Origin of the sequence: Nocardia sichangensis (assembly GCF_047200615.1) — a bacterium.
Lineage (GTDB): Bacteria > Actinomycetota > Actinomycetes > Mycobacteriales > Mycobacteriaceae > Nocardia > Nocardia sichangensis.
In genome coordinates, this window is sequence record NZ_JBJZOK010000009.1 from 172,616 (window position 1) to 266,930 (window position 94,315).

Below are 94,315 nucleotides of genomic sequence, written 5' to 3' on the forward strand. Positions count from 1 at the left end.
CCTGCATCTGCGAACATCCGATGCGCTGGGCGATCTGCTCCTGGGACATCGAGTCGAAGAAGCGCATCACCAGCACCTGCTTCTCACGTTCCGGCAGAGCCGCCAGCAGCGGCTTGACCGCCAGGTAGTTCTCCACGGTGCTGAAGTCCGGGTCTTCGGCGCCGAGCGAGTCCAGCAGCGAGGGACCGCCGGATTCGGAGTCGTCGGTGTCCGAGGCGGCGTCGATCGAGGAGGTCTGGTAGGCGTTGCGGGCGATGAGCGCCTGGGTCACCTCGTTCAGGTCCGCGCCCAGTTCCTCGGCGATCTCCCGCGCCCGCGGCATCCGGCCCAGCCGCTGCGACAGGATCTCCACCGTCGGACCGATGGTGGACTGGATCTCCTTGAGCCGCCTTGGCACTCGCACCGACCAGGCGTAGTCGCGGAAATGCCTGCGCACTTCACCCATGATCGTCGGCACCGCGAACGACAGGAAGGTCGCGCCGTGCCCCGGATCGAAGCGGTCGACGGCGGCGAGCATGCCCACCCGAGCGATCTGCAACAGGTCCTCGAAGCTCTCGCCGCGGCCGCTGAACTTGCGGGCGATGTGTTCGGCCAGCGGCAGGCAACGTTCGATCAGCTCGGTGCGCACGGCGTCCCGGCGTGGATCGTCCGGGGCCAGCGCGGCCAGTTCGGCGAAGAGCGGCTCGATATTGTCGTAGGTGTCTCCCCGCGATTTGCGCTTGGAAGCGACCTGATTCGACTCGCTACTCATTATTCGAGCCGCCGCGCACCCAACGGAAGTCGACGACGGTCGGGTAGCCGCCCACAGCGGAGTCGTGTGCGCCTCGGGTGGCCGAGACCGAATCCGTGAGCGTCGCCACGATGTGCCAGCCGAAGCCGGACTCGTCCGGGCTGGCGTCCGACACCGTGACGGTGGAGACGCGCACCTCCACCGCGTCGTCCTCGAAGCCGAACGCGCACTCCAGCTCCGCCCCGTCCACCGCGTCCAGCACCAGGGCGCTGGCCACCTCGTCGAGGGCCAGCCGGATGTCGGTCACCTCGTCGATGCCGAAATCGGCCATGAGCACGACGGTCTCGGCCAAGGCACGCAACATCGCGAGCTGTTCGGACACCGCGGGCACCCGCACGCTGATCGTGCCGGTCCGCGTCGTAGCGGGAGGAGTCCCCTCACCCTTGCTCATGCACCGCTCCCAGAAGTCGCGCCGTCCGTCGGAGCGCCAAGCCTACGCCCTCCTCCGTAGTGAACTCGATCGGCCACGGCTCGGCGCGCGCGTCTTCGTCCGGGGACGGCTGATCGCGAGGCGCCGCGACGCGGACGCGCGCACTCCCCACAACGGCTGCCGACAACGTTGACCAGCGCGTTCGTCCGATGCGACCGGCTCGGCCACTCGATCGACCGCCGGTAGGCACCCCCGACATCACTGGGCCCCCGAAGCGCCGGTTCGTCCTGGGGGAAGACGCCGACGGCCGTCCCCGATGGCGCGCACCAGATCGGCGTAGGCGATCTCCAGTTCGGCCAGCCGGGTCCATGCCGCGTGCATGCGCTCGCCTCCCGGATCGTCGTGCATCAGCAGATGAAACGCGTCTTCCGCGACGGCGGCCATCCGGTCGATCATCTCCCCCAGGCTCTCGTGGTGCACCCGCACCGCGGGGTCGGCGCACGGCAGGTGCAGCGCCGCCCAGGTGTCGATCCGTTCGACCAACTCGGCGCGCCGCCGCCGCGTCCCGACCGATTCCCGTGCGTCCTCCCGGCGCCGCCGGTGCAGTTCGGTCAGCTCGCGCGCCCACCGGCTCACCGGGCCCTGCACGTGCTGGCCGCCCAGCGCGCACAGCAGTGCGCTCGGACTCGGCAGCGCCGAATCCTCGGACAGCTTCCGCGGTCGCGCACGCTGGACCAGCATCGGCCTACCTCCCCGGCACGACCGCACCGCTCGTACGGCCGGTCGGCCAAGCCTTCATCAGGACAGCGTTCATTCCGGATCGGGCATGCCCGCTGCGGGCGGACGCAAACTCACAGGGGCGCAGTGAGTTCGAGATGGATGCCGTCGGGATCGGAGAACGACAGGATCGCGATGCCGAAATCGGCCATCTCGGTGATCTTCCCGTGTTCGATACCCGCATCGGCCAGGCGAGCGGCCGCGGCCACCAGATCGTCCCGCGCCGGGACGGTGAAGCTGAGATGGTCCAAACCCACACGTTCGGAATCGAATCGGTCCGCCGGATCGGCGACCGGACGCAGGCCGAGCAACATGCCGTTGGCCTGGAACACCACCCCGCCGAACAGTCGCATCGGGTCGGCGCGCACCTCCGGATCGTCGGGGCTGCCGGGCGATTCGGCGGCGATGGGGAAACCGAGCACATCTCGGTAGAAGGCACGCGACCGGGCGATGTCGGTCACGGTCAACCGGATGTGATGCGTCCCGGTCGTTTCGATCATGGTCACGCTCCCAAACGAGGTACGGCGGGTTCGATCGGCTCCCCGGTTCGCTCGGCGGCGAGCCGTCTCGCGATGACGGTAGGACAGAATCCCGGCGGAACCGAGTGTCGCAAACGACATCTTCGGTACCGTTTCCGACATGGACGTCGTCGTCTTCGTGGTGGACGGCGTAGCCGATTTCGGATACGCCGCCCTACTGGAAACCTTCAACACCGCCAACGCCGTGCGCACCGAGCTGCCCGACCCGCCGCAGCCGTGGCGGGTGCACAGCGCGTCGTTCGGCGCCACGGTGCGGTCGGGCAACGGCCACACCGTGCCGACGATCCCGCTCGACGAGCTCGGCGACGGGTTCGATCTGATGATCGTGCCCGCCGTGAACGTCCTGGAGGCCGCGGCGCTGATCGACCTGGTTTCCGCACCCGCCAGCCGTCCGGTGCTCGACCGGCTGGTCGCGGCCCGCGATCGGGGCGCTCACCTCGCCGGCGCCTGCACCGGAACGTTCTTCCTGGCCGAGGCGGGCGTGCTGGACGGCTCCCCCGCGACCACGAGCTGGTGGCTCGGCCCCAGCTTCCGGCGCCGCTACCCGCACGTGGAACTCGACGAGGGACGCACGCTGTGTCGCGGTCGACGCGTCACCACCGCGGGCGCCGCGCTCTCGCACATGGACCTGGCGCTGTCGCTGATCGCGAGCAAGAGCCCGGCCCTGGCCGAACGCGCCATGCGCTACCTGGCGGTGGGCGCGGGCCGACCGCAACGGGAGTTCATCGTCCCCGAGATCATCGCCCGCGGCGATTCCGTCACCGCCGCCTTCGAACGCTGGGTTCGCGCACACCTCGGCGAGAACTTCCGGATATCCCAGGCCGCTCGCGCCGTCGGCGTCACCGAACGCAGCCTGCAGCGGGCCACCCACGCCGAACTGGGCATGTCCCCCACGGAATTCGTGCACGACATCCGCCTGGAACGCGCCGTGCAACTGCTGCGCACCACTTCGCTCACGGTGGACGCGGTGGCAGCCAAGGTGGGTTATCTCAACGCCGGAACACTGCGCGGATTGTTCCGCCGCCGCCGGGGCATGTCGATCTCCGAGATCCGCATGACGCGCGTGTCGTATTGAGCCGCGGTAGGCACGACGCCGGATGTCATGCGGCGGCTACTGCCCGACGGCCCAACTCCGGGAACGGTATCGTCCGCACGGGCGGCCGGACAGCCCGCGCTAGGAGGACTCGGTGACCGATCGGCAGCACACGACCACATCCGACGAGGAGCGACCCCCCGCGCCCTCCGCGACGAGCGCACACGACACCGCGCGGCTCGGCGTGGTGGTCGCCGCACTCGGCGTGGTGTTCGGCGACATCGGCACCAGTCCGATCTACACCATCCAGACGGTGTTCAACCCTGCCGACCCACATCCGGTGCCGGTGAGCGTGGACAACGTGTACGGCGTGGTCTCGCTGATCTTCTGGTCGGTCACCATCATCGTCACCGTCACCTACATCCTGCTGGCCCTGCGCGCCGACAACGACGGCGAGGGCGGCATCATGGCGCTGATCACGCAGCTGCGGCGGTGGGGTTCGCAGCACGGCCGACGGCAGACCGCGGCGCTGGCGGCGCTGGGCATCTTCGGCGCTTCGCTGTTCTTCGGCGACAGCATGATCACTCCGGCGATCTCCGTGCTGTCCGCCGTCGAGGGAATCGAGGTCGTGCAACCGTCGCTGGCGGATTTCGTCGTACCGATCACCGCGGTCATCATCGTGACGCTGTTCCTGGTGCAGCGCCGGGGCACCTCGGCCGTGGGCCGGGTGTTCGGGCCGGTGATGATCGCCTGGTTCGCCGTCATCGGCGCGTGCGGGGTGGCGGGCATCGCCGATCATCCGCAGATTCTGCGAGCCCTGTCACCGACCTACGCGCTCGGCTTCCTGTTCGGCCATTTCGGCACCGCCTTCTTCGCCTTGGCCGCGATCGTCCTCGCGGTGACCGGAGCCGAGGCGCTGTACGCCGACATGGGTCATTTCGGTCGCAGGGCGATCACCCGTGGCTGGCTGTTTCTGGTGTTCCCGGCGTGCATCCTCAGCTATTTCGGCCAAGGCGCGCTGATCCTCGACGATCCCGGCCACGTCAGCAGCCCGTTCTTCCTGCTCATGCCCGCATGGGGCCGCCTGCCGCTGGTGCTGTTGGCCACCGCCGCTACGGTGATCGCGTCGCAGGCGGTGATCACCGGCGCGTATTCGGTGGCATCCCAGGCCGCCCGGCTCGGCTACCTGCCCCGGCTGCGCATCGCGCACACCTCGGAGGCGACGGTCGGCCAGATCTACGTGCCGTGGATCAACTGGCTGCTGATGGTCTCGGTGCTCACCCTGGTGTTCGCCTTCCGCAGCTCGGCGGCGCTGGCCTACGCGTTCGGCATGGCGGTGACCGGCACGATCACCATCACCACGCTGTTGTTCTTCTACGTCGCCCGCGCCCGCTGGAATATCCCGCGCTGGCTGCTCGCCCTTGGCGCCGTCCCCCTGCTGTCGGTGGACCTGCTGTTCGTCGCGGCCAACCTGACCAAGCTCGTGCACGGCGCGTGGCTGCCGCTGCTGATCGGTCTCACCGCGTTCACCATCATGACCACCTGGCAACGCGGGCGCGACATCGTCACCGCCGAACGCGAACGGCGGGAGGGGTCGCTGCGCGAGTTCGTCGACCACTTGCACGCGGGCGACCCGTCGATACTCGAGGTCCCCGGCACGGCCGTCTTCCTCAACCGAGGCAAACGAACCGCGCCGCTGGCCCTGCGGGCCAACGCCGAACACAACCACGTGCGCCACGCGCACGTCGTGATCATGTCGATCGAGACCGAACCCGTGCCGCGAGTTCCGGCGGACGAACGGATCAGCGTCGATTCCCTCGGCTACACCGAAGACGGCATCATCCACGTGTGCGCCCGGTTCGGCTACATGGAGTCGCAAGACGTGCCCGGCGCGCTGGCATTGCTCGACCCCGCTGTCACCGAGGGACCGTTGCAGCTGGACCGTGCGTCCTACTTCCTGTCGAAGATCGAGCTGCGCCCCGGTACCGAGCCGACGATGGCCCAGTGGCGCAAGCGGCTGTTCATCGCCACCTCCTACATCACCGCCGACGCCGCCGAGCAGTTCGGCCTACCCCGCGAGCGCACGGTGATCATGGGCGCTCACATCGAGATCTAGGCGCGCACAACTTGGTTCCGTCTCGGACCGTCTCCGTCCCGGTACGTTCGCGGTTCAGAACGCTCCCCCACCGGCGGGCACGCTCGCCCCGGTGATCCAGCGGGCCTCCTCCGACGTCAGAAAGCCGACGACGTCGGCGATGTCGTCGGGCTCGCCCACGCGGCCGAGCGGAATCGATTGGACGATCTGCTGATTCGCCCCGATCGCCCCTGACGCGGCGAGTGCGTCGGTGCGCACCGCACCGGGCAGCACGCTGTTGGCCGTGATGCCGCGCGGGCCGAGTTCCCTGGCCAGCACCCGAACCAGCTGCTCTACGGCGGCCTTGCTGGCGCCGTAGACACCCGAGCCCGGCCGGTGGGTCAGTGTCGCGCCGGAGGACACGACGACGATGCGGCCGTTGTCGCGCAACCGCTTCGCGGCCTCACGCAGGGCGACGAACGTCGCCTTGGTGTTGACCGCGAACATCAGCTCGAAGTCCTCGTCGGTGGCCTCGGCTATCGAGCCGAAACGCGCGATGCCCGCGTTGTTCACGAAGACGTCCACGCCGCCGAAACGCTCCTCGGCGGCGTCGAACAACTTGCGCGGGCCCGCCGGGTCGGCGACGTCGGCCCGCACCGCCCACGCCTGCCCACCGGAGCCCTCGATGGCGGCCACCACCTGTTCGGCGGCCTGCCGGTTCGATCGGTAGTTGACGACGACGGCGGCTCCCCTCGCGCCCAGACGCTCGGCGATGGCGCGACCGATGCCGCGGGATCCTCCGGTGACGATCGCGACCGGCATCTCACCTCCCATTGATGGCCATGGCGATAGTCGAGATCATCAACTAAATCAGCGAGGATGTCAACTGTCGATGACATAGACTTTCCCCATGCCGACCGATGATCAGGGGCTCGCGCCCGCTTTCGCACGGCTGCACCGCGAGATCAGCGCCCTCTACACCTCGATCGCGCGACGCCTCGAATTGACAAGTCAGCAAGCCGAATTGCTGTGCCTGCTCGGCGCCGACCGGCCGCCGTCCTTCGGCGAGCTGGCCGCGACGCTCGGTTGTGACAAGACCAATGTGACCGGCATGGTCGACCGGCTGGAGCGGCGAGGGCTACTCGTCCGGGAGACCGACCCGGGAGACCGCCGCGTGACTCGCGCCGTTCCCACCGAACAGGGCTCGGCGGTGCGACACAAGTTCCGCGCGGAGCTGGAGCACGAGCTGGCCCGCAGGCTTCCCGGCATCGACCGAACTCGATTGATCGGCCTCGTAACCGCGACGGCGACAGCCTTGGCCGAACATCGGTGAAAATCTAACGTCGCTGAAACCGACAGCACGCATAGGCTCTACCTACTGTTTTGGTTATGCGAACTAACTTTTGCGCAGCATTGCGGCACCCGTCGTTCGAGTAGTTCGCTACTCGTGTGCGGGCACGACTGTGACCAGAGAATGGCGATAGCTGGTGCGACAGCGCCGTCGACGCCACGCTCACCTCGATCACGGAGCCACCATGCCTGCCAAAAAGAATTCACCAGCCCGCCGGACGAACACCCGAAACGACGACCTTCTCGCCGCACTGCGCAAATTCATCCGCAGCAAGGGCGAGAACTTCCTCGAAGACCCCAATATCTCCTCGATCGGCATCGGCCACAAGCAAGTCGACGGAAAATCGACCGGCGAGATCGCGGTGCAGTTCACCGTGCACGAGAAGGTGTCCGAACCGGAGGCGCTGGAAGCGCTTGGCACGTCGGCGATTCCGGAGACCGTCACCGTCGACGGGATCGAGGTACCGACCGACGTGCTACAGCGCACGTTCGAGCCGGCCTTCCGGCTGGTCACCGAAGCGGCCGCGCCCGAGCGCAAGTCGCGCCTCGACCCGATCGTGCCGGGAATCAGCGTTGCCCACCCGAGCACTACGGCGGGGACGATCGGTTGCGTCGTCTACGACCGGGACGACGGAACACCGTATGTGCTGAGCAATTGGCACGTCCTGAACACCGCGGCGGGCAATCTCGGCGACGACGTCGTGCAGCCGGGCCCGCGTGACGACAACCGGGTCGACCGCAACCGGCTCGGCAAGCTGATCCGATCCCATCTCGGCACGGCGGGCGACTGCGCCGTCGCCGACATCGAGAACCGGCGGTTCAGCGCCGCGATCATGGGCCTGGACGTCGTCCCGGACCGCCTCGGCGAACCCGAGCTGGGCGACAAGGTGATCAAGAGCGGCCGGACCACCCAGGTCACCCACGGCAGGGTGCGGCGCGTCGACGTGGTCGCCAAGATCGACTATCACGGCGTTGGCACGAGAAGCATCGGCGGCTTCGAGATCGGGCCCGACCCGGACCATCCCGCGGTCGACGGCGAGATCAGCAGCGGCGGCGACTCCGGATCGGCGTGGATTTTCGAGCTCCCCGACGGCAAGACCAGCACCGTGCTGGCCGGATTGCATTTCGCAGGCGAGACGGGCGCGGACACCGACGAGCACGCGCTGGCCTGCCTGCCGCAATCGGTGTTCGAGAAGCTCGGCATCACCTTGACCCCGCCGGCCGCGGAGGAAGCCGCGGCCGTCGCAGGATACGACCCGAATTTCCTCGCGTCGCCGATTCCGGTCCCCGAGGTGGACGCCGAGGTCCGCCCCGACGTGGCGACCACCCTGGACGGCGCCGATGTCCTGCACTACACGCATTTCTCCCTCGCGATGCGCCGCTCGCGCCGCTTCGCCATCTGGGTGGCCTGGAATATCGACGGCGGCTCGATCAAGAAGCTGTCGCGGAAGAAGATCGACTTCGTCAAGGACGCGCGGCTCGACGCGGACGCCCAGGTCGGCAACGAGTTGTACCGCGACAACCGGCTCGATCGCGGCCACCTCGCCCGCCGCGCGGACCTGCTGTGGGGCAGCCTGCCCGAGGCCAAGAAGGCCAACGAGGATTCGTTCTTCTACACCAACATCACCCCGCAGATGGACGACTTCAACCAGAGCATGCGCGATGGGGTCTGGGGGCGGCTCGAGGACGCCGTCTTCGCCGACGTCACCGTCGACGACCTCAAGGTCAGCGCGTTCGGCGGCCCGGTCTTCACCGACGACGACCAGGAATTCCGGCAGGTCAGGATTCCGCGCGAGTTCTGGAAGGTCATCGCGTTCCGGGAGAACGGCGAACTGAAGGCCCGGGGCTTCCTGCTGAGCCAGAACCTGGACCAGCTGGAAGTGCTCGATCTCGACGAGTTCCGCGTCTTCCAGCTGCCGCTGACCGAGATCGAGCAGCGAGCCCGCTTCCACTTCCCGCAAGCGCTGCGGGACGCGGATCTGCAACTGGCGCCGGAGGAAGTGGCCGCCCCCTTGAACTCGGTCGCGGATATCCAATGGTGAAGCGGAGCGACCTATACGGCGCGTGATTTCGGGGGCGCGGTATATCCCTCGGCGAATTCGATGAAGTTCTGCACGACGTTCTCGGCCTCCCGCCGGACGCTGCGCTTGAGGAGTAGTCCGGGCAGCAAGAGCGAGGATTGCAGCTCGGTGTGATACCAGACCTGCGATCCCGCGCCGTCCTCGGCGACTTCGAACCAGCCACCGCCGCCGACGCCGACACAGCTGTCCACGACCTGCCACGACACTCGGTCCGCGGTCCAGTCGTATTCCAGCACCTGGAGATCGGACTTGCCGAGCGGAGTCTCCGCGGTGACGTAGACCCGCTGCGGACGACCGGATTCACCGCGGGTGGCCACGCGCGCATCCGAATGCGTCGACCATTCGGGAAGCAATTCGATCGCGGCGACCGCATCGAACACCCGGGTGGGATCGACGCCGACGGTGAAATGGATATCGGTTTTTACGCGCATAACTCCTCCACCCCCGGGATCAACCCGGCCGATTCTGCCCGTGCCGCTTCCCATCCGTCAATACGCGTTCGACTCGCAACCATCATTCCCCCGCAAAGAGCGATGTCAGAGCCAAAAATAAGTCGCCAGCTACCCGTTGGCTATTCTCGATTCCAATTGTTACCGGCGAGTATAAAAGTGGGATCGCAAGAGTTTCGCCGCGGTGCTCGTGTGCGATATGCCGATCCAACCGTGGCGAGGGTGTTCATTCTGTCCGTGAGCGGTATTCATGCCACCGGCCCGTCGCGGCCCACACGGCCTACTTCGTGTTCTTTCGCATGGGCTCGAACCACCCCACCGCCGGTGACGAGGACGACGCCGGAAATACGCTGCGCGCCTTGGCCACAGCGCGCCTCGTCATGGGCATGCCCGCCCTGGCCGACAACCGATACGGCCAGGGCTGACGGACCGGCCGTGCAGGCGCGTTCCCACGCGCTCGGCCGACAGTTCTACCGTGCCGTCTCCGTCCAGGTGACCGGCAGTTCGTGGACGCCGTAGATATTCATGTCGGTCCGGAGTTTCACCGCACCGGCGGGGATGGCGAGCTCGAGCGTCGGGAAGCGGCGCAGCAGTCCGGCGAAACCGGCGCGCATCTCGATGCGGGCCAGTTGCTGGCCGAGGCATTGGTGGACGCCGTGGCCGAAGGACAGGTGGCCGCGGGCCTTGCGGTGCAGGTCCAGGGTGTCGGGATGGTCGAAACGCTGGGGGTCGTGGTTGGCGGCCAGCAGCGAGACGACCACGGTGGAACCCTTGCCGATCGTTTCACCGCCGAGTTCGATGTCGTCGGTGGCGTAGCGATAGAAGATGTCGGCGACCGACAGGTACCGCATGAGTTCCTCGACGGCGTCGGGAAGCAGATCCGGGTCGGCGCGCAGTTCGGCCAGTTGTTCGGGGTGCTCCAGCAGCGCGAAGGTGCCGAGCGCGAGCATGTTCGCGGTGGTCTCGTGGCCCGCGAGCAGCAACAGGAAGGCGATGCCGGTCAGCTCCTCGATGGTGAGGTCGTCGTGGCGGGCCAGGTCGGACAGTATGTCCTCGCCGGGTTCGGCGCGCTTGCGTGTGACCAGTTCGGCCAGGTACGTCGCCATCGCGCCGTACGCCGCCATCTTCTCCTCGAGCGATTGGTCCTTGACCAAGAACTTTGCGGAGTTGACCTGGAAGGTCTCGCGGTCCGCGTAGGGCACGCCGAGCAGCTCGCAGATCACCAGCGAAGGCACCGGCAGCGCGAACTCCTCGACCAGGTCGACCGGCGGGGTCAGCCGCGCCATCTGGTCCAATTGCCGCTCGGCGATGTCGATGATGTGCTCCTCGAGCTGCCTCATCCGTTTGACGGTGAACGCGCCGGTCAGCTTCCGCCGCAGCCGGGTGTGGTCCGGCGGGTCCATGGCGATGAACAAGCCCGGCACCTGCGGTGACGGTTCGGTGGCGACGGGCATGCCGGGTGTCTCGTACGGCACGTGGACGATGCCGATGTCCTGGCGGGAGCTGAACCGGGTGTCGGCCATGAGCCGGCGAACCGCGTCGTAGCCGGTGACGAGCCAGCCCTCGTGACCGTCGGGGAAGATCAGGGGGCTGACCGGGCGAGCTTCGCGCAGCCGGGTGATCTCGCGGGGTGGGTCGAAGGGTCCCGCGTCGCGCTCCAGGGGGAGGCCGTGCGGGATGGGGGCCGTCTGACTCATCGAATTTCCTCTCGCGGCGATTGTCGAACGATGGTGATCGCGCCGGACGGGCACAACTGGGCCGCCTCGCGGACGGCCTGCTCCCACTCGGGCGCGGGTGTGAGGTTCAGCGGCGCCACCCGGCCGTCCTCCGGGTCCTGGTCGAATACTCCAGGGGCGGTCAGTGCGCACATGCCGGCGCTGACGCAGCGCTCACGGTCCACTCTGAGTTCCACCGGCTACCCCTTTTCCCAGGTGACCGGGAGAGAGCGCACACCGTGGGCAAGTGCACTGGTGCACAGCGGCGTCCGGAACACCTTCCTCAGCCCTGTCATTGCTGAACTGTTCACAGGAGAACTGTCGCCCGACTGGCTGACACCGACCTGATACCGGCCTGACACGCAGCCGATACGGCGTTCGCCCTGGTCGACGCGCGCCGCCTCCGCGCAGAGCCGATCAGATCGCGTATGCGCCTGCTCTCCGGCAAGCCGACATCTCGGCACGCTGCGGCCGACCGGTGTCGGTCGCCGCCATCGGAGCGGTTATCACCCCGGGGACGGGCGGCCCGGTTCACCGCCGAGGGTCCACGGCAGAATGGGCCGGTGCAGATCGGGATGCTTGGACCGCTCGAGATCCGACTAGACGACGGCGGATTGATCGAGGTACCGGGCGCTCGGTTGCGGGCGCTGTTGATCGCGCTCGCGCTCGAACCAGGTCGCGTAGTCCCGAAAGCGACGCTGGTCGACTGGATTTGGGGTGAGCAACCGCCCGCCGACGCGGCGAACGCCTTGCAGGCACTGGTCTCCCGGCTGCGCAGGGTGCTGCCGGACGGGGCGCTCGACGGGCAGGCGGGCGGATACCGGCTGACGGTGGAACCCCACGCCGTCGACGCCCTGCGGTTCGAACGGCTTCTCGACCAGGCCCGCGGCGGTGACGACGCGCGACAGGCCCAGCTCCTGCACGAGGCCGTCGAGCTGTGGCGCGGTGCGCCGATGCAGGACGTCGGAATACCGGACAGCGAGGCTTTCGACGCGGTGGTCACCCGGCTGGAGGGGCTGCGCCTCGCCGCCATGGAGGATCGGTACGAAGCGGAGGTCCGCCTCGGCCGGGGTACGGAGCTGATCACCGAGCTGACCGAGCTGGTGGCCCGGCACCCGGTGCGGGAACGGCTCGTCGCCGCGCTGATGCGCGCGCTCGGCGCCGCGGGTCGCGGCGCCGAGGCGCTGATCGCGTACCAGCGCGCACGGGAGGCACTCGCCGACACGCTGGGCGTCGATCCGTCGCCGGAACTCTCCGCATTACACGTGGCGCTCCTGCGCGGCGAAGTGCGAACGGAGGAGAACCACCGCAACACGAACCTGCGGGCCGAGTTGACCGAATTCGTCGGCAGATACGCCGATATCGCCGCCGTGCGCGAACTCATCGCGAACCATCGGCTCACCACGTTGACCGGTCCTGGCGGCTCGGGCAAGACCAGGTTGGCCCTCGAAACCGCGCGAACCATGCTCGACGACCTGCCCGACGGGGCCTGGCTGGTGGAACTGGCGTCCGTCGGCGCGAGTGGCGACATGGCGCAATCCGCCCTCGCCGCGCTCGGACTCCGCGACGCGCTGCTCGGCGGCGCACCGAACGCGGAACCGATGGACCGGCTCGTCGCGGCGATCCGCGAGCGCGAAACGCTGTTGATCCTGGACAACTGTGAGCACGTGATCGAGTCCGCGGCGGCGTTCGCCCACCGGCTGCTCGGAGAGTGCGGGCGGCTGCGGATCCTCGCTACCAGCCGCGAACCGCTCGGCATCATGGGCGAGGCGTTATGGCAGGTCGAGCCGTTGGCGTTGCCCGCGCAGGACGCGGATCCCGGCGAGATCGAGTCATCCCCGGCGGTGCAGCTGTTGCGGGACAGGGCAGGTGCGGTGCGTCAGGATCTCGCGGCCGATGCTCCCACCTTGTCGACCATGGCGCGCGTCTGCCGGGCCCTCGACGGAATCCCCCTGGCGATCGAACTGGCCGCGGCCAGACTGCGCACCATGTCCCTCGACCAGCTCGCCCACCGCCTCGACGATCGATTCCGTCTGCTGACCGGCGGCAGCCGCACCGCGATTCCGCAGCACCGGACGTTGCGAGCGGTAGTCGACTGGAGCTGGGAGCTGCTCACCGACTCCGAACGGATGGTTCTGCGCAGGCTCGCGGTGTTCTCCGGCGGCGCGAGCCTGGAGGCGGCCGAGCAGGTCTGCGCGGGGCCCGAAGCCCAGGGCGAGGAGAGCATGGCGGTCGAGCGGTGGGAGGTGCTCGAGCTGCTGACCGCGCTGACCGAGAAATCGCTGCTGCGTACCGTGGAGGACAGCGGGCCGCGCTTCCGGATGCTGGACACGATCAAGCAGTACGCCCGGGACCGGCTCGAGGAGTCGGGCGAATCGGATTCGGCGCGCCGAGCGCATCTCGCGTACTTCACCGAACTCGCCGACATCGCGGAGCCGCACCTGCGCCGCGCCGAGCAATTGGAGTGGCTCGCCACGCTCGAGGTCGAACACGACAACATCGCCGTCGCGATGCGTGGCGCGCTCGCGGCCGCGGACGCGACCGGGGCGATGCGGCTCGCGGCGGCCGCGGGCTGGTACTGGTGGCTCGGCGGCCACAAGGCCGAGGGCATGGAGCTGATCACCGCGGCTGCCGACACGTCCGGCGAGGTGGACGACGAGATCAGGGCCAGGGTGTACGGGCTGGTCGTGCACTTCATGAGCTCCGGGCCGAGTGACGAGCACCAAGTGGAGGAATGGATCCACAAGGCATACCTGTTCAGCCGACGCAGTCGGGGGCGATACCCGCTGCTGGCGTTCGTCGCAGCGCTGGAACGCATGTTGCAGGGGCCGGACGCGTTGCTGCCCGCGTTCGAACCGCTGCTCACCGATGACGACCCTTGGGTGCGGGCGCTGGCCCGGCTCCAGCTCGGCAAGGCGCGGATCGCGCTGGGACAGCAGGGGCGGGAGGCGGACGAGTATCTGGAGACGGCGCTCGCCGAGTTCCGGACCATCGGCGAGCGCTGGGGGATCTCGTTCGCTCTGACCGAACTGGCGAATCGAATCGCCATGCGCGGTGAGTTCGCCGGTGCGTGCGAGCATCTCGACCAGGCGATCGCGGTGGTCACCGAGGTCGGCGCGATCGAGGACGTTTTCTTGATGCGGGCGCGGCAGGCTCAGCTGTACTGGCTGCTGGGCGATGCGGAGGCGAGTGCGGCCGCCATGGCCGAGGCGCAGCGGCACGCGGATCGCTCCGCTTGGCCGAACGCACTGGCCGAACTCGCCCTGACCAGGGCGGAGCTGGCTCGTTGGAGCGACGACACCGAGCAGGCGTACCGGCAGATCGATCTCGCGACAACCCTCCTCGGCAGCGATGCCGAGCAGCGCTACGTCAGGGCGCGGACCCACAACCTGCTCGGCTACCTCGCCGACGGGCTCGATGAAGCCCGCGAACACCACGACGCGGCCTTCCAGGCGGCATCCGATGCGGGATACGCGCCTTTGACCGCTCAGGTGCTCGTCGGGATCGCCGACCTGGCGCAACGCGCCGACCACGATGAGCAGGCCGTCCGGCTGCTCGCGGCGAGTGCCGCAGTGCGCGGCCTGTCCGACCGTTCCCAACCGGATGTGGAACGGATCGAGCAGACAGCACGACGTCGCCTCGGCGAAGTGCGGTTCACCGAGGCGACGAAGGAGGGTGCGCAGGCGAGCTGGCGTGAACTGGTCGCCACTGCGCTCGCTTGCTGAACATGGCGAAAACAGTTGTGCGACACCGACCTGGTGTCGCACACCTGTTGGACAATGTGCGCGGGACGGGGTGGCGGGAGCGCAGTATCAGGCGGCCGTGGCGTGCTGGATGACAATGTTGCCGTAGGAGTTGCGCGCGTACACCCGCACGATGTCCTCCTCGCCCTGCGACCGGTCGACCGGTTGCATCCGGTTGCGCACGGTCCCGTGCTGGGCGTTGGTTTCCAGCTGCACCGCGCTACTCGGGCTGATTCCGACCTGGAGCTCGCCCATGGACGTTTCCAGCCGGAGCACGCCGCGCGACGCCTCACCGATACGGATGTCGCCTTTGGCGGTTTTCGCGGTTACCGAATCACGCGGGCGCTCGACGGTGATGTCGCCCGCGGATATCTCCAGGTCGCATTCGCCGAGTTCGCCTGCGCCCAGCAATCGGCCCACCGCGGCGGTGCCCTTCAGCTGGGAGCCGGTGGGTACCTCGATGGTCAGCTCGATCGACGGGTTGCCGCCGAACGGGGTGTAGGTCCGCCAGTCTTTCGGCGTTCGCACGGTCAAAGTGCCTGCGGTTAATTCGATCTGGGTTTGCGCGGCGGCGCGCACGTCACCCTTTTTGGACGCGTCGGCCGGACGGACCTCCACGACGGTGTCGATACGGTCCGAGGCGATCACCGTGACCGCACCGGAGAGCACGTCGATCGTGACGGCGATCGGTTCCGGGGTCTCGAACGTCGGCATGGCTGTCTCCTGTGTGTGAATTGGTTGGTGTGTGAAATGGGCGGCTGGTCGCGACTACACGCGCTTGTTGAAAGTGGCGCGCGACCACAGGTATCCGACGACGGCGAATCCGGCGCACCAGGCGAGCGCGGCGGCCGTGTCGCCACCTGAGGGGTGTCCGGCGAGAAACCCGCGCAACGCTTCGATGATCGGCGTGAAAGGTTGGTATTGCGCGAACTGCCGGATACCCTGCCCCATCTGGTCGGCGGGCACGATCGCGCTGCTCACGAACGGCAGCATGATCAGCGGCACCACGGTCATGCCCGCGGACTCCGGAGTCTTCGCGGCCATTCCCAGTGCGACCGTGAGCCAGGCGGCCGCGAACGACGTCGCCGCCATGATGCCGATCGCGCCCAGCCAGTCGAGTGCGGTCGCGGGCGGCCGGAACCCCAGCGCGAAGGCCACACCTATGACGGCCGCGATGGCCACCACATTGGTCAGTACGGTGGCCGCGACGTGGCCGGTCAGTACGGCGCCACGAGAGACGCTCATGACCTTGAACCTGTTGATGACGCCTTTCGCCATATCGGAGCTCACCGATACCGCGGTGCCCGACAACCCGTAGCTGATGGCCAGCAGGATCATGCCCGGTGTCGCGTAGTCGATGTACTGTTCGCCGACATCGAACGCGTTGCCGAACACGTACACGAAGATCAGCATCATCACGACCGGCATCATGGCCGCGTTGAAGATCGTGACCGGTGTCCGGGCGATGTGCTTGAAGTTGCGGCGCAGCATGATCGACGAATCGGCCAGCGGCGCGGAAATGGTGCTCATGGTGCGACAGCCTCCTTGGTGGCGTGACCGGTCAGGGCGAAGAAGACATCGTCGAGGTCAGGGGTGTGGACGGAGACCTCCTCGGCGTCGACCGAGTGTTCGGCGAGCCGATTCAGCAGGTCCCGCAGTGCTTTCGTCCCGCCGTCGCCGGGGACCCGCAGGGTCAGGGCCTCGTCGTCGCGGGTGGCCCCCGGCAGGATCCGCGCCGCCGCATCGAGCTGCGTGACGTCGGTGAATCGGAGCCGGATGTGGCTGCCGGGCACCCGGCGCTTGAGGTCGTCAGGTGTACCTTCGCCGACTATGCGGCCCTGGTCGAGCACCGCGATCCGGTCGGCCAGCTGATCGGCTTCCTCGAGGTACTGAGTGGTCAGGAAGATCGTCACACCGTCGTTCGTCAATTCCCGGACGATCTCCCACATGGTGCGCCGGCTGCGCGGATCCAATCCCGTTGTCGGCTCGTCCAGGAAGACGATGTCCGGCTTGGTGACCAGCGTCATCGCCAGATCCAATTTCCGGCGCATACCCCCGGAATAGGTCGACGCCTGCTTTCGCGCCGACTCCGCCAAATCGAACCGTTCGAGCAATTCGGTGATCACCCGCTTGCTCTCGTGGGCCCGCAGATGGTGCAGATCCGCCATCAGCCGCAGGTTCTCCTCCCCCGTCAGCAGATCGTCCACCGCCGCGAACTGACCGGTGACCCCGATCGACGCGCGCACCGCCTCGGCATCGGTCGCGATGTCGTGCCCGGCGACCCGCGCCGTGCCGCCATCGGCTTTCGACAGCGTGGTCAGCACGTTCACCGTGGTCGTCTTACCCGCCCCGTTCGGGCCGAGCAGAGAGAAGATCGTGCCCGCGCCGATATCCAAGTCGATACCATCGAGGATCGTCTTGTCCCCGTATGTCTTTCGCAGCCCGGAAGCCGCAATCGCTGAACTATTCACAGGGATACTGTCGCGAGCCCCGCTGATACCGCCCTGACACTGGCCTGACACGTCCGCTGACACGGCATTCGGCCTGGTCAGCGCCGCATCCGACGAGCAGATGTCCGTGCACGTGCAGATCGTCTTCGCCGACGGAGGTTCGGAAGCGGCAGCCCTCCATCGGTGGTGACGACCTGCCGTCGTCAATCGCTGGTCGGGATCGTCGTTTCCGCGGGTGTGCCGAACCATAACGACAGCGCTGATCGCAGGCCATGCTCGGCGGTGTCGGCGGGTTCGTCGATGGTCGCGGCCCAGGCGATGTGGCCGTCCGGGCGGATCAGGAGGGCATCGGCTTCGCGGTTCTCGGCTTTGGCGGAGCGGATGTCGATGCGGTGCCGCCAGTCTCGGGCGGTATCACGCAGGTCCGCGCGGTCGGCGAGGTCGAGCAGGACGGGCCGTGCGGCGTGCATGACTTCGGCGACGCTGGTCGTCCCGTCGTCGGTGTGCAGGGTGAGGTCGGGCGCGAAGGTTCCGGTCGAGATGTGGTTGTTGGGATCGGGCAGTCGATAGCGGATATCGGCGCCGGCGATGAGGGCCGCCATGCGCCGCAGGGGCGGTTCGTCGGTGAGAAGTTCCTGGAAGACCGCCCGCAGTGCTTCGGAGGCCGGGTCGTGCCCGCGCCGCAGCGCGACCTGTGCCCGGGTGTGCAGCATGGTGCGCTCCCCGGCGAGATGGCGTTCCTCGTGATAAGTGTCCAGCAGGCCGGCCGGCGCCCACCCGTTGACCTCGGCGGCCAGCTTCCAGGCCAGGTTGACCGCATCCAGCATTCCGGCGTTGAGTGCCACGCCCGTGGCGGGAAACAGATGGGCCGCGTCACCGGCGAGCAGGACCCGGCCCGCGCGATAGCGTTCGGCGTGGCGGGCCTTGAAGGTGAATCGCGACAGCCGGAATGTCTCCGCCACAGGCAGATCCACTCCCAGCACGCGACGGATGCTGTCGCGCAACTCTGCCACGGTCATCGGCACGTCATCGTCGTATTCGACGGTCTCGTCCTCGATCGTGTAGACGGACAGCGCCTCCGAGGCGGGTGACACACCCATCCCGAACAGACCGCGATCCGTCCGCGTGAAACCCGCACGGATGGCGTCGAACCCGGGAACCTCGAGGTCGCCGTTGTCGAGCCGGGTCACCGAATCGGGCACGGTGATCTGGGCCAGCCGATTCACCTCCGGATATACGGTGCCGGGGAACGGAATGCCGGCCAGGTCACGAACCCGGCTGCGCGCACCGTCGCAGCCCACCAGATAGCGGGCGGTCACCCGGTACGGCCCGACCGGCCCGTTGACCTCCGCGGTGACCGCGTCGGCGTCCTGCCGCACATCGAGCACCTGGTGTCCGCGACGGATATCGACGCCGAGTTCGCCGACGTATTCGCCGAGTAGTCGCTCCAGCTGCTGTTGCGGCAGCGGCAGCGCATGCATCGGGGACTCGTCCAGCTGGGTGAGGTCCACGTGCACACCGCCGAACGGGAACCGGGGAGCCGGAATCGGATCGGTGCAGGCCGCTTCGAACCGATCCAGCAAGCCCCGGTAGCGCAACAACTCCAGGATCTGCCCGCCGAGACCACCGGCCTTCGGGGTGTCCCGCGGCTGCGACTGCCGCTCCAGCACCAGCGGCCGCACTCCGGCCGAGCGCAGCTCGGCGGCCAGCATCAGGCCGGTCGGGCCCGCGCCCACGATGATCACGTCGGTATGCATTGCTACTCCCATCCCAGCCGATTCCGGCCGCGGCAAACGATTTCGGACAGCCCAGGTCGCCGATCGGGCGCTACCGCGCCCCGTACCTGCCGTGCCGGGGCCACCCGCCCTTGGAATTGGTGACCGCGCGCGGAGGCACGGGGCGAGTCACGAAGCGCTGCTGGTTGGTCTTGGTCGGGAAGGTGCTGCGTTGCTTTCGCATATCGGTTCCGCCTTTTCGAATACTCATGTGAAGCCACGGGATGCCGGAACTCCGGCGGGTCTGGCGCCGGATCAGGCGCGGTCGAACCAGGTGACCTGCGCGCCGGTGCTGAACTCTTGGCGCTGGGTGACCTTGAATCGCGTCGGCTCGAAATTGCCCGTGAATGCCCTGACGCCGTCGCCCGCGATCACGGGGTAGCTCTTGATGATCAGCTGGTCGACCTCGCCGAGGAGCTGTCCGGCCAGATTGCCGCCGCCGCAGAGCCAAATATCCAGGCCCGCTTCCTTCTTCAGTTGCCGGACCAGCTCGACCGGATCGGCGTCGACGACCTCCACCTGCGGGTTGTCCACCGGCGCGAGGGTGCTCGAGAAGACGTACTGCCTCAAGTGGTTGTACGGGCTGGTGCAGCCGATGGCGAGGCCCGGTTCGTAGGTGCCGCGACCCATGACCAGGGTGTCCAGGGTCTTGTTCGGCGTGTCGAGGGGCATGCCGACGGACTCGCGCAGAGGCGTCGGCACCGTCTCCGGATAGCGCTCGTTGATCCACGCCGTCATGTCCTCACACATCGGATAGAAGTCGAATTCCCCCTGCGGCCCCGCGATGTAGCCGTCGAGGGAGACCGCCACGTAGTAGACAAGCTTTCGCATCTTAACCGCCTCAACTGTAGTACTCTGTGCGAAGTGATTTGAACCGTAGTACTACAGATGGAGTGGTGTCAAGTGGTGCGCACGAATCCGGAACGCAGGCAGGCCCTGCTGGATGCGTCAATCGAGGTCCTGGCCCGCGAAGGGGCACGTGGCCTGACCTTCAGGGCGGTCGATCAGGAGGCGGGAGTGCCCGCCGGAACCGCCTCCAATTACTTCCCCAACCGGGACGCACTGCTCGTCCAGGTCGGACACCGCTATTACGAGCGGCTGATCCCCAGCGACGCCGCCATGGCGAAATCCCGCGGACCGCAGACCCGCGAGTCCATGACCGAACTCATGACCGAGGTGGTCGACCGGGTCTCCCATTTCCGCACCGGCTATCTCGCGATCCTCGAACTGCGACTGGAGGCCACCCGGCGGCCCGAACTGCAGGCGCTGCTCACCGAGCGGGTACGCGCGGATCTCGACTTCAATATCAGCAACTATCGGGAGTCGGAGCTGCCCGGCGACGAGGACGCCGTTGTGCTGCTCTACCTCGCCCTGAACTGGCTCATCCTCGAACGACTCACCCTGCCCGGCATTTTCGACGAGCAGCGGGCCGCCGAACTGGTGCGGACGATCGTGGACCGGGCAATACCCGCCCAGGTCAGGTAAACCGGAACGATCCATCAATTGTTCGAACCGACGCTCTCCGAGAGGAAGTCAGGCATGACGAGACCGTTTCGATTCGGGGTCGTCGCCCCGCTCAGGACCGACCTGCCGACGTGGCGAGATCGCGTGCGCCGCATCGCCGACAGCGGCTACTCGACGCTGCTGGTGCCCGACTTCCCGCAGACGCAACCGGCGCCCGGCCCCATGCTGGCCACCGCCGCGGCCCTGACCGACCTGCGCGTGGGCACCTGGGTGTACGCCTCTCCGCTACGCCCGCCTTGGCTGACGGCGTGGGAAGCGCACTCGCTGTCGCTACTCACCGACGGACGCTTCGAGATGGGCATCGGCACCGGCAGACCGGGAATCGAGGACGAACTCCGCGACAAGGGACTGTCCGTCGTGCCACCGAACGAGCGGCTGGCGCAGGTGCGTGAGACCGTCGAAACGCTGCGCGAACTCGACGGCCCCGACCTGCACACGCCCGTGGCGATGGCCGTACTGGGTCCACAGGCCCGGTCGTTGGCGGCGGAGGTCGCGGACACGGTCACGTTCGCGCTGGGGGCTCAGCCTCGGGGTGAGGTCGAGCGGCTGGCACGCGACTTCCGCACCATCGGGAACGTCGAGCTCGCGCTCGCCGTGCCGGTCATCGGCGACACTGTCGCGCCGCACATGGCGCCACCCGACACCGACCCTGCCGCGCTTCGCGCGGCGGACGCACTGGCCGTACTTCCGGATGATCCGGCGGCCGCCGCCGAGGAAATCCGGCGGCGACGGGAGGAGATCGGCTTCTCCTACTTCGTCTTCGGCGCCGACTTCGCCGACCGGTTCGCTCCGATCGTCGCCGAGCTCGCCGGACGGTAGCCGAGCAAAAGGTCATGCCCACCGCCGACTACGCGGCACCATGGCATGGCGTCGATGTCGGTGGACCGCGGGTTCACCATGTCGTTGCGGCCCGGTACGGACCCGTCGACCGGGCCTGATCGGCGAATCCTGAGGTGGCTGGCGCGGCGCTAACTCGGAGGGACGGCGATGCGTGCCCGAGCCGCAGTTGGCAGCCGATCACCGAAGTCGGAACTGTGATGCGGATGTCGTACTCTATCCACTTCAAAGGACCCACGGCGGTGGCGTAGATGCTCGACGCTCGCGCCATTTCCCCCCGTTCCCGATGAGCTTTGATTATCGCGGCGATACTGGTGATCAGCGCGCCGACCAAGGCGGACTCGGTGGATGGCTCGTGAACCTCCCTGCACAGCTGCGCCAGGACGAACGCTACCTTCTCCAGATCCGGCGCGGGCGGTCGGAAGATGTGCGGGCGCGCGCGGCTTCCGGCCGCGAGTGCGGACCTTCCGACTTCGTGCGCGGCAACGGCGAACGGTCCGCGCGCGTCCGGCTCGACCCGCCACGACCACATCGCCAGCACACCGGATACCTGGCTTGCCGCCCACCGCCATACCGCGCGCTCATTGCTCGGAACACGCGCCAATATCTCGTTGAAGCTCCGGACATCAGCCAGCGCGTATGCCCACAACTCGGTGCCATCCCACAGCACCGTTTCCCTGGCCGACCGCGTGACCGAACGCGGAAGTTTCCACTCGGTCTGCGCGTCCGCCACCGCATGCGCGTCAGGTTCCCACCCATCCCGCAAGTCGGGCAAGCTCAGGCCTGCACCGACCTCGAGGTCGGTGATCGCCGGACCGAGGCGTGCACTGTGGGCGTCCCGCCATTGGGCGATGTAGCCCGCGACATAGCCGTCGACGACACTGACTCGGGGCCGCAGGACGGTCCCGGTCGCCCGCATCCGGCGTATCCATTCGACCTCCGAGCGGCTGACCGCGGCCGCAGCGCGGAGCGTGCGCCGCAGCATCCGATAGTCCGAGCCGTCGCCGTCTTCCAGCCGCTCGATTCCCGACAGCATCTGCTGCTCGAAACTCGCACCAGGCCCACGCAGCCCCGGCGTCACCGACCGATACAGGCAAAGGTCACAACCGCTCAATGCGACATCCGATCAGTCGACGAACCGACGACCACCCTCGGCCGATGGGAGTGAATCTCGGCCTCGTCAACCGCCGCGTCAGCTGGCGACGCACTCACCGTCCTTGGATGGCCCCACTGAGCACACCGAGTTCCTGCCATACAACCGACCCCTTCGACATCCGGGTGTTCGCACGAGTAGACGATCACCGAAAAGGAAGGTCAGACGTTAGATAGATGAAGCACAAACGGCTTGGATAAATGTTCTGGCGTCGATTACATCAAGAACACCAGCCAGACCGATGGGAACATATGTTCGACTCGAGGTAAGGTGCCGGAGTATGCCGGACCACGAGCCCATCCCCTTCGCTGGAACGCAGATCGACCAGGTGCGCAGGCAGCTGCTGGATGCGGCCGCGTTCGGCAAGCATCTGCGACCCGAGCAGCTGGAGAACATGGCGGGCAGGCTGGCCGAGGGTTTGCGCGCTTACACCGAGGCCATCACGGCCGCGACCACACCCGCGGCCCCGCCCACCGACGGGCGCGCCTGCCTCGACTACCGCGGCCGTCTCCGATGACGGTCGGTGTCCGCGAATTCCGTATTCATCCCGAGCGCGGGACCGGGCGGATCCGGCGGCGGGCGGGGATGTCGGCGGTCCCCGCCCGGTCGGTAGGCCGGCTAGATCGGACGGAAGCCGGCTCCGGGACCACCGCGCGCGTCGACGTCGTCGATGATGGCGGTCATCTTCGTCCCGAGCTGAGGTCCGAGGCAGGGCACCGTCACGTATGCGTTCACCATGCTGACGAGTGTCGTTCCGACCACGACCGGCCCGCCGGAGTCACCAGGGACGACACATATCTGCGTCCAGGTCCACCCGGACTCCAGCACGTCTCCGTAGGTCAGTCCGCAGGTGTGGCCGGTGCTATAGCCTTCCTTGCACGCGATATCCGGGAACTGCGCCGGACCGCCCACCTGGGCGATCGTCGTGTTGCCGACGCGGCTCACCGGTACGACTTTGTCCGGTTCGAACACGATGACGGCGTAGTCCATGTCGTTGTTGGCCTGGACGATGGTGCCGACAACGCCGGCGTCGCGATCGGCCGCCGCGGCGACGGTGGTACCCGCACCACCGCAATGAGCCGCGGTGAATCCGACCAACCGGCCCGCGCCGTCGTGCCCGATCGTGGTGAGCGTACAGAGGCCCTGATCGTTGACGGCGATGCCGGAGCCGCCGCCCAGCACGACCGGAGCGGCGGCGCGCACCATGCCCGCGTGCGCCCCGATCAGCGTTGCGCATGCCGCGAACGCAGCAGCTGTTCCCGCAAGTTTCTCGAACATGCCGGATCCAATCGGTCGAAGGGGAAGATCGTCCCCCCATGCCGCGCGAACAGTACTGCTGTTTACTTGAAGAACTCGTAGACCAGGCATCCAGACGTCGTCACCAATCTTGCGGGATCGAGCCTGGTCGAGTGCGCCTCCTAGGTGACGAAACGCCGACGGTCACGCCACGATCTGGCGAGGGTGCGTGACGCGCGGCGTTCGTCGTTTCCTCAGCGATGCCGTCCAGCAGATCATGCGATGCAGATCGGGAAGACGAAGAGCAGCGGCGGGATGAAGCAGACCGGCCAGAAGAACGGAGCAAAGAACAAAACGGCGTCATCGGTCTGAACTTGCCCATGCTGGGAGACATCTACGGCTGCCGGAGGGGCAGGCACAGGCGCTACGTCCGGGGACCCGGTAGCAACACCCGAACCGAAAGCGATCATTGGCACACAGGCTGCCGCAGCTGCGGCTGCGATAATCTTGTTTTTGGTCATTGTGCTTCCTTCAACTGACGGTTGGGATGCCTTCGCCCGTTGAAGGCTCCCTCTTATGACCCCTCTAACTCTTCTCTCAGGAAGCTCGCAAGATCATCGTCCTACGGGTCGGAAAGACTCACCCCTCGGGGTGAAACCCGAGGCGAGCACGGGTTCGCGCACCGCGCCCGCGTCAATGGCCGAATCTCGTCGGCGAGTCGACTTCGCCGGCCCGATGCCCGCGAAAGACAGGTTCGAATTGCCCGGTCGGCAGCACCGAACCGGCCACGCCCGGAAAACCTCAGCGTCGAAACAGAGGCGTTTCCCTTGTCCCGCCGGATCACCTGCGGTTCCCGGTCTTCCGCGGTCGGGAGCAGGCGACCGCGCCCAGGGCAGGCCGGATGCCGTTGAGGCGGCGAGAATCTCGCTGAACCGGGTTTACGGCACAACGATTTTCGGCGCGGACGGCCGCCCGGTCGCTACTATCCAACCTACTGTTACCTGATCAACGAGGGGATGTTCGGTGCAGTCAGGCACAAACGGCTCGATCGGCGAGCGCCGCACAATCGCGATCGTCGGCGGGATACGCCCTTGCGGGGTGGAGGACCGTCCGTCGTGGACCGAGGACAACGGCGCCCGAGCCGCGCGGGAGGTCGGCGCCGAACTGGCAAGGGCAGGTTACGACCTCTTCGTCTATTCCAGCGCGCCGCGATTCGTCGAACGCGATGTGGTAGCCGGATACCTTTCCGTCGAGCCGTGCAGAGCCGGTTCCATCCATGTCCGGCCACCGTACGGATCTTCCGAAACCAGTTTCCCGCATCCACCACATAAGTCCGGCAGCTTCGAAATTCGTCATGAAGCGGAAGACGACTGGGAAGTCTCTTATTACCGTTCGCTGCGTGAAGCCGATGGTGTCGTACTCATCGGTGGCGGCCGCACCACATTGATCACCGCGATGGTGGCGATGGCGTTCGATATTCCCCTCGCGCCCGTCGCCGCTTTCGGTGGTGCCGCGCGTAAGGCATGGGTATCGATGGGACGCACCGGCAATCTCGTCACGCCGGAAGAGCTTTCGATCCTGGGCGGCGAGTGGAACGCCGGCGCCGCTGAGAATGTCGTCGCGATCCTGCGCACTCAGCAGGAACGCAAACAATCAGCGGAGACGATGCGGTCGCGCGCCGAGCGGCATGCCAAGTACAAGTCCGGAATCGGGCTGCTCTTCGGCGCGCTCTTGCTGATCGGCGGATTCGCGATGATCCCGCTGGTTTACGCGGTGGACGGCAACGCATCGCTCACCCTGGTCGGGCTGATCGCGGGCTCCCTGCTCGCGGCGACGTCAGGGGCGATAATCCGCACTGCCGTCGACCGCAGGGAGGACTGGGCGCGAAGTTCGGTATTGGGGATGTCGGCGGGTGCGATCGCGGTCCTCTTGTTCATCTCGGCACAACTGGCGACCTCGCCCGACCTGTTGACGGGCCCCGGCGCGCGACGGCTCCTGTTCTTCGTACTGTCCGTCGGTTTCATCGCGGGCTACACCTTCGACGCGGTGTACGCCAAGATCCGCCAACAGCAGGTCGTCGACACATCCGGCCTGCGTTCGGTCCTTCCCGAGCCGCAGGCGGATCAGAATGGCAACTGAGAAAGACTCTTCCAGCAGGCCGAACGTCTTTCTCAGTCACCGGTACCGATCACCCGATGTCAACCTGTTCTTCTGGCGAATCATCCGGAAGGTGCAACCGGTCGCCTTCCGCGTGGACGAAGGGCTGACCTTCACCAGCCCGACACGGCTGGAACGGATGATGCGAGACGCGGACGGGTTCGTGGGCATATACCCGCTACCAGGAGACGCGCAGACGGCGTGGGATCTGCGCACGCTCCAGCACGAAGCTCGGTACTTCCTGCTCGAGTTGAGCATCGCCGCACGCCTGCGGTATCCCAGCATCGTTTTCTGCGACCACCGGTACGGCGCCCTGTTCCGGTGCCCTCCGGAGATACGAGTCGTTGAGTACGACCCGCAGGAGATCACCGACGAACGCTATTCGCCGCTGATCGCGCGCGTCACCAAAGCATTCGAGACTTTCGCCAACGGTTTGCGGGCGCATATCTCCGCACGCGCCGGAACACGCTCGTACCGCCGAAGAGAAGTAGGCCTGCTGCTGAACCGGAGCACCAGGGCGGAGATCGGCGATGTGTTGGAAAGCAGCCTCGAGGAAGCGGTGTGGCAGCCGGTGAACCTGGCCTGGCCGCCTCGACTCGATTTGACGTTCGTCAGCCGGCTGCGCGAACTGGACTGGCTGGTAGTCGCACTCGACGACCCGGCGGCATATATCGCGGCGAGCTTTGCCGCAGGGCACGGCGTGCCTACGCTGCCCCTGTTGCACACGCCTGCCGATAGAGTGCCCGACCAACTCTCCGGAGCGTTGTTCGAGGATGTCCAGCCGCGCCACAGTAGGCGGGTGTTGTCCTGGCAGGGTCGCGACGACCTCGGAAGCTCTTTCGAGGAAACCCTCAATGTGATCGGGCATCAGCCCCGGCTTTTCCACGACGCCGATCAGGCCAGCCGATATTTCACCACGGCCGCGCTTCGCAAAGAAGTCGTATTTCTCAGCTACGCCAACGAGGACAGAGAAACGGCGGACCTGTTCAGCCGGGCCCTGCATGCCAGGTTCCAGGAAGTCTTCGACTATCGGAAGACCGGATCCATACGCACCGGACAGAACTGGCTGGACGAACTCATGGACAGCTTGGCGAAGACAGCGGTCGGCGTCCTGCTGCTCTCGCCCAGCTACGTCGCCAGCCCGTATTGCGTGACCGAGGCCCAACGCCTGTACCAGGCCAGCATCGAAGGCCGCGCGACACTGCTACCCGTCCGACTTCAGCATGTGGAGCTACCCGAGTTCCTCAAAGGGGTCCAGTACCGCAGGCTTCCCGGCAACACCGAGTCCGATGTCGAAGCGGCGGTGCAGGAACTGATCGAATTACTCGGCGATGCGGAGCTCGGCGAGCAATAGCATCTGCCCCACACCCGGCTGCGACACACTAGCTTCGTCGAATCGACGTGTCCACCCGCGTCCGGATACTTACCGAGCCACCAGAAATAGGGGCTCTCCCGCCTGGTTACGATCAGCCCAACGTTCTGAGAGGAAAATCATGACCAAGCCCTTCGCCGCTGTGCTCGCTGCGGCCGCCGCCGCTCTACTCTTCCTGCCCGCCGCACCCGCGCAAGCCCAGTCCCCCTTCTGCGCCAGGGCCATCGAGCTGATCAACCTCGCGATCGACACGAGCGGCGGCACCATGGACACGGCGACGGCGACAGCACTGTCCGACCGACTGAGCGGCCTGGCCCTTTTCGCCCAGGGCGCGGAGAAGGACGTCATCACCGCCTACGCCGACGCACTGGTAGATGCCAACGTCACCGACCTCGACCCTTACACCGACAATCTGAACCGCGTCTGCGCAGCCTGACCGCAAGTCACCTGAACCCCTCAGCATCGAATCTGAGGGGTTTTGCGCTGTCTCTACGCATGTCCACCATGGTCGAAACCTTCGCCCGTGAAGCGCGCACGGCACGAGCCGATGCGGCTGCGCTCGCGTCCGAGGTAACGCAATAGGTTGGCTGGAGCACGCGGTCGTAGCCGACACCGCCGCCCGGCGCAGCCTGGCCACGGCGGTAGATCTGGCGGCAGACTCCCGCTACCCGGACCGCCTTGTGCAACCTGGGATTCTCCGGTCCGCGTTGGCTCGGAATCAGGCTGCCGATCCGATGCCACCAGGTCCTGGTCACGCGGCGGGTATCAGCGCCCTCCGGCTCAGGCATCGGTCCGGTCTCGGCACCTATCGCCCACTCCTTTGTACGTGCCTACCTATGTTGATGCACCCGAGCTACCGAGCCGGCGTGCAGAAGGTCGGCCCGGAATCGACCGGCGGCATAGCGAAGTCAGCTGAAGCCGCTGATAATGTGCGCCTCCGGCCCCAACGCGTCGCTACCATTATCGAACCAGCCCGTTCTCGGCCATGCTGGATGCGATCCGAGAACGATTGCATTGCGGCCGGACTCGATGCCGATCACGAATATGGATTTCGGAAGCCAACCGTCACCCTCCCGGGTGAGCATGCGCATCGCGATGCGGTTGCTCGTCTGACCTGACCAATCAATGGGATGGTCGGAAAAATCGAAGCTGTAGAGATCGGTCAGCCCCCTCTCTCGTTCATCATGAGGAAGAGACGGGAAGTTGGGATTCACCAGCAGCTCCCATACGTTCCCCGGCTGCAGTCTCTCGATTTGAAGCTCGAACACCGCGTCGGAACCGGCGTCCTTCACGTTCGCCGTCGAATGGACAACAATTATCTTCTTGATTGTAGTCATCAGCCGATCCGTCCTTACGCTTCGCCGTTCTCCTATTGGTCCGGGCCGATGCGGAGATTGCTGTAGCAAGCTGTGCGGAGTTCACATCCGGACTCAGTGCCAGATGCGGACCGGGATATCACAACGCGGTGCTCATCGCTACATCTCCTCAATCGGTCTCGAGCGAATCATGGGCGAACAGAAGCCACAGAGCACGAGTAGGGAACTACTCATTTCATGCGGCCCACCCCACACCCCGGTACTGACCTCGGGCCGCGTTGAGAGGCCTCGATGTAGCCCCGATATGGGCGCGGGTGTCCGGCGCCGGGATCGGCTCAACAGATCAGAGGGCATTTGTGGGGCGGGCGGGGCTCGAACCCGCGACCAATGGATTATGAGTCCACGGCTCTAACCGACTGAGCTACCGCCCCGTGCCGCGGGGAACCGCGAGCGTTGGGGATGCTACCGGGTCGGGTGGGTTCCGGACCAGTCGGCTGGAGTGACCTAGGGTGGGTGGGTCGGAAACTTACTGGAGGGTCAGGTATGGCCGGTCTGTTCACGAAGGTGCTGAAGGCGCATCAGTGGGTGTACGAGAACAGCGGTGGGCTGGTGGGGCATCGGCTGCTGCTGGGGAATCCGACGCTGCTGCTGCGGACGGTGGGACGCAAGTCCGGCAAGGAACGGACCTCGGCGCTGACGTACGCGCGCGACGGTGCGGACTATCTGGTGACGGCGTCCAACGGCGGATCGCCGCGGCCGCCAGGATGGCTGGCGAACGTGAAGGCCCGACCAGAGTGCGAAATCCAGGTCGGACGGCGGAAACTGACGGTGCGGGCCCGGGCGACGCTGCCGGATGATCCCGAGTACGCGCGGCGGTGGGCGCTCGTCGACAAGGTGAACAAGGGGCGCTACAGCGCCTATCAAAAGCTGACCAAGCGGCCCATCGCGATCGTGGTGCTGACCCCGGCGTAGCGGGGTCAGCCCTCGCGGTAGTCCTCGTCCCAGTCGTCCTCGTAGTCCTCGGCGTCGTCATGGTCGTCCCATGGCTCGGCTTCCTTCGGCGGCCTGCTGGCGAACTGGACGACAGCTACCACGAAGCCGAGGACCACGATGACGATTGCGACGACGAGCACAGTTTCCACCCCGGCACCCTAGCGCCGTCGCCGAAGCAGCGCACTACGTCGATTGTCCAGTTCGCCGGTTTGTTCACACTGTTAACAAAGTGCGCCCCAGCGCCGCCCTCGACTCGATGGCGGCATGCGCCCGGTCGGCCTGGTCGAGCGGGAAGGTCTGACCGATGACGACCTCGAGGCGGCCCGCGACGACCTCCTCCTGAGCGCGCCGGGCGATCGCCTGCCAATCGATGTCCGCGCCGGTGATGTCGAACAGCCCGTAGACGCTGATGCCGCGCGCCGCGGCGGTTTCCTGGTTCAGTACGGCGAATTGGCCTGCGGCGGCTCCGTATCCGAAAAAACGCCCGCCATCAGCGGCAACCGTGAGCGCCGCCTCGCCGAGCGCGCCGCCCGCGCCGTCGAACACCACGTGCGCGCCCGCTCCCCCGGTCGCGGCGCGCGCCTTCGCCGCCCAGTCGGGCGCGGAGTAGTCGACCACCGCGGTCGCGCCGAGCCGCTCGGCGAGTTCCAGCTTGGCGGCGCCACGTGCGGCGGCGAGGACGTGCGCGCCCGCCGCACGGGCGAGCTGGATCAGCAGCACACCGAGCCCACCGGCCGCGGCGGTGATCAGGACCCATTGCCCAGGCTGGACGGCGGCATGGTCGAACACCGCGAGCGCGGTTCGACCGTCGTGGGCCAGCGCGACGGCCTGCGTCGCGGTCAGCCCCTCCGGCAAGGCAGTCAGCGTATCCGCCTTGGCCAGCGCTTTCTCGGCATATCCGCCGATCGGCAGGCCGCCGCCGATGCCGCTGGCCGCGGTGGGCGTCGACACCCGCTTGCCGATCCAGGACGAATCGACGCCGGAACCGACCGACGCCACCACCCCGGCGACCGCGCCGCCGGGCACATAGGGCAACTCGATCGCGAAGAAGTCGGTTCCCCAACCGCTCCGCAGCCTGGTGTCCAGGAACATCACATCCGCGGCGGCCACGTCGACGACCACCTCCCCTGGTCCCGCCACCGGATCCGGCAGCTCCCGAACCACGAGCACTTCCGGTCCACCGAACTCACCGGCTTGCACAGCCCGCATGTCACACACCCTTCGTCGTTCCTTGCCGTCTTCGGACGAAGATCAGCATGGAACCTGAAGTCGTGTTGAGGTCAAATCGTGCGTCAGGAACCGCCGCCGCAGCTGGAGCTGCTGCCACCACCACAGCTGGAACTGCTGCCACCACCGCAACTGGAACTACTGCCGCCGCCGCAGCTGGAACTACTCCCGCCGCCGCAACCGCTTCCCCCGCCGCAACTGCTGCCGTGGTGATGATGGCCGTGGTGGTGCTGATGCCCGCCGCCACAGCCGCTCGGCTGGTCGGATCCGCCGATCAGACCGGCTCCGCCGGCCGCCCAGAACGGATCTGTGGAACCCCCCTCGTAATATCCGCCGCTTCGGTTCCCACCGCGCCACGCACCGTACGGCGGCGGCTGATAGCGGTTGCGCTGCGAACGGATGATGGCGACTACGGCGATGATCGGAGCCGCCACGAGGAGCAGCACCATCAACAGGATGATCAGAAAGATGAGTGCGCTCATGTCAGAACGGTAGCGGCACATCGGCGCGCACGTACAGTGAACTGTGGTGAACTTCAGGTTCCGTCGAAACCCGGTGCGCGAGGTCGACCTGGCGACCGTACGCGCCGCCGTCGACGCGCTGGAACTGCCCGAGGCAGTCTACAAGACCTGCCCTTGGCAGCCACGGGAATTGGTGGACAAGGGATTGCGCCAGTGGCTGCTGTGCTGCGGCGCGGCCATGCGTGACAACCAGGTGATCGGCATGCCGTCACACGCGGTCGACGAGGCATGGCACGGATTCATCCTGTGCACCACGCGCTACGCCGATTTCTGCGCGAGGGCCTACGGCCGCTTCCTGCACCACTTCCCGGAAGGCGCCGGCCGGCGAACCCCGCGCACGGATCCATGGACGAACAGCTCGGCCGCACCGTGGTCGCGTGGTCGTTCGTGGCGGCTCCCGGCGAGGAATGCGTGCTGTGGGATCTGGACCGGCGGGTCGGTGTCGAGCACCCGTGGGGCATCGACGCCGATCGGGTCGTGGCCGTCGAGGCGGAGCTGGCCCGCACTCTCGCCTCCTGATCTCAGGTCAGCTTCACCCGCGCCGCCAGGAATCGGACGACGCCGGGCGCGAACCGGCCGAAGTGGTACTGCAAGTGGGCTTCCGGCGTCACCGGCACGATGCCGCGATCCCGCTGCACCGCGCGCACGATCCGCTCGGCCACCTTCTCCGGCCCGTAGCGCCGCATCCGGTACAGGTTGTCGTAACGCTCCTGCTTGCGCTTCTCCTCCTCCGCGCTGACGCCGGAGAACCGAGTGCGCCGCACGATGTCGGTGTGCACGATGCCGGGGCAGATGGTGTGCACCGAGATGCCGCGACCGGCGACTTCCGCTCGCAAGCAGTCGGAGAACATGAACACCGCCGACTTGCTGGTGGCGTAGGCGCTGAACCCCTGCTGCGGACTGTAGGCCGCCATGCTCGACAGGTTCACGATGTGTCCACCGAGACCGCGCTCGGCCATGGCCGGACCGAACGCGCGGCAGCCGTTCACCACCCCGCCTAGGTTGATCCGCAGCACCCGGTCGAATTCCTCCGCCGACGTCTCGAAGAATCCACCGGCCTGACCGATCCCCGCGTTGTTGATCAGGATGTCCGGGACGCCGTGGGTCGCCAGCACCGCCTCGGCGTGCGCGCGCATCGCGCCTTCATCGGCGACGTCGAGCGGATAGGCGTGCGCCGCACCGTGTTCGGCGGCGATCAGCTCGGCGGTCTCCTTCGCCGCCGCCGGATCGATGTCGGAGACGACGATCTCCGCGCCGCGACGGGCCAAGGCGAGCGCGGTCGCGCGCCCGATGCCGCTGCCACCGCCGGTGATGACCACAAGTCGATCATCGAACGGCCGCGCGGACCGCCCCACCTCGGCGCGGCGCAGAGTCCGGGGCGCCGCCGAGCCGCCGAGGGTGTCGATCAGTTCGGTGGTCGCGGTGGCCAGCAACTCCGGATGAGAGAACGGCATCCAGTGCCCGGCGGGGACGTCCCGCCGCCACAGCCGCTCGGTCCACTTGTGTTCGTCGTCGAATCCGGCGGGTCGCACGGCGACGTCGCGTCCGGCGACGATCAGCTGCACCGGCACTTCGGTGCGCCGCTCGCGTGGGGCGAGCATGCGCTGCACGATGTTCGCGCGGTAGATCAGCAGGCCGTCGACGATGTCGGCGCGAAAGGTGGGGCCGAGACGCACGTTCGACGGCTCGGTCTCGTTCATCAGCGCGACGACCCGCCGCCAGAGGCGTTCGGTCCCTACCAGTCCGAAGGTGGCGCGCGGCAGCCCGGGCGTCATGAAGAAGAAGGTGTATGCCGAGGACAGCAGTTGGGTGAACGGCTGCCACACGTTGCGCGGTGTCGGACGCGTCAGCCGGTCGCGGATCCATTTGCCGACGTGGTCCAGGTTCGGTCCCGAGACCGAGGTGAAGGACGCGATCCGGGCCGCCGCGCCGGGCTCGCACACCGCTTCCCATACCTGCACCGAACCCCAGTCGTGGGCGAGCACATGTACGGGCCGATCGGGGCTGACCGCGTCGGCGACCGCGTAGAAGTCCGCGGCCAGGCGGTCGAGCCGGAAGTCGGCGGTGCGCCGGGTGCGGGTGGAGCGTCCGTGCCCGCGGGTGTCGTAGGCGACGACGTGGAAGCGTCGAGCCAGGCGCGGAACAACGGCGTCCCACAGGTGATGGGTGTCCGGCCAACCGTGCACCAGCACAATGGTTTCCGCGGCCGGGTCACCGTATTCGTAGACGGCGAGGTCGAATTCGCCGCTGCGCACGCTGCGTCCCACCGCGGGGATTTCGGCGATTTCGGTGGTGGTCATCAGGTTTCTCCTCAGCCGAATGGCGGGTCGGATCACAGATCGAGCACGAGGCGGCCACCGTCGGCGCGCGAGACGCAGACGAGCATCGCGCCCGCCTCGTGCTCGGCGTCGGTGAGCACGCTGTCGCGATGGTCGGGTTCGCCGGCCAGTACCCGGACCTTGCAGGTGCGGCAGAATCCTTGTCTGCACGAGTACGGGCGGTCGGGCCGGGAAGCGAGGATGGCGTCGAGCGCGGTGCGGTCCGCGGCGACATCGACCACCTCCCCCGTGGAAGCGAATTCGATCTCGAACGGCTTACCGTTCACGATCGGCGGTGGCGAGAACCGCTCGAAATGCAGTTCCACCTGGGGGATTTCCCGCACCGAATCGGCAACGACGGTGATCATCGGCACCGGACCGCAGCAATAGACGGCGGTGTCGGGTCCGACGCCGGGCAGCAGGGCGCCCGCATCGGGGAGACCGTGTTCGTCGTCGGTGCGGACCACGACGCGGTCGCCGAATCCCGCCAACTCGTCGAGGAAGGGCAAGGTATCCCGGCTGCGCCCCGTATACACCATCGACCACTCGATACCCAGCCGGTGCGCCAACCTGACCATGGGCAGGATCGGCGTGACACCGATGCCGCCCGCCACGAAATGCAGACGCGCAGATGGGGATCCGTGACCGGGCACGGCGAACGGGAAGGCGTTGCGCGGACCGCGCACCACGATCGCCGAACCCACCGGAAGACAGTCGTGCACCTCGACAGATCCACCGCCGCCTTCGGGGATCCGGCGCACCGCCACCCGGTAGGCGCGGACGTCCGCGGGGTCGCCGCACAGCGAGTACTGCCGCAAACGGCCGGAAGGCAGCTCGAGGTCGAGATGCGCGCCGGGACGCCAGGGCGGCAACGCGCGCCCGTCAGGGGCGGCGAGCCGCAGGCTCACCACGTCTTGGTCGTGCGCCTCGATCCGCCGCTCGGTGACCACCAGCGCGAGCCGCCGATCGTCCGTCTTCGGCCGCGGATCGCGCCGATTGATCAGAGCGGTCCAGCGCAGTCGAGCCGAGGCCACCGCGTCGAGCACCCGCACGGTGCGGTCGCGCTCGCGTCTGCCGAACAGGTCTGCGGGCAATTGATCGGGAACCGGCGACCTCACGAGGCGATCGCCCGCGCCGCCGGGGACTTTGCCAGATAGGCCACCGCCTGAGCGGTGGAGCCGACCGTCTCCGGGTTGTAGCCGGGCCTGAACGTGCTCAACGCACTCCACAGCAGCGAGGGGACGCCGGGCAACGCGCCGCGCCACATCGCACCGAAGACCCGCATCAGCAGCCCCGGATAGCCGTAATCGGGCAGGTCGCGGTCCTGGTGGACGAGGAACTTGGTGCCGCGCACCACCAACGTCAGGAAGATGGGGAACACCAGCAGCATGAGGGCCGCGCGCCGCACGTATCCGGCCCCGAAGTACACGGCCACGTCGTGCGCGACGTGCCGGTGCTCGACCTCCTCCGCCCCGTGCCAGCGGAACAGGTCCGCCATGCGCGGGTCGGCGCCGAACCGCTCCAGATCCGCGTTGAGCACCCAGTCGCCGAGGTAGGCGAAGAAGTGCTCCAGGCACGCGATGAAGGCCAGCCGCTCCACCATCACCTGCCGTTCGGCGACGCCTTCGACATCTCTCGGCCCGAGCGTGCGGCGGAACAGATACTCGGCGTGCCGCAGATAGGGCTCGGGATCGATGCCGTGCGCGGCGAGCACCTCGTGCAACACCTTGTCGTGCGTCTCGGCGTGCATCGATTCCTGACCGATGAACCCGAGCATCGCCTCCCGCAGCCGCTCGTCCCGCACGTACGGCAGCGCCTCGGCGTAGGCGGCGCAGAACATGCGCTCCCCTTCGGGCAGCAAGAGATTCAGCGAGTTGATCAGATGCGAGGCGATGGGCTCGGCGGGCATCCAGCGCAGCGGCGTGTCCGACCAGTCGAAGCGCACGTTGCGGGCGTGCAGCGCCACGGCGCCCGGGTCGGTGTCGGGCCGCCGCCCGGCCCTGCGAAGTAGCTTCATCGATACTCCTCGATCCTCACGCGCCCGCGTCGCCGCGCGATTCCTACATATCCGTAGCAAGGATCATACACATACGTGGAACTTTCGGTAACACACAAAAGCGTCACGCACCGCTGTACGGTGACACCACCCGCGACAGTCGTCACACCTGCCGTTTCCAGCCCAAAATTAGAACGTGTTCTAGTAGTCTTTTGCTATGGAACGATTGACCGGATTGGATGCCAGCTTTCTCTACTTGGAAACCGGGACCCAGCATCTGCACGTCTGCGCGCTGCTGATCCTCGACCCGTCGTCGGGCGGCTACTCGTTCGACGGCTTCAAAGCCGAACTGGCTCGGCGACTTCCCCTGATTCCGCAGATGCGCCGCCGCGTGTACGAGGTGCCGTTGAACCTCGACCATCCCGTGTGGGTGGAGGACGAGAATTTCGACCTCGACTACCACGTCCGCCGCATCGCGATCGCGGCGCCGGCCGGACGCCGCGAACTGGCCGAACTCGTCGGGGACATCGCCAGCCGCCCCATGGATCGCGACCGCCCGTTGTGGGAGATGTCCGTGGTGGAGGGTCTCGACGACGGGAAGGTCGCGGTGGTGTGCAAATACCACCACGCCGCCGTGGACGGCATCACCGGCGCCGACCTGATGATGCACCTGTGCGATCTGGAGCCGGGTGCCGCCAAGGAGGTACCCGACCAGGAGTGGCGCCCCGAGCCGAAACCGAATGACTGGCAATTGCTGGCCGAGGCGGTGGTGAAGTTCCCGACCCGAGCGGGCATCGTCGGGATGCTGCCGAAAACGGTCGGCGTAGTCGCCGGTTTCGCGCAGCGCCGTCGCCAGAACAAGACGGGCATGGCCATCCCGTTCTCCGCTCCCCGCACGCCGTTCAATCTCGCCATCACCCCGCACCGCGCCGTCGCGTTCACCGAGGCCGAACTCGACGCCGTCAAGGAGATCCGCTCCGCGTTCGGCGTCAAGGTGAACGACGTGGTGCTGACCGTCGTCGCCGGTGCGCTGCGTACCTATCTGGCCGGGCGCGACGAGCTGCCGGACCGCTCGCTCATCGCGTCCGTACCCGTGTCCGTGCACGAGTCGACCCGGCACAAGGCCGGGATCAACAAGGTGTCCACGCTGTTCGCGCGGCTGGGCACCGACATCGCCGACCCGGTGGAACGCCTGCGCGAGGTGGCCGAGGCCAACCGGGGAGCCAAGGAAGAGCACGAGGTGATGGGTGCCGACTTCCTGCAGGACTGGTCGAAATACGCCCCGCCGAACACATTCCGGCTCGCCGCACGGATGTACTCCTCGCTCAAGCTGGCGGAGAAGCACCCGGTGGTGCACAACTTGGTGGTGTCCAACGTGCCCGGTCCGCCGATGCCGCTGTACTTCCTCGGCATCCGGGTGGACGGGATGTACCCGTTCGGACCGGTGTTCCACGGCGCGGGCCTGACGGTGACCGTGCTGTCGAACAACGACAAGCTGAATTTCGGATTCATCGCCTGCAAGGAACTGGTGCCCGACATCGCCGCGCTGGCCGACGCCGTTCCCGGCGTGGTCGCCGAATTGCTCGCCGCGGCACGCACGTCGGGCTGAGCGCCGGGTCCCGGTCCGCCACCGCCGCCGGACGGGACCCGCCGAGTCACATCTTCGCGGCGACGGCCGCACAGGCTTCGAGCAGCACCGGTACGAAACGATCGGCTTCCAACACACAGGACGCGTGCCCGGCCGCGACCAGATGCTTGCTCGCCCCTGGAATCATCGTCGCCAACTCCATCTGCCGATAGACGGGAATCGCGCGATCTCGGGTCGTGATCACCACCGCCGTCGGCATCGTCAGCTCCGGCAACCACGCGGTCGCGTCGAAGCGCCCCACCGCGGCGAGCACCTGGGTGAGCGCCCACCCGCTGGTGCTGCGGAACTCGCCGAGCGCCCAGCGATTCAACCGTCCCGGCGCCCACGTGATCTCGGGAAGCTCGGGCAGACGGCCCGCGAGCTTCTCGGCACGACGGTAGGAGTATTGCTCCACAGCGGCGGCGACAGCGCCGAACGTCCGGTGAAAAGCGTGCTCGCGCCATTTCTCGCGGAACCGATAGGGCGTCGCGCACAGCACCAGCCCGCTCACTCGGTCCGGATGGCGACGTCCCGCCAGCAGGCTGACGATTCCGCCCAGCGAAAACCCTGCGCAGATGGCTCGGTCGATCTCCAACGCGTCGAGCACGGCCGCCACGTCGTCGGCGCAGTCCTCCAGGGTGAACCGCTCGGAGCGGATGCCGCGCCCGTGCCACCGTTGGTCGAACAGGATGACCCGGTACCGCCGGGCCAGCTCCGCCAGCGACGGGAACCAGGTGAGGTACGCGGTGCAGGCGGTGGCGTGCAGCAGCACCAGCGCGGGCGCGTGCTCGGGCCCCGGGATGTCGACCACGTAGGTCCGGCCTCGACCCGCCAGCTCGACCAGGCGGCCACCGGGCACCTCGGCGATATCCGGCACCCGCAAACGTCCGCCGAACCGCGTCACGCTTCGGCCGGGGTTCGTCATAGCGCACCTCCCGAGTGGTCACACCTCCGCAATTCTAGAACACGTTCCATATCTGCGGCGCACAGGAATGGCATCGACGGCCCGCTCACCGGGACGCGCGGTCGATCACGCCGTCACCGGCGACCGCCTGGGCTACTGTCGCGAGACGTGTCGACACCAGGCGCATTTTCTGTAACGTGTTACAGGCAGATCGAGAGACGGAGGTATCCCGGATGGGGCGGTTGACCGGCAAGGTGGCGTTGATCAGCGGCGGAGCGCGTGGCATGGGCGCGGCGCACGCCAAGGCCCTGGTCGCCGCGGACGCGCGCGTGGTGTTGGGCGACGTGCTCGACGACGAAGGCGCCGCGGTCGCCGCGGAACTCGGCGACAACGCCGCCTACGTCCACCTCGACGTGCGCGAGCCGGAAGACTGGCGCCAAGCCGTCGGCGCGGCGGTGGAGCGCTTCGGGTCACTGAGTGTCCTGGTGAACAACGCGGGCATCGTGAACGGCAACCTGCTCGTCGCGTTCGAATTGGCCGAATGGCAACGGATCATCGACATCAACCTCACCGGCACATTCCTCGGGATGCAGGCCGCTACGCCCGCGATGATCGATGCAGGCGGCGGCTCGATCATCAACATCTCCTCCGTCGAAGGCATGCGCGGCAGCCCGGGCCTGCACGGCTACACGGCCACCAAGTTCGCCGTGCGCGGGCTCACCAAATCCACCGCGCTCGAGCTGGCGAAGTACAAGATCCGAGTGAATTCCGTGCACCCCGGCTTGATCCGTACACCGATGACCGAGAACATCCCGGAGGACTTCCTCCAGATCCCGCTCGGCCGCGGCGCCGACCCGTCCGAGGTCTCCGCCCTGGTGACGTTCCTGGCCAGCGACGAATCGTCGTACTCGACCGGCGCCGAGTTCGTGGTGGACGGCGGTCTCACCGTAGGCGTTCCGCACAAGAGCTTCTGAGTCACCCGCGGGTGGCCAGCAGGGCGAGCGGCGGAAGCGACACCAGCGCCACGGCCACGATCGCGTTGCTCCACTTGTAGGCCACCAGCAGCGCGGCGAACTCGCGCAGGAAGGCGCTCGGCAAGTAGTAGAAGGCGGTCTTGGCGCCCGTCACCTCGGCGTCGAGGTCGAGGCGGCGGGCCAGGATCGCCGTGCGCAACATGTGAAAGTTGCTCGTCACCAGCACCATGCGCGTAGTGGGACCGCGCTCGCCGAGCAGCCGTTTGGTGAAGAGCAGATTCTCCTCGGTCGTTCCCGACCGGTCTTCCAGCACGACGCGGTCTTCCGGCACGCCCCGGTCGATCAAGTAATCACCCATGGCCGAGGCCTCGGAGACCTCCTCGTCGTCTCCCCTACCGCCACTGGCGATCAACAGTGGGGCGCGCCCCGCGCCGGCTTCGTCACGGTAGACCTCGATCGCCCGATCCAGGCGCGCGGCCAGCAGCGGCGTCACCTCACCGTCGACCAGCCCGGCGCCGTGCACGACGATCGCGTCCATCCCCGGACGGTAGGGCAACAGTCCGTAGCACAGGGAATACAACAGGAACGCCGCGAACAGAAATCCCACGTAGCTGATCGTCATCGTGAGCGACGCCAGAAGCACTACCAGCCAAATGTTTTCGGTCAGCAGTGCCAGGACGAGCACCACGTACGGCGTCAACAGGGCGATACCGAGTCCGAGCGGCAACAGATTCGGAAGACGCCAACCCTCACGGCGCACCAACTGCGCGCCGTTGGCGATCGACAACCCGGCCAGCGCCAGCACCAGCAGCGGTGACAGCAGCACCACCAGCGGCGCGAGCACCACCGTGCGATCGCCCTCGATGATCCGGCCGACCACCCACGCGCCGACGAACCCCAGCCCGAGGAGCAGGAACACCCCGTGGCCCAGACGCCTGCGGTCCCTGCCGAATCGCACCGCGAACACACCGAGCAGGACCACGCCGACGACCAGCAAAAGCACCGGGTCACGGTAGCCGACGGGCGCGCGGCGCGCCCCCCGTCGACGAGCGGCGCGGCGACCTCGGCTTTTTCCCGATCGTCCCCTACAGTGTGCAGGTCCGGGCATCGGTCGCGAGCGACCGGTGTCCGGCTGCATTCGGCTTCAGCACACCAGCGTTACTGAACAGCACGTTGTGATGAAGGGGAGTCGACGAAAACCATGCTTCGATTATTCATCGCCACCGCAGCGGCCGCCCTCTGTGTGATCACACCGCAGGCCGCGGCGCAACCGATCTACCCCGCACCGGATCCGGATCCGTTCTACGCCGCTTCGGCGGGATTGGACCACGCCGGGCCGGGCGACGTCCTCGCCGTCCGCCCGATGCCCGCGCTACCGATGTTTCCCGGCTCGACGGTCACGATGATCAAATTCCGCTCCACCAACTCCGCGGGCGAGCCGATCGCGGCCACCACCACCGTGCTGACGCCGCAGAATCCCACCCCCGGCAGGCCACTGCTGTCCTATCAGCACATCATCAACGCACTCGGCACCCAGTGCACGGTGTCGCGCGTGCTCTACACCAGCGACCCCAACCTGTCGATCCGCGAAGCGCCCGCGCTCAATGCCCTCCTGCTGCGCGGCTGGTCGGTCGCTCTCCCCGACCACCTCGGACCCACCAGTGCCTACGGCGCCGCCAAACTCGGCGGCATGATCACGCTGGACGGCATCCGCGCCGCACGGCGGGTCGCCGAACTCGGATTGGCGGACAGCCCGGTCGGCCTGCTCGGCTATTCCGGCGGAGGCATGGCGAGCGCGTGGGCGGCCGCGCTGGCGCCGACCTACGCGCCGGAACTGTCGCTCGTCGGGGTCGCCTCGGGCGGGGTGCCCATGAATCTGGTCAAGATGATCGAGGGCCTCGGCTACGCGCCGCACGCGGTGTTCGGTCTCGCTTTCGCCGCCGCCCTCGGGCTGGAGCGTGAGTACCCGACGCGGCTGCCGGTGAGCGACCAACTGAATTCGCTCGGCTTGTCGGTCCGCAATCGGATCGCCAACAGTTGCACCAACGACATCCTGCTGGTCGGCGCAGGCCGCGGCATCGTGGACGTCGCGGCCTCGAACTCACTGGCCGACGACAAGCGCGCACGCGAGGTGCTCGAGGAGAACAGCCTCGAACTCTACGAAGACATCCCGGCCACGCCGAGCTACCAATGGCGGGCGGAGCAGGACACTCTCATCCCGGTTGAGTCGGTCGACGCTACGGTTCGGCGGTATTGCGCCGCGGGTGCGCGAGTGCAATACGAGAAATTCCCGAGCCCGGACCATCTGTCCGCCGCGGTGCTCGGCGTACCGTCCGCGCTCAGTTGGCTGGAAGCGCGCTTCAAAGGTGTTCCCGCGCCGAGTAATTGCTGAGAACGGCCCGGCGGTGGTTCACCGCCGGGCCGGTGACGGGCCGTTCCGCCAAACGGCCACATCGAATCTCGCGGGAGCTAGGCGTCCTTGCCGCTCTCGTACGCGCTCTGACGGGCCTCGTCGAGATCTGCTTCCGCACGGGCCTTTTCGGCCTCGGCTTCCTTCTGCGCCGCCTCGCGCTGCGATTCGGCCTTGTCCTGCTGTGCGCGACCCTCTTTCTTCAGGTCCTCGTCACCGGTGACGACGCCAGCGGCTTCCTTCGCCTTCCCCTTGGCGTCCTCGACGACACCTTCGACAGCTTCCAGGGGTCCGCTCCGATGCTCGGGCATCACATACCTCCCATTTCCTTGTCGGCTGACATGGGTCGCATACCCGGGTCCGGCAGAGCCAATCACCTTGTGAGCGCTGCCACGGGTTGCCTTCACTCGTTCCCGCGCGACCGCGACGCGAACAGCCGTACGAACCGCTGCCCGGAGCCCGCCAATTCCCGTAGGGATCCGGCCGCTCAGGTCACCGATCACGCAGAAAGGAAGCGACCGCGAGGGCAAGTGACAACACGAGGGCCGCGACGATACTCCACGCGAAGGCGGACACACTCGGATCGGCGAGCACAGCAGCGCCGCTGAAGGTGACGGCGAACGGCAACAGCACGAACGAGGTCACCGCGATGGTGGTCTGATTGCGGCGATCGCGATCCTCGGACACGCGATGGCGCTCCTCGGCGCGGCGCTGTCGTGCCTGCGCGTCGGCGAGCGCCTCGTCCTCCAGCCGCGCACGGCGCGCTTGCAGGTAACGGGAGATATCGTCGAGGTCGGCGACGACCTGGGCGTAGAGATCGGCCATCCGGTGCTGATTCTGGAAGGCGCGCAGCACCTCCGCGACCTGCACTCCACGCTCGGAAACGTTGTTCCACCACAACCGCGCGCGGATATCGAGGATCTCCGCCTCCAGCGACTCGACCGCCCCCGCGCCGGTGCGGTCGACCCGGATGCCCGCGATCCGATCCGCGATGCGGTGCAAGGCGTTCAATTGCAGTAAGCCGAGCAGAACGGCGTCCAGATGAATCGACCGCACGTAGGCGCGCGCGACGGCGTGGAAATCGGTGGCCTCGGTGGAGGTCAGCGCGGTGTAGGTCACGCCGTCCCGCAGAATCGCCGCGCGCCAATCACTCGAGAGGTGAACGGTGCCTGCGAAGATCCGCGGATCGGCGGGGTCGGGCAGCCCGTCCGCCGCCGACGTACCGGAGGCCAGAAACCATTGCCATCGCTGCATCGTGGACCACGAAGCCAGGGCCGCCGGATCGGGAATCGGCTCCGGTATCCGATCACCCGCCCAGCAGAAGTGAGTGACGACGCGCGGTCGCACCGGCTCGAAAGTCACGTCGTCGACGAGCGCGGACAGCCATCGGCGGCCCTCTCCGCGCACCTTGGTGAGTTCGGACAGCACCTCGACAGCCTGCTGAGGCAGCCGCACGTGCGCGACGGCGTAGCCGCCTTCTTCGTCCAACAGCAATTCCCAGTCGTGGACTACCGCGCCTGTCCATTCCGGCGGCTCGCCGCTCGACCGTCTGTGCCAACGGCCGGTGGCCCCGGTGTCCTGCGCGCTGTACAGCGCATCGTGCACGCGGGCGGAGAAGTACCCGGTCCGAGCGCTGCGGTCGGCAACCACCGATTCACCTGCACGACCCGCCGCCGCTTCGACGGCCGGGATCGGCACCGGGAGGGGACCCGGCGACCAGCTACGAGACGACGGCGTTCGCTCGGCCTTCCAGCGCGCCCGGAATATCAGGCACGCGAATACGTCAGCGGCCACGGCTTCTCCTGCGTCCGGTGATCACAGGACTAATAGCCCTCGACGGAGAACACCTCGGCATACTGCTCCGCCCTCGCCGACAGCGGGGCGTTCTCCAGCACGGTCTTGACGTTGCGCAGCACCTCGATGACGCCTGCCAGCAAGCCGACCTGCAACCTCGTCCACGACTCGGCGTCGTCGTCCGCGAGGACCTTCCGGCCCGTCAATTTGAGGCAGACGGCGCCGAGCAATTCGGCGTCCCGTCCCTCGACGAACGCGTGCCCGTCGGCGTTCCTGAACCGCCGCACCGCGTCCATCCGCCAATCCCGGATCTTGTCGTAGACGCCGTCGATTCCGTACCGGTCCTTCGGTTCCTTGGGTTGCTCGCCTTTGAGCCGCCGGTCCAACGTCTCGCCGAACGCGTGATGGCAATCCATGATCCAGGACGTGAAATCACGCGCACCGTGCAGCGGACGCCCGAGGTGCAGCAGTTTGTTATGGTGCACATGCCCGAAGAGATCGCTCTCACCGCATCGGCGCGAGAGATCGTTCAACTGGGTCCGCAGATCCAGCGATTCCTCCGAGAGGCTCGCGAGCTTTCCGCTCATTTCGCTGTCGATCCGGCGACCCGCGGGATGGAGTGTGTCGATCGTCGACTGCAGCCTGGCGCCGCCGGGGTCGGACGGTTTGCCGACATGATGCGCGACACCGGTGCCCAGATCCGCGAAGTAGCCGTGGAGTACGTCCACCCCGCCGGTGCGGCTCGGGTCGCCACCACCCACCTGCACCAGTTCCCGCAGCAGCGTGTGGTTCGGAATCACACTGATGTGCGGATCCTGGTGTCCGGCCGGCCGGTTCGTCTGCCACCAGCGCATGAACGTGTCGCGATCGCCGATTCCGACGGCATGAAGGTTGATGTTGAGGAACTCGTGCAATTCCTCCATCAACGAGACCGGATCGGCGATCGCGACCACGGCCTCTCCGGCGGTTTCCTCGCCCTGCTGCTTCCAATCGGCTCCGTCGCTGACCAGAACGATCAACCGGTCGTTGCCCGGCACGCCGTGGCGGTGCAGCAGATCGGACGCGAAGTGCAAGGCCTGCCCGATGTCGGTCGCCGCGTTCTCCGGTCGCAGCAAACCGATGGCGCCCTGGAATTCTCGTAACGTCCGCTCGTCGTCGGGGCCCTGGATCTCGGCCATGGAGCCCGATCTCGGGAAGACGCACATCGACGTAGTGGTGAATTTCACCAAGGCGATGCGGGCCACCCGCCCGGTCACGTGCCGACGGATCTCGACCATGTCCATGAGCGAACGTTTCAGGGCATCCATCCGCGAGATGTAGTTGGATCTCCTGCGCAGCCCGAGCCGGACGACGTCGGCGTGGTCCTCGATATCGTCCCAGCTCATCGAACCACTGCAATCGGCGAGGATCACGATGTCTACCCCGTTGCGATTGCCGGCGAGGAATACGTCCAGTTCGGTCTCGGGGTCGATATAGCAGAGGTCCGTTCGCTCCCGCCCGGAGCGGTCGAAGACCTGCCGCACCCGGAACGACTCGCCGTCGGCGAAGACCCACGCGTCACCGCTGCCGAGATGGATCTGCTGGCCGACGATGTCCTTCGCATTGCGCAACTGCCTGCTGACGTCGTCGAGACGGTTCTCGGTGAGCGGTTCGAGGACGATCCGAGCGGCGGGCTCGCAGGCCGTCGCGCTCAGGCGCCATCCGTGCTCGTCGAGCACTTCCAGCCGCAGCTCGTCGACCAATTCCGCGCTGACGACGACGCAACCCTCGTCGACGGAAGCCGAGGCGACGATCCGCACCGCAGCCTGCCGGGACGCGTCGGCGCCCACCTCGAGCACGCCCACCCGAGCGTTTTCTCCCCGGCCGCCCACGTCGTCCCGATCCCCGGCGCCGACGGCGACGATGTTGCCGGTGACGAGGCCGTCTCCCCGGGCGACCTGCAATGTGTGCCGCCGACTGTCCCACACGGTCGATGTCATTTCCGCTCCACTTCGACCCTGACACCCAGGTCGTTCGACACCGCTCGCTTCTCCGCGCCGCCGCGACCGATGAACCGGCCCAGGTATTCCGGCTCGACATTGACGAACAGCAAGTTGGACCGCGGCCGGTAGTCCGCGAAACTGATGTGGTTCGCCACCTCGGCGCGGCCACGTGCCCGCAACCATGCGGTGAGCTTGTCGAACAGCTCGCGACCGCGTGCCCCATCTCGCTCGGCAGCGGCCAGATCCTCTTTGCGTATCTTCTCGTGCTCCTGCAACAGACGCCGCATGACGCCGTCGGTGCGGTTGTCGTGCTGGAGTTCGCCGAACATTCGATCGATGGAATGGATTTCCAGTTTGCGGGAACGAGAATTGATGAAGATATGCCGGACGATCGTCAACCGCGGTAGCCGCAGGTATGTGCGCCGGTTATCGGTGCGCGGGCCCCGCCGCCGATTCGCGGTTCCCGCCACGATCTGGAAGACGATCTGACGGTCTTCCAGCGACTTCAACCGCAGCGCGTGCTCCGGGCACAGCCCGAGCCCCCGCTTGTGCGGCCCGAATATCTGCCAGCGATACGCGTGCCTGGCGCATGCCGCGTTTCCGCAAGTCGCGCGTCTGCCGTCGACGACGAACTCACAGGCGATGCTTCCGGTCGAATTGCATCCTTGCGCCGCGCAATCCGGAAATTTCTGCCGGAAGCAATCCCGGCAATACGACATGTCCACGCCGCCGGGGTGCCCCACCCGATGCCGGTCACAGAACGCGTTGCGTCCGCGACACAGTTCCCCGTTGCACCAGAACGTGGCCGCCGCTCCGCACGAGCAGGCGGGCCGGTGGCGCGCGCAGGTCGCGGTCATGCGACCTTCGATCACGACGGCATGCTCGTCGCACACCCGGCCCGGCTGATCGCCCTGGTCACAGCCGCTGCACAGGAAGGGTCCGTAGGTGACCACGCCGGCGGCCGAGCAGGTCGTGCACCTGTGCCGAACCGTCGCGGGCTCCAGGACACCTCGTATGGAGAAGACCGTGGTGTCGTCGACCCGGTCGGGAGCGCGCAGTCGATCCTGTATCCACAGCACGCAGGTCTGATCGTCCCGAAGCGGGACGACGACCTTCTCCGTGGCGCGCAGACTGGTGCCGGCCAGATACTTTTCGACCCGCGTCCACAACTCGCGCAATTCGGCCGCGTCGGTAGGCGGATCGCTGGTCTGGCGGATGTCCAGCACGACGTTGACCGGCCGATTCACGACCGCTCCGCTGCGGTGGAGTTCAAGACGATCATCTCGATGCTGACGCGGCGATCGGTCTTGCGCACGTAGACCTGGTTGGTGATCAATCCGGCGCACACTCCCTTCGGCAGTCTGCGGGCCAGACCCAGCATCGCGTCCACGGCGGCTTTCCGTTCGGCCTCGGCCACGTCGAGCCGCACGCAGACGCGGCCGTGCCGCGACAACCGACCGCTCAGCTCGTCCGGTATGCCGTCGCCGAGTTCTTCGCGCCCGCCCAGTTCGAGCACGGAGGCGTTCGGTTGCCGAAGCACCCGGCGAACCTCCTTGCCACGACCGAGCCGCGACAGCGCGGGAGCCAGATTTCGCGGCGGCCGACCGGACAGCAGAGCCCGCAGCCGTTCATCCATGTCGCGCTGCTCGGTCAACTCGTCCAACTCGCGGATGATCTCGTCGTCCGACCGACGCGGACGAGCGGGCCTGGCGGGCCCTTTACGTCCGTTCGGCGCCGAGCGTCGTGGGGGCCGGGCGGTAAGTCTGGTGCGCCATGCCGCCTCCAAGGTGCCCAGGCTGCCCGGAGCAACCTGCCTGTTGTGCTTGGTCAGCTGGTCGTCGACCAACGCCGCGCGGTCTCTCAGCAGTGCCGCGATCTCATCGCTTCCGATTCGGCGACGGCGGCTCCAGACAGCCAGCAAGTCGTTCTCGGTCTGCGCGTACTCCGGGTGCAGTTTCGCGAGTTCCGGTGCGGAGAGCAAAGGCAGGATCTCGCGCGGCTCGATCTGCATCGCGCGCAGTTCGGCATCCAGGTCGTCCAGCAGATCGGACACTGAAACGGCCGCCGAGCGGCGAACGGTCGCCTGCTCGCGTGACTTGCGCTGCTCGTCCACCTCGTGCTCGAATTCCCCGCTCATCCCCCTCGCGATGGCGTTCGATCGGTTCCGGTCCAGCATGCGCTGCGGGACGGCGGGCATACGCCGTCCGTCCCGCTGCATCATCCGCGCGCGTACCGCGAGTGCTTGCAGCAATACCGCCTGCGCGACAGCTGAACTCGGAAAGACCTGAGCATCGAGACATCGAACGCTGACATTCGGGATTCCCAACTCACCGTCACCCACCGGATTCACGTCCATCACAGCGAATCCCGAGACGCGGTCATCACGGCGCAGCGCCTGCTCGACCCGCCGCAAATGCCGAGCGGAAGCGGATGCGATATATCTCGTCGAAACCTGGTCCTTCGATTCCGCCAGGCGAAGCGAGCCACGTCCGGCGATACGACCTCCGACGAACAGCGCACGCCCGCTGAGCGCGATGAGTTCGGGAACGTAGCGCCGGATGAGGTTGCTGAGAATTTCGCGTTGCAGATCGTCGGCGATCTCGATGGAATGCCTGTCCGCGCACACTCGGCGATGCGGCGGTACGCCCCAGGAGATGCCCGACGGCAACAGCGACCCACCGGCCTTCCGCGCTCCTTCCGCGACAGCGGAGACCGCCTCCGCCAGGGCGCCGACGACCTCGGCGCGCTGCGTGGGATCACTGACCCAGACCGGCCCCGTGTCGATCCACAGACAACCCGGCCGCTTCGCATCGAAACACACTCGTGGGTACTCCCCGCCGGACGACGCGGGAGACGATCGTCGCAACTTCCGATGCATTTCATCGATATCGTCCGCGACGATAACGTAGCCCTTCAATATTCGATGCCGCAGCGGTGCATTTCTGTAGGCGCTCACGAGCACAGTAATAGACCTCATCACCCCGGCGGTGGTGCGGATACGCACGCCCGCACCACCGATTATACTTCCGAACATGTTGTCGCTGAGCAACTTTGGCGAAGCATTCCCGAAAGAGTGAAATTTTGCCGAGCTCGACTGATATCGAGCAATATCTTGCCGAGTCTTCGCGTTCCCCGGCAATGGCGTGCTCCGCGCGTGCGCCGCCGAATCGAATCGCGCACGCTCGCCACCATTCTTCCGGCATGTGTCAGCGCGGAGGTCAGTACCCGGAACGCGGCTCGAAACCGGGGTCTGGAAGGGAGGGCGGCTCCGCGGGCTGCTGCGGCGCGGGTCTGGGCTGCGGCGCGGCGGGCTGCGGGACGCGTACGCCGACAGGGGGCTCGGCCAAGGGTTCCGGCGCGTCGGGTTCCGGCAGAGCCGCCTCCGAAACAGAAGCCTCCGGAGGCGCCGAAGCGATCGGCTCCGAAGCGATCGGCGACACCGGCGCGGGCGCCGCGGCGGAAGTCGGACTCGTGGCCGACGTCGACGCTGCCGGTGCGGCGGGCTCCGACTCCGACGGCTGCGCGCATCCGCCGATCGCGAGCGCGACGATGCCCAACGCGAGCGGCAACCGACGGGATTCGGATCGGAGAGCAGGCACGAGGCAACGCTAGTGCCGGCACGGTACCCACGGCAGTCGGCCGTTCGACCGACAGCGGCGGGCGGCGACCCGACGCGATACTGGAACCTCCTGTGCCGTCGAAAGATTGGGTGTGCGATGAGATCCGTCCGAGGTAGATCGACGGCTACCGCGGCGCTCGTAGCGATCTCGTTGCTCGCCCTGCCCTCCGGCACGACCGCCACGGCCGATCCGGCCGGCGCCGCGACGCTGGTCGTCCTCGGCGACTCGTTCACCGCCACCGCGCCCGTCCTCGGCCATGCCGACGACGGGTGCGCTCGGTCACCGAACTCTTGGCCGAACAAACTCGCCATATCGACAAGACTCTCCGGCACCGCCGGATTCGTAGACGTGTCCTGCAACGGCGGCACGATCGACACCGGGAACGGCTGGACGCTCGTGCATCAGACGCGAAAGGCCCACGCGCAGGGCGCGTTCGGGTCCGATACACGTGCCGTCCTGATCCAAGCGGGCCTGAACGACATCTGGGGTGCGTCGAGCGGGACCGCGTTTCCCTCGACCGACTGCCTCCTCGACATCGTCGAGGGGTGCGGGCTCGACGCGGCGGAGCAGAACCGGCTGCCCGACTACCACGCGGTGACCGGCGCGACCTACGCGGACCGCGTACGCGAGGTCGTCACGTTCGTGCGTTACTACGCCCCGAACGCGCGGGTGGCGCTCGTCGGATACCCGGAGATCTTTCCCCCGGGGCAGCCCGCGGCATGCATGGATCTCGCCGTGGTCGGACGGGTCGTCCAGCCGCGCGCGGAAGGCTACATCGCTTATCTCGATCGCCTGCAGGACGCGCAACGTGCCGCCGCGCAGCTGCTCGGCATCGAGTTCGTCGACGTGCGCGCGATCACCGCGGGGCACGCCAGTTGCTCGGAGGAGCCGTGGATCAGCGGGCTGGCAGGCGCGGACTCGCCGTTCGACGGCGCCCCGGTGCACCCCAACGCGCAGGGCAACGGCGCCGTCGCCGTGCAGGTGCGCCAGCGGTTCGGGCTCTGAGCGCGACGCACGGCCCGCCCATGCCGTCCGACTATCGTCCGGCCGTTGAGCTGCCCGCGCTCACCGGCGCGAGGTGGTGGGCGGCTTTCGCCGTCTTCGTCCTGCACGCGTTGGTCTTCATCCCGGCCTATCCGTTCCAGAAGTCGGAGCTGTTCCGCACCATTCACACTTTTGCTCCGATGCAGCAGGGCGCTGCGGGGGTGACCTTCTTCTTCGTGCTCTCCGGCTTCGTCATCTACTGGTCGTTTCGCGAAGGTATGCCGGTGCGGTTGTTCTATCGCCGCCGAATTCTGAAGATCTACCCGACCCATCTGGTCGCCGCGCTGGTGTTCGTGGTCGCGGCAGGCGTCCCGCTCGGCCGTGCGGTGGTGTGGGCGCCGAATGTCCTGCTCGTGCACACCTGGGTGCCGAAGTGGACCACCGTGGGCGGGCTCAACGTCCCGTCCTGGTCGCTGTGCGCGGAGTTGCTGTTCTACTTCAGCTTTCCCCTGGCCTACCCGATGGTCGCGCGTATTCCGCGACGCGGGCTGTGGTGGGCGGTGGCGGCGCTGCTGGTCGCGATCCTGGCGTTGCACACCGGTTTCTACCTGTGGACTGACGGCCCCAAGGGCATCGCCAACACCTTCGCGCCGAGGCTGCTGCGCGGCGATGTCTCGCCCGAGTTCGAAATTCACGCCTCACCGCAATGGTTCGCGCAGCCCGATATTCCGATCCCGACGTCATATTGGCTCAGTTACCCTTTCCCGGCATCACGACTGCCGGAGTTCTACCTCGGAGTCATCGCCGCCCGTCTCGTCGCCGAAGGTCTCTGGCGCAATACGCGGCTGACCACACCGCTGACAGCGCTGGTCCTCGTCTACGGCGCAACCTGGTTCGTCCCGGTGAACTACAAGATGTCCGCACTGCTGGTGGCGCCGATGACGGCGGTGATAGCCACCTTGGCCGCCCGGGACGTGGCGGGAATCTCCGGCCTCAATGCCAGACGGCCGCTGGTCTGGCTCGGTGACATCTCCTACGCGTTCTACATGATCCAGTTCCCGGTCATGGTGATCGTCACCCGGCTGTTCATCGGCGGGCACCGGTACTCGATCGGCGGCTGGGCGTTGTGGGCGACAGTCGTACTGGTCGTATCGATCCTCGCCGCGGCGGCCATCTACCACGGTATGGACCGGCCCATCATGCGACGCTTCGCCGGACGCCCACCTGGTGACCGGCCACGTCGTGCGGCCACCGCTGCGGATCAGCCGCCGATCAGCGTGCGCGCGAAAGCGTAGGCGATCTCGTTCGCGGGCCGCCCGCCCGCGGGCCCGTCGCGCAGCGTGCACAACACGATGACGGTGATATCGGTGACCGGGTCATAGCCCATGAACGTCTGGAACCCGGGGATCGCCCCGTCGTGGCCGAGCAGCGGCCCGAACGACTCGAGTCCGAGACCGTAGTGGATGTCCGCCGGATCGCTCCGGCTCAACGGAGCCGCGCTGTCGAGGCGCTGCGCCTGGAGCGGGGGCCCGAGCAGGCGGTCGCCACCGACCAGCTCGCGCACGTAGGCAGCCAGATCCGCCGCGGTCGAGATCGCCGCGCCCGCGGCCCCGATCCACGAGGGATCCAGGTTCGTCACGTCGGTCGGCAGTAGTGATCCCGTGCGAGCCGCGGCGAGCTGGTCGTCGGGCAGCCGCGGTGACGTGAGCGCGGACTCGTTGGTGCCGTAGAGGTATCCGTGTGGGGACGGTATGGGCAGGGACGCGTCGCCGAGGGCTGGGAACGACGTGTTCGTCAGGCCGAGCGGAACGAAGATGCGATTCGTCAGCAGCGAGCGGATGTCCTCACCGGTTATCTGCTCGAGCACCGAGGCCAACAGAATCGTATTGGTATTCGAATAGCGGAACTCGGCATCGGGGGCGAAATACGGCGGCGACGAGAACCCCAGCCGCAGCAGCTCTTCCGGCTCCCACGTGCGCCCCGGGTCGTCGTCCATCGCTCGTGCGAGCTGAGGTGCTTCGTTATAGCTGAACAACCCGCTGCGCATGTTCAGCAGCTCGGCGATCGTGATGCCGGCGCCGTTCGGAACGCCGCGCCGGTACTTCGACACCGGATCATCGAGGGCCAGTCTGCCCTCCCCGACCAGCTGCAGCGCGACCGTGCCGACCATCGTCTTGGTGGTGGAACCTACGCGAAAGAAGTCGTCGACGGTCACCGGATCGCTCCGCCCGACCGTTCGCGTGCCGAAAGCCTGTCGCCACACGGTGTCCCGCGTCCGCACGTAGACCACCGCGCCCGGAACGAGGTGCGCGTCGAGCACTCCGCGCACGATGGGCTCCAGCGTGCGACCGAGAGCGGTGGAGTCCCCGGCGCTCACCGGGTTGTCACGCGCCCCGGGCTCGGACCCGCCGCCCACGACCACGACGGTGGCGTATGCGACGACGACTGCCACAATGAGCCGCGGCCATCGGCTTCTTCCATGGCGGAAGCTGTGCGTCGCCATCAGTCACCGATCACGGACACTGTGCCGTCGCTGAAGTTCGTGACGTAGACGGTCCGGTTGCCCGGATCGACGACGACACCGTGCGGGCGGCTCCCCACTCGAATCGAGCTGTCGGGCTTTCCGGTCCGGGTGTCGATCAGAGAAACAGCGCTGGCAGTACGCACATCGTCGAGGCCGTGGTTGGTGACGTACACCGTCTTCCGCGGCCCGTCCACCGCCACGCCGACCGGTCCGAGCCCGACGCGCAATGTCGCGGTGACCGCGCGGGTTCGAATGTCGATCACCGATACGGTGCCGTCGGCATGATTGGTGACGTACGCGGTGCGCGTGTCGGAGTCGACCGCCACGCCCCAAGGTTGATTCCCGACATTGATCGTGGCCGCTACGACCGGTAGGGCGGGGTCGATCACCGACACCGTGTGGTCGACGGCGCCGGGCGGACCGGCGTTGGCGACGAAGACGCTGTGCGAACTCGGGTCGACGGCCACGCCGTACGGATGGCTACCGACCCGGATCGTCGCGGTGACCACCCTGGATCTGGTGTCGATCACCGACACCGTGTCGGCCTCGAAATTCGTGACGAAAGCGGTGTGAGAGGCGGAGTCGACGGCGATGCCGTACGGCCCCGCGCCCACGGGGATACTTCCCGCAAAAGACCCATTGCGCGTGTTGATCAGTGACACGGAGGCGCTTCCGGCATTCGTGACATAGGCGAGCCCCGCCGCCGAATCTATGGCGACCGCGGTCGGCTTCACCATTCCCGGTGCCGTAACCACTCCGGTGACATTCGTCTTCGTGTCGATCACCGAGACCGAATTGCCCGCGCTGTTGGTAACGAACAAGTTCGCGCTGGTCGGATCGATCGCGACGCCCCAGGGTTGCGCGCCCACGGCGATCGTGGCGGTCACCGAGGTCGGTCCGGTCGCCACGGCCGCCGCGCGGTTGCCCGCGGCGCTCGGACCGTTGTCGCCGGACATCTTGCCGGCCAGAAAGCCGACGACGACAACAAGGAGAGCGAGCGCGGAGATCACCTTTACCCGAGTCGGAATCCGAGGCGCCCACGGGCGGCGGCCAGCGGGCGGCGGCATGATCACCGGTGATGCCGGTGTGACGATGGCGGGCGCCACCGCTCCGCGCGGCGGTGTGGTCCGTGGCGGAGGCGACGGCGCGCGGGTGGCGGCGCGCGCCGCGGCCTGGGACAACGCGGGCAACCAGTCCCCCGGCCGGGGCCGCTGCGCCGGTACGGGCGACAGGGCCGCGCCGACGAGTCCCCGCACCGGAGCGGGCACGGCGGCGGGCAGCCGGTTCGGATCGCGGGTGCTCTGGTCTCCGGCCAGCAGCCGCAGCGCGAGCAACCCGAACTTGTAGGCATCCGATCGCGCGGTCGCCAGTTCCTCTCCGGGATTGACCACCTCGACCTCCCAGTCCGGAGTCTCGACTTGCGCCGAGACCGACCGGGACCGCAGCCGCATGGCATCGCAGTCGATGAAGTACACCTTCCGATCCGGCTGTAACGAGAACAGCAGGTTCTTCGGTGACAGGTCGCCGACCGCGATGTCGTGGCGGTGCAGAATAGTCAGCGCTTCGGCGGCTTCGGCCAGCAACTCGTAGCGGTGCCGGTCGGTCAGCGGAATGCCGCGCCGCGCCAGGAAACCGTCACCGTTGAGCAGATGCTGGAACTCCGCGGTCTTCGACCGCACCGCCGAGGACATGGTCATCTTGATGAAGAACTCGTCCGGAATCGCGGGCATCACGAACCCGGTCACCTGGGCGGAGTTGTCCGCCTCGACCAGCCTGCACGGCCACGCGACCCGGGAGAGCAGGTCCATGCCCTCCGCGAAGGGCAGCGATTCGAGGTAGGCGGGCATCTCCTCCAACACGTCGACCGCCACATTCGCCAGCACGACGGGTTTGTATTCCTTGTACACCACCGCTTTCGCGTACCGCATGCGCGCGCTCGGCGCGCTGAAGACCACCCCTTGACCACCGGCCGCCAGCTTGGTCAACGGGCCGAGCTGACCCACCTTCACTCGCTGCTGCGTCACTGCCGATCCCGTCAGTTCACCCTCGGCCAGATGGCCACCAATGTCCGGTCGTCGTCGAATGTCTCCCGCGAGAAATCCAGGGTGTGCGCGAATTCCAGGTGCGATGGCACCCGCCCGGCGAGCACCGAGGCGAACAATGCCCCGACCTCGCCGTCGCCGCCGCCGAGCGGATCGCCGAATCCGTCGGTGCCGACCAGCAACACCTGGCCAGGCTCGACGGTCACCGATATGGGCTCGACTTCGTTCGGAACTCTGGGCAGCCCGCTCACCGCGGAGGAGGTCAACCCGGAGTCCGACGACTGCTTGCCGCCGAGTACCGGGACGAAACGCTCGTCCGACAGCAACCAGGCACCGGAGTCGCCGACACCGGCCAGCACCGCGGACAACGCGCCGTCGGCGTCGCTCTCACACACCACACACGTCAGCGTCGTCGCCAGCACCTGCTCGGCCTGCTCGGCATCGGCTTGCGCCAGCGACAGCACAGCGGCGGCGCGCTCGGTCAGCATCCACGCGGTGTTCTGGAACAGCGATTGCCATCCGATGTCGCCGAGCGCCTCCACTGGCTGCTCTTCCAGCCACTGGGTGGCGTAGCGCACGGCGGTGGTCGAGCCGATGTGCGAATACCGCGCCGCGGACACTCCGTCGGCCACCGCGACGATCAGTCGATCACGATCCGGCGCCGCGGTGACCGCGAAATCGTCCTGACGCGGTGCGCCGTTGTATCGGTGCAGGTAACCACGCACCGATGCCGCGCGAACGGTGAACGGTCCGCGTGACCATCCGTCGATCATGGTGTCCGCGCGGTACGGATTCCTGCCGTACTCGGTGCCGATGGCCTTCGCCTCGAACGCGGGTGTGGGGGCGCCGACGACGATCGGCTCGCTCGCCGGGCGGCTCGGAAGGGTGGGTCCGATCGCCTCGTCCGCCGGTGCCGGGTTCACGATGACAGCCGGATCCGCGGGCACCGGATCATCCGGCAAGCGCTTGCCCCGCTTGCTCAGGAAGCCCATCACACCGTGTCCACGGCGAGCGAGACGAAATTATCGGGTTTCTCCACTTGCAGCGTCGCCTGTCCCGTCGCCAACGCCTGGCCCGAATTGATCACCGACTGCGTCAGCGCCGTGATGAATTTCGAGATCGCGACGCCGGTGTCGGTGCCGGCCGCGGTGATGAACGCGTACTGCGGGTTGGTCGCCACCCGCCGGATCACATCGGCGTCGGCCTGGCCGATGCCGAACGCCAGAATGTTCGGCCGGGCCGCGAAACTCGTCAGCCGCGCGTGCTCGGTCTCCCAGCCCTCGCCAGGATTCGGCGCACCGTCGGTGAGGAAGAACACGGCGGGTCGATTGACCAGGTAGCCGGCGGACTTCAGCGCGGCGATGTCGCGCGGTATCCGGTTGGTCAATTCGGCGAACGCCGCCGCGAACGACGTCGAACCGCGCGCCCGCAGTTCCGGCATGGCTTCCAGATTTCGCAGATCGGTCGGTTCCAGATGACAGACCGCGGTATCGGAGAACCCGAGCACACAGAAACGCACCTTCGCCGCGGCCATGGATTCGCCCTGCAAGGTGTCGAGCAAGCTGGACAGGCCCGCGTTCAGATCCGCCACATCGTCGACCATCGAATACGATTCGTCCGCGACGAAATATACCGGAAGAATTGTCGCCTTCGGTTCACTCATCAGGTGCCACTCCCTTTCACCCCGCCACCCGGGCGTGCCAATGCTACCGGGGCAAACGGTGATTCACTGTCGACCGTTCGACCGACAAATCCCTGCGCCCCAAAGGTTTTCCTCCGCGCCACCCGAATCGCCGGCGTCAGCGCATTTCCACTCCGCGATATCCACGTCGCCACGCCGCCGTTTGCCCGACTGCCCGCCGAGGCCGTGGTCACAGGTCATCGATGCCGATCAGCGCGTCCTGCAATGCGCGGGCCACGAGAGCGGCTTTCGTCGGCGCGGGCCGGCCGACCGCTGCGTACTTGTCCCTGATCCGGGCCAGGTGGGTGTTCACCGTTCCCAGCGAGATATACAGCCGCCGAGCGACTTCCACCTTCGAGTCCGACGCTATCCACGCCAGTAGTACCTCGATCTCCCTGCTGCTCAGCGCCGGACGCTCCCGCGACGCCAATGTCGGGGGCCGCGGATCGTCTCTGTGATCGAACGTGACACTCATGAACCATTTCCTTTACAAGAATTCATCGCACGCGCCTACCGCCGACCGAACAGATCACGCACACATACCCGCACGAGGGCAACGGTGGCGACGAAGAGCGCGAAAAATATCAACGCACGCGAGAGATCGCCGGAATTCCCGGATTCGGCCGTGTACGCGGACTGGCCATAGACGAAGAAGCCCACGTCGAGCAACAGCAATCCCGCGAGCACGTACCACGTCCAGACGCGTCGGCGGGGGCCTTGGTGAATATTGATGTTCTGCCGACCGCCGTTGTTGGCGTAGATGCTGCTGCCGTTGTTGGCCTGATTGATCTGATTGTTCGTGTTGGGATTGTTGTTCGGTCCCGGCGACGGGTGCATCGTCATCTCCTGTGATGGCCGCCCAGCCAGATGTTCTGGGTTCCGTTCTGATTGGCGTGCACGACACTGCCGTCCTTCGCCACGTTGATCTGATTGTTCTGCGGGCCCTGCTGCGCCGCGCGGTCCGGCCCGTCCGGCCGAATGTCGGCCCCCGGAGCAAGGTGCCGGAGCAGACCGCGGACGTCTTCCTCGACCGTTCGGTACCGAATATGCCAGTATTGCGATTGCGATAGCGCGCGGATATCCGCCGGAAGCTGGTCCGGGCTCGGCAACGACGTGTCGTCCAGCAGAACGGGGACGACCGGTATCCCGCGCGCGAACGCGGTAACGAGTTCCATACGCACCCAGTCGCGATCGTCATCGATGCGACGGAGTCCGCGTTCGTCACGTGCGTCGAGCCAATACGAGCCGATCACCGACACCATCGTGTCGCATTCCTCGAGCGCACGGCGGATCCTGCGCGCGTACAACCTACCCAGGGCCAACGAATCCACGTCCCGGAAGACACGCGCCCTGCCGAGGTGTCGTGCCATCTGCTTCGATATCTCGTTGACCGCGTAGACGCTGTCAACGATGCGGTAGTTCAGGAATATTTCCATCAGTTGACCCGATTCTCGAGGACGATTTATCGAGCGCAGTGCTGCGCGATTGCGAATAGATGCCGCGGATGACGGAGCGATTTGGATGAACCGACCAGTTCGTTGCACCCCCGAGTAACATCCTTCGGATGCCTCACGGTCGCGAATCTCGTCCTCGAGCGAAACACCACGGTTTTCAGAGAACAGTCTGCACCCGGACCGAACTCTGAGCGACTCGAACAGCAAACGTTCGGTCATATATCCGACCGCGTGTCTCCCCTGACCGCCGGATCGAAAGGTTCTGGTTGGTTTATTTCCCCATTATGGTCGACTCGCCCTCCCGGCCGGCGTCGAATGTGCTCGTTTTCGCATAAGTCGAGCGCCGTGCCGATTCACCGTAGGTCGGCACAGTCCTACCACCGTGGCCGCAACGCATCGAAGCGGCGTTCTCGTCCTCATCATTTGCCCCCGCGGCGTTTTCCTACCTCCGGGCCGCGAACTGCGGCTCGCTCTTCAGCATTCAGCGAGCAGACGGCCGGCGACAGTGGTTGTCCGTTGCCGTTCGCAGCGGCAACGGACAACCGATCACTCAACGCTTGGCAAGGACCGACATCAGCGCCGGTTGGATGTCGAGCAGCGCGGCATGTCGGCGGTAACGGCCCACCGTACGGGCGAAATCGAGGAGATCCGCGCGGATTGTCACCGAGTCCACCGCGCTGATGACGTCGAGCAACGGCGCGATCAACGCGCACGCTCGATCCAGGTCGCCGAGCGCGGCGTACACCAACGCCCGCCGGGTGCCGAACCGCGCCCGGTCACGGTCGGACTGCTGCGGATTCCGCGACATCGCTCGGTCGAACAGTACGGCGGCGTCCTCGAGGTTGCCCAGATCGTAGTGACACCAGGCCTCGATGAGGACAGAGCGCTCGTGCAGGGCCGAGGGCCCCAGCTCGTTCTCCCCAGTGCGATGTGCGACGTCGTAAAGGTTTGCGGCTTCGTCCAGCGCTCGCATGGAATTCGAGTGGTCCAAGCCGATGGCATAGCCCTGTGCCGCCCCCAGCGCGGCCAGCCAGCGGATCCGGGGATGGACGGCGTGGTCGGCGAGCACTTGCTCGGTGAGATCGGTCGTCTCGGCGGAATCGCCGCGATACAGACTCAGCACCGCCCTGCGGACCAGCGCGTAGCTGACCATGTGCTCGTCGCTGACGGCGGAAGCGTGGTCGACCGCCCGCGTCGTCCACCACAGCGCGCCGCGCTCGTCGCCGCATTCCTGGGCCATCCAGCCGGCGAATTCCGCGGTACGGGCGGCGTGCAGCAGAAGTTGCCTGCGCAGCTCACCGGCACTGCGCAGAGCGGACGCGGCCGCGGCATGTTCGTGTATCACCGCCATGGGGAAAACGAGGCTGGGACTGCTGGTCCGGCCGAGGCGTTTGATCTCCTCGAACAGCGCGCTCAAGCCGGGTAGCGAGGCGGCGGAGCTGGTGGCTGTCGCGGGGAACGCGGTCACCGGCGGCACGCCGAAGTCCCCGATCCGGAACACACCGGACCCGTCCGCGTGCAATCGAACGTTCCACTCGGCATCCGAGTAGCCGCCGACGTCGATATCGAGATCCAGGTCCGGCTGTGCCGCCGAGGGCGCCAGCACCAGCAGGTCGCCTCCCGCGGACAGGACCGCGTCGCAGGCGCGCGCCAGCGCCGAGGACGGCGACTTCTGCCCGTTCTCGACCCTGCTCAGATGACTCCTGCTGTAGTGCACGAGTTCGGCGAGTTTGCCCAGGGCCAGCCCCTGTTCGAGTCGACGCTTGCGCAGTTCTCGACCGAATTCAGCACTTGCCATAAGTATTACCTCGGAATCCGTTGCCAGCCGGAAATTCTCGCGCGCGACGAATTTTCGGCGAACCTGCAACCGCCCCTCTGATCCAGGGCCGACCGAACACCACACCCCTTGTCGCTGCGAGTGTACCCCCGCGACTCCGCGCCGTCAGCGAATCCAACCGCTGGGCGGGCGGCTGCGCCACCGCCGTGCCGTACTCTGGCGATTCGGCGCCGAGACACGCCGAATCAGCCTATGCCAGCCGGGAATTGGGGACAGGATGGATACGGATCATCGCATCAAGCACCTCGAGATGTTGCAGTCGATCATCGCGCGATTGAGCCAGCAGTCGTTCACGGTGCGCGGATGGTCGGTGACCCTCGTCTCCGTGATATTCGCGCTTCTCACCACACAGGCCCGGCAAGGATCGGGCCTGATATTGCTGGCGCTGGCACCGGCCTGGATCTTCTGGGGTCTCGACGGTTACTACCTGAGCCTGGAACGCCGTTACCGGGAACTGTTCGCATCCGCCGCGCGGCAACTACGTGAGCCGCTGGCATCCGGGCCGCTCCCGTTCGACATGATTCCCGATTCCGACCGGCCCGCACGCGATTTCGCGCGCGCGATCGTCACTCCGAGCGTGGCCGCGATTCCCGTGGTCTTGACCGCGCTGATCATCGGCTACCGGGTAGTCGCGGTCGTCGGCGGGTGAGCGGCATCGTCCGGACATTCCCGCCACCGGTGCCGATATAGGAGCGTACGACGAAGCCCCTGGCGCTGGATGCGTCCAGGGGCTTCCGTATCGAAGCGGTTCAGCGCTTGGTCAGTTCGGGAGCCGTGGTCTCCGATCCCTCGACGGACTCCACCGGGGCTGCCTCTTCGTGCGCGGCGGCCCGGTTCGGCAGCAGCACCGCCATGACGATCACGATCAGCGCCAACGCCGCCGAGACGAGGAAGGCCAGGCGCATGCCGTCGAGATGCGCGGCGACGAGGTCGCTTCCCTCGGCGGCGAGCGACGTGGCGCGCGCCGACATCACCGTCACCACGAGAGCGGTGCCGAACGCCGCGGCGACCTGCTGCAAGGTGCCGAGCATGGAGCTGCCGTGCGAGTACAGATGCTGCGGCAGCGCACCGAGACCCAGGGTGAACACCGGGGTGAACGCCGCCGCCAGCGACACCATCAGCAGGATGTGCAGGGCCAGCAGCTGCCAGTACGGCATGGTCATCGAGATCTGGGTGAAGCCTGCCAGCGCTATGGCGATTCCGATCGACCCCGGGATCACCAGCAAGCGACCGCCGAACCGGTCGAACAGGCGGCCGACGGTCGGCCCGAGCAGACCCATCGCCAATCCGCCCGGCATCACCAGCAAGCCGGTGGCCAACGGGCTGAGGCCACGCAGGTTCTGCAGGTACAGCGGCAGCAGAATCATCGACCCGAGCATGGCCATGAACGCCACCGACATCAGGATCAGCGCCTTGGTGTAGGTGGCCGACAGCAGCACGCGCAGGTCGAGCAGCGGGGTACCGGTGCGCTGCAAGCGCAACTGCCGCCACACGAACAGGGCGATCAGCGCCGAGCCCACGGCGACGATGCCGAGCGGGCCCGCGAAGTCGTCGCTTTCGAACCGGCTGAGCCCGAACACCAGTCCGCCGAACCCGAGCGCCGCCAGCGCCACGCTGGCCACATCGATCTGCCCGGCTTGCGGTTCACCGACGTTCTCCAGCTGCCGCAGCCCCAGCCAAGTGATCACACCCGCGATCGGCAGCACAAGCACGAAAAGCCAACGCCACGAAGCGATTTGCAGAACACCACCGGAGATCACCGGCCCCATCGCGGGCGCAACCGAAATCGCCAGGGTGACATTGCCCATCACCCTGCCGCGGTCGTGCTCGGCCACCACCGTCATCAGAGTGGTCATCAGCAGCGGCATCATCACAGCGGTGCCGAAGGCCTGCACGATCCGGCCGAGTAGCAGCACCGCGAACGACGGCGCGACCGCCGACAACGCGGTACCGGCCAGGAAGACGCCCATCGCCGCGGCATACGCCTGCCGGGTCGTCACGCGCTGCAGGAACCAGCCGGTGGTCGGGATGACCGCCGCCATCGTCAGCATGAACGCCGTCGACACCCACTGCGCCGCCCGGTCGGTGATCGCCAGATCCGCCATCAGGCGCGGAATCGCGTTGATCATGATGGTCTCGTTCAGGATCACCACGAAGGTAGCGAGTACCAGCACCCGAATGACGGTCGGTGTCCGCCCTCCCGAGGCTGGAACGGATGGTGCGGCGGACATCGGATACCTCCGGAGGCATGGGTCGTTGACAGAACATGTGGCCCTTCGCCGAGTCACCGGATCGCATCCCGGCGCCACAGCTGTAGAGACGGTGTCGACTGCTCGAACTCATCGGGCGCGGGTCAGTATTCCGCCCGGCACCGACACAAATCACCCGGTTTTCTTGCCGATACACCCAGCACCCCTACTGGAAACCGCTGGTCAGGACCCTCTACAGCCCTACGCGAATCCCAATCGTGAGCCTGGTCACTCTGGGCGATCCGCGCTCGCGGACTGTCCCGACACGGAGTCCGAGTGAAAACCTGCCCGCCGCAACCCCGAACGCGACGCTCGCGCCGGGGCCGCGGCGTGTCGGCGGCATTGCCCGGCTACCGCGGCAGGCAGCAGCTAGGGCTCGAGGTCGGCCACTCCCTTGCCGGTCGAAATATCGAACGGCACAGAAGCCTGGTCGTGCGTGATCAGCCAATCGCCGTCGATCTTCCGGAAGCAGAGAGTGACCCGGACCCACATACCGTTCGTCGGCACCCCGTTCTGCAGCGTGCCACTGAGCCGACCGAAGGCGTGTCCGAATGCCACATCGTCGCCCACGGTGAGGACCAGGTCGCGAACCTCATAGGTCACATCCCGGAAGAACGTGAACGCATTCGCCCAGTTCTTCGCTTTCGCCGCGATACCGACATGCTGCAGCGGAGGCTCGACGTCGAAGGACACGACGTCCGTTGCGTAGAGCTGCTTCACGCCCTCGAGATCCTTGGCCCCGATTCCTTCGGCCAACTTGTCGATCCGCCGCCTGATCTCGGCTTCGTCCACTGCGCGTTGCGCGGGCGCCGATACCACCGAACCAACTCCGTGATCGTTGGCAGTCATTGCATCCTCCATTCGATGAATTTCCGGCCGCGAGGCGGTCTCTTCTGCGGGATCACCCGACGGCGGCCGCGGCAGCGGCGCGCAAAGGTGCGAGGGCGACGCTCCACGCGACGACCTGATCCAGCGTTTTGCCCAGGGCGGCGGCATGGTGCTCGCCCGGTACGAAGGTGGTGTGGTTCTCGAAATCGGTGAGCACCGAGATCGCGACCTGATAGCCCACGTCGGCCATGCCCAGCGTGCTGCAGACCGTCCGCAACTGCACCACCGCGCGGGCGCCGCCGTTCACGCCGTAGGAGACGAATCCGACCGCCTTGTCGGTCCACTCCGCGAACAAGTGGTCCAAGGCGTTCTTCAGCACTCCCGGGACGCCGCCGTTGTACTCCGGGGTCACCACCACGAAACCGTCGAACGGTGCGATGCGCTCCGCCCAAGCGCGGGTATGCGTGTTGACGGACGGGCCGAACATCGGCGGCACCGCTTCGTCCAGATGCGGCAGCGGGTGGTCACGCAGATCGATCAGTTCGAACTCGGCGTCGCCGCGCTGCGATGCCACGTCCAGGACCCACTGGGCGACCTGCGAGCCGTTACGGTTGGGTCGGGTACTGCCGAGAATGATGCCGATTCTGGTCATTTCCGGAACTCCTGCTTCGCTGAAAGTGTCACGACCTTCCGACGACACAGCCGTCCGGAATGTCAGGCTGTCTCACAAATCGGGTCGCTGTCTCGTCGATTCGGTAAGGGCCCGCGTCGACCGAAGGAGCCGATACCCATGACCGACCCGCACCTGCGCTCGGTGATCAGTGAACGCCGTCAACTGATCAATCTCGCCTACCGGCTGCTCGGCTCGTTGGCCGAAGCCGAGGATGTGGTGCAGGAGACCTACCTGCGCTGGTACGCGTTGCCCGAGCGGCAGCGGCAGGAGGTGGCGGCGCCCGGCGCCTGGTTGACGACGGTCGCCAGCCGCATCTGCCTCGACCTCCTCGGCTCGGCGCGTGCCAGACGGGAACGTTATGTAGGCGAATGGATTCCCGAGCCGTTGCCCGACCGTTCCGAATGGCTCGGTGGTCCCTCCCCTGCTGATCCCGCCGACCGGGTAACCCTCGACGAGTCGATCAGTATGGCGTTCCTCGTCGTCCTCGATTCCATGACACCGGCTGAACGGGTCGCGTTCGTCCTGCACGATGTCTTCCGCTACTCCTTCGCCGAGGTCGCCGAGATCGTCGGACGCACCCCTGCGGCTTGCCGCCAGCTCGCCTCTTCCGCCCGCCGCCGCATCCGCACCGCGCAGGGGCCGTCGGGAACCCGGCACGCCGAGGTGATCAGGGACTTCAAACGTGCCTGGGAGACACAGGACATCGAAACTCTGATCGGGCTGCTCGATCCGAACGCGACCGCGACCGCCGACAGCGGCGGCCTGGCCCCGGCCTTCCTGCACCCGATCAACGGCGGCGAGCGGATCGCCCGCGCTTGGATCGAAATCGCCGCCCGATCTCCCGAGGTGAGGTTGCTCGAGCGCACGGTGAACGGCCAACCGGGCCTGGTGGCGCAGCTCGCCGACACCATCGTGTCGGTCTACGCCTTCGACATCGCCGACAACCGGATCACCCGCATCTGGGCGATCCGGAATCCGGAGAAACTCAGCCTCTGGGCAGCGGACTGAACGACTGCTCCGGGGTCGAGAGTCGGCGGATCGCCGCAGGCCTCTTGACGCTGAAGGGACGCGCGAGCACGGTACGGGCCTATTTACAGAGCAAGGCGGTGCTGCCGACGGTCGAGTCCATCACGATGTACCCAGCAGGTTCGCACACGGCCCCCCAGAACCGACTCGGGTCAGCATCGACCCGCGGCGCGGTCGTCTGCGCTACGAGTCGATGGGCGAGGTGTTGAACCGCAGCGGTATGGGTTTCAGCTGCCCGCGCTGCCGGTGGAAGGTCGCGCCCTGCGCAGTTCGCAGGCCAGCCGGTCGGCGTCCGGCCGGTCCTCGCCGAAACGGGCGCAGCCCTGCGAGGTGTAGCCCCGTTCGTTGTAGCCTTGCCGGTCGTAACCCCACCTGTCGTAACCCCAGCGATCGTAACCCCACCGGTCGTACCCCCAGACATCGAAGCCGTCCGGGCCGTAGGGATCTTCCGGCTCAACAGTTTTCGGAAATGACGGAGTCGTCACGGGCGGTTCGGTCGTGACCGGAGGAACACTGGTGACCGGCGGCGTGGTCGTCACTGGCGGCACGGTGGTGACCGGCGGCGCGGTCGTCACGGGCGGCACCGTCGTCACGGGCGCGATGGTGACAGGTGCGGTAGTAGCCGGGGGTTGATCAGGGGTTGCGAATGCCGGTAAGACCAGCGCGGCCGGAGCAAGCACCACCGTCCCGGCGACTGCGGCCAGCAGGACCGACTGTCGAATCGTGCGCGGACTTCTCCTCCACTGAGACATCGTTGACCTCCAACTCAACATAAGCGCGCTCGCCGCACCCGAGTCCCCTATCGGTCGAATGTCCAAATTTGCTACACAGCAGGGAGTTTTGCTTCCCCACCCGTGACGGGGAAACCTGCTCAACGCGCGGAGATGGCCGAGCCCCTCCCAAGGTGTGGTCTGATCAGCACCACAGAGTTCGACGCACACGATCATCGGCATGTGCGCGCGTTCGCGAGATCAACTGCTGGCCAACGTTGCGCCGTTTCGAAACGAGCCACGGTGAACGGGCAGTCGGTCCTCGCGGCCCTCCGAACAGAGGTCGAGGCAGCGGGCTCGGCCTCAGCTTGCTGCCGCCAGCACCCTCCATACCTTTCTGGAACGCGAGCGGGCCTGCGGAGCCGCGTATTCGATTCGCTGGCGCGCTTCGTGGGCACTGATCCGCAGCAGATCAGTCAATAGCTCCACGGTGTCCCGATAGCCGGTGTCCGCGGCGAGGCCACGACGTTCGGCTTCGGCGACGGCTGCGCGCATGGCAGCCTCCAGTCGCCTCCGACGGCGTTCGGTTTCGACGAGGGTGCGCAGCAAATCGACATCGGCCAGTTCCGGCCATCCCGGTGCTGGAGCATCCGGCGCCGCCGCGATCGAATGTTTGTTCACCCGAACCAGCCTACCTCAGTGTCGAACATATGTTCGACAATTCGATACGCCGAGCCTGGCGTCACTGTCGGTGCGCTATTGGCGGCCTGGCTGCGCGGCGCATTCGCACGGATTCGGCATGAGCGTTGATTTTCGTACCGGAACCTCGGCCCATCACACTCGGCGTAGACAGCATCGATCTCACACCGAGGCTCACTGTTCGGAATCATCATGGTGACGCCGTTGGACGACTCGGTCAGGTTTCGACACGACCGGTCGACGAAACGTTCGGTGGCGAATCTTGGCGTTTTCTCGGTGAGGTCCGATCAGTGGACCAAACGAATGAAGCCCCTGACCATATTTCCTGGTCAGAGGCCTATTCTTGCTCCCCCATCTGGACTCGAACCAGAAACCTGCCGATTAACAGTCGGCTGCTCTGCCAATTGAGCTATAGGGGATTGCCCTTGGCTCGTCCGGTTGGTATCGGGCGGGCCGAGGAGAAACTCTAGCGTATCGCTGGGCGGAGGCCCAAATCGCGGCGCTACCTGCTGAGTTGTCACTGAGAGCGGGGGTGTCGCTACCGAGTGTCCGGATCGACAGGCGTGTGGGGTGTCGGGCAGGATGGGGGCGGCGAACTGGCAACTGGGAGGAGCACATCGAGATGCTGCGGTTGATCATCGGCGTGGCGGCCGGCTACGTACTCGGCAGTAAGGCCGGGCGGGCTCGCTACGAACAGATCAGCGCCGCTACCCGCGCGCTGACCGAGAGCCCGGTGACCCGCAAGCTCGTGCTCGTCGGCAGGCAGAAACTGGCGGACAAGCTCAGCACCCGCCCCCGCCTCGAACCGATGGAGCCGATCGATGAGCGGACCACCGTCCTGGTACCGCACGACCAGCTGCGCCGCTGACCCCGCACATGCTGTGACCGATCCTCGCACCAGTCGGACTGTGTGCGAGGAATCACGGATCTGATCGACCCTAGGCCCCGGTGGCGAAGTCCCCGTGGTTGCCCATCGCCTGGGTGAGCAGGCTCTTGCGGTACTGCTCGAGAGCGACGAGGTCGCCGAAGAGGGCGAAGTAGGCCTCCGGCTGTTCGGTCGAGGAGACCCGCTGGAGCTTGGACTTGAGTTCGGCGATCTGCCTGCCTACCCAGGCCTCCTGGGTGCGCGCAAGGACACCGGCGACGAAGCGCGGGATGTCGGACTCCGATTTCACCGGCAGCGGCTCGTTGGCGAGCTCCGACAGCAGGGCGCGCACGGTCAGATCCTCGGTGCGGTCGGCGACGGCGTTGACCCATTCGGCGCCGCCGAGCCCGGCGGCCGTGCCGCCCGCCTCGGCGATCAGGCCGCGAAGGACCGAGTAGGCGGGGTGGGTGAAGGCTTCGGCCTCGAGCGCGTCGAAACCCGCTCCGGCCATCGCCGGGTACTGGAGTGCGGCGGCGAGTACCTGACGTTGCGGCAGCAGGGTGGGATCGTTCGGATTCGGCCGTGCCGCAGGATGTTCCGCGACCACCTGGCGCGGCGCGGGCGCACGCCCCGCGCCCGCCTGCCCGCCGCCGTTGCGGTTCCGCTTGGCTTCCTCGCCGACGCGGCGCACCACGGTCTGGATGTCGTCCCAGCCGACCCACCCGGCCAGTTTGGTGGCGTAGGCCTTGCGCAGGGCGTTGTCCTTGATCTGCGCGACCACCGGCACCGCCCGGCGCAGCGCCTCCACCTGGCCCTCCGCGGTGTCCAGGTTGTGGTCGGCCAGTAGACCGCGAATCACGAACTCGTACAGCGGGGTTCGGCGGGCGACCAGATCGCGCACGGCGGCGTCACCGGAGTGCTGCCGCAGTTCGCACGGGTCCTGCCCGTCCGGCGCGATCGCGATGTAGGTCTGACCGGCCAGCTTCTGATCACCAGAGAAGGCTTTCAGGGCCGCCGCCTGGCCCGCGGCATCGCCGTCGAAGGTGTAGATGATCTCGCCGCGCCAGAAATTGTCGTCCATCATCAGGCGGCGCAACAGGGCGAGGTGGTCGTCGCCGAATGCGGTGCCGCACGAGGCCACGGCGGTCTTTATCCCGGCCAGGTGCATCGCCATGACGTCGGTGTAGCCCTCGACCACGACCGCCTGGTGCCCCTTGGCGATCTCGCGCTTGGCGTGATCCAGGCCGAAGAGCACCTGGGATTTCTTGTACAGCAACGTTTCCGGGGTGTTGATGTACTTACCGGGCATGGTGTCGTCGTCGAAGAGCTTGCGGGCGCCGAAGCCGATGACATCACCGGACAGGTTGCGGATCGGCCACAGCAGCCGTCGGTGGAAACGGTCGATCGGGCCGCGCTGACCCTGCCGGGACAGCCCGGCCGCCTCCAGCTCCTTGAAGTCGAACCCCTTGCGAAGCAGGTGTTTGGTGAGCGTGTCCCACCCCGCCGGGGCGTAGCCGCAGCCGAAGTGGTGCGCGGCCCCGGCGTCGAAGTTGCGATCGGTGAGATATTTGCGCGCGGTCTCGGCTTCCGGCTCGCGCAGCTGGGCGACGTAGAACTCGTGCGCGGCCGCGTTCGCCGCGACGAGCCGGGACCGGGTGCCGCGATCGCGCTGCACCGAGGTGCCGCCGCCCTCGTAGTTGATCTGGTAGCCGATCCGGTCGGCCAACTGCTCGACCGACTCGACGAACCCGACGTGCTCGATCTTCTGCAGGAAGGCGAACACGTCGCCGCCCTCGCCGCAGCCGAAGCAATGGAACAGGCCGTGATTGGGTCGCACATGGAACGACGGCGACTTCTCGTCGTGGAACGGGCACAGGCCCTTCATGGAGTCCGCTCCGGCGCGCTTGAGCGCGACGTACTCGCCCACCACGTCTTCGATCCGGACGCGCTCGCGTATTGCCGCGATATCGCGATCAGGAAGTCGTCCGGCCACGGCAGAGAGTCTAGGCGAAGCCGGGGCCGACGCGCCCGGGCGGCTCGGCACCGCGAGTTCCGGGCGAAGGCGCCCTCGAGCGGGGAATCACGAGCGATCCAGTTCCGCGCGGATCGCCGCGACCGTTTCGGCCAGACGTGACTGGTGGGAACCCTGCCAGTAGATCCGGCCGCAATCGCGGCACTGCCGGAAAATGTCGTAGTAGCGGCGGGTGAGCGGTTCGAGGCGATCCTCGACCTCGGCTTTGTCGACCTCGGCGACGACGCCGCCGCAGCGCAGGCAGCGGGTGAACGGATCCAGGCACGCGACGAGGTCGAGCCGCCGGATCACCTCCACGACCTGCTCGATCGGCTGGTCCGACCAGATGTAGACGCCGTGTGTGACGTTGCGGCGCTTCAACAGGCCTCGGTCACGGGTGAGCAGGATCCGGTGCTCGGCCGCGGACGCCTCGGCGAGTTCGGCGTCCTCGGCCTCCCACCGGCAGTGCACGTCGAGACCCAGCAGCCGCATTAGCTTGGCGAGACCGCCCAGATTCACGTCGGCGAGGAAGCGCGGCTCACGCAGCGGATGCGGGCGGACCAGCGTCACCCGGCCGATGTCGAGTGTCTCGAACACGGGATACGCGGTGATCCGCCCGCCGAGGCGCGGGTGATGATCGAAGTCGACCGGTTCTCCGTCGACGAGCACCAGGTCCACTTCGGTGTGCGGAATGCCCGCTGCCTCGATGACGTCCTTGACGGTCTGGTGCGGGCGGCACGGCCGACGCAGCACGGTGTATCGCTCGCCGGGCCGCAGGAAATCGTTCAGCTCGGCGTAGACCCGGAGATCGACGCTCATTCGACGAACAGCGCCATCGATGCGGTGAATCCGTGCAGCGCGTTGCGGCCCGCGATGGGCCCGATCTCACCGGCGGCGAAGAAACCCGCGAGCGGGATGCCGTCGAGCAAGTCCTCGATGGTCGTGGCGTCGTGGTCCGCAACACCGAACATCCGGCGGCCGCGTCCGTTGCACGTGAACAGCAACGCACCGGCCGGACGGACGGAAAGGTCGGTGCGCGCACGCGCCAGCGCGTTCCGCAGGTCGTGGTCGGCTCCGATCGCGTCGCGGACCTGGAATTGGACGGTGGTGCCGACTTCCACGACCTCACCCACCTCGATCGCGCCGCTGGACGGATCGGCGCCGAGCAGACCGCGGATCAGGAAGTCGCCCTGCCCGGGCTCGGCCAGGTGCTCGTCGACGACGAACCCGATCTGCAGGCCGCGCGCGAGCTCTTCCTGCTGGTCGGGTGGCAGCACGGCGACGATCTGACGCAACCGCTCGATCGGGGAAAGACCGCCGAGTCCGGTGATCACCGTGCCGTCCGCGCCGGTGACCGTGTAGGGGTTGCCGATCGGACGGCAGCCCTGGGACACGATCGGCACGTTGTGCAGTCCGGGAAGACGCACGCCGACCGCACCCGAGGTCACCACGGCGTGGTCGCGGAACAGGCGGCTGCCTTCCGGGCCGTGGCCGCCGCTGACCAACCCGCCCATCACGACGGTGCCGGGCAGATCCGTGTTCACGTACTCCAGCAGCAGATCGGCCGGAAAGGAGTAAGGGTCGGGCAGCAGCAGGTGGAAGTCGCGTGCGGCCTTGTCGAAGCGATAGCCGGCGAGGAGCCCGCCGCTGGCCGTGCGAAGGAAGTCCAATTGGAAGGTTTCGGCTGCGGGCAGTCCGGAGGCCAGCCACACCGCCACCGCGGGTTCGTCCTCGATTTCACGGCGACCCGCCACCACCGCCTGCGCCACGCATCCGATCAGGGCGGGCACCCGGACCGTCCGGTGGACGCCGGAGAGCACCTCGACGGCGTCGTCGGTATGCACGCGGGACGCGAGCAGCACAGCGAGCGACGGCGCTTCGCCCGCGATCTGGTCGCGGGCGCGCGCTGCGGCCTCCATGCCCGCTCGCCGCGCTTCGGGCGCGGTGGAGAGCCCTACTCCGATCCGCACCCTTCCATGGTAGCCAACCTGTGGCTTCAGTGAATTCACCTGTCGCGCAGTACTTTTCATCGGCATTGCCGAGCCGGTACCGCCAAGTGGCCCGATGCGCGGGGCGGGCCGGAGATTCCTCAGCTCCACGAGCGAAGCGACAAGGGCGACGAACAGGTTGCGAATCGATAGCTGTTCGGCGGCAGCGACGCATACTCGATCTTCCCAGCCCGGGGAGGTCCGGCGGATTTGAGCGACAATAGCCGCGACCACAGTCTGTTTTCGGTCACCCGGGACCAGAGTGTCGGCGCGGGCCGGGCGCACCGCGGCAAGACCTGATGAGGACAGGCGGGAGACATTGTGAGTCAGCCGTCGCGGATCGACACGGGCGAGCTGCGCGCGATGGTATCCACCTTGGAGCGGCTCATTGCCGACGCTTCCCGGACGGTCGGCGAACTGAAGGCGGCCATCGCCTCCGCGGAAGGGCTCGTCGACGGCGACCGGCTCGATCATGCCGAAGCATTGCCTGTCCTGGCGCCCGCACCGGAGAGCCGGGTGCTTCCGCCGGAGTCATCGGCCGAGCCCGCGCCGAAGGCGATGCCGACGCCATGGTCTCGGAAGACCCAGGAGACGCCCTGGTCCAAGCGGGTGGTCCGGCCATACCCGGCGGTGCCGGGCACACCGGTTCGCGTATCCGCGGGCCGCGAGATCGGCGTCTCGGCAGAGTTGTCCGCACCCGTACGCCGACCGGCCGCAGGGCATCACCCGCAATTCGAACCGGCAAGTCACCGGACCGACGCCCTCGACGAGCCGGTATCCGTCCGGCGCTCGGTTGTCGCCGAGGGCCCTGCACCCGCAGTCACCGTTGCTCCGGCGTCGATCCGGCGGACGGACCGGGGCGAGCACGCCACACCCCGTCCTCGGATCGATACCGCATCCGGCCGCCGGTCCCCTGACGGCCGCCCACCGAATCAGCCGACCTTCGCCGCATCCAGCCCATCGGTCGAAAGAGCGCACCGCACCGAGGACATCCCGCAGATCGGGGACCCGCGCCACGAGGTAGCCGCTCCGCGGGCCGACAGAGCCGCCGGTCTTCCGCCGCGTCTGGACATCGAGATCGCCGAAGACTCGATACCGCGACCGGATAACGAACAGCCGACCCTCGCACCGGGCCCCCGGGGCGGGTCTGCACCGGCCCGGCCAACCGATTCCACCGGCGCCTCCGCACCGACCGACTCCACGAGCACCACCGCTGAGGAGCACCGAACCTCAGCGTGCCGGACCGATGCCGAGGACAACCACGAACCCGTCCGCGCGACGAACGGCACGCAACATCCGAAACCGATCCGCCGAACGGATTCGCCGGAAGCCATCGCACCACCGCGACATATCGGTACGGCTGACGACACCCCGTCCGCTCCGGAGACGGGCCCCGCATCCCGTCCAAAGCCCGTCCCGAAGACGACAGAACCTGCGCTCCCTGAACGCACCGATGACCCCGGGCACCTGGCCCCGATCCACGCCACCGGCGGTGTCGCACCCATTGAAGAAGCCGACAACCCGCATCTTCCGGCGGTCACCCCGCGAGACGACTCGACCCTCGACACCGCAACCACCCCGACGTCCGGTATCGCGGACGACTCGCCGCCTCCGTTCCAGTTCGACACCCCACCCCTTCCGGCACGGATCGGGCCCACCCATCAGTCCGGCAGCGCAGGCGAGCTCGCACGTCGCCGAAGAACCGGCCAACCCACGCCCACTCCGAAGACCGACGCCGCGTCCTCCCCTCAGAGCGATCGCCCCACCGACTCCGCATCCCTCCAGGTTCCCGACGCCGCACCTACACCGTCGATCGACTACACAAACCTCTCCGGCCAACAACCGCCAATCAGCACCCACGCCCTGGAGCCCCACCCACCGACGGACACCACCGAGGAGACGGCACCCGCACCCGCAGCTACCACGCCCTACCCCGAACCGAACCCCCAGAACGACGCCACAGAGCACCCCGCCGCCAAACGGCAGACAACCTCAACGCCCGACCAGCCGATCGACAGCGCACGCCTTTCCGGCCGACAACCGGCAATCAGCACCCACGCCCCGGTGCCCCACCCACCGACGGACACCGCCGAGGAGACGGCACCCGCACCCGCAGCTACCACGCCCTACCCCGAACCGAACCCCCAGAACGACGCTACGGACCACCTTGCAGCCGAGCAGCAGGCAAGTTCAACGCCCGGCCGGTTGATCCTCCCCCAACCCACGATCGGCGCCGACGAATCGGTACCTCACCGATCGACAGACTGCACCGACCAGGCGGCACCCGCCCCGGCAGCTACCGCACTACCTCCGATCGACGCCACGGCCGATTCCGCGGCCGAGCAGCGGGCAGGCTCCGCGCCCACCCGGCAGGCGGATGCCACCGACGAACCCATATCGCGGCGGCAAACCGATAACTCTCCTGGCTCGCCCGGCCTTCCGTGGATCGATGCCCTGCGCTTTTCCTGGCTCGACGCCTCGCCCGGCGGCCCGCAATCCCCTCCGCCGAGCGCTGCTACGACCGACCCCATCTCGGTCCACCACACCGGCTCTCACCCACGGACCCACAAGGCAGGCAGCTCCACCCAGCAGCCGGGCAGCACAGACAACTTCGAACCCAGTCGCAACACCGGTCACACCGCAGACCCCACGAGCCGGGGCGATTCCGCGCTCGTCCGTCCGCCCGACCGCGCCGACGACCGGCAGACCGACGCACCTGACCAGCCCACGCCGATCGAGGACAGCGGTGCCGCGCACCGACCCGGACATACTCGGCAGACGGACACCGTTGGCAGGTCGGAGAACCACATCTCGGTTCGCCGGAGCGATTCGGCCTCATCGCCGCAGACCGCCGGCGCAGGCGTACCCGTCCGACGACCCGACCCCGCATCCGCCCGGAAATCCGGTCGCGCACCCATCGAACGCAGCGCCACCGCACACCGTCCCGCAGTCGCCGAGCAGGCCGATACCCACGATCCGGCCGAAGCACTCCGAATCGCGCGGGAGATGTCGGCGCGGCATGGATTGGAAGTCGTCGGGTTCGATACCGCGAATGTCGGTGTCCAGGTGGTCCGTGAGATCGCGTCCACTATCGATGAGCTGCTCACGAAATACCCGATGCCGCTGCGGGGCGTCGAGCTCACCGACGACGCGGAATCGCGCCCGAGACCGGAGCGCGAGCCGACCGCGGAACAGTCGGCCGATGCCGCGATTTGGATGCTCTTGGACCGCGCCGCCTTGTATCCGCCGCGGTCGGCTCCGGTGGAAACACGCCGGATCTTCCGTCGCCGCGGGCCTGCCGAGCGGCCGGTGTACACGGCGGTGGTGCGCGAATTCGCGGGGGCTCTGGATGTCGCCGGTGGGTTCCGGGCTCGGCAGGAAGCTTTGCGAACTTTGATCAACGAGTCGCTGCGTGGCAGCGGTGGTGGTCTCGGCCTGCTGGATCCGGGCCGGGCCTTGATCGACGGCTTCACCGAGGTGATTCTGCGGGGCGAACGAGCGAGCGCGTCGGCCAAGGAATTGCACGGCGCGCTGGTGAAAATGGCCCGAGCCGAGTCCTCCGACGATCTGTCGGCGTGACGCCACCGATACGGGTCCAAAAGGCGCAGCCGGACAATCGCCCTCGACCCAGCGCACGGCCGCAGCGAAGGCGCCTAAATCTTCAACTCGCTCGCGATTCGCTCCAGGCGGCTTTCGGTGTAGGAAGCGATCTGGTCCACCACGACGCGCACGCGGGCGGTGTCATCGGTGGCGGCGTTCCAGAACGGCAGCAGCAGCGGATCGAGTCTGCCGGGAGCGGTGGCCAGCAAGCGTTCGGCCACGGCGAGGATGCGTTCGCGTTGGGCGGCCTGCCGCAGCCGGTGTGCCGGGTCGGACATCACATAGCGCAGCGCGACGGTCTTCAGCAGCGCCACCTCGGCGGCGACGATGCGCGGCACTTCCAGATCCGCGTTGTACCGGGACAGCGGTTGCGGACCGGACACCTCTTGGGTCGCCATGATCGCGGCGGTGGCGAAGCGGCCGACGAGCTCGCTGGTGAGGCGCTTCAGCGCGACCGAAGCGGTGAACGTGCCGTCGTATCCGGACGCGGCCGCGACCACGGGCAGTTCCGAGAGCCGTTGCGCGGCGGCGATCAGCTCGTCGGCGGCCAGCGAGTGCTGGAACTGGCCGAGCGCGGCCAGCGCGTCCTGTTCGGCGGGGTCGGCCAGCGCGCGCAGATCGATCCGGCCCGCGAGGACACCGTCCTCGACGTCGTGCACCGAGTAGGCGACGTCGTCGGACCAGTCCATGATCTGGCATTCGAGGCTGCGGCGCCGATCCGGCGCACCCTTGCGGATCCACTCCAGGCGCTCGGTGTCGACCTCGTAGGCGCCGAATTTGGTGCCGGGACCGGTTCGCCCCCAGGGGTATTTGAGGGCGGCGTCGAGTGCGGCGCGAGTGAGGTTGAGGCCCGCGCTGGCGCCGTCGGCCTCGAGCACCTTCGGTTCGAGGCGAGTGAGGATGCGCAGGTTCTGCGCGTTGCCTTCGAATCCGCCGAAGGCGTCGGCGAAGGTGTCGAGGGCTTTCTCGCCGTTGTGGCCGTAGGGCGGATGGCCGATGTCATGGGCCAGACCGGCCAGGTCCACCAGGTCCGGATCACAGCCGAGTCCGTCGGCGATGCTGCGGCCGATCTGGGCGACCTCCAGCGAATGGGTCAGCCGAGTGCGCGGGGTGTCCGCCTCTCGCGGTCCCATGACCTGCGTTTTGTCGGCCAGTCTGCGCAGCGCCGCGGAGTGCAGCACGCGGGCCCGGTCGCGGGCGAATTCGGTCCGGTGGCCGGTCTCGAACTCACTGCGCGGCGGTCCGAGCCCCGCGGTCTTGGCGCCCTCGACGACGAGGCGTTCGGTGTCGTGATCGGTGTACCGGGCGCTCATCGAGCCTCACTGTCCCGCCGTGTAGGTGAAATCCGCCGAGAAGTGGGTGAGCTGGTACCACAGCAGGGCGCCGGTCTCTCTGGCGATACCGTGTGCCTGGGATTCCCGCGTGTAGACGGCGGGACCGGTTCTGGTGGGGGCGGTCCACGCCGCGAGCCCCTCGTCGCGGGCCATGGTGCGGGTGCGCAGCGAATGCCAGGGATCGCTGACCAGCACCGCCGACGACATGTCCCGCGCCCGCATCGCCGTGACCACCGCTTCGATGCTGCGCAGGGTGTCCGATCCGGTTTCCACGGCGAGGATCTTGTCGGCGGGCACGCCGCGCGCCTGCAAATAGTTCTTGCCCGAGGCAGCTTCGGTGAACAGATCGCCCTCCTGCTTGCCGCCCACGGTGATGACGCGCGGAGCGACACCCGCCCGGAACAGCTTGTACGCCTGATCGAGTCGCGCCTCGAACACCGAGGACGGCGTTCCGGAGTACTGCGCCGCGCCGAGCACGACGATCGCGTCGGCCTTCGTGTAGTCGTCGATGCGCGCGACCTGCCACACGCGGAAGGCGGTCCCGCCGACCAGCACCGCGCCCATCACGACGGAGCCGACGACGAGCCGCCGGGTCCAGCGCAGCAACCCGGCGCCGAAGCCCTGTGGGCGGGCAGGTTCGGGCGCCGGGACGGCTCGGGTGCGCATCGTTGGCAAATCCACTCCCCAAGTCTGCCAAAAGCCGTGCAGGCCCCGGACCGGTTACCGTCAGGGGCGGTTACCAGCCGCGGTCTCGCCAAGCCGGAAGGCTGGGACGCTCGGCGCCGAGGGTGGTGTCGTCGCCGTGGCCGGGGTAGACGACGGTGTCGTCGGGGTAGCGGTCGAAGAGCTTGGCCGAGACGTCGGTGAACAGCGAGCCGAAGTCCTCCGGGGAGCTGGTGCGCCCGACGCCGCCGGGAAACAGCGAGTCCCCGGTGAACAGGTGAGTGCGTCCCGCCCCGTCGGTGAGTGCGAGGGTGATCGACCCCGGTGTGTGGCCGCGCAGGTGGATGACCTCGAAGACCAGATCGCCGATGGTGACGGTGTCGCCCTCGGCGAGCAGCCGATCGGGGCGGACCGGCAGCGGGTCGGCGTCGAGCGGGTGCGCCGCGGTGGGAGCGCCGGTGGCCGCGGTGGTCTCCCGCAGCGCCAGCCAGTGGTCGCGGTGCTGATGGGTGGTGACGATCAGCTGGACCTGCCCGGGCGCCTCCTGCTCGACGAGGGCCGCGATGCGGGGCGCCTCGTTGGCGGCGTCGATGAGCAGGGCCGCGCCGGTGCCGGTGCACTGCACCAGGTAACAGTTGTTGTCCATGCCGCCGACGGACATCTTGACGATGCGGGCGCCGGGGACGTCGCGCTGCTGCGGATTCGAATCCGGTGACACGTGGCCGCTGTACGGGCGATCGATGGTGATCACGAAATGATGCTAGCGAGCTAGATTCGTGCCATGTCACTGCCGTCGCGGATCCGCTTCGTCCGCTTGCTCGCGATCAGCGTCCTACTGGCCGCGATCGCCTTGCTGGGCGCTCCGACGATCGCGGCGGAACCGTCGCTACGGATGAACACCTATGTGGAGGATCCGGCCGGTGTGCTCGACCAAGGTCAGCGCGATCGGGTGCGCGGTGCGGTGGACCAGCTCTACGCCGACGAGCAGCTGCGGCTGTGGGTGGTGTACGTGCGCGGCTTCGACGGGATGCAGCCGCGGGACTGGGCCAGGCGCACCGCCTCGATATCCGGGTTCGGCCAACGGGACCTGCTGCTCGCGGTCGCCACCGAGGATCGCGCGTATTGGCTGGAGGGCGAAGTGCCCGGCGAGATCAGCGATTCCGAACTCGACGACATCCTGATCGGCCACGTCGAGCCGGCCCTGCGCGACGGGCGCTGGGCCGACGCGGGGGTCGCGACCGCCGCCGGACTGGACGCGGCCATGCGCGGCGGCGGGGTGAACGTCGGTGCCCTGCTCGTCATCGGCCTGCTGGTGATTCTGGTGGCGGGCGGCCTCGTCTGGTACGCGCGCAAACGGCGTCGTGAACGGTTCGAGGCCGAACTGGCGGCGGCACGGCAATTGGATCCGGAGAACGCGACGGCGCTGTCCGAACTGCCGTTGGAAGCGCTGCAGACCCGCTCTCGAGAGACGCTGGTGGAGATCGATAACGCGATTCGCACCAGCGGCGAGGAACTCGAGCTCGCCATCGGCGAGTTCGGCGCCACCGCCACCACGCCTTTCCGCACCGCCCTCGACAACGCGAAAACCGCTGCCGCCGCGGCGTTCGCGATCCGGCAGCGCCTGGACGACGCGATCCCGGAGACAGCCGACGAACAGCGCTCGCTGCTGGTCGAGCTGATCGGCACGGTGGGGCGCGCCGACCGGGAACTCGACGCGCAGGTGACGGAATTCGACGCGATGCGCGATCTGCTGCTCAACGCCTCGGCTCGGCTGGACGCCCTCACCAGAGATGTCGTCGACGTGACCGCCCGGATTCCCGGCTCGGAAACCGAGCTGAGCCGGCTCGCCGCCACCCATCCGGCCAGTGTGCTCGCGCCGATCGAGGACAACGTGCGGATGGCACGCGAGCGCCTGACGTTCGCGGAGCAGAACGTCGACGCGGGACGTGCCGCGCTCACCGAGCCGGTCGGCGAGCAAGGCGGCGCGGTCGCCGCCATTCGTTCCGCCGAGGCAGCGATCGGTCAGGCACGTTCCCTGCTCGACGCGGTCGACAACGCGTCGAGCGCCATCCAGCAGGCCCGCGACGGCCTGCCGGGTGTGCTGGACGAGTTGCGCCGCGACCTCGCCTCCGCCACCGAGCTCGCCGACTACGGCGGGCCGGAACTGGCCGACGCCCGCACCGCGGCGCGGTCCGCTCTGGAGCAGGCGACGGCCACGGGCGACATCGATCCGCTGAGCGCCTTCCACGACGCGGTCACCGCCGACGCGGATCTGGACCGCGCCGTCGCGGGGGCCACCGACCGCAAACTCGCCGCCGAAGACCTGCGGCGCAGGCTCGATCGAGCGCTCACGGACGCTCGCGCCCGGATCGGTGCGGCCGCCGATTACATCAGCACCCGGCGCGGCGGCATCGACGCCGAAGCGCGCACCCGCCTGTCGGAAGCACAGCGCAACCTCGACGAGGCGCAGCAATCGAGCGCGAACGATCCCGTCGACGCACTGCGGCGCGCGCAGGCGGCGGCGGATCTGGCCGGGCGCGCGCTCCATGCGGCGCAGGCCAGCGTGCGGGCATGGGAGGCGGACCGGGCGCCCTCCGGCAGCGCCCAGACCGGGGCGGTGCTCGGCGGCATCCTGCTCGAAGGACTGCTGCGCGGGGCGGCGAGCGGCGCTCGGCACTCCGGGGGCGGCTGGAGCCCCGGCTCGTACGGTGGTTCCTCCGGTTCCCGGCGCATCGGCCGTGGCGGCAGATTCTGAACGGCTCGATCCTGCCACCGGGTGCGGCCGTAGACCGGGACCGGTCGATGGCTCAGCAGGGAACCGGTCCTCGCACCGGTCAGCGAGCGCCGGCCGCGGACAGGGCGGTCAACTCCGCCCGCACCGCCTCGGGCAGGCCGTCGGCATGCGCGCCACCACCGAGCACGCCCACGATCAGCTCCTGCGCGAACGTGTAGACCAGATAGGTGACCGCGGCCGACGCGCCCGCGGACGGGCGGGGATGCGCCGAGACGTAGACGATCTCGTAGTCGGTGAGCTCGAGCGTGGCCGGTGTGCGGAACACCGGGACGACGCCGGTATTGGTCACCGCGATATGTCCGGCCAGCGAATGAATCCTGGTGGCACCGTAGTAATCCGGGAAGTGCAGCACGGACTGCTGCACGATGCCTTCGGACAGGTCGCGCGTCAGCCGACTCGAAATGCGCTGTGCCAGTTCGACCGGGCTGGCGGCCGGATCCACCTCGCCCGCGAAGGAAGCCAGCCCGGCCATGTTGGTACCCGCCGAGGCGGCGACCGGCGGCTCCAGCCTGTTGCGCAGGTCGACCGGATACAGGCAGCCCAGAGCTGTTGTGCCGCCGTCTGTCTCACGAGCGTACGCGCGCAGCAGTGCGGCGGTGAGCAAACCGTTCACCGTCACACCGGTCTTGCGTGCGAGATCGGCGATCTGCGCGGTAGCCGCCCGGTTGAGCCGCACGCGTACAGGACGGGCGAGCGTACTCGGCGCGGGTTTCGCGTTATCGGACGGCACGTTCCTCGCCTCCAGCGCAAGCGGCTTGGTCACCTCCTCGAATCCGGACTTCGCGGCCGCGGTGATGCCCCGTTCCGCCGCATACCACTCCAAAGACTGCGGGAGCGCTTGTGGCGCAACGTTTATCGGCCGACATTCGAGAACGCCGGTATAGAAATCCCATAGTCGGGACAGCAGTTCCACACAGGAGCCCGCGTCGGCGACGCTGTGGTGAGCGAACAGCGTGACACGCCACTCGTTCGCGCCCGAGCCCACGACGTCCAGATAGGCCAGCTGGACCGCCGGATCCATCGCGGGAACGCCGATCGCCGCCAGGTCGCCCTCACGCACGGAAACCGGGATCCATGCCCTCTCGTCAGCGCCGAACAGATATCCCAGTCCCGCAGCGTCTTCCACGATTCTGCAGCCGATCACCGGATACGCGCGCCGCAAGGTCGCGAATGCCTCCCGCAGCGCCGTCACATCGAGCGCTCCCCGTACCGACACCGACCGGCCCGTGTAGGTGCCATGCCGAACGAACCGCTGCTCCGACGGCGCCAGCACGCGAATCGGAGCTTCCTCATCCCACAACACACGGCAAGGGTGCGGCACTACCGGCACGGGCGCAAACCGACCGGGCGGATGCGGAAGACTGCCGGTATGAGTCTCGCGGCGCATCTGGAGCAAATCGGCCTTCCCACGGTGGAGGAACAACTCGCCCATCCCACCGTGCTCGGTATCGCCGAGGGCACTCTGCCCGAACCGGTCTTCCGGTCCTGGCTGGAGCAGGACTACCTGTTCCTGCTCGACTACGTCCGCGTGTTCGCCCGCCTCGCGTGGCAGGCTCCGGCCGCCCATCTCGGTGACCTGGTCGACCTCGCGCACGCCACCTACCACGAGGAGCTGTCGCTGCACCGCTCGCTGGCCGCCGAGTTCGGCGCGGACCTCGACGGCGCGGTCAAAGGCGCTCCGTGCACCGCGTACACGGCGTTTCTGCTGGACTCCGCCGCGTCCTACGGCGAGGGTCTCGCCGCGCTCTACCCGTGCATGTGGGGATACTCCACGCTCGGCGCCCGGCTCGCCCAGCACCCGCCCGCCGAACCGCGCTACCGCCGCTGGGTGGACACCTACGCCGATCCCGGATTCGCCGCCCTCACCCGCCGCTGCGCGCAGATGATCGACGAGTCCGGGGCCGATCCGGGTCGGGCGGAAGAGCTGTTCCGCGAAGGGCTCCGGCACGAGCTGGCGTTTTGGGACGTACCGCTCCGACCCTGATCCCGGACGAACTCCTCGGTCCGCCGATGACTCCTGCCGGGCGGCTCCGTCTACCTGTACAGAGCACTGTCCCGGCATCGAGGAGACCCTTATGAACCGCCCCACTGTGGCGTCACGCGAGGAATGGCTGGCCGCGCGTATCAGCTTGCTGGCCGAGGAGAAGGCGATCACCCATCGCATGGACGAGCTGGCGGCGAAACGCCGCGCCCTGCCGATGGTCGCGATCGACAAAGAATACGTCTTCGAAGGTCCCACGGGCCGCACGACCCTGCCCGAACTGTTCGACGGGCGCCGCCAGCTCATCGTCTACCACATGATGTGGCGCTGGGATCTGGACGCAGGCTGTCCGAGCTGCGCGATGCTGCTCGACAACGTCGGCCACCTGGCCCACCTGAACGCGCAGGACACCACCTTCGCGGCCGTGTCACGCGGTCCGTGGGAGACGCTCGACCGGTACCGCGAGCGCATGGGCTGGACCTTCCCGATGTATTCGTCGTTCGACAGCGACTTCAACTACGACTTCCATGTCACCCAGGACGAATCCCGCGCGCCGGTGGAATACAACTACCGTACGAAGGCGGAGTTGGAGGCACGCGGCCACAGCTATCACGGAGCGGGCGAACAGCCCGGCACCAGCGTGTTCTGGCGTGACGACGACGGCGCGGTGTTCCACACCTACTCGTCCTACGGCCGCGGCGGCGACATCCTCATCGGCACCCACCAGTACCTCGATCTCACGCCGTTGGGCAGGCAGAAGCACGTCGGCGAAGCGCTGCACCACGACAGTTACGGCAAGGTGGAATCCCATTGCCACTGACGACCACTCCGCCCCACCGGCCGAGTGGACCTAGGCTGACACGGTGAGTCAGGAGCACATGCGGGCGTCCGACGCCGATCGCGAGAAGATCATCGACCGGCTGCGCCTCGCTATGAACGAGGGCAGGCTGTCGCTCGCCGAATTCGATGATCGGCTGCAACGGGTATACGCCGCCAAGACCTACGGCGAGCTGACGCCGCTGCTGTCGGACCTTCCCGCACAACGGGAAGCACGGCCCGTGCGCGCCAAAGGCATCCCGCAGTGGATCACGATCATGTGGACGCCGTGGGTGTTCGTGAACGCGCTGTGCGTGGCGATCTACCTGGCCACCGGGGCGGGCTACTTCTGGCCGTTCTGGGTCGCGGTGCCGTGGGGTCTCGCGCTGCTCATCCCGACCACGATCGGCATCGTCACCCGCAAGAACAGCTGAAACGACAGCGCCCCGTGGCCCATCGGCCACGGGCGCGGCGTCGTAGCTCAGGCGCCGATCAGGTGCTGGGCCAGGTAGCCCTCGACCTTGTCCAGCGCGATGCGCTCCTGGGTCATCGTGTCGCGTTCGCGGATGGTCACCGCCTGGTCGTCGAGCGTCTCGAAGTCGACCGTGATGCAGAACGGCGTGCCGATCTCATCCTGACGGCGGTAGCGGCGGCCGATGGCGCCCGCGTCGTCGAACTCGACGTTCCAGTGCTTGCGCAGCTGCGCGGCCAGGTCTTTCGCCTTCGGCGTGAGATCGGCGTTGCGCGACAGCGGCAGCACCGCCGCCTTCACCGGCGCGAGGCGGCGGTCCAGGCGCAGCACCGTGCGGGTGTCCACGCCGCCCTTGGCGTTGGGCGCCTCGTCCTCGGCGTAGGCGTCGACCAGGAAGGCCATCAGCGAGCGGGTGAGGCCCGCCGCGGGCTCGATGACGTACGGGATGTAGCGCTCGTTGGTGGTCTGGTCGAAGAAGCTCAGCTCGGTGCCGGAGTGCTCGGAGTGCGTCTTCAGGTCGAAGTCGGTGCGGTTGGCGATGCCCTCCAGCTCACCCCACTCGTTGCCCTGGAAGCCGAAGCGGTACTCGATGTCGGTGGTGCCCGCCGAGTAGTGCGAGAGCTTGTCCTTCGGGTGCACGAACAGCCGCAGGTTCTCCGCGTCGATGCCGAGGTCGGTGTACCAGGAGAACCGCGTCTCGATCCAGTACTTGTACCACTCCTCGTCCTCGCCCGGCTTGACGAAGTACTCCATCTCCATCTGCTCGAACTCGCGGGTGCGGAAGATGAAATTGCCAGGGGTGATCTCGTTGCGGAAGCTCTTGCCGATCTGCGCGATGCCGAACGGCGGCTTCTTGCGCGCGGTCGTCATCACGTTGGCGAAGTTCACGAAGATGCCCTGGGCGGTCTCCGGGCGCAGGTAGTGCAGGCCCTCCTCGGACTCGATCGGGCCGAGGTAGGTCTTGAGCATCATGTTGAAGTCGCGCGGCTCGGTCCAGCGGCCGACGGTGCCGCAGTTCGGGCAGGCGATGAGCTCCATCGAGACCGTGTCGGGGTCGTCGATCTTGTTCTTCAGCGCGTACGCCTCCTGCAGGTGGTCCTGCCGGAAGCGGTGGTGGCAGTTGAGGCACTCGACCAGCGGGTCGTTGAACACGCCCACGTGACCGGAGGCGACCCAGACCTGACGGGGCAGGATCACCGAGGAGTCGAGACCGACGACGTCCTCGCGGGCGGTGACCATGGCGCGCCACCACTGCTTCTTGATGTTCTCCTTGAGCTCGACGCCCAGCGGCCCGTAATCCCACGCCGACTTGGTGCCTCCGTAGATCTCACCGCACGGGTACACCAGACCCCGGCGCTTGGCGAGGTTGGCAACGGTGTCCACCTTCGACTTGGGTGCCACGCGAGAATTCTCCATCCACTGCGAGTCGGAATTTGCCTTGCATGAACACAATAGTTTTGTGTCATAGCCGCGATTGCGCCCAGCCTATCGGCAGCGTCCGCGGCGGTTTCAACCGCACGGTTCGGCGCGCCCGTTTGACATGCGCACCTGTGCATACGCAAACTGGTAATGCTTTCCATTAAGGAGTTGGTGACATGACCGCCGAGACCGCCGCGGCACCGCCGCACAACCCGTATCGGTCGCCGGGACCGGCGCCGGTACCCCCGCGAACCGTGCTGGAGGACGCGGGTGAGCTGTTGCGGGCGCTGGCCGCGCCGGTTCGGATTGCTATCGTGCTGCAGTTGCGCGAATCACCGCGGTGTGTGCACGAACTGGTCGACGCGCTCGGTGTCACGCAACCACTGGTCAGTCAGCATCTGCGTATCCTCAAGGCCGCCGGTGTCGTGCACGGTGAGCGTTCGGGTCGCGAGGTGCTCTACGAACTCGTCGACGACCATCTGGCGCACATCGTCGTCGACGCCGTCGCGCACGCCGAGGAAGGGTGATTCGTGCCAGACAACACGGCCGTTCCGCAGAAACCGGTCGGCATCCGCAGCACCAGGCAGCGCAGCGCCATCGCCGCGCTGCTCGGTGACATCGACGAGTTCCGCTCCGCCCAGGACCTACACGACGAGCTGCGCAGACGCGGCGAGGGCATCGGGCTGACCACGGTCTACCGGACGCTGCAGTCGCTGGCCGACGCGGGCATGGTCGATGTGCTGCGCACCGACTCCGGCGAGTCGGTCTATCGCCAGTGCTCCACCGGCCATCATCACCACCTGGTCTGCAGGCATTGCGGTCGCACCGTGGAGGTGGAGGGCCCGACGGTGGAGGCGTGGGCCGAGGCGATCGCGGGCGAGCACGGCTTCACCGAGATCAGCCACACCCTCGAGGTGTTCGGCACCTGCACGGCATGCGGGACGGCGCGCCGACGCGACCGGTGATCGCACCGATTCCCGGCGTGTCGGGTTAACGCGGCTGCGACCAGCGGAGATTCACCGGCGAGATCCTCGGAAACCCGGGCCGATCCGGGCTCGATACGAAGGATCCGCCATCTGCTGGGGAGGCAGCGTGTCAACGATCACCGACTCATCCGTACGCCCGGTGCGCCGCCGGGCCGTGACCGTCGCCGGGGCCGCGCTCGTCGTGGCCTCGGCGTTATTGCTTTCGGCGTGCCAGGACGAGGACGGCACTCCGGTGGCGGTCCCGTCGACCACCGCGACCGGAGTGGCCGCGGAGCCGGGCGCGGCGAACGGGCAGTCGACCGTCCGCACAGTCGGCAAGACCGGCTGGTACGACGGATTCGACATCACCGTGGACAAGGCGACCGTGGTGCCGGACGAATACGGCGGCGCGAAGGTGCGCGTCGACATCACCTACAAGAACACCACTCTCGACAACCACACGCTGAGCATCACGCCGTCGCTGCTGGTCGGCAAAGAGGTGGACGGCGGCGCGATCTTCGACAGCCCGACGGTGCCCGGCAACGGCTCCGCCACCGGCACCGCGACCACGTCGTTCAAGTCGGCCAAGGACGCCGAGCACCTCATCGACACGATGACCGTTGTGTACGGGGCGGCCGCCGACAACCAGACCAAGATTCCGCTCGCCGCGGCGGGCAAGGTGGACAGCGTCCAACCGAAGGCGCTGGCCGTCACCGGCACCCTCGTGCAGGACCAGACGACCATTCAGGTCACCGGCGGACGGATCAGCCCGAGCTACACCAAGGACGAGAACGGCAAATCCGATCTCGCACTGCGCATCAAGCTCGTCGGCGGCCCCGGCATCGCCGCAGGCGGCACGAACATCTACTACGACTACTTCACCGTCCGGACCCCTGACGGCCAGACCGTGGCCGCCGACATCCGCGGCCCGATCAACGAGTTGCTCAACGCGAACGAGACCATCGACAACCCGAAGAACTACGTGGTCTTCGTGGTGCCCTCCCCTGGCACCGGCCCTTACACGGTGACGTACAACGCCCAGAAGCAAGAGGGCGCCGCCACCGCACCCACCCTGTCGTTCACGGTGGGCTGAGCCGACCACCCGGACTCGTGGCGCCACACGAGGACGAGAACAGCTGCGGCCGATCGTCACCGCGCTGACGGCGGGCCGCCCTCCCGCGAGGGCGACCCGCCGCGGTGACGGATTCAGCCGACCGGGATCGCGTCCCGGTCCGCGGCCTGCGCCTCGGCCGGACGACCGCGCACCGCGGCCACACCGAGCAGCGCGAGCGCGACCGCGCTCCAGATCAGCAGTACCAGTAGCGGTACGCTCGCGCCGGTGCCGTCGAAGAACGCGACCGAGCGCAGCAGCGACGCGGCGGCGCCGGGCGGCAGCCACTGGCCGACGGCGCCCCACGGCTGCGGCAACAGCTCCGGCGCCGACGTGGCCGCGGAGAACGGGTTGCCGACCAGCAGCATGGTGAGCGCGGCGATGCCGATGCCTGCTCGCCCGAGTACGGCGGCGAGCCCGACCACCGCGCCCGCGACCGCGAACGACACCAGGCCGCCGACCGCCGCGAGCACCGGATACGGCCCGGGCACCACCGACAGCCAGCCCTGGATGATCGCCATGCCGAGCAGTCCGCCCGCGACGCCGAAGGTGGCCAGTCCGAGCACTTTGCCGCCGATCGACGGGACCAGCAGTGCCAGGAGCACACCCGCCGCGATGCCGGACATCACCAGCGGCAACACCATCGCGCCGAAGGCCGCGCCCCGTGGATCGTCGGAGTCGGCCGCCACCACGTCCTCGACAGCAACGGCGGGCGCGCCGGAGAGCTGCTGCCCGATCTGGGTGAGTTGCTGTGCGACAGCGGGACTCGCGCCGGAGGCGACCAGCATGCGCGGCGGTCCGTCGCCGGTGACGATCGCTCCGTAGACCTCCCGGTTCCGAATGGCGGCGCGGGCGGCGGCCTCGTCCGCGGGCGCGCTGATCTCGAAGGCGCCCGGACTGTGCTCGGCGAGCTTGCCGGTGACCATCGCCGCCTGCGGACCGGTGACGGCCAGCGGCAGGTCACGGGGCGCGATGTGCGCGGCGGGCCAGGCGAACGCGATCAGCATCAGCGCTTGGAGCAGGGTGGCGGCGAGGCCGAGAGCGAACGCCCGCTGCATGGTGTTCATGGCCTTCTCCCTAAAAATCGAATGCTCGTTCTTTTTAGTTGCGTCTACCGTCGCACGAGGTCATCCGGTTGTCAAGAACGGATATTCGTTTTATTTTGGGCTCATGCCCCGAGTCAGCGAAGAACACCTGGAGCGCCGCAGGCAGCAGATCATGGACGCCGCGCGGCGCTGCTTCGCCCGCAAGGGGTTCTACGAGACCTCCATGCAGGACGTGTTCACGGAATCGGGGCTCTCGGCCGGTGCGGTCTACCGCTACTTCAAGAGCAAGGACGAACTGATCACCGCGCTCGCCACGGAGACGACGGTGGCCTTGCGCATCGCCATGGACGAGGCGATCCGCCGCGATCCACTGCCCACGCCCGCCGAACTGATCACCATGATCGCCGAGGAGGTGGTGCGGCGCAGCGGGCCCGACGGGCCGGTGCGACTGGCGCCGCAAGCCTGGGCCCTGGCCCTGGTGCATCCCGGGGCGGCGGTGATGGTCCGCGAGACGATGCTCGCGATGCGCGCGCTGTGGGTGACCTACGCCGAACGGATGCGCGACAAAGGCTGGCTACCCGCAGACGCCGATGTCGACGCCGTGGCCAAGGCGATCATCGGACTGCTGCCGGGATTCATCCTCCAGCACCTCATCCTCGGCGATCTCGACCCGCAAACGCTGGCGCTCGGTGTGCGCACCCTGCTCCCCTACGGCGAGCCCGCGCGTCCGGCAGTCGGCTGACCCGCCCGTCACAGCCAGCCGAGACGTTCGGCCGCGCGCACCGCTTCCGCGCGCGTGCTCGTGCCGGTCTTGCCGATCGCCGACGAAAGGTGGTTGCGCACCGTGCCTTCCGACAGGTGCAACCGCTTCGCGATGGCGCTCGCGGGCGCACCGTCGGCCGCCGCGACGAGCACCTCACGTTCTCGCGCGGTCAGCGGGGAGGTGCCCGCCGTCAACGTTTCCGCGGCCAGGCCCGGGTCGATCACCCGCAACCCCATCTGTACGCGCCGCACGGCGTCGGCCAATTCCCTGGCCGGAGTGTCCTTGACGACGAAACCGCTCGCGCCCGCGTCGATCGCGCGGCGCAGATAACCGGGCCTGCCGAAGGTGGTGACCATCAGAATCCGCACGCCCGGGTGGGCGGCGTGCAGTTTCTCGGCCACCGTGATGCCGTCCATCCCGGGCATCTCGACGTCCAGCAGCACCACGTCGGGACCGGTCCGCTCGACCGCGTCGAGCACCTCGTCGCCACGCCCGACCTCGCCGACCACCTCCAGGTCGTGCTCCAGCCCGAGCAGCGCGGCCAACGCGCCGCGCACCAAAGCCTGGTCGTCCGCCAGCAACAGCCGGATCATGGCACCCGCTTCCTATTCCGGGATCGTGGCGCGAATGCGCACGCCCCCGCCCTCCGGCGTCGACAGCGTCAGTGTTCCACCCGCGGCGCGCACGCGCTCCCGCAGCCCGGCCAGCCCCGAGCCGGACGCGCTGTCGGCGGGGAGGCCGCGACCGTCGTCGACCACCTCGATGGACGTCGCGGTGACGGTCACGGCGCAGCGGCGCGCGGCGCTGTGCCGGATCACGTTGGTGACCGCTTCGCGCAGCACCCAACCCAGCAGTTCGCCCGACGGTGCGTCCGGCAGGCTCGCCGGTTCCGGCAGTTCCGCGTCGATGCTCGCGGCGGCCAGGGCGGTCCGCGCGTTGGCCAGCTCGCCGCGCAACGACACCTCCCGCAGGCCTCCGACGGTCTCCCGTACCCCGGCCAGCGCTTCGCGCGCGAGCCGTTCGATATCGGCCAGTTCGGTCCGCGCACGGTTCGCGTCGACGTCGAGCAGTCGTTGGGCGAGTTCGGTTTTCACGGTGATGACGGTGAGCGAATGGCCGAGGATGTCGTGCACGTCACGGGCGACGCGATTGCGTTCCTCGATGATCTCCAGTTCCGCGCGCTGCCTGCGAGCCAGCTCGGCGAGCCGGTCGCCGCGGAACCCGAGCTGTCTGGCCACCCACACGACCACGGGAATGAACGCGAGGTAGAACGGCGTCCCGCCCAGATGCCACGACGGCACCGCGAACGGGGCGACCAGCATGATCGTCATGATGACGACCACGACGACGGCGGAAGTGCGCAGCGGAAGCACGAACACGGCGACCACCGCGACATAGAGCGCCGTGGGCAGACCGTCCCCGCCGAGCAGCGCCCCCATCGTCACGGACAACGCCGCCATCGCGGCCAGCAGCAGCCACGCCCTGCGGTCGACCGGTAAGTCGTCGGGCGCGCCGTCCTTGGCGTACCTGCGGAACGCGACGAACGCGACGATGATCAGCGCCGCGAACGCGAGCACGCACGCGATGGCCGCCACCGCCTGCGCGGGCTCGCCCTCGGCCCAGCGCCGCCTGATCGGTCCGATCAGATAGGCCAGCCAGACCAGCGACATGACAGCGCCGAACCAGCCCCTGCGCCGTCCATCGGGACCGAACGACTGCCAGTCGAGCATGCCGTCCACCAGACCGGCGGACCTTCTCGGCCGCGCGCCGCCCGCCGTCTTCACGTCCATGCGCCACCTCGCTGCGGCCGGGCGGGACGGAGGCGGCGGTACACGGCTCGCCGGTCGTGGTCGATCATGGGAGGCGACGCTACCGGCACCGGGCCCCCCGGACCGCGCATACGTGAGCACATCCAGACCGCACGCGCTGCCCTCCGACGCCACGGAACGCCGACCCACCGCACCGGCCGCGCACGGCGGAACCGGCCGTCCAGGTAGCCGACCGGTTGCGCGCCCGGCGTTCAGCGCGCGGTGTCACGCCGGAACAACGTGGCCCCACCGAACACGAAGACCGCCGACCAGACCGCGACGTCGACCACCGCCCCGAGGACCGACCCGCCGCCGGTGTCCCCGAATGGCAGCCGGGCCAGCGTGGCTACGCCGTTGGTCGGCATCACCTTCGACACGGTCGCGAACCAGCCGTGCAGCGGCATGAACAGTCCACCCGCGAACGACAGCGCCGCCAGCACCGGACCGAGCAGTTGCATCACGTTCTCCGACGGCAGCAGATAGCCCACGAACAGGCCGAAGGCCGCGAACACGAGCGAGCCGACCCAGGCGAGCAGAAAGCACTCCACCCACGCCGCGGGTGCGAGGTGGGCGCCGAGCGTCGCGCCGACCGCGAACACCGCGGCCACCGAGACGAGCCCGAGCGCCATCGCGACCACGACCTTGACCGCGATGTACGCCACCGGCCGCAGCGGTGTGAGCCGCAGCTGGCGGCTCCATCCCTGCGCACGCTCGACGGCGACCATCGCGCCGCCGCTGGTGGTGGCCAGCATCGCGCCGTACACCGCGATCGACACCATGACGTAGCCGGTCACGTTGCCCGAGCCGTAGGACTGGGTCCGGTAATCGGATTGCAGTCCGAAGATGACGAAGAACAACGGCGGCATGATCAGCGTGAAGATCAGGGTCCGCCGGTTGCGCAGCATGCGGCGCAGTTCCAGGCGCAGGAAGCCGAGGTTGAAGCCGCCTAGCGTGGTGGCGACGGGCCGGGAGACGAGTGTGGTCATGTCAGTGATCTCCTGCCGTGGTCAGCGCGAAGAAGGCGGTTTCCAGGTTGTGCGCGGTGATCTCCAGATCGACCGCGGCGGTGTGGTTCAGCAGGAATCGAGCGACGGCGTCGGAGTCCTTGGCACGCACCAGGATTCGGTCACCACGCAACTCGACGTCATCGACGCCGGGGATCACGAGCAGCCGGGCGGGGTCCGCGCCGGGCAGGGTCGCGGCGACGGTACGGCCCGCGGCCAGGTTCTTGATCTCGGCCGCGCTGCCGTCGGCGATGACCCGGCCCGCGCGCACCAGCACGATGCGGTCGGCGTAGGCGTCGGCCTCGTCCAGATAGTGCGTGGCGAACAGGACGGTGCGGCCGCGCCGCGAATCCTCCCGCATCGCGTTCCAGAACTCCCGGCGCCCTTCGACGTCCATACCGGTGGTGGGTTCGTCGAGCACGATCAGCTCCGGGTCCGGCAACAGCGCCAGCGCGAACCTGAGGCGCTGGCGCTGACCGCCGGAGCACTTGCCCACCATGCGATCGGCGATCCCCGCGATGCCCGCGCGGGCGAGCACCTCCTCGACGGGGCGCGGACTCGCGTGCAGCGTGGCCACCAGCCGCACCGTCTCCGCGACGGTGAGGTCAGGCAGCAGGCCACCGGATTGCAGCACCGCGGCGACGCGGCCTGCGGAGACGGCTCGCTCCGGCGCCGTTCCGAAGACCGCGACGGTGCCCGAATCCGGACGCGCCAGGCCGAGCAACAGGTCGATAGTGGTGGATTTGCCCGCGCCGTTCGGACCGAGGAAGGCGACGATCTCCCCCGGCTCGATCACCAGGTCGAGCCCGTCGACAGCGTGCACCACGCCGGCCGGGGTGCGGAAACTCTTGCGCAGGTCGCGCAGCGCGACGGCGGGCGCGGGCCGCGCCGGACTCTGGACCGCGGTGGTCGTTGCTGAAGTCATGCCTCTACGGTCGCGGGAAACCCGCCCCGGAACCTCGCACGGCTGTCACGACTTCGACATGACAGATGTCATGCCCTCAGGGCAGCAGACCCTGCCTGGCCCGGCTCGCGTTGGACAGCACGAGCAGCAGCATGGTGGTGAGCGCCTTGTCGTCCAGCCCCGCGGCGGGGAAGGTGTAGCGCAAGATGACGTCCGCGAGCTTGCCGTGGCCGATCACGGTGAGTGAACCGAACTGCAGCGCGTTGTTGCGTTCGGCGACCCGCTTGTGCAGCTGCGGTTTCAGCTGACGATCCCAGGCCAGCACGCAGGTGAGGCTCAGCACGTCCAAGCCCGGCGCCAGATTCACCGCGCGCAGCGACGACAAGGCGCCCTCGTACTCGAAGCCGAGCGACCCTTCGGCATCGACGCGCACGTCGATGCCGTAACTCGACAGGCAGGCCCCGGCCCGTGCCTGCAGTTCCCGGTCCGGGGTCACCGCCGCGTCCATGTCCGCGCCCCCGCTCACTTCGTGCCGCCGAAACGGCGGTCCCGCGCGGCGTACTGGAGGCATGCCTCCCACAGGTTGCGGCGATCGAAATCGGGGAAAAGCGTGTCCTGGTAGACGAATTCGGCGTAGGCGGACTGCCAGATGAGGAAATTCGAGCTGCGGAACTCGCCCGAAGGGCGCAAGAACAGGTCCACGTCCGGCATGTCTGGTTCGTCCAGGTATTTCGCCACCGTCGCCTCGGTGACCTTCTCCGGGTCGATCTCGCCCGCCGCCACCCGGCGCGCGATCTCCCTTGCCGCGTCGGCGATCTCGGCGCGGCCGCCGTAGTTGACGCACATGGTCAACGTCATCACCGTGTTGTCCTTGGTGAGTTCCTGGGCGACCTCCAGTTCCTTGATCACGCTGCGCCACAGGCGCGGTCGCCGCCCCGCCCAGCGCACCCGGACGCCCATCTCGTTCATCTCGTCGCGGCGCCTGCGGATCACGTCACGGTTGAAGCCCATGAGGAAGCGCACCTCCTCGGGGCTGCGCCGCCAGTTCTCGGTGGAGAACGCGTACGCCGACAACCATTTGACGCCGATCTCGATGCAGCCCTCCACGGTGTCCATCAGCACCGCCTCGCCGCGCTCGTGCCCGGCGGTGCGCGGCAATCCGCGCTCCTGGGCCCAGCGCCCGTTGCCGTCCATGACGAGCGCGACATGGTTGGGCACCAGTTCCGGCGGCAGCTGCGGCGGCCGAGCTCCCGACGGATGCGGCGCGGGCGGACGCACGGCGCCCGCGGGCTCGGGGTCGGTCGCGGTGGCGGAGTCTCGGCGGAGGATCACGGCCTCTATCCTGCCTGATCGCCCGCGCCGCCCCCACTGCCCCGTTGCTTCCTCACGAATTCCACGGTTCCGACCGGCACCGGTGACTTATTCTTTTCCATATCGTGATACTGGGGAGGGGTTTCTCGAACGTGACCGATTTACCAGGGACCGGAACCGCGGCAGGTTTCCGCGCCACTCGTGAGTTGCTCGGCCTCCCGGTCCCGTGGTGCGCGCGGTTCTTCGCGGTCGCGGAACGCACCGTCGAGCGGTGGGAGAAGGGGGCCTTCCAGATCCCCGACATCGTGGCCCGCGAGCTCGCCGCCATCGCGGACGAGACCGAACAGGTGGTCGAGGCCATGGTCGATGCCATCGACGCCGGGGAGATCTCTCCTCGCCTGCACACCTACCGGACCAACGACGACTACTCCAAGCACGAGCCGGACACCCGCTACCCGGCAACCTGGCATCGTGCCGTGTGCGCCCGCGTCATGAACGAGTTGCCGCAGGTAGAGCTCCAATTCGTGGAGTAGGCGGCTGCCTCGCCTTCGCTCGGCCCGGCGCGGGCTGAAGACGGGCCCCGCCCGACAGCGCCCTCCCCTGCGGCTGCCTCGTTTCAGCTCGGCCCGAGGACGAGCCCCGCCCGGCAGCGCCTCCCCCGCGACTGCCTAGCCTCCACTCAACCTCGCGCGGCTACATGCGGGGTTCGCGCGGCTGTGTCCTTGGATCGCTCGATCAACGGCAGGGTGCGCAGCTGACGTTCCAGGTGCCACTGCAAGTGCGCCGCGACCAGCCCGCTGGCCTGCCTGCGCACCGCCTCAGGCGTCGCCTCGACCTGCTCCCACTCCCCGCGCAGCAACGCCACCAGCAGATCGAGCACCCCGGGGGCAGGCGTCGCCGCACCCGGTGGACGGCAATGCACGCACACCGCGCCTCCGGCCGCGACATGGAAGGCCCGATGCGGGCCCGGTGTCGCGCACTTGGCGCATTCGTCCAATGCGGGTGCCCAGCCCGCGAAACCCATGGCGCGCAACAAGAATGCGTCCAGGATCAGTTCGTGCGGGCGCTGTTTGGCCGCGATGGCACGCAGGGCGCTCGCGGTGAGCGCGTGCAGCCGGGGCGCGGGCGCACGCTCCTCGCCCGCCAAGCGCTCAGCGGTCTCCAGGATGGCGCACGCGGTGGTGTAGCGCCCGTAGTCATCGATGATGTCGGCGGCGAACGCCTCCATCGTGTGCACCTGGGTAACGGTGTCCAGCGTGCGTCCGGGGTGCAGTTGCACGTCGATATAGGAGAACGGCTCCAACCGGGCCCCGAACCTCGATTTGGTCCGCCGCACCCCCTTGGCGACCGCGCGAACCAGTCCGTGCTGTCGGGTGAGCAGCGTGACGATGCGATCCGCCTCGCCCAGCTTGTGCTGGCGAACCACTACCGCCTCGTCCCGATACAGCCGCACCAGTGGAGTCTAATGCTGTGTTGTTTTTCCAGCGCCTGCGGCGCTGGGTGTTCGCGGCCCTCTTATGGCTCGCGTGTGCGCGACCGCCGCGTGCTCCTTCGTCGCGGGCGCGGCGGCCGCGCACACGCGAGCCGGGCCGCGAACGGAACAGGCTCGGTCTCGCTTCGCTCGAAAGACGTGGTGGAGGTGCGCG

93 protein-coding genes, 2 tRNA genes and 1 pseudogene (1 of these 96 only partly in view) are annotated in these 94,315 nt (G+C 67.6%); 34 read left to right on the plus strand and 62 right to left on the minus strand.

What is annotated here, in order from left to right; genetic code table 11:
- The 4 genes from ACL03I_RS15240 to ACL03I_RS15255 form a co-directional block, all read right to left on the minus strand.
- Positions 1-751, minus strand: partial view of an RNA polymerase sigma factor SigF gene (locus ACL03I_RS15240; protein WP_355072668.1) — the 5' portion only. 59 nt of this gene lie to the left of the window's left edge; only the first 751 of its 810 coding nucleotides appear in the window; its start codon is at positions 749-751; the stop codon falls past the left edge of the window.
- The gene (locus ACL03I_RS15245) at positions 744-1,181 is read right to left on the minus strand and encodes an ATP-binding protein (protein ID WP_355072666.1); all 438 of its coding nucleotides are present in this window, start codon (positions 1,179-1,181) and stop codon (positions 744-746) included. The genes ACL03I_RS15240 and ACL03I_RS15245 overlap by 8 nt, the downstream gene beginning before the upstream one ends.
- A gap of 237 nt (positions 1,182-1,418) precedes the next feature.
- The gene (locus ACL03I_RS15250) at positions 1,419-1,901 is read right to left on the minus strand and encodes a DUF4254 domain-containing protein (RefSeq protein WP_355072664.1); all 483 of its coding nucleotides are present in this window, start codon (positions 1,899-1,901) and stop codon (positions 1,419-1,421) included.
- A gap of 110 nt (positions 1,902-2,011) precedes the next feature.
- Entirely contained in the window at positions 2,012-2,437 is a 426-nt protein-coding gene (locus ACL03I_RS15255; RefSeq protein WP_355072663.1) for a VOC family protein, read from the minus strand.
- Between the two features lie 139 nt (positions 2,438-2,576).
- Between ACL03I_RS15255 and ACL03I_RS15260 the strand changes: the two genes are divergently transcribed.
- Together ACL03I_RS15260 and ACL03I_RS15265 are read left to right on the plus strand one after the other, a co-directional pair.
- Positions 2,577-3,551: a GlxA family transcriptional regulator gene (locus tag ACL03I_RS15260; protein WP_355072661.1), complete on the plus strand. Its 975-nt coding sequence runs from the start codon at positions 2,577-2,579 to the stop codon at positions 3,549-3,551.
- A gap of 202 nt (positions 3,552-3,753) precedes the next feature.
- Positions 3,754-5,625: a potassium transporter Kup gene (locus ACL03I_RS15265; protein WP_412806300.1), complete on the plus strand. Its 1,872-nt coding sequence runs from the start codon at positions 3,754-3,756 to the stop codon at positions 5,623-5,625.
- Between the two features lie 54 nt (positions 5,626-5,679).
- Here ACL03I_RS15265 and ACL03I_RS15270 read toward each other — a convergent pair whose 3' ends face one another.
- On the minus strand, positions 5,680-6,405 hold the full coding sequence (locus ACL03I_RS15270) for a glucose 1-dehydrogenase (RefSeq protein ID WP_412806252.1): 726 nt from the start codon (positions 6,403-6,405) through the stop codon (positions 5,680-5,682).
- Positions 6,406-6,493: 88 nt separating this feature from the next.
- On the opposite strand from ACL03I_RS15270, the gene ACL03I_RS15275 reads away from it, so the two are divergent.
- Both ACL03I_RS15275 and ACL03I_RS15280 read left to right on the plus strand, forming a co-directional pair.
- Positions 6,494-6,916, plus strand: coding sequence for a MarR family winged helix-turn-helix transcriptional regulator (locus tag ACL03I_RS15275; protein ID WP_355072657.1), 423 nt, complete (start codon positions 6,494-6,496; stop codon positions 6,914-6,916).
- Positions 6,917-7,118: 202 nt separating this feature from the next.
- Positions 7,119-8,975 (plus strand): DNA/RNA non-specific endonuclease, encoded by a 1,857-nt coding sequence (locus ACL03I_RS15280; protein ID WP_412806253.1) that lies wholly within the window; start codon positions 7,119-7,121, stop codon positions 8,973-8,975.
- Positions 8,976-8,986: 11 nt separating this feature from the next.
- Here ACL03I_RS15280 and ACL03I_RS15285 read toward each other — a convergent pair whose 3' ends face one another.
- Complete coding sequence (locus tag ACL03I_RS15285; RefSeq protein WP_412806254.1) at positions 8,987-9,445, minus strand: SRPBCC family protein; 459 nt, start codon at positions 9,443-9,445, stop codon at positions 8,987-8,989.
- Between the two features lie 317 nt (positions 9,446-9,762).
- Between ACL03I_RS15285 and ACL03I_RS15290 the strand changes: the two genes are divergently transcribed.
- Positions 9,763-9,888 carry a hypothetical protein gene (locus ACL03I_RS15290; protein WP_412806255.1) on the plus strand — a complete coding sequence of 42 codons (126 nt, stop codon included), beginning with the start codon at positions 9,763-9,765 and terminating at the stop codon, positions 9,886-9,888.
- 45 nt (positions 9,889-9,933) lie between these two features.
- On the opposite strand, the gene ACL03I_RS15295 is transcribed toward ACL03I_RS15290, so the two are convergent.
- The gene (locus ACL03I_RS15295; RefSeq protein WP_412806256.1) at positions 9,934-11,160 is read right to left on the minus strand and encodes a cytochrome P450; all 1,227 of its coding nucleotides are present in this window, start codon (positions 11,158-11,160) and stop codon (positions 9,934-9,936) included.
- Positions 11,157-11,375, minus strand: coding sequence for a ferredoxin (locus ACL03I_RS15300; RefSeq protein WP_355072648.1), 219 nt, complete (start codon positions 11,373-11,375; stop codon positions 11,157-11,159). Before ACL03I_RS15300 ends, ACL03I_RS15295 begins: the two co-directional genes overlap by 4 nt.
- A 366-nt stretch (positions 11,376-11,741) precedes the next feature.
- Between ACL03I_RS15300 and ACL03I_RS15305 the strand changes: the two genes are divergently transcribed.
- On the plus strand, positions 11,742-14,903 hold the full coding sequence (locus tag ACL03I_RS15305; protein ID WP_355072646.1) for a BTAD domain-containing putative transcriptional regulator: 3,162 nt from the start codon (positions 11,742-11,744) through the stop codon (positions 14,901-14,903).
- An 87-nt stretch (positions 14,904-14,990) separates the two neighbouring features.
- Here the strand turns inward: ACL03I_RS15305 and ACL03I_RS15310 are convergent, their stop codons facing one another.
- From ACL03I_RS15310 to ACL03I_RS15330, 5 genes are all read right to left on the minus strand, one after another.
- Positions 14,991-15,635: a DUF4097 family beta strand repeat-containing protein gene (locus ACL03I_RS15310; protein ID WP_412806257.1), complete on the minus strand. Its 645-nt coding sequence runs from the start codon at positions 15,633-15,635 to the stop codon at positions 14,991-14,993.
- A 54-nt stretch (positions 15,636-15,689) separates the two neighbouring features.
- Positions 15,690-16,451 (minus strand): ABC transporter permease, encoded by a 762-nt coding sequence (locus tag ACL03I_RS15315; RefSeq protein ID WP_412806258.1) that lies wholly within the window; start codon positions 16,449-16,451, stop codon positions 15,690-15,692.
- Positions 16,448-17,392 (minus strand): ATP-binding cassette domain-containing protein, encoded by a 945-nt coding sequence (locus tag ACL03I_RS15320; RefSeq protein ID WP_412806259.1) that lies wholly within the window; start codon positions 17,390-17,392, stop codon positions 16,448-16,450. Before ACL03I_RS15320 ends, ACL03I_RS15315 begins: the two co-directional genes overlap by 4 nt.
- Before the next feature lie 182 nt (positions 17,393-17,574).
- A complete protein-coding gene (locus tag ACL03I_RS15325; protein ID WP_412806260.1) occupies positions 17,575-19,128 on the minus strand; it encodes an FAD-dependent monooxygenase in 1,554 nt (517 codons plus the stop codon).
- Positions 19,129-19,401: 273 nt separating this feature from the next.
- Positions 19,402-19,977, minus strand: coding sequence for a dihydrofolate reductase family protein (locus tag ACL03I_RS15330; protein ID WP_412806261.1), 576 nt, complete (start codon positions 19,975-19,977; stop codon positions 19,402-19,404).
- 72 nt (positions 19,978-20,049) lie between these two features.
- On the opposite strand from ACL03I_RS15330, the gene ACL03I_RS15335 reads away from it, so the two are divergent.
- Positions 20,050-20,631: a TetR/AcrR family transcriptional regulator gene (locus ACL03I_RS15335; protein ID WP_356964973.1), complete on the plus strand. Its 582-nt coding sequence runs from the start codon at positions 20,050-20,052 to the stop codon at positions 20,629-20,631.
- A gap of 54 nt (positions 20,632-20,685) precedes the next feature.
- Entirely contained in the window at positions 20,686-21,489 is an 804-nt protein-coding gene (locus ACL03I_RS15340; protein WP_412806262.1) for an LLM class flavin-dependent oxidoreductase, read from the plus strand.
- A 73-nt stretch (positions 21,490-21,562) separates the two neighbouring features.
- Here ACL03I_RS15340 and ACL03I_RS15345 read toward each other — a convergent pair whose 3' ends face one another.
- On the minus strand, positions 21,563-22,543 hold the full coding sequence (locus ACL03I_RS15345; protein WP_412806263.1) for a hypothetical protein: 981 nt from the start codon (positions 22,541-22,543) through the stop codon (positions 21,563-21,565).
- Positions 22,544-22,940: 397 nt separating this feature from the next.
- Here ACL03I_RS15345 and ACL03I_RS15350 point away from each other — a divergent pair, with 397 nt between their 5' ends.
- Positions 22,941-23,177 carry a DUF6374 family protein gene (locus ACL03I_RS15350; RefSeq protein WP_355072629.1) on the plus strand — a complete coding sequence of 79 codons (237 nt, stop codon included), beginning with the start codon at positions 22,941-22,943 and terminating at the stop codon, positions 23,175-23,177.
- 101 nt (positions 23,178-23,278) lie between these two features.
- Here the strand turns inward: ACL03I_RS15350 and ACL03I_RS15355 are convergent, their stop codons facing one another.
- Together ACL03I_RS15355 and ACL03I_RS15360 are read right to left on the minus strand one after the other, a co-directional pair.
- A complete protein-coding gene (locus tag ACL03I_RS15355; RefSeq protein WP_397280659.1) occupies positions 23,279-23,938 on the minus strand; it encodes a chymotrypsin family serine protease in 660 nt (219 codons plus the stop codon).
- 233 nt (positions 23,939-24,171) lie between these two features.
- A complete protein-coding gene (locus ACL03I_RS15360) occupies positions 24,172-24,417 on the minus strand; it encodes a hypothetical protein (protein ID WP_355072627.1) in 246 nt (81 codons plus the stop codon).
- Between the two features lie 502 nt (positions 24,418-24,919).
- On the opposite strand from ACL03I_RS15360, the gene ACL03I_RS15365 reads away from it, so the two are divergent.
- The 3 genes from ACL03I_RS15365 (at position 24,920) to ACL03I_RS15375 (ending at position 27,861) form a co-directional block, all read left to right on the plus strand.
- Positions 24,920-26,035 (plus strand): hypothetical protein, encoded by a 1,116-nt coding sequence (locus tag ACL03I_RS15365; RefSeq protein ID WP_355072625.1) that lies wholly within the window; start codon positions 24,920-24,922, stop codon positions 26,033-26,035.
- A complete protein-coding gene (locus tag ACL03I_RS15370; RefSeq protein ID WP_412806264.1) occupies positions 26,025-27,407 on the plus strand; it encodes a toll/interleukin-1 receptor domain-containing protein in 1,383 nt (460 codons plus the stop codon). The genes ACL03I_RS15365 and ACL03I_RS15370 overlap by 11 nt, the downstream gene beginning before the upstream one ends.
- Before the next feature lie 139 nt (positions 27,408-27,546).
- Entirely contained in the window at positions 27,547-27,861 is a 315-nt protein-coding gene (locus ACL03I_RS15375; protein ID WP_355072621.1) for a hypothetical protein, read from the plus strand.
- Between the two features lie 472 nt (positions 27,862-28,333).
- Here ACL03I_RS15375 and ACL03I_RS15380 read toward each other — a convergent pair whose 3' ends face one another.
- Positions 28,334-28,762: a hypothetical protein gene (locus ACL03I_RS15380; protein ID WP_412806265.1), complete on the minus strand. Its 429-nt coding sequence runs from the start codon at positions 28,760-28,762 to the stop codon at positions 28,334-28,336.
- 336 nt (positions 28,763-29,098) lie between these two features.
- Positions 29,099-29,172: transfer RNA gene (locus tag ACL03I_RS15385), tRNA-Ile, on the minus strand.
- Positions 29,173-29,284: 112 nt separating this feature from the next.
- Between ACL03I_RS15385 and ACL03I_RS15390 the strand changes: the two genes are divergently transcribed.
- Positions 29,285-29,713 carry a nitroreductase/quinone reductase family protein gene (locus ACL03I_RS15390; protein ID WP_412806266.1) on the plus strand — a complete coding sequence of 143 codons (429 nt, stop codon included), beginning with the start codon at positions 29,285-29,287 and terminating at the stop codon, positions 29,711-29,713.
- 5 nt (positions 29,714-29,718) lie between these two features.
- Here ACL03I_RS15390 and ACL03I_RS15395 read toward each other — a convergent pair whose 3' ends face one another.
- Both ACL03I_RS15395 and ACL03I_RS15400 read right to left on the minus strand, forming a co-directional pair.
- Positions 29,719-29,883 carry a hypothetical protein gene (locus ACL03I_RS15395; RefSeq protein ID WP_355072572.1) on the minus strand — a complete coding sequence of 55 codons (165 nt, stop codon included), beginning with the start codon at positions 29,881-29,883 and terminating at the stop codon, positions 29,719-29,721.
- 64 nt (positions 29,884-29,947) lie between these two features.
- On the minus strand, positions 29,948-30,943 hold the full coding sequence (locus tag ACL03I_RS15400; protein ID WP_355072571.1) for a zinc-binding dehydrogenase: 996 nt from the start codon (positions 30,941-30,943) through the stop codon (positions 29,948-29,950).
- 78 nt (positions 30,944-31,021) lie between these two features.
- Here ACL03I_RS15400 and ACL03I_RS15405 point away from each other — a divergent pair, with 78 nt between their 5' ends.
- Together ACL03I_RS15405 and ACL03I_RS15410 are read left to right on the plus strand one after the other, a co-directional pair.
- Positions 31,022-31,174 (plus strand): hypothetical protein, encoded by a 153-nt coding sequence (locus ACL03I_RS15405; RefSeq protein ID WP_174553193.1) that lies wholly within the window; start codon positions 31,022-31,024, stop codon positions 31,172-31,174.
- Positions 31,175-31,516: 342 nt separating this feature from the next.
- A pseudogene (locus ACL03I_RS15410) lies at positions 31,517-32,001 on the plus strand (glycine-rich domain-containing protein).
- Between the two features lie 2 nt (positions 32,002-32,003).
- Here ACL03I_RS15410 and ACL03I_RS15415 read toward each other — a convergent pair.
- The 3 genes from ACL03I_RS15415 to ACL03I_RS15425 all read right to left on the minus strand — a co-directional run bounded on the left by ACL03I_RS15415 (position 32,004) and on the right by ACL03I_RS15425 (position 35,817).
- Positions 32,004-33,782: an SDR family oxidoreductase gene (locus tag ACL03I_RS15415; RefSeq protein ID WP_412806267.1), complete on the minus strand. Its 1,779-nt coding sequence runs from the start codon at positions 33,780-33,782 to the stop codon at positions 32,004-32,006.
- A 32-nt stretch (positions 33,783-33,814) separates the two neighbouring features.
- Positions 33,815-34,852, minus strand: coding sequence for a PDR/VanB family oxidoreductase (locus ACL03I_RS15420; protein WP_412806301.1), 1,038 nt, complete (start codon positions 34,850-34,852; stop codon positions 33,815-33,817).
- Between the two features lie 62 nt (positions 34,853-34,914).
- On the minus strand, positions 34,915-35,817 hold the full coding sequence (locus ACL03I_RS15425) for a metal-dependent hydrolase (protein ID WP_356964958.1): 903 nt from the start codon (positions 35,815-35,817) through the stop codon (positions 34,915-34,917).
- A 196-nt stretch (positions 35,818-36,013) separates the two neighbouring features.
- On the opposite strand from ACL03I_RS15425, the gene ACL03I_RS15430 reads away from it, so the two are divergent.
- Positions 36,014-37,405 (plus strand): WS/DGAT/MGAT family O-acyltransferase, encoded by a 1,392-nt coding sequence (locus tag ACL03I_RS15430; RefSeq protein WP_412806268.1) that lies wholly within the window; start codon positions 36,014-36,016, stop codon positions 37,403-37,405.
- Between the two features lie 46 nt (positions 37,406-37,451).
- Here ACL03I_RS15430 and ACL03I_RS15435 read toward each other — a convergent pair whose 3' ends face one another.
- Entirely contained in the window at positions 37,452-38,348 is an 897-nt protein-coding gene (locus ACL03I_RS15435; RefSeq protein WP_412806269.1) for an alpha/beta fold hydrolase, read from the minus strand.
- A 212-nt stretch (positions 38,349-38,560) separates the two neighbouring features.
- Between ACL03I_RS15435 and ACL03I_RS15440 the strand changes: the two genes are divergently transcribed.
- Positions 38,561-39,301 (plus strand): glucose 1-dehydrogenase, encoded by a 741-nt coding sequence (locus ACL03I_RS15440; protein ID WP_412806270.1) that lies wholly within the window; start codon positions 38,561-38,563, stop codon positions 39,299-39,301.
- Position 39,302: 1 nt separating this feature from the next.
- On the opposite strand, the gene ACL03I_RS15445 is transcribed toward ACL03I_RS15440, so the two are convergent.
- A complete protein-coding gene (locus ACL03I_RS15445; RefSeq protein WP_412806271.1) occupies positions 39,303-40,304 on the minus strand; it encodes a YdcF family protein in 1,002 nt (333 codons plus the stop codon).
- 198 nt (positions 40,305-40,502) lie between these two features.
- On the opposite strand from ACL03I_RS15445, the gene ACL03I_RS15450 reads away from it, so the two are divergent.
- The gene (locus tag ACL03I_RS15450; protein ID WP_355072558.1) at positions 40,503-41,693 is read left to right on the plus strand and encodes a lipase family protein; all 1,191 of its coding nucleotides are present in this window, start codon (positions 40,503-40,505) and stop codon (positions 41,691-41,693) included.
- A gap of 77 nt (positions 41,694-41,770) precedes the next feature.
- Here the strand turns inward: ACL03I_RS15450 and mbp1 are convergent, their stop codons facing one another.
- The 6 genes from mbp1 to ACL03I_RS15480 form a co-directional block, all read right to left on the minus strand.
- Positions 41,771-42,022 carry a microaggregate-binding protein 1 gene (mbp1, locus tag ACL03I_RS15455; RefSeq protein ID WP_039804891.1) on the minus strand — a complete coding sequence of 84 codons (252 nt, stop codon included), beginning with the start codon at positions 42,020-42,022 and terminating at the stop codon, positions 41,771-41,773.
- Between the two features lie 181 nt (positions 42,023-42,203).
- On the minus strand, positions 42,204-43,505 hold the full coding sequence (locus ACL03I_RS15460) for a hypothetical protein (protein WP_412806272.1): 1,302 nt from the start codon (positions 43,503-43,505) through the stop codon (positions 42,204-42,206).
- 29 nt (positions 43,506-43,534) lie between these two features.
- Positions 43,535-45,484, minus strand: coding sequence for a vWA domain-containing protein (locus tag ACL03I_RS15465; RefSeq protein ID WP_412806273.1), 1,950 nt, complete (start codon positions 45,482-45,484; stop codon positions 43,535-43,537).
- Positions 45,481-46,734 carry a KH domain-containing protein gene (locus ACL03I_RS15470; RefSeq protein WP_355072553.1) on the minus strand — a complete coding sequence of 418 codons (1,254 nt, stop codon included), beginning with the start codon at positions 46,732-46,734 and terminating at the stop codon, positions 45,481-45,483. The genes ACL03I_RS15465 and ACL03I_RS15470 overlap by 4 nt, the downstream gene beginning before the upstream one ends.
- Complete coding sequence (locus ACL03I_RS15475) at positions 46,731-48,536, minus strand: hypothetical protein (RefSeq protein ID WP_412806274.1); 1,806 nt, start codon at positions 48,534-48,536, stop codon at positions 46,731-46,733. The genes ACL03I_RS15470 and ACL03I_RS15475 overlap by 4 nt, the downstream gene beginning before the upstream one ends.
- A gap of 169 nt (positions 48,537-48,705) precedes the next feature.
- On the minus strand, positions 48,706-49,086 hold the full coding sequence (locus tag ACL03I_RS15480; protein WP_412806275.1) for a hypothetical protein: 381 nt from the start codon (positions 49,084-49,086) through the stop codon (positions 48,706-48,708).
- 117 nt (positions 49,087-49,203) lie between these two features.
- On the opposite strand from ACL03I_RS15480, the gene ACL03I_RS15485 reads away from it, so the two are divergent.
- Both ACL03I_RS15485 and ACL03I_RS15490 read left to right on the plus strand, forming a co-directional pair.
- Positions 49,204-50,112, plus strand: coding sequence for an SGNH/GDSL hydrolase family protein (locus ACL03I_RS15485; protein WP_355072547.1), 909 nt, complete (start codon positions 49,204-49,206; stop codon positions 50,110-50,112).
- Between the two features lie 20 nt (positions 50,113-50,132).
- Complete coding sequence (locus tag ACL03I_RS15490) at positions 50,133-51,386, plus strand: acyltransferase family protein (RefSeq protein ID WP_412806276.1); 1,254 nt, start codon at positions 50,133-50,135, stop codon at positions 51,384-51,386.
- Here the strand turns inward: ACL03I_RS15490 and ACL03I_RS15495 are convergent.
- The 8 genes from ACL03I_RS15495 to ACL03I_RS15530 all read right to left on the minus strand — a co-directional run bounded on the left by ACL03I_RS15495 (position 51,353) and on the right by ACL03I_RS15530 (position 59,590).
- Positions 51,353-52,543, minus strand: coding sequence for a serine hydrolase domain-containing protein (locus tag ACL03I_RS15495; protein WP_412806277.1), 1,191 nt, complete (start codon positions 52,541-52,543; stop codon positions 51,353-51,355). The genes ACL03I_RS15490 and ACL03I_RS15495 overlap by 34 nt on opposite strands.
- Positions 52,544-52,593: 50 nt before the next feature.
- Positions 52,594-54,639: a YVTN family beta-propeller repeat protein gene (locus ACL03I_RS15500; protein WP_412806278.1), complete on the minus strand. Its 2,046-nt coding sequence runs from the start codon at positions 54,637-54,639 to the stop codon at positions 52,594-52,596.
- Between the two features lie 11 nt (positions 54,640-54,650).
- Positions 54,651-55,649: a protein phosphatase 2C domain-containing protein gene (locus ACL03I_RS15505; RefSeq protein WP_412806302.1), complete on the minus strand. Its 999-nt coding sequence runs from the start codon at positions 55,647-55,649 to the stop codon at positions 54,651-54,653.
- Entirely contained in the window at positions 55,649-56,320 is a 672-nt protein-coding gene (locus ACL03I_RS15510) for a vWA domain-containing protein (RefSeq protein WP_355072540.1), read from the minus strand. The genes ACL03I_RS15505 and ACL03I_RS15510 overlap by 1 nt, the downstream gene beginning before the upstream one ends.
- 208 nt (positions 56,321-56,528) lie before the next feature.
- Positions 56,529-56,813: a helix-turn-helix transcriptional regulator gene (locus tag ACL03I_RS15515; protein ID WP_355072539.1), complete on the minus strand. Its 285-nt coding sequence runs from the start codon at positions 56,811-56,813 to the stop codon at positions 56,529-56,531.
- A 35-nt stretch (positions 56,814-56,848) separates the two neighbouring features.
- Positions 56,849-57,175, minus strand: a complete 327-nt coding sequence (locus tag ACL03I_RS15520; RefSeq protein WP_355072537.1) for a hypothetical protein — start codon at positions 57,173-57,175, stop codon at positions 56,849-56,851.
- A 2-nt stretch (positions 57,176-57,177) separates the two neighbouring features.
- Positions 57,178-58,011: a toll/interleukin-1 receptor domain-containing protein gene (locus tag ACL03I_RS15525; protein WP_397277449.1), complete on the minus strand. Its 834-nt coding sequence runs from the start codon at positions 58,009-58,011 to the stop codon at positions 57,178-57,180.
- A gap of 331 nt (positions 58,012-58,342) precedes the next feature.
- Positions 58,343-59,590 (minus strand): helix-turn-helix transcriptional regulator, encoded by a 1,248-nt coding sequence (locus tag ACL03I_RS15530; protein WP_355072533.1) that lies wholly within the window; start codon positions 59,588-59,590, stop codon positions 58,343-58,345.
- A gap of 256 nt (positions 59,591-59,846) precedes the next feature.
- Between ACL03I_RS15530 and ACL03I_RS15535 the strand changes: the two genes are divergently transcribed.
- Positions 59,847-60,278: a hypothetical protein gene (locus ACL03I_RS15535; protein ID WP_355072531.1), complete on the plus strand. Its 432-nt coding sequence runs from the start codon at positions 59,847-59,849 to the stop codon at positions 60,276-60,278.
- Positions 60,279-60,378: 100 nt separating this feature from the next.
- On the opposite strand, the gene ACL03I_RS15540 is transcribed toward ACL03I_RS15535, so the two are convergent.
- The 3 genes from ACL03I_RS15540 to ACL03I_RS15550 all read right to left on the minus strand — a co-directional run bounded on the left by ACL03I_RS15540 (position 60,379) and on the right by ACL03I_RS15550 (position 63,358).
- Positions 60,379-61,860, minus strand: coding sequence for an MDR family MFS transporter (locus ACL03I_RS15540; RefSeq protein WP_412806279.1), 1,482 nt, complete (start codon positions 61,858-61,860; stop codon positions 60,379-60,381).
- Positions 61,861-62,247: 387 nt separating this feature from the next.
- A complete protein-coding gene (locus tag ACL03I_RS15545; RefSeq protein WP_412806280.1) occupies positions 62,248-62,670 on the minus strand; it encodes a YybH family protein in 423 nt (140 codons plus the stop codon).
- Between the two features lie 109 nt (positions 62,671-62,779).
- Positions 62,780-63,358 carry an NADPH-dependent FMN reductase gene (locus ACL03I_RS15550; protein ID WP_364427448.1) on the minus strand — a complete coding sequence of 193 codons (579 nt, stop codon included), beginning with the start codon at positions 63,356-63,358 and terminating at the stop codon, positions 62,780-62,782.
- Positions 63,359-63,496: 138 nt separating this feature from the next.
- On the opposite strand from ACL03I_RS15550, the gene sigJ reads away from it, so the two are divergent.
- A complete protein-coding gene (gene sigJ / locus ACL03I_RS15555) occupies positions 63,497-64,387 on the plus strand; it encodes an RNA polymerase sigma factor SigJ (protein WP_355072524.1) in 891 nt (296 codons plus the stop codon).
- Positions 64,388-64,632: 245 nt separating this feature from the next.
- Here sigJ and ACL03I_RS15560 read toward each other — a convergent pair whose 3' ends face one another.
- Positions 64,633-64,890: a hypothetical protein gene (locus ACL03I_RS15560; protein WP_355072520.1), complete on the minus strand. Its 258-nt coding sequence runs from the start codon at positions 64,888-64,890 to the stop codon at positions 64,633-64,635.
- A gap of 13 nt (positions 64,891-64,903) precedes the next feature.
- On the opposite strand from ACL03I_RS15560, the gene ACL03I_RS15565 reads away from it, so the two are divergent.
- Positions 64,904-65,038: a hypothetical protein gene (locus ACL03I_RS15565; RefSeq protein ID WP_267906909.1), complete on the plus strand. Its 135-nt coding sequence runs from the start codon at positions 64,904-64,906 to the stop codon at positions 65,036-65,038.
- 440 nt (positions 65,039-65,478) lie between these two features.
- Here ACL03I_RS15565 and ACL03I_RS15570 read toward each other — a convergent pair whose 3' ends face one another.
- Entirely contained in the window at positions 65,479-65,796 is a 318-nt protein-coding gene (locus ACL03I_RS15570) for a DUF222 domain-containing protein (protein ID WP_412806281.1), read from the minus strand.
- 364 nt (positions 65,797-66,160) lie between these two features.
- Positions 66,161-66,233: transfer RNA gene (locus tag ACL03I_RS15575), tRNA-Asn, on the minus strand.
- Positions 66,234-66,436: 203 nt separating this feature from the next.
- Between ACL03I_RS15575 and ACL03I_RS15580 the strand changes: the two genes are divergently transcribed.
- Entirely contained in the window at positions 66,437-66,682 is a 246-nt protein-coding gene (locus ACL03I_RS15580) for a hypothetical protein (protein WP_039796811.1), read from the plus strand.
- Positions 66,683-66,752: 70 nt separating this feature from the next.
- Here the strand turns inward: ACL03I_RS15580 and dnaG are convergent, their stop codons facing one another.
- From dnaG to ACL03I_RS15600, 4 genes are all read right to left on the minus strand, one after another.
- Positions 66,753-68,672: a DNA primase gene (dnaG, locus tag ACL03I_RS15585; RefSeq protein WP_412806282.1), complete on the minus strand. Its 1,920-nt coding sequence runs from the start codon at positions 68,670-68,672 to the stop codon at positions 66,753-66,755.
- A gap of 87 nt (positions 68,673-68,759) precedes the next feature.
- On the minus strand, positions 68,760-69,509 hold the full coding sequence (locus ACL03I_RS15590) for a Mut7-C RNAse domain-containing protein (protein ID WP_356964917.1): 750 nt from the start codon (positions 69,507-69,509) through the stop codon (positions 68,760-68,762).
- On the minus strand, positions 69,506-70,660 hold the full coding sequence (locus tag ACL03I_RS15595) for an FIST signal transduction protein (RefSeq protein ID WP_355072512.1): 1,155 nt from the start codon (positions 70,658-70,660) through the stop codon (positions 69,506-69,508). Before ACL03I_RS15595 ends, ACL03I_RS15590 begins: the two co-directional genes overlap by 4 nt.
- A gap of 488 nt (positions 70,661-71,148) precedes the next feature.
- The gene (locus tag ACL03I_RS15600; protein ID WP_355072511.1) at positions 71,149-71,319 is read right to left on the minus strand and encodes a hypothetical protein; all 171 of its coding nucleotides are present in this window, start codon (positions 71,317-71,319) and stop codon (positions 71,149-71,151) included.
- Between the two features lie 2,365 nt (positions 71,320-73,684).
- Here ACL03I_RS15600 and ACL03I_RS15605 point away from each other — a divergent pair.
- Positions 73,685-74,257 carry a hypothetical protein gene (locus ACL03I_RS15605; RefSeq protein WP_412806283.1) on the plus strand — a complete coding sequence of 191 codons (573 nt, stop codon included), beginning with the start codon at positions 73,685-73,687 and terminating at the stop codon, positions 74,255-74,257.
- A 74-nt stretch (positions 74,258-74,331) separates the two neighbouring features.
- Here the strand turns inward: ACL03I_RS15605 and ACL03I_RS15610 are convergent, their stop codons facing one another.
- From ACL03I_RS15610 to ACL03I_RS15620, 3 genes are all read right to left on the minus strand, one after another.
- Positions 74,332-75,591 carry a deoxyguanosinetriphosphate triphosphohydrolase gene (locus ACL03I_RS15610; RefSeq protein ID WP_412806284.1) on the minus strand — a complete coding sequence of 420 codons (1,260 nt, stop codon included), beginning with the start codon at positions 75,589-75,591 and terminating at the stop codon, positions 74,332-74,334.
- A 6-nt stretch (positions 75,592-75,597) separates the two neighbouring features.
- Complete coding sequence (locus ACL03I_RS15615) at positions 75,598-76,278, minus strand: YdcF family protein (protein WP_355072969.1); 681 nt, start codon at positions 76,276-76,278, stop codon at positions 75,598-75,600.
- A 70-nt stretch (positions 76,279-76,348) separates the two neighbouring features.
- Entirely contained in the window at positions 76,349-77,026 is a 678-nt protein-coding gene (locus ACL03I_RS15620; RefSeq protein WP_355072505.1) for an MBL fold metallo-hydrolase, read from the minus strand.
- A gap of 30 nt (positions 77,027-77,056) precedes the next feature.
- On the opposite strand from ACL03I_RS15620, the gene ACL03I_RS15625 reads away from it, so the two are divergent.
- Positions 77,057-79,030, plus strand: a complete 1,974-nt coding sequence (locus ACL03I_RS15625) for a TPM domain-containing protein (protein ID WP_412806285.1) — start codon at positions 77,057-77,059, stop codon at positions 79,028-79,030.
- A 79-nt stretch (positions 79,031-79,109) separates the two neighbouring features.
- Here ACL03I_RS15625 and ACL03I_RS15630 read toward each other — a convergent pair whose 3' ends face one another.
- Positions 79,110-80,372, minus strand: a complete 1,263-nt coding sequence (locus ACL03I_RS15630; protein ID WP_412806286.1) for a phthiocerol/phthiodiolone dimycocerosyl transferase family protein — start codon at positions 80,370-80,372, stop codon at positions 79,110-79,112.
- A 66-nt stretch (positions 80,373-80,438) separates the two neighbouring features.
- On the opposite strand from ACL03I_RS15630, the gene ACL03I_RS15635 reads away from it, so the two are divergent.
- The 3 genes from ACL03I_RS15635 to ACL03I_RS15645 all read left to right on the plus strand — a co-directional run bounded on the left by ACL03I_RS15635 (position 80,439) and on the right by ACL03I_RS15645 (position 82,300).
- Entirely contained in the window at positions 80,439-81,053 is a 615-nt protein-coding gene (locus ACL03I_RS15635) for a TenA family protein (RefSeq protein WP_412806287.1), read from the plus strand.
- Positions 81,054-81,144: 91 nt separating this feature from the next.
- Positions 81,145-81,870, plus strand: a complete 726-nt coding sequence (locus ACL03I_RS15640) for a DUF899 domain-containing protein (RefSeq protein ID WP_355072498.1) — start codon at positions 81,145-81,147, stop codon at positions 81,868-81,870.
- 43 nt (positions 81,871-81,913) lie between these two features.
- Entirely contained in the window at positions 81,914-82,300 is a 387-nt protein-coding gene (locus ACL03I_RS15645; RefSeq protein WP_412806288.1) for a DUF1707 domain-containing protein, read from the plus strand.
- A 47-nt stretch (positions 82,301-82,347) separates the two neighbouring features.
- On the opposite strand, the gene ACL03I_RS15650 is transcribed toward ACL03I_RS15645, so the two are convergent.
- Positions 82,348-83,739: a glycine--tRNA ligase gene (locus tag ACL03I_RS15650; protein WP_355072494.1), complete on the minus strand. Its 1,392-nt coding sequence runs from the start codon at positions 83,737-83,739 to the stop codon at positions 82,348-82,350.
- A gap of 194 nt (positions 83,740-83,933) precedes the next feature.
- Between ACL03I_RS15650 and ACL03I_RS15655 the strand changes: the two genes are divergently transcribed.
- From ACL03I_RS15655 to ACL03I_RS15665, 3 genes are all read left to right on the plus strand, one after another.
- Positions 83,934-84,284: an ArsR/SmtB family transcription factor gene (locus tag ACL03I_RS15655; RefSeq protein WP_039796803.1), complete on the plus strand. Its 351-nt coding sequence runs from the start codon at positions 83,934-83,936 to the stop codon at positions 84,282-84,284.
- A gap of 3 nt (positions 84,285-84,287) precedes the next feature.
- A complete protein-coding gene (locus ACL03I_RS15660) occupies positions 84,288-84,722 on the plus strand; it encodes a Fur family transcriptional regulator (RefSeq protein WP_355072492.1) in 435 nt (144 codons plus the stop codon).
- A gap of 127 nt (positions 84,723-84,849) precedes the next feature.
- Entirely contained in the window at positions 84,850-85,815 is a 966-nt protein-coding gene (locus ACL03I_RS15665; RefSeq protein ID WP_412806289.1) for a hypothetical protein, read from the plus strand.
- 113 nt (positions 85,816-85,928) lie between these two features.
- Here the strand turns inward: ACL03I_RS15665 and ACL03I_RS15670 are convergent, their stop codons facing one another.
- Positions 85,929-86,900 (minus strand): hypothetical protein, encoded by a 972-nt coding sequence (locus tag ACL03I_RS15670; protein ID WP_412806290.1) that lies wholly within the window; start codon positions 86,898-86,900, stop codon positions 85,929-85,931.
- A 103-nt stretch (positions 86,901-87,003) separates the two neighbouring features.
- Here ACL03I_RS15670 and ACL03I_RS15675 point away from each other — a divergent pair, with 103 nt between their 5' ends.
- Positions 87,004-87,621: a TetR/AcrR family transcriptional regulator gene (locus ACL03I_RS15675; protein ID WP_355072488.1), complete on the plus strand. Its 618-nt coding sequence runs from the start codon at positions 87,004-87,006 to the stop codon at positions 87,619-87,621.
- A gap of 8 nt (positions 87,622-87,629) precedes the next feature.
- On the opposite strand, the gene ACL03I_RS15680 is transcribed toward ACL03I_RS15675, so the two are convergent.
- From ACL03I_RS15680 to ACL03I_RS15705, 6 genes are all read right to left on the minus strand, one after another.
- The gene (locus ACL03I_RS15680; RefSeq protein ID WP_412806291.1) at positions 87,630-88,235 is read right to left on the minus strand and encodes a response regulator; all 606 of its coding nucleotides are present in this window, start codon (positions 88,233-88,235) and stop codon (positions 87,630-87,632) included.
- A 12-nt stretch (positions 88,236-88,247) separates the two neighbouring features.
- Positions 88,248-89,432: a sensor histidine kinase gene (locus ACL03I_RS15685; protein ID WP_355072484.1), complete on the minus strand. Its 1,185-nt coding sequence runs from the start codon at positions 89,430-89,432 to the stop codon at positions 88,248-88,250.
- Between the two features lie 230 nt (positions 89,433-89,662).
- Positions 89,663-90,436, minus strand: coding sequence for an ABC transporter permease (locus ACL03I_RS15690; RefSeq protein WP_412806292.1), 774 nt, complete (start codon positions 90,434-90,436; stop codon positions 89,663-89,665).
- Position 90,437: 1 nt separating this feature from the next.
- Entirely contained in the window at positions 90,438-91,379 is a 942-nt protein-coding gene (locus ACL03I_RS15695) for an ABC transporter ATP-binding protein (RefSeq protein ID WP_412806293.1), read from the minus strand.
- Positions 91,380-91,455: 76 nt separating this feature from the next.
- Positions 91,456-91,866, minus strand: a complete 411-nt coding sequence (locus ACL03I_RS15700) for a YbjN domain-containing protein (protein WP_355072967.1) — start codon at positions 91,864-91,866, stop codon at positions 91,456-91,458.
- Positions 91,867-91,880: 14 nt separating this feature from the next.
- Complete coding sequence (locus tag ACL03I_RS15705) at positions 91,881-92,690, minus strand: isoprenyl transferase (protein ID WP_356964902.1); 810 nt, start codon at positions 92,688-92,690, stop codon at positions 91,881-91,883.
- 131 nt (positions 92,691-92,821) lie between these two features.
- Here ACL03I_RS15705 and ACL03I_RS15710 point away from each other — a divergent pair, with 131 nt between their 5' ends.
- Entirely contained in the window at positions 92,822-93,202 is a 381-nt protein-coding gene (locus tag ACL03I_RS15710; protein WP_355072476.1) for an Aca2/YdiL-like domain-containing protein, read from the plus strand.
- A 146-nt stretch (positions 93,203-93,348) separates the two neighbouring features.
- On the opposite strand, the gene recO is transcribed toward ACL03I_RS15710, so the two are convergent.
- Positions 93,349-94,122, minus strand: coding sequence for a DNA repair protein RecO (recO, locus tag ACL03I_RS15715; protein ID WP_355072474.1), 774 nt, complete (start codon positions 94,120-94,122; stop codon positions 93,349-93,351).
- Positions 94,123-94,315 lie beyond the last annotated feature (193 nt).

What these genes read in the sequence shown, in the direction of transcription:
- ACL03I_RS15245 (WP_355072666.1), bottom strand. Translation starts at nt 1,181, where the DNA reads ATGAGCAAGGGTGAGGGGACTCCTCCCGCTACGACGCGGACCGGCACG.
- ACL03I_RS15250 (WP_355072664.1), bottom strand. Translation starts at nt 1,901, where the DNA reads ATGCTGGTCCAGCGTGCGCGACCGCGGAAGCTGTCCGAGGATTCGGCG.
- ACL03I_RS15255 (WP_355072663.1), bottom strand. Translation starts at nt 2,437, where the DNA reads ATGATCGAAACGACCGGGACGCATCACATCCGGTTGACCGTGACCGAC.
- ACL03I_RS15260 (WP_355072661.1), top strand. Translation starts at nt 2,577, where the DNA reads ATGGACGTCGTCGTCTTCGTGGTGGACGGCGTAGCCGATTTCGGATAC.
- ACL03I_RS15270 (WP_412806252.1), bottom strand. Translation starts at nt 6,405, where the DNA reads ATGCCGGTCGCGATCGTCACCGGAGGATCCCGCGGCATCGGTCGCGCC.
- ACL03I_RS15275 (WP_355072657.1), top strand. Translation starts at nt 6,494, where the DNA reads ATGCCGACCGATGATCAGGGGCTCGCGCCCGCTTTCGCACGGCTGCAC.
- ACL03I_RS15280 (WP_412806253.1), top strand. Translation starts at nt 7,119, where the DNA reads ATGCCTGCCAAAAAGAATTCACCAGCCCGCCGGACGAACACCCGAAAC.
- ACL03I_RS15285 (WP_412806254.1), bottom strand. Translation starts at nt 9,445, where the DNA reads ATGCGCGTAAAAACCGATATCCATTTCACCGTCGGCGTCGATCCCACC.
- ACL03I_RS15290 (WP_412806255.1), top strand. Translation starts at nt 9,763, where the DNA reads ATGGGCTCGAACCACCCCACCGCCGGTGACGAGGACGACGCCGGAAAT.
- ACL03I_RS15295 (WP_412806256.1), bottom strand. Translation starts at nt 11,160, where the DNA reads ATGAGTCAGACGGCCCCCATCCCGCACGGCCTCCCCCTGGAGCGCGAC.
- ACL03I_RS15310 (WP_412806257.1), bottom strand. Translation starts at nt 15,635, where the DNA reads ATGCCGACGTTCGAGACCCCGGAACCGATCGCCGTCACGATCGACGTG.
- ACL03I_RS15315 (WP_412806258.1), bottom strand. Translation starts at nt 16,451, where the DNA reads ATGAGCACCATTTCCGCGCCGCTGGCCGATTCGTCGATCATGCTGCGC.
- ACL03I_RS15325 (WP_412806260.1), bottom strand. Translation starts at nt 19,128, where the DNA reads ATGCATACCGACGTGATCATCGTGGGCGCGGGCCCGACCGGCCTGATG.
- ACL03I_RS15330 (WP_412806261.1), bottom strand. Translation starts at nt 19,977, where the DNA reads ATGCGAAAGCTTGTCTACTACGTGGCGGTCTCCCTCGACGGCTACATC.
- ACL03I_RS15340 (WP_412806262.1), top strand. Translation starts at nt 20,686, where the DNA reads ATGACGAGACCGTTTCGATTCGGGGTCGTCGCCCCGCTCAGGACCGAC.
- ACL03I_RS15345 (WP_412806263.1), bottom strand. Translation starts at nt 22,543, where the DNA reads ATGCTGTCGGGAATCGAGCGGCTGGAAGACGGCGACGGCTCGGACTAT.
- ACL03I_RS15350 (WP_355072629.1), top strand. Translation starts at nt 22,941, where the DNA reads ATGCCGGACCACGAGCCCATCCCCTTCGCTGGAACGCAGATCGACCAG.
- ACL03I_RS15355 (WP_397280659.1), bottom strand. Translation starts at nt 23,938, where the DNA reads ATGTTCGAGAAACTTGCGGGAACAGCTGCTGCGTTCGCGGCATGCGCA.
- ACL03I_RS15360 (WP_355072627.1), bottom strand. Translation starts at nt 24,417, where the DNA reads ATGACCAAAAACAAGATTATCGCAGCCGCAGCTGCGGCAGCCTGTGTG.
- ACL03I_RS15370 (WP_412806264.1), top strand. Translation starts at nt 26,025, where the DNA reads ATGGCAACTGAGAAAGACTCTTCCAGCAGGCCGAACGTCTTTCTCAGT.
- ACL03I_RS15375 (WP_355072621.1), top strand. Translation starts at nt 27,547, where the DNA reads ATGACCAAGCCCTTCGCCGCTGTGCTCGCTGCGGCCGCCGCCGCTCTA.
- ACL03I_RS15380 (WP_412806265.1), bottom strand. Translation starts at nt 28,762, where the DNA reads ATGACTACAATCAAGAAGATAATTGTTGTCCATTCGACGGCGAACGTG.
- ACL03I_RS15390 (WP_412806266.1), top strand. Translation starts at nt 29,285, where the DNA reads ATGGCCGGTCTGTTCACGAAGGTGCTGAAGGCGCATCAGTGGGTGTAC.
- ACL03I_RS15400 (WP_355072571.1), bottom strand. Translation starts at nt 30,943, where the DNA reads ATGCGGGCTGTGCAAGCCGGTGAGTTCGGTGGACCGGAAGTGCTCGTG.
- ACL03I_RS15415 (WP_412806267.1), bottom strand. Translation starts at nt 33,782, where the DNA reads ATGACCACCACCGAAATCGCCGAAATCCCCGCGGTGGGACGCAGCGTG.
- ACL03I_RS15425 (WP_356964958.1), bottom strand. Translation starts at nt 35,817, where the DNA reads ATGAAGCTACTTCGCAGGGCCGGGCGGCGGCCCGACACCGACCCGGGC.
- ACL03I_RS15430 (WP_412806268.1), top strand. Translation starts at nt 36,014, where the DNA reads ATGGAACGATTGACCGGATTGGATGCCAGCTTTCTCTACTTGGAAACC.
- ACL03I_RS15435 (WP_412806269.1), bottom strand. Translation starts at nt 38,348, where the DNA reads ATGACGAACCCCGGCCGAAGCGTGACGCGGTTCGGCGGACGTTTGCGG.
- ACL03I_RS15440 (WP_412806270.1), top strand. Translation starts at nt 38,561, where the DNA reads ATGGGGCGGTTGACCGGCAAGGTGGCGTTGATCAGCGGCGGAGCGCGT.
- ACL03I_RS15450 (WP_355072558.1), top strand. Translation starts at nt 40,503, where the DNA reads ATGCTTCGATTATTCATCGCCACCGCAGCGGCCGCCCTCTGTGTGATC.
- mbp1 (WP_039804891.1), bottom strand. Translation starts at nt 42,022, where the DNA reads ATGCCCGAGCATCGGAGCGGACCCCTGGAAGCTGTCGAAGGTGTCGTC.
- ACL03I_RS15465 (WP_412806273.1), bottom strand. Translation starts at nt 45,484, where the DNA reads ATGACATCGACCGTGTGGGACAGTCGGCGGCACACATTGCAGGTCGCC.
- ACL03I_RS15485 (WP_355072547.1), top strand. Translation starts at nt 49,204, where the DNA reads ATGAGATCCGTCCGAGGTAGATCGACGGCTACCGCGGCGCTCGTAGCG.
- ACL03I_RS15490 (WP_412806276.1), top strand. Translation starts at nt 50,133, where the DNA reads ATGCCGTCCGACTATCGTCCGGCCGTTGAGCTGCCCGCGCTCACCGGC.
- ACL03I_RS15505 (WP_412806302.1), bottom strand. Translation starts at nt 55,649, where the DNA reads ATGGGCTTCCTGAGCAAGCGGGGCAAGCGCTTGCCGGATGATCCGGTG.
- ACL03I_RS15510 (WP_355072540.1), bottom strand. Translation starts at nt 56,320, where the DNA reads ATGAGTGAACCGAAGGCGACAATTCTTCCGGTATATTTCGTCGCGGAC.
- ACL03I_RS15515 (WP_355072539.1), bottom strand. Translation starts at nt 56,813, where the DNA reads ATGAGTGTCACGTTCGATCACAGAGACGATCCGCGGCCCCCGACATTG.
- ACL03I_RS15520 (WP_355072537.1), bottom strand. Translation starts at nt 57,175, where the DNA reads ATGCACCCGTCGCCGGGACCGAACAACAATCCCAACACGAACAATCAG.
- ACL03I_RS15525 (WP_397277449.1), bottom strand. Translation starts at nt 58,011, where the DNA reads ATGACCGAACGTTTGCTGTTCGAGTCGCTCAGAGTTCGGTCCGGGTGC.
- ACL03I_RS15530 (WP_355072533.1), bottom strand. Translation starts at nt 59,590, where the DNA reads ATGGCAAGTGCTGAATTCGGTCGAGAACTGCGCAAGCGTCGACTCGAA.
- ACL03I_RS15535 (WP_355072531.1), top strand. Translation starts at nt 59,847, where the DNA reads ATGGATACGGATCATCGCATCAAGCACCTCGAGATGTTGCAGTCGATC.
- ACL03I_RS15540 (WP_412806279.1), bottom strand. Translation starts at nt 61,860, where the DNA reads ATGTCCGCCGCACCATCCGTTCCAGCCTCGGGAGGGCGGACACCGACC.
- ACL03I_RS15550 (WP_364427448.1), bottom strand. Translation starts at nt 63,358, where the DNA reads ATGACCAGAATCGGCATCATTCTCGGCAGTACCCGACCCAACCGTAAC.
- sigJ (WP_355072524.1), top strand. Translation starts at nt 63,497, where the DNA reads ATGACCGACCCGCACCTGCGCTCGGTGATCAGTGAACGCCGTCAACTG.
- ACL03I_RS15580 (WP_039796811.1), top strand. Translation starts at nt 66,437, where the DNA reads ATGCTGCGGTTGATCATCGGCGTGGCGGCCGGCTACGTACTCGGCAGT.
- ACL03I_RS15590 (WP_356964917.1), bottom strand. Translation starts at nt 69,509, where the DNA reads ATGAGCGTCGATCTCCGGGTCTACGCCGAGCTGAACGATTTCCTGCGG.
- ACL03I_RS15605 (WP_412806283.1), top strand. Translation starts at nt 73,685, where the DNA reads ATGTCGGCGCGGCATGGATTGGAAGTCGTCGGGTTCGATACCGCGAAT.
- ACL03I_RS15610 (WP_412806284.1), bottom strand. Translation starts at nt 75,591, where the DNA reads ATGAGCGCCCGGTACACCGATCACGACACCGAACGCCTCGTCGTCGAG.
- ACL03I_RS15615 (WP_355072969.1), bottom strand. Translation starts at nt 76,278, where the DNA reads ATGCGCACCCGAGCCGTCCCGGCGCCCGAACCTGCCCGCCCACAGGGC.
- ACL03I_RS15625 (WP_412806285.1), top strand. Translation starts at nt 77,057, where the DNA reads ATGTCACTGCCGTCGCGGATCCGCTTCGTCCGCTTGCTCGCGATCAGC.
- ACL03I_RS15635 (WP_412806287.1), top strand. Translation starts at nt 80,439, where the DNA reads ATGAGTCTCGCGGCGCATCTGGAGCAAATCGGCCTTCCCACGGTGGAG.
- ACL03I_RS15640 (WP_355072498.1), top strand. Translation starts at nt 81,145, where the DNA reads ATGAACCGCCCCACTGTGGCGTCACGCGAGGAATGGCTGGCCGCGCGT.
- ACL03I_RS15655 (WP_039796803.1), top strand. Translation starts at nt 83,934, where the DNA reads ATGACCGCCGAGACCGCCGCGGCACCGCCGCACAACCCGTATCGGTCG.
- ACL03I_RS15670 (WP_412806290.1), bottom strand. Translation starts at nt 86,900, where the DNA reads ATGAACACCATGCAGCGGGCGTTCGCTCTCGGCCTCGCCGCCACCCTG.
- ACL03I_RS15675 (WP_355072488.1), top strand. Translation starts at nt 87,004, where the DNA reads ATGCCCCGAGTCAGCGAAGAACACCTGGAGCGCCGCAGGCAGCAGATC.
- ACL03I_RS15680 (WP_412806291.1), bottom strand. Translation starts at nt 88,235, where the DNA reads ATGATCCGGCTGTTGCTGGCGGACGACCAGGCTTTGGTGCGCGGCGCG.
- ACL03I_RS15685 (WP_355072484.1), bottom strand. Translation starts at nt 89,432, where the DNA reads ATGGACGTGAAGACGGCGGGCGGCGCGCGGCCGAGAAGGTCCGCCGGT.
- ACL03I_RS15690 (WP_412806292.1), bottom strand. Translation starts at nt 90,436, where the DNA reads ATGACCACACTCGTCTCCCGGCCCGTCGCCACCACGCTAGGCGGCTTC.
- ACL03I_RS15695 (WP_412806293.1), bottom strand. Translation starts at nt 91,379, where the DNA reads ATGACTTCAGCAACGACCACCGCGGTCCAGAGTCCGGCGCGGCCCGCG.
- ACL03I_RS15700 (WP_355072967.1), bottom strand. Translation starts at nt 91,866, where the DNA reads ATGGACGCGGCGGTGACCCCGGACCGGGAACTGCAGGCACGGGCCGGG.